We start from the raw sequence: 114458 nt of genomic DNA on the forward strand, positions 1-114458 counted from the left end.
GTGAGCGAAATGGTTGATATGACTAAAAATACCACCGAGAAAAAACTGACTCAGAGTGATATTCGTGGCGTGTTCATTCGTTCTAACCTGTTCCAGGGTTCATGGAACTTCGAACGTATGCAGGCGCTGGGCTTCTGCTTCTCCATGGTGCCGGCTATTCGTCGCCTGTATCCGGAGAACAACGATGCGCGTAAACAGGCGATTAAGCGTCACCTTGAGTTCTTTAACACCCATCCCTACGTTGCGGCGCCGGTTCTCGGCGTAACGCTGGCGATGGAAGAGCAGCGTGCTAACGGCGCAGAGATCGACGATGGTGCTATCAACGGTATCAAAGTTGGTCTGATGGGCCCGCTGGCCGGCGTGGGCGACCCTATCTTCTGGGGTACCGTTCGTCCGGTGTTCGCCGCGCTGGGCGCAGGTATCGCCATGAGCGGCAGCCTGCTCGGGCCTCTGCTGTTCTTTATCCTGTTTAACGCGGTGCGTCTGCTGACCCGTTATTACGGCGTCGCGTACGGTTACCGTAAAGGTATCGATATCGTTAAAGATATGGGCGGCGGCTTCCTGCAGAAACTGACCGAGGGGGCGTCAATTCTCGGCCTGTTTGTCATGGGGGCATTGGTTAACAAGTGGACGCACGTGAACATCCCGCTGGTGGTTTCCACCATCACCGGTCAGGATGGCCAGACGCGCGTGACCACCGTGCAGACTATCCTTGACCAGCTGATGCCGGGCCTGGTGCCGCTGCTGCTGACCTTCGCCTGTATGTGGCTGCTGCGCAAGAAAGTTAACGCCCTGTGGATCATCGTTGGCTTCTTCGTCATCGGTATCGCGGGCTACGCTGTCGGCCTGCTGGGCCAGTAATCTACACGCTGTGCGCCGGGGGCTTGCCCCCGGCTTTTTTATTTGGAGGATGGATGACAATCACGGACCTGGTGTTAATCCTGTTTATTCTCGTTCTGCTCGCGTTTGCGATTTACGATCAGTTCATCATGCCGCGCCGCAATGGCCCCGTTTTGCTGGCTATCCCCCTGCTCCGCCGCAATCGCGTCGATGGCATTATCTTCGTCGGCCTCATTGCTATCCTGATTTATAACAATATTGCCAGCCAGGGCGAACTTATCACCACCTGGCTATTATCTGCCCTGGCCTTGATGGGGTTATATCTTTTCTGGATCCGTTCACCCAAAATCATCTTCAAAAAAGAAGGCTTTTTTTTCGCCAATATCTGGATCGAATATAAGCGTATTAAAGAGATGAATTTATCGGAAGATGGCGTGCTGGTTATGCAATTAGAGCAGCGTCGCCTGCTAATTCGCGTACAAAATATCGACGACCTGGAAAAAATATACAAACTTCTCATTTCAACTCAATGAGTTACAAATATAGCCTGCGCTATATTTTGTCATTCCCCGGCGAATGGAATATAGCCGCGGCTATATTCCATTCGTTTAATTCGCCGATATTTATTAACGAATTATTCACTTCTAAATTTAAATGAAAATCGTTATCATTTGGTTAGCAAAATAACCTGACTCTGTTATTGTTTTATATTCTAAAATTATGTTAAGGTTGCGCCCGTCGTTGGGGAGTAGCCAATTTTCTGCCTGCCAGAAAATGTACGTGTCAACATACTCGTTGCAAAACGTGGCACGTACGGGTTGAAGAAGAACGTCTTCAATCAGGCGAGACCATAGACGCATCGCTGCTGTACGCGGCGCCTCATCTTCAGGATGGGCTGCGTATTTTTACTGGGGGCGGCGATGTGTCATATGGATTATCCCCGGTCAGGACGCTCTCATGAATGTATCCGCTACAATTCTTCTTGCCTTCGGCATGTCCATGGACGCCTTCGCGGCCTCTATTGGCAAAGGCGCCACTCTCCATAAACCTAAATTTTCTGAAGCCCTGCGCACGGGTCTTATCTTTGGCGCTATCGAAACGCTCACGCCGCTGGTCGGTTGGGGAATGGGGATGCTTGCCAGCCAGTTTGTTCTTGAGTGGAACCACTGGATTGCCTTTGTGCTGCTGGTGTTTCTCGGCGGTCGAATGGTTATCGAAGGGTTTCGCGGCGGCAACGACGACGACTGCGAAACTCCGCGACGCCACGGTTTCTGGCTGCTGGTGACCACCGCATTCGCTACCAGCCTTGACGCCATGGCCGTCGGCGTTGGCCTGGCGTTTCTGCAGGTCAACATTATCGCCACCGCGCTGGCTATCGGCTGCGCCACGCTGATAATGTCGACGCTCGGTATGATGGTGGGACGTTTTATCGGCCCGCTGCTCGGCAAACGGGCGGAAATCCTCGGCGGTATCGTGCTGATTGGCATCGGCGCCCAGATCCTCTGGAGCCATTTCGCCGGCTGATCCTCAGGCGTCGCGCTGCCAGCAGTGAATGGCAAAATCGGTCTGGCAGTCAAATCCCACCTGTTGACGCAGCGCTTCCCGAACCGGCGGCTTAGCCCGCCACGCAAACGGCGTCATTTGCAGTAAAGCTTCCGCCTCGCTGCCGTTAAGCTGCATCGGATAGGCCAGCTGCTGCTGGTGACGTAGCGTAAACCCTGCCATCTCTTCCGCGTTCTGCTCGTGCAAACGCACTTCGTCGTATATCAACCCTTTCAGCTCCATCAGGTGACGAGGCCCCGGCGTCGCGGTGATAACCCAGCCGCCGGGGCGGACAACGCGCGCCAGCTCAACGGCATTGCAGGGGGCGTAAATACGTACTATCGCATCCAGGCTTGCATCCTCAAACGGTAAACGCTGGCTGGAGGCGACGCAAAAGTTGACCTGCGGGTACCGTTTTGCCGCCGCGCGGATAGCGGATTTCGACACGTCCAGACCCCAGCTGCGGCTGGCGATGGCGGCAAAAGCGTGCGTGTAGTAGCCTTCCCCGCAGCCGATGTCCAGTAAATCGGTCGGAGCGAAAGTGTGCAGATAAGCGCAGATCGCGTCGCGAAGCGGCTGATAATGACCCGCATCGAGAAACGCCCGCCGGGCCTGCATCATTTCAGCGCTGTCGCCCGGATCGCGGGAGCGCTTAAACTGCACCGGCAGTAAATTGACGTACCCTTCCTTCGCCAGATCGAACTGATGCCGCTGCGGGCAGATAAAGCTATTATCGCGGCGCTCAAGCGGCGCGTGGCAAAGTGGGCAACTGTAAGACATGGCAACTCCGGTGTGCTGAAAGGGCGAAAGTGTAGCGCTATTCGCCCCTCCAGGCCACCGTTACAGCGCAGGCGGCAGCATGCCGTCATGATGCATGACGATCAGGTTTTCAGAACCCTGCGGCATCCCATCTGGCATCACGTTTTCCAGGCGCAGGACATCGCCCATGATCTGGCTGAATACCGGCGCCGACACTGCCCCACCGTAATACGAACCGTTGCTGGGGTCGTTCATCACCACTACCAGCGCAAATTTTGGGTTACTGGCGGGCGCCACCCCTGCGGTGTAGGCCACGTATTTGTCGATATATTTCCCGTCAGGGCCAATTTTCTTGGCGGTACCGGTTTTTACCGCCACCCGATAGTCGCGCACCGCCGCTTTGGTGCCCCCGCCGCCCGGCAAGGCAACGCTCTCCATCATATGTTCGACTTCATGCACAATCTGCTCCGGCATCACTCGGGTGCCCATGACCGGCGGATCGATACGCGTGATCGATAGCGGACGCTCAATACCGTAGCTGCCAATAGTTGCGTAAACGTGCGCCAGCTGGAGCGGCGTAACCATCAGGCCGTAGCCGAAGGCGAATGTCGCCCGGTCCAGCTGTCCCCAGTAGCGACGCTGCGGCATCAGCCCGGCGCTTTCACCGGTTAATCCCAGACCGGTAGAGTCGCCGAAACCGAACGCTTTATAGGTATCGATAAGATGTTGAATCGGCATGGCCAGCGACAAATGTGAAACGCCGGTATCGCTGGATTTTTGCAGAATGCCGGTGAGGGACAGCTCAGGGTAGTAACCGACGTCGCGAATACGATGACCGTCGAGGGTAAACGGATGGGTATCCACCACGCTATCCGGCTGAACAATGCCCTGCTGGAGCGCGGTCATCAGCACCAGCGGCTTAACCGTCGACCCCGGCTCGAAAGTATCGCTAATCGCGCGATTGCGGAAATCATCCAGCTTCGCGTCATCGCGATTGTTAGGGTTGAAATCGGGGTAGCTGGCCATCGACAGGATTTCCCCGGTATCAATTTTAATTAATACCGCCGCCCCTGATTCCGCTTTGTTCCAGCGCACGGCGTTATCCAGCGCGTCCTCGGTCACCGTTTGCAGACGCTCATCGATACTGAGCTGCAAATTGTGGGCCGGGACCGCCGGGACTTCGGTGATATTTTCGATGACGTTGCCGTGCCGGTCTTTGCGCACCAGGCGACGCCCGGGCTGACCGGTTAGCTGGGCATTAAAGCTTTTCTCTACCCCCTCGATTCCTTGATTATCGATATTGGTAAAGCCCAGCAGATTAGCCGCAACGTGCCCCGCGGGATAAAAACGACGCGACTCATCGCGCAGATTAATCCCCGGCAGGTGCAGCTTGTCGATCCACTCCGCCTGCTCCGGGTTTATCTGGCGCGCCAGATAGAGAAAACGCGCATGAGGATGCGCCTGCACGCGATGGGCAAGCTCGCTAAGGTTGAGGTGTAAAGCTTGCGCCATCGCCTGCCAGCGCGGGCCATATCCGACGCCGCCTTTTGCGAGAGTTGTTTGCGGATCGATCCAGATGGCGCTCACCGGCACGCTAACCGCCAGCGGGCGGCCCTCGCGATCGCTAATCATGCCGCGCTGCACGTCGATAGGCTCTTCGCGCAAGGAGCGCATATCTTCTTGTTTAACCAAATTGTCGGGAGAGACAATTTGCAGCCAGCCTACCCGGGCCAGCAGCAGACCCATACAGCAAAGAATGGCCACGCATAACAACCCAAACCGCAGAGGGGTAAAGTTGGCGGCTGACTTAAGTTTGTTCTTTTGCACCTTAGCTCCATCATTATTTTGCAACCACCTGATTTAACAGATATATACAAAACAGGTTGCTAAACAGTGCTAATAAGGATGTTGTTTTGCAACAAAGCGCAACAGAGGGAGGAAAAATGACATGATTTGCAATAAAGACTAAAAAGCCCCGCGGCTGCGAGGCTTTCTTACAAGATTCAGTGGTCTAAATCAGATAGCAGTTACGTTAACTGCAGCTGGACCTTTCTGGCCGTCCTGAATTTCGAACTCAACGTTCTGGCCTTCAGCCAGAGTTTTGAAGCCGTTACCCTGGATAGCGGAGAAGTGTACGAACACATCTTTGCTGCCATCAGCCGGAGTAATGAAGCCAAAACCTTTAGACTCGTTGAACCACTTAACTTGACCTTTAATCTTTGCCATTTGCAAAATTCCTTAGACTGTTTTCTTCGCCCGTGGGGCACTTACATAGATAAAACTGACACATGACTGCATGAGGCACTAATATAAGGTTCGGCAGAGAAGCGGTATTCAACGACAACGTGTTTACTCAGGACTTCTTTACTGAAAATGCCACACATAAACAGAACTGTACCTCGTTTAACCCGAAACGTGTTATCACATACTACGTAAATAATGGCAAGCCATTTTTAGACGGCTCTCGATCGCTCGCACAAATTATAAGGGAATCATTTGATCACCTGCACATTTATGCGACTTTGCTTCCTCTGGCTTATCCTTCTCCCTCCGCGCTGGCGCCGCTGAGACGGCCCCCTGCCTGGGAGTTTATCCGCCATTGCTCAATGACTTCAGCTTGCCGGGCCCCGCGTAGAGCCAAGCTGCCAATTTTAGGGGGAGTCAGAAAGCATTGCATAAAGATGCATTTAAAAGCTCATATCGATAGTTGAAAAATTGCTTTACAGGCCCATGGCATAATATCGAAGCGCGTTAATTGAAGTACTTAAAATATTGTCTATACTTCATCGCAATAATGAACGCCTGATGACAGTCAGGTCTTTCCTGTTCTTTTATTTGATGAATTAAACAAACTAATTAAAGAGAGCATAAACGCGCCGCCTCCGCTTGCCGGTGGGCAGGTTTACGTTCGGAAGAGAATTTATCGATAAGGATACGTTATACACCGGGGGAGATACAGGCGCACACCGTCACGATGTACACCTGACAATCAGATTAGCGCTCTGCGACCAGACGAATGAAGTCGTCGTCGCCTTTCCCCTTCTCGGCGATGGAAGGTTCTGCGGCACTCTCCTTCTCTGGCTCATTGGCCTCGCAGAGACGGCGCAGCAGCGCGTTTTGCCGCTTTTGCTGATCCAGCAGCGCCTGCAGCAGCGCTATCTGCTCATTAGCGCGCGAGCTGGCGCGATTAACAAAAAACCATAACAACAGGCCGACAAGCAACAGCACAACTGAAAGCGCCACGGATGCCAGGCTTACAATCCCAGGATTTAGTAACTCACTCATTTCACCACCTCAAAGAGAAGGCGTTTATTCTACCACCCGCGCGGCAGAAGAAAATCAGTCATATTAAAAATGTCTTACCAGGGAATAAATTTATTGATAGTGCAGATGCCGCTGAAGAACTGTACATCCTGATCGCACATTACGTTAAGCATCTGAGTCCATAGCAGTAAACAACCTGCGATGATGACTATCAGCAAAACCCAGCGTAATTTTTTCACTCCACACTCCGCATCAGTACCAGATGTCGCCAGGATAACATGACCTTCTTAAACCGCGGCTAACTGTAATACGAAAGGCAAGTTTAGGAATCATAGACTTGTTTCAAACGATGTTCATGCCAGAATGGACGCAAGGATAATACAAATAATGAGGCAACAATGCGATTGATCATTCGTACCATTGTGGTGCTGGCTATCTTGTGGATTGGCGTATTATTAAGCGGCTACGGCGTATTAATGGGCAGCAGTGAGAATGCCGGGGGGCTGGGATTGCAGTGTAAATATCTCACGGCTCGCGGCATCAGTACCGCACAATATGTTCATTCCAGCAGCGGTATTATCGGCATTACCGATTGCCCTATCCTGCGAAAAAGCGCCACGGTTGTTGATAACGGCTAGTCACGATCGGGCTACAGACGCTGTAGCCCGATTTACGCACAAGGTCAGAACGGATAATCGTTGTAGCCCATCTGTTCTGAAATTTTACGCGCCGCCGTGTGCAGCATCGCCACGTACTCGTTCAGGCGCTCTTCCGAGAAACGCAGCGTCGGGAAAGAGATACTCAGGCCCGCGATAACCACGCCGAAGCGGTCGAAAACCGGAACCCCGATGCAGCGCAGTCCCTCTTCCTGCTCTTCGTTATCTTCGCCATACCCCTGCTCGCGGACCTTATCGAGAACCGCCAGCAGCTCTTCGGTGCTGGTGATAGTTCGGTCGGTGCTGCGTTTGTACTCCACCCCTTCCAGAATCTGCTCAACCTCGGCACGATCGCGCCAGGCCAGCAGCACTTTACCGATCGCGGTGCTGTACAGCGGGTTACGACGCCCGATGCGCGAATACATGCGCAAATTGTACATTGAGTCGATTTTGTGGATGTAAACAATGCTGTCTTCATCCAGGGCGCCCAGGTGGACGGTCTCTTTCGTCAGGCGTGAAAGCTCGCGCATCTGAATATCAGCGCTGCGCACCAAATCAACGTTCTGCAAAGCCCGCGCGCCAAGTTCGAAGAGTTTCAGGGTCAGAGAATATTTCTCGGACTCACCTTCCTGAGCTACGTATCCCAGCGATTTCATGGTCTGCAAAAAGCGATAAACGGTGCTTTTTGACATCATGACGCGCTGGGACAGTTCGGTAATGCCAATTTCACGCTCTTCGCCAAGCGCCTGCAGAATGCCAAAAACCTTCAATACCGAAGAGACAGAATCTGGCTGTTTATCCAAATCTGCAACTGCCATTTATCACCTCATCGCAACTGTTTTATAAAAATTAGAACCGGTTTTTATTATAAATTCGCATCCCGTTACCCGCAATCGTTCTTCTGCCGATTCGTTACAAATCTGCGACATGCCGCTGAATAATCAATGCTAAAATTATTAACCAGTTAATAGTTCCCGATAAGATACAGACTTCACATGGATAAAAACATCTCCGATGGGCTGCCTTTACCGCAGCGTTACGGCGCCATTCTGACCATTGTATTAGGCCTGGCGATGGCGGTGCTGGACGGCGCTATCGCCAACGTCGCCCTGCCGACCATCGCCAGCGATTTAAACGCATCCCCGGCCTCTTCAATCTGGATAGTTAATGCCTACCAAATTGCTATCGTTATCGCGCTGCTGCCGCTCTCTTTCCTCGGCGATATGGTCGGCTACCGGCGTATTTATAAAATCGGCCTGGTACTTTTTACCTTCACCTCACTGGCCTGCGCGCTCTCCAGAAGCCTGGAAATGCTGACCCTGGCGCGCGTGGCGCAGGGGCTCGGCGGCGCGGCGCTGATGAGCGTTAACACCGCGCTGATTCGCCTGATTTATCCTCAGCGCTTTCTCGGCCGCGGGATGGGGATCAACTCTTTCGTGGTGGCCGTCTCCTCCGCGGCGGGACCGACCATCGCCGCCGCGATTCTCTCAATGGCTTCATGGCAATGGCTGTTTCTGATTAACGTTCCGCTGGGGATTATTTCACTGCTTCTCGCGATGCGCTATCTGCCTGCTAACACCGGCCGCAGCAAGGTCACCCGCTTCGACCTGCCGAGCGCCATCATGAATGCCCTCACTTTTGGCTTACTGATTACCGCCCTCGGCGGGTTCGCTCAAGGCCAGTCAGGCGCGCTGGTTGCGGCGGAGGTTATGGCCATGCTGGTCGTCGGGTTCTTTTTTGTCCGCCGCCAGCTCAAAATGCCGGTCCCCCTGCTGCCGGTTGACCTGCTGCGCATTCCGCTATTCTCTCTGTCAATTTGTACGTCGATATGCTCTTTTTGCGCCCAGATGCTGGCGATGGTTTCGCTGCCGTTCTTCCTGCAGTCAATGATGGGGCGTAGCGAGGTGGAAACCGGTCTGCTCCTGACGCCGTGGCCGCTGGCCACTATGGTCATGGCGCCGCTGGCGGGATATTTGATTGAGAAAGTTCACGCCGGGCTGCTGGGCGCGATGGGTCTAATCATCATGGCCTGCGGCCTGTTCGGCCTGGCTTTACTGCCCTCCGCGCCGTCGGACCTGGATATTATCTGGCGAATGGCGCTCTGCGGCGCGGGCTTTGGTCTGTTCCAGTCCCCCAACAATCACACCATCGTCTCGTCAGCGCCGGCTCATCGCAGCGGCGGCGCAAGCGGCATGCTGGGGACCGCGCGCCTGCTTGGACAGAGCACTGGCGCCGCGCTGGTGGCGCTGCTGTTTAACCTGCTGGGCGATAGCGGAACCCACACCGCCCTTCTGCTGGCCGGAACGTTTGCCGTCGTCGCGGCCGCCGTCAGCGGGCTACGCGTCACGCAGCCGCGCGTCAGGCTGTAACGCAAAACCGGCATAAAAAAATCCGCAGCCCGAAGGTTGCGGATTTTTGTTTTCAGGGCCAGGCGCGACGGTTATTTCAGGTATTCGCCGCTGCGCAGGGCTTCAATACGTTTATCCAGCGGCGGGTGAGTCATAAACAGCTCGCTCATGGATTTCGCTTTGCCGTTAATGCAGAACGCCATCATGCTGCTGGCCTCCTGCGGCTCATAGCTGGTTTTCAGCCGCTGCAGCGCGGCGATCATTTTCTCACGCCCTACCAGCTTCGCTGAACCGGCGTCCGCATGGAACTCGCGGTAGCGGGAGAACCACATAGTGATGATGCTGGCCAGAATACCAAATACCAGCTCCAGCACCGTGGCGACCGCAAAGTAGATCAGCGGGTTGCCGTTGCTGCTTTCACCTTCATCGCGGTTGCCGCCGAGGAAGCCCGCCGCAATCTGCGCGATAACGCGCGAGATAAAGATAACGAAGGTGTTCACTACCCCCTGGATCAGCGTCATGGTGACCATATCACCGTTGGCGATGTGGCTAATCTCATGGGCGATAACCGCTTCCGCTTCATCACGGCTCATGTTCTGCAGCAGCCCGGTACTGACCGCCACCAGCGACGCATCGCGGCGCGCGCCGGTCGCGAAGGCGTTAATATCCGGCGCATGGTAGATAGCGACCTGCGGCATAGCGATGCCCGCCTGGCGCGCCTGCTGCGCGACGGTATTCATCAGCCAGCGCTCGGTTTCGTTACGCGGCTGCTCAATGACTTCCCCACCCACCGATTTCAGCGCCATCCATTTCGACATCAGCAGCGAAACGATTGAGCCGCCGAAACCAAACAACAGGGCCATGATCAGCAGCCCGGTCATGCTGCTTGACTGAATTCCCGTCAGGCTCAGCACCAGCCCGAACACCACCATCACTGCCAGGTTGGTCAGCAGGAAAAGCGCGATTCGCATCATAATTTTCTTTTAACCTCGATTTAACAAAACGCACTATGCGATTACCCACATGGTATGGGTAGAACGCCAATTTTCAACCATCAGGCCCCGCTAAGTCACGAGAAAGACACAACTTTACATTTTGTAGCATATTGCTGACGCTGGGCAAAAGCGTTGACATTTTGTTGAAATCAGGCAATGAACGTTGGGAAAGGCGAGAAAGAAAACGGGCACAACTTAGTGTGCCCGTTGGGGGATTATTTACTGGCCGGCGGCTCGACCGCTGGCCGATCCTTTTCCTCATGGGCCAGGTCGAGCGCAATATGAACCGTTTCATCAAGATACGGGTCAGGCTCCTGGTAATCCTTCGGCAGATCTTCCAGTTTTTTCAGTAGCGGCTTGCCTTCGCGTTTCAGGCGATCGTTAACGCGGGCCAGACGAATCGCATCATCTTCTTCATTCTCCTTTTCACGCTGCGCGTAATTCAGGGAGACGATGTTGCGTTTGTCTTTCATCGCGTTATAGCGAGCAATGTCCTTCATGATGTACTGGAACTCAGGATCCTTGGCGATACGCGCATCGTGGCGCTTCAGCAGCTCGGGTCCGAACGGCGTCAGGTCACCATACTTCACGAAGGTTGCTGCATTGACGCTATCCCACGGCAGCGCATTATCTTCATACTGCTCGCCGGTTTCACGCTCTTCGGTTCCGGTCGGCATCATGATGTCCGGCGTCACACCCTTGCGCTGAGTACTCCCGCCGTTAATACGGTAGAATTTCTGGATGGTGTACTGTACGGACCCCAGCGCCGGCCAGTCAGGGCGCAGCATCTGATCGTAAATGCGGTTCAGCGAACGATACTGCTGGACGGTCCCCTTGCCAAAGGTCGGCTCACCGACGATCAGTGCGCGGCCATAATCCTGCATCGCGGCGGCGAAAATTTCAGAAGCCGAGGCGCTGAAACGGTCGACCAGCACCACCAGCGGGCCTTTGTAGTACACCACGCCGTCGGTATCGCTGTCTTCACGCACCTTACCGTTATTATCGCGAACCTGGACAACCGGGCCGGATGGAATAAACAGGCCAGAAAGCGAAACCGCTTCGGTCAGCGCCCCGCCGCCGTTGCTGCGCAGATCGATAACGATGCTGCTAACGTTCTGTTTCTCCAGTTTCTGCAGCTGAACCTTGACGTCGTCCGTCAGGCCAACATAGAAACCCGGAATATCCAGCACGCCAACCTTCTCTTTGCCGACGGTTTTGACTGACATCTTAACCGCGCGGTCTTCAAGACGAATGCGTTCGCGCGTAAGGGTCACAATCCGCGTTTTCGCGCCTTTACCCGCCGGGAGAATTTCCAGACGAACCTTGCTGCCCTTGGGACCTTTGATCAGCGCCACGACATCATCAAGACGCCAGCCGATGACATCAACCATGCCTTTACCCGGCTGGCCAACGCCAACGATACGGTCGCCCACGCTGATGGATTTACTCTTCGCCGCAGGACCACCGGCCACCAGTGAGTTGATCACCGTGTAGTCGTCATCCATCTGCAGTACCGCGCCGATACCTTCGAGAGACAGGCTCATTTCGGTGTTGAACTGTTCGGTATTGCGCGGAGAGAGATAGTTCGTATGCGGGTCGATTTCACGCGCAAAGGCGGTCATCGCCAGCGAGAAAACGTCTTCACTATTGGTTTGCGCCAGACGGCGAATGGCAAACTTGTAGCGACGGGTTAGGGTCTCGCGAATCTCTTTATCATCTTTGCCAGCCAGCTTGAGGCTGAGCTGATCAAACTTCACCTTGGCATCCCATAGCGCATTCAGCTCGGCCTCATCTTTCGGCCAGGGAGACTTGCTGCGGTCAAGGTTGAAGTTGTCATTGCCGGTAAAGTCCATCGGACGTTCCAGCACTTTCAATGCATATTGATAACGCTCAAATCGACGCTTCTGCGCCAGGTTATACAGGTCGTAAAAAACGTCCAGCTTCCCGCTGCGCAGCTCATCGCCGATTTGATTCTTTTTCGCGGCAAACTGGGCCACGTCGCTGGCTAACAGCACGTTATGGCTGTAGTCGAGCAGGTTCAGGTAGCGATCGAAAATTTTTGCCGAAAAGGCATTATCAAGATCGAACTGCCGGTAGTGAGAGCGGGTAAAGCGCGATGTGACGCGCTCGCTCACCGTCGCGTGCTGCGGCTCTTCTTTCAGCACGGGGATTTGATCGATCCGGGTGATATCGTCCACGGCGAACGACTGGCCTGCGATTACCAGCAGGCCCGCCAACGCGGTGAGCTTAAAGAATTTGTTCATGCCTGGCCCGGCCTCCGTTTCAGAACACCAGGTGTTCTGCGCGTACAATCATTGACATACCAGAAGTCAGCTGTACACGAACGCCATCTTTGGTGATTTCCAGGACGGTGGCGTCCATTGCATTATTGCCTGCTTTCACCTTCAGTGCCTGGCCAACGGTCAATACAGACACATCTGATACAGGGGTATGACGCTCTTCGCGCGGCGCTTTGGCTGCTGCTGCCGGGCGAGGTTTACGCTGCTCAGCGCCGTCTTTACGACGCGCCTGAGGCTGAGGACGCGGTTTACGCTCGCGACGTGCCCCCTCTTCCGGCTGGCCTGCTGCGGCAGCGGCTTCGCGTTTTTTGGCCTGCTGCGCTTCGCGCTGCGCCTGGACGCGGGCTTTTGCTTCTTCAAGCTGCTGACGGGCATGAGCGACGTGCTGCTCTTCCAGTTCGCCGCACGGGTTGCCGTCAAGGTCAACGCGGACTGCGCCAGGCTTAACGCCGTACAGGTAGCGCCAGCTCGAAGTATAAAGACGCAAAGCAGCGCGAAGTTGGGTTTTGCTGAGATTCATCTCTCCGCCAACGCGCTCAACGAGATCCTGAAAAATACCGACTTTCAGGGGGCGAGCTTCGCCTTCAGCGCTAAAACACTGAGGGAAACGTTCGGCCAGAAACGCAATGACTTCTTTACTGCTATTCAACTTAGGTTGATTTTCCATGAAATTTCCTGATTACAACGGACGTAGCCAACAAGCCGCAGGCATGAACAGGCGTCATTATAATGACGTCATCGGTAAATGCTACGTTATCCGTTGATTATCCTGCGACGCGGGTGAATATTTTTTGATAATCAGTCGCAGAAATGAGTTTTTCCAGATGCGCGACCAGTTCTGCCAGTCCCTGCTCATCTTCAGCGGTGAAGCGGGAATGCGCCGTGCTATCGATATCCAGGACGCCGATAGTTTGATTGTTCACCCGTAACGGGAAGACAATTTCCGAATTACTGGCGGCGTCACAGGCGATGTGCCCATCAAACGCGTGAACATCCTCTACCCGCTGCACGCAATTCTGCGCGACGGCAGTCCCGCATACGCCGCGTCCGACCGGAATCCGCACGCAGGCCAGCTTGCCCTGGAACGGGCCAAGCACCAGCGTGTCACCTTCCAGAAGATAGAAACCGGCCCAGTTCACGTCGGTCAGCCGCTCGAACAGCAGCGCGCTGGTATTTGAAATCATCGCCAGAAAACTGGTTTCGCCTGCCATTAACGCCTGAAAATCGCGGTTCAAATCCGCGTAGAATTCTGATTTGTTCATTATTTGGTCGCTTAGTTGTCTTACTACCTTACACTTACAGCCTAATAAAATAAGCTTTAAATGCATTCATGCTCAAGATGAATTCATTCCTGAGTTAAGATAGAGAGATACACTCATTTCTGTAAGCTATAAATGCCACTAAAAACACCCAGGATTACGCCAGCAAAAAAAATGGTCGTCTACTCGGTCAGCGCCCCCGTTGAGCACGCTCACTATCAGCGCTGTCCGCAGTGCGACCTGCTGTTTCGTTTACCGGTCCTAAAAAAGAATCAAAGCGCCTGGTGTCCCCGCTGCAACGCCAAAGTGCGCGATGGCCGCGACTGGTCGCTTACCCGGCTGGGCAGCATGGCAATCGCGATGCTGCTGCTGATGCCTTTTGCCTGGAGCGAACCGCTGCTGCGTTTGCATCTGCTGGGCGTGCGTATCGACGCTAACGTCCTTCAGGGCATCTGGCAAATGACCGGCCAGGGCGATCCGCTCACGGCGGCGATGGTGCTATTTTGCGCGGTCGTGGCGCCGGTGCTGCTGGTGGTCTCAATCGCCTATCTGTGGCTGGGCAACGTGCTGGGCATGAATCTGCGCCCGATACTGCTGATGCTGGAGCGGCTCAAAGAGTGGGTGATGCTGGATATTTACCTGGTCGGCATCGGCGTCGCCTCCATTAAGGTGCAGGATTACGCCTTCCTGCAGCCGGGCATCGGGCTTATCGCCTATATCTCCCTCACCCTGCTCAGTATCCTGACGCTTATCCATATGAACGTTGAGGAGCTCTGGGAGCGTTTTTACCCCCAGCGCCCGGCGCTGCGGCCGGATGAAAACCTGCAGGTTTGCCTCGGCTGCCATTATACCGGCCATCGCGATTCGCGCGGCCGCTGCCGTCGCTGCCACACTCCCCTGCGCCACAGACGCCGCCAGAGCCTGCAAAAGAGCTGGGCTGCGCTGATTGCGTCAATGGTTTTCCTGCTGCCTGCCAACCTGCTGCCGATCTCGATTATCTACGTCAACGGCGCGCGTCAGGATGACACCATCCTTTCCGGCATTATGTCGCTGGCCAGCAGCAACGTCGCTATCGCCGGCGTCGTGTTCATCGCCAGTATTCTGGTCCCATTCACCAAAGTAATTGTATTGTTTACGCTGCTGGTCAGCATACAATTCAAGTGTGAACAGGGATTACGTACCCGCATCCTGCTACTGCGGCTGATTACCTGGATCGGCCGCTGGTCTATGTTGGATCTTTTTGTCATCGCATTAACCATGTCGCTGATCAACCGCGATCAGCTCCTCGCGTTTACGATGGGGCCCGCCGCGGTCTATTTTGGCGCCGCGGTAATATTAACTATCCTTGCTGTTGAATGGCTGGACAGCCGCTTACTTTGGGACGCACATGAGTCAGGAAACGCCCGCTTCGCCGACTGAAGCCAAAATTAAAACTAAACGCCGTATCTCGCCATTTTGGCTGCTGCCGGTCATCGCGCTGCTGATTGCCGGCTGGCTGATATGGACCAGCTACCAGGATCGCGGTACGACGATCGTTATCGACTTCCAGTCCGCTAACGGTATCGTTCCTGGCCGCACGCCTATCCGCTATCAGGGGGTAGAAGTCGGTACGGTGGAGAACATCTCGCTGAGTAAAGATCTGAGCAAAATTGAGGTTTCCGCCAGCGTCAAGGGCGATATGAAAGATGCGCTGCGCAAGGAGACGCAGTTCTGGCTGGTGACGCCGAAAGCCTCGCTTGCCGGCGTGTCCGGCCTGGATGCGCTGGTGGGCGGTAACTATATCGGCATGATGCCCGGCCAGGGCGAGCCCGAGGATCACTTTGTCGCCCTCGATACCCAGCCGAAGTACCACATCAATAACGGCGAGCTGATGATTCATCTCAAGTCAGCGGATTTGGGTTCGTTAACCAGCGGCTCGCTGGTCTACTTCCGTAAGATTCCGGTCGGCCGGGTATATGACTACGCCATTAATCCGAACAATCAGGGCGTCACCATTGATGTGCTGATCGAGCGGCGTTTCACTAACCTGGTGAAAAAAGAGAGCCGTTTCTGGAACGTATCCGGCGTGAAGGCGGACGTCAGCCTGAGCGGAGCGAAAGTCCAGCTGGACAGCCTCTCGGCGCTGGTGAACGGCGCTATCGCCTTTGATTCCCCGGATGATTCTCCACAGGCTCAGCAAAACACGGACTATCACTTATACGAAGACCTGGCGCACAGCCAGCGCGGCGTGGTGGTTAAACTGGATCTCCCGGATGGCGCAGGCTTAAAAGCGGGCTCTACGCCGCTGATGTACCAGGGCCTGGAGGTCGGCCAGCTCAGTAAGCTGAATCTCAATGGCGACGGGAAAGTGACCGGCGAAATGACCGTCGACCCGAGCGTCGTCAGCCTGCTGCGCGAGAAGACGCTTATTCAGATGAAGAAGCCAAAAATCTCGCTGGATAACCCCAGCGTCAGCGCCCTGCTGACCGGCACCACCTTCGAGCTGGTCCCCGGCGAGGGTGAACCCCGCAACCAGTTTGCGGTGCTGCCTGCCGATAAATCCATTCTGGAAGAGCCGGATGTCGCGACCGTCACGCTCACCGCGCCGGAAAGCTACGGCATCGACGCCGGGCAGCCGCTGATTCTGCACGGCGTGCAGATTGGCCAGGTTCTGGAACGCAAGCTGAACGCCGATGGCGTCACGTTCCAGGTGGCGGTGATGCCGGAGTACCGTTCTCTGGTACGCGGCGATAGCAAATTCGTGGTCAACAGCCGCATCGATGTTAAAGTCGGCATCGATGGCGTGGAGTTCCTCGGGGCCAGCGCCAGCGAATGGGTCAGCGGCGGGATCCGCGTTATCCCGGGCGACAAAGGGGCGATGCAAAGCCGCTATCCGCTGTACGCGAACCAGGAAAAGGCGCTGGAAAACAGCATGAGCGATCTGCCGACCACCACGCTTACGCTCTCAGCCGAGACGCTACCGGACGTGCAGGCAGGCTCCGTGGTGCTGTACCGTAAATTTGCGGTCGGGGAAATCATCACCGTGCAGCCGCGCAAGAACGCCTTTGAGATCAATATCCATATCAAGCCGGAATATCGCCATCTGCTGACCAGCAACAGCGTGTTCTGGGCCGAAGGCGGCGCGAAAGTGCAGCTTAACGGCAGCGGCCTGACGGTGCAGGCATCCCCGCTCTCCCGCGCGCTGAAGGGCGCGATTAGCTTTGATAACCTCAGCGGCGCCAGCGCCAGCGCGCGGATCGATAACAAACGCGTACTGTATGCGTCAGAAACCGCCGCCCGCGCGGTGGGTGGGCAGATAACCCTGCACGCCTTCGACGCCGGTAAAATCGCCGAAGGGATGCCAATTCGCTACCTGGGGATTGATATTGGCCAGATCCAGTCGCTGAATTTAATTACCGCGAAAAACGAAGTGCAGGCGAAAGCGGTTCTCTACCCGGAATACGTCAATACTTTTGCCCGCGCCGGGACGCGTTTCTCGGTGATTACGCCGCAGATATCCGCGGCGGGCGTCGAACATCTGGATACCCTTTTCCAGGCCTATATCAACGTCGAGCCGGGACGCGGTGCGCCGCGCCGTGATTTCGAAATTCAGGAAACCACGATCAGCGATTCACGTTATATCGACGGCCTGAGCATTATCGTCGAAGTACCGGAAGCGGGTTCGCTGGGTATCGGCACGCCGGTGCTATTCCGCGGGCTCGAAGTCGGCACGGTGACCGGTCTGATGCTCGGTTCGATGTCGGATCGCGTGATGGTACAGCTGCGTATCAGCAAGCGTTATCAGTATCTGGTGCGCAACAACTCGGTATTCTGGCTGGCTTCCGGCTATAGCCTCGACTTTGGCCTGATTGGCGGGGTGGTGAAAACCGGTACCTTTAATCAGTTCATTCGCGGCGGCATCGCGTTTGCGACGCCTCCGGGTACGCCGCTGGCGCCGAAAGCGCAGGATGGCAAACACTTCCTGCTGCTGGAGAGCGAACCGAAAGAGTGGCGCGAATGGGGCACCGCCCTGCCGCGCTAAGCATAACAGGCTCCGGTGTCCGCCGCCGGAGCCTTTATGGTAAACTACGCCCCCTTTTTTCGTTGTGGTGCGCTCCCCGTGGCTCAAAACGCTGTCTATCTTCCTGAAGAATTCCTCGCTCAAATGCGTGCGGCAATGCCGACGCATCTCTCTTTCGACGACTTTATCGCCGCCTGCCAGCGCCCGCTGCGGCGAAGCATTCGCGTCAATACGCTGAAAATCACGGTGGCTGATTTTTTGCAGCTGGTCGCCCCCTACCGCTGGCAGCTCACGCCAGTTCCGTGGTGCGAAGAGGGTTTCTGGATCGAGCGTGAAGATGAAGACGACCTGCCGCTGGGCAGCACGGCCGAGCACCTTAGCGGGCTGTTTTACATTCAGGAAGCCAGCTCCATGCTGCCGGTCGCCGCGCTGTTTGCCGACGGCCAGATGCCGAAGCGGGTGATGGACGTCGCCGCCGCGCCGGGTTCTAAAACCACGCAAATCGCCGCCCGCATGGGTAATGAAGGCGGCATTCTGGCCAATGAATATTCCGCCAGCCGGGTTAAAGTCCTGCACGCCAACATCAGCCGCTGTGGAATCAGCAACGTGGCGCTGACCCATTTCGATGGTCGGGTATTCGGCGCCGCGCTGCCGGAATGCTTTGACGCGATCCTGCTCGACGCCCCCTGCTCCGGCGAAGGGGTAGTACGTAAAGATCCCGATGCGCTGAAAAACTGGTCGCCGGAAAGCAACGCGGAAATTGCGGTGACCCAGCGCGAGCTGATTGACAGCGCGTTTCACGCCCTTCGCCCCGGCGGGACGCTGGTTTACTCCACCTGTACCCTGAACCGGCAAGAAAACGAAGAGGTGGTCAACGGGCTGCTGGCGCGCTATCCGCAGGCGGTAGAAGTCGTGCCGCTCGGCTCACTGTTCCCGCAGGCCAGCGAAGCCCTCACCGAGGAGGGCTTCCTGCACGTCTTCCCGCAAATTTTTGACTGCGAAGGGTTCTTCGTCGCCCGTTTACGTAAAACCGCGGCCATCGACCCGCTCCCGGCGCCGGGTTATAAAGTGGGGAAATTCCCCTTCACGCCGCTTAAAACCCGCGAATCCGCCGCCGTAATTGCCGCCGCCGCCGCCGTCGGTTTGCAGTGGACCGCCGACCATACGCTCTGGCAGCGCGATAAAGAAATATGGTTATTCCCACAGGCGCTCGAAGCGTTATTTGGCAAAGTGCGCTTTTCCCGCATCGGCATCCGGATCGCCGAAACCCATAACAAAGGCTACCGCTGGCAGCACGAAGCGGTGATTGCGCTTGCCGCGCCGGCCGCTCCCCTGGCGCTGACGGAGGCCGAAGCGGAAGAGTGGTATCGCGGTCGCGATATCTATCCTGAAACGCTCCCGCAGAAGGATGATGCGATTGTCACCTATCAGGGCGCGCCGATCGGGCTGGCGAAAAAAGTCGGGTCGCGTTTAAAAAATAGCTATCCCCGCGAACTGGTGCGTGACGGTAAGCTTTTTAGCAAAAAAGCGTGATGGCGCGTCGAAAAACAGCATTTTTTCACTGGCGCTTTACGCCCGTTTGTCTACGCTGAAAAATGGCGGCCTTAACTGGTCGTACCACAACTCAGCAGACAACCGGGGTGAATTTATGGCCAAAACTAACGTACGTATCGGCGCGTTTGAGATAGACGACGCCGAACTGCACGGCGAACAGCAGGGAGAGCGAACGTTAAGCATCCCCTGCAAATCCGATCCGGATTTATGCATGCAGCTTGATGCATGGGACGCGGACACCAGCGTACCCGCCATACTTGATGGTGAACATTCCGTCCTCTACCGTAAGCACTACGATCGCCAGTCCGATGCCTGGGTCATGCGCCTCGCCTGACTCAATTGAACCCGTCGCCTGAGACGGGTTATTTATTTCCCCGCTTCTCCGTCATCTCCTACACTTAACGCTATGTTTTTCAGGATATGAGGCTCGGATGTTTGCCTTAGTGCTGTTTATTTGTTACCTGGACGGCGGCTGTGAAGATATCGTTGTCGATGTTTACGATAACGAGCGGCAGTGCACAACGGCCATGGACGACCAGCGGATACGCCACGGCGGCTGCTTTCCGGTAGAAGATTTTATCGATAGTTTCTGGCTTCCCGCCCGAGAATACAGCGATTTTTAGCCTGCCAGCTGTAGCGCCACCAGGGTTAGCTCTCCACCAAACACGGCCCCCGTATCGATATAGTGCTGGTTATCGCTATCGTAGCGTCGCTTCAGCGGCGTATGGCCGAACCAGAAATGGTCAGCGCCGGCAATCGCCCCGTGACGCCCGGCGAGATGGTCAGTGAGACGCTGCCGACGCCACAGCACCTGGTGCTCATCAACAACGCGCTGCCAGCGATAAACCGCGGCGGGGTAATCAGCGTGGGCAATCACGTGCACCTGCTCACCGCTGTGGAGTTCAATAATCAGCGGCAGTCGGCGGCAGCGGGCAATAAGCGCCGTAAGGCGTTGCTTTTGGCTCGCCGCACGCTGCGTATACCAGTCGCCTCCGTTCATCTCCCAGAGCCTCATATCGCCGTCGGCAAGCGCCTCCAGCGCCATCTGTTCATGGTTTCCACGCACCGCGTAAACCCAGCGATAGCGCAGTAAATCCAGACACTCCGCGCTTTGTGGCCCACGATCGATCAGATCGCCCACCGAAAGAAGCAGATCCTGGTAAGGGTCAAACTTGCGCTCACGAAGGGCCGCCATCAGGCGTGCGAAACAGCCGTGCAGGTCGCCCACCAGCCAGATATTACGCCAGTCGCAACCGTAAATACGCTGATACATATTTCGTCCTCCTCGCATAATTATAGGAAAACCCTGCGGCTTCACCGCCCGTAAATTGGCACCTCAATCGATTTTAAACGAAAGCCAAATATAGTCCGGCCGGGCATTAAGCTCCCCACGATATATCCATAGAATAGAGGCTAAATAACACCGAGGTATTCATCGTGACGGATAACAGCCTGCATTCAGCCAGCGTAGTTGAGCGACGCCCAAATCTCATTGCCGATCTGGTGATGGGCCGGATCACACCCGCCCCCATCTGGCAACAACGTCATTACCGGCTTAAGTTTTTACTGCGCACGGCATTATTTTATGCGCCAACGCGCAGCATGCTGGAGAGCCTGTCGGCGCGTGCGGATTTCAATCAGCTGCTCGCCGCTCAGGTGACGCTGCCGGGTAAAGTCCATCGCCAGTATTTAACCCGCGGGTTAAACGCCAGCCAGCGCGCTCAGGCCATTATCAGCCACTATCAGTTCGTTGATTCCCTGGGCGCCTCGCGCCTCGCCGGGGCCATGACCGCCGCGAAAGATGTGCCGCTGCTTGAGCTGACAGGCAAAGACGACAGCCGGTTTACGCTCTCCGCTTCCTCGGCGGGCAAAGCCGAACGCGAGGGCGAAACGACGCTGTGGCTGCGCGATAGCGATGAGATTGTGCTTGCCAGCGCGACCTTTAGCGTCACCCGCCAGCAGGAGCAATGGCAGTTGACTATCGGCGGCCTGCAGGGGCCGCGCAGCACCGTTCCGCACGAAGTGATTAAACGGGCGACCCGCGCCTGTTACGGCCTGTTCCCGAAACGCCTGCTGATGGAATTTATCTGGTTAATGGCGGCGCGTTGCAACATTCATCACATTTACGGGGTCAGCGACAGCGGCCACGTCTTCCGCGCGCTGCGCTATCGGCTGAGTAAAGGGCGCCATTTTCACGCCAGCTATAACGAGTTCTGGCACTCTATCGATGGGGTCGCCGACGGCGCCTGGCGCTGGCGCCTGCCGCTGCAGCTGGAAAGAAAGACGCTTGAGAGCATCGCCAGTAAGAAACGCGCCGAATATCGTCGCCGCTTCCAGCTGCTGGATGATATGGCCGCTCAGATGGCGATACTCATGGATTAGCTCTCCCGCCGCTTCGCCAACGCCGTTTAGCACAACGGCGTTTGCATCTTCAACGGCGCTTTAGTTACTATCATAACTTCGTTGTACTCCTTGCGGACGGCTAGTGAAGTTATGAGCAAAACAGAATTACTCCTGCTGGCTATCCTGTTGATTATTTTGACCGCTGCTCTGTGGTTTATTTTTAGCGGACAAATATGGTTTCTGGTGAGCTTTCTGGAAACATGGCTGTACCCCTCTTTTGTGGCGCCAGAATAAATCGTTGCCCATTATTTTCACGCCGTCGTTCGCCCCCTTCGCCTCCCTGACAATAACCCATAGCGCGGTCAGAAGAATAACCGCCAAAAAAGTGAAAAACCGTCTCTTATCTATTATTTCATTTGTCATACAAATGTGTATACTGGGTCACTTCCGATGTTGGCCCGTAAAGTTCACCTGCACTATGGGCCTGATTTTGTGCAGGTGTTTTCTCCTCGCCCTTGCTCAACGGCGCCTCCAGTGTCTATACCCGCCTTTTTGTCCAGATTTTTTGTTGCAAACTTTGCGCCAGATTGTGATTTAAGAAAAAATCGCCCTATTTTCACGCCCCTTCAAAACACAATTAAAAAACATAACACCAACAATTAATTAACAAAAAGAGTTTGCATCCACATAAAAGGCATAAATACAGAATAACAATCCAATAAAAAACACATAACCAGCTATAAATACAAAATTACACATATCTTGCAGGAGTAGTTATACGTTAACCAACAAAACCGCGGCACTTAATCGGTGACCAACGTCTATCGCTACATTGTTGTTTTTCTTCAGCGGCTTTCCACTAAGAGGTTCTCTATGAACGTCACAACGATCTCGCGCAGTCTCCTGGGCGGCTTACTGAGCGCCATAGTTATTCTTCAACCGGCTTCTGCAGCGGGAACCTTAAGCGGCCAGATTGGCGTCCAGGTGACGCTCGGCAGCGGATGCAGCGTATCGAATGTCCGCAATGGCGAAAACAACCGCTGGGGCAACATTAATTTCGGCTCCTATGGCGATTTAGCCAACTCCATTGATGCGGAGATCACCGGCAGCGGCGGCGGAAACGCCCTAACCGTGACCTGCACCGAGGATCTTGCCTCGACCCTGACGCTTGACGGCGGCCAGTCTGGCGATGCTGCGCTGCGCTATATGAAAAACGCCGGTGGCACCCAGCAGATTGCCTATCGGCTCTATTCGGATGCCGCCCGCAATAACGAAATCCTGCCTGGCGGCACGATACCTATCGTTGGCACAGGGAATCCACAGGCGATTCCTGTTTTTGCCCGCATTCGCCCTGAAGACCAGAGCGTCAACGCGCCGACAGCCGATGTGTATGACGACATTGTTACCGCGACCTTAGCCTGGTAACCGCATAAGGAAAATGGGCGTCATGCTTCGACCAGAGTGGCTTACATTACTTCTGCTTTTTACCTCGGGCGCCCATGCCGCCGTTGCCCAAAAGACGTTCAAAGTCTCCGCGCAGATAACCGCAGGCTGCGCGCTGGGCGCCGGGGACGGCTCCCAAACGACGGACTTCGGCACGCTGAATTTTGGCACCCTGTCATCGCTTTACAGCAACGTGGATGTCGCGAGTACCGCCGGCGCAGGTTCCATCATCGTGACCTGCACGCCCGGCACCGCTATTTCAATCGCCCTCGACTATGGCGTCAACGGCGGCTCAGCCACTCAGCGCTACATGTCGAACGGCAACAGCAGCACGCTGGCGTACCAGCTTTATCAGGACGCCAACCGCGCTAACGTTTGGGGCAGCAGTACGCTGGCCCTGAGCGTCGCATCCTTTCCGAGCACCACGCAAACCTACACGGTTTATGGCCGCCTTTTTGCCACGAATGGCTTCCCGGCGGTGGGCTCCTATACCGACACGGTCACCGTCACGCTGACCTATTAGATAATTCACAGGTTAACTATGATTCGCTGTAGATTTGCGCCGTTTATATTCGCTTTATTGCTTCCCTCATCCGTGCTGGCCGCCAGCTCCGTTCTGGTATGGCCGATATTTCAAACGATCGAAAGCCACGAAACAGGGTCTGAACTGTGGCTGGAGAATCGCGGCAGCGCGCCGGTTAATTTGCAGCTGCGCGTGTTTGCCTGGGATCAAAAAGCGTCAGCGGACGTCTACGCCGATCAGCGGGATGTTGTCGCCAGCCCGCCTTTTACCACGGTAGCGCCGGGGCAGCGCCAGCTGGTGCGGCTCATGCGCGTCGCCCCCATCGCAAACGGCAAAGAGCAGTCCTATCGCATTGTTATCGATGAGATCCCTGCCGCGCAACCCGCGGCGCAGACGGAACAGAACGCCGCCGGGCTGAAAATGCGCATGCGCTATGTCCTGCCGCTGTTTACCTATGGGCAGGGCGTCACGCCGCTAAAGAACGCGGGTTCAGTCGAACCGGTAAGGGCCACGCTGCGCTGGTCGCTCTCGCAGCAAAATAACCGCCAGACGCTGTGCATCGAAAACAGAGGCAATCAGCACGCGCGCCTCAGCGCGGTTTACTGGGCGAACGCGAGCGGCAAGGGGCGCATTCCCCAGGCTAATGGTCTTCTCGGCTACGTTCTGGCGCAGAAAAAGAGCTGTTTCCCGAGCGCCGGAAACGCTTCCGTGCCGTCAGGAATGCATCTGTTCGCGAAATTAACGGATAACGGTCAGGCGGTGGAAATTCCGGCGAATCGTTAAAAATGAGAGATCTGAAAAGGACGGCGTCCGGGGGGCTGCTGGCGATGGCGTCGGTAACGGCCTGCGCCGCGACCTATGATTCCCTGCCTGCGCCTGCGGCATCCTACGGCGAAAAGCAGGAGTACGAGCTGTACCTCAGCGTATCGGTCAACGGCAATATTCTTGCCGGCGCCGTTCCGGTAAAGGTCAACGCTGGCCACTACTGGATCGCGGCCAGCGTGTTGCAGCAAGCGCATATTCCCCTGCAAACCGGCGACGCGCTGGTTGATGTGACGACGCTACCCTCGGTGAAAGTGGAATATGACCAGCCGGGTCAGATCCTCAAGCTCCAGGTTCCGGACAAATGGCTCCCCGAGCAGCACATAGGGGGGACTACGGAACAACCTGGCCAGACCGCGATAAGCAGCCCGGGAATTTTATTTAACTACGACGCTTACAGCCTCTTTTCATCCGGCGGTTCGCAAACCACCAGCACCTTCACCGAAACGCGCCTTTTCGGCCCGCCGGGCGTCCTTTCCAATAACGCCGTGATTCGGCAAAACTGGTCTTCGACGGGCTACGAGCAGCAGGGCTATATGCGCTACGACACCCTGTGGAAGTACAGCGATAGCGACCAAATGATTAGCTACCAGGCCGGGGACGTGGTCAGTAACGCCCTGACGTGGAGCAGTTCCGTGCGCATGGGGGGGCTACGCCTGAGCCGCAACTTCAGCGTTCGCCCGGATCTGGTGACATATCCGCTGCTTAACTTATCCGGCAGCGCGGCGGTTCCTTCAAGCGTCGATCTGTTTATTAACGGCTATAAGAGCAGCTCTGCGCAAATCAATGGCGGCCCCTATACGCTGACCAACGTTCCCTGGATCAGCGGCGCCGGCGAAGCCACCGTAGTGACCACCGACGCTCTGGGTCGCCAGGTCTCCACCAGCATCCCTTTTTATGTCTCCAATACCCTGCTGCGGGAAGGACTGAGCGATTTTGATTTCACCCTCGGCGCCCTGCGCAACAACTACGGTATCAGGAGTGCCGATTATGGCGCCGGCGCGGTAAGCGCTATTTATCGCTACGGATTCAACAACTGGCTCACGCTTTCTACGCATACCGAAGACCGCGAAGGGTTAACCAATGCCGGCATTGGCAGCGATATCGGCGTGGGGAATCTGGGCACCCTCAGCCTGTCGGGCAGCGCCAGCCGTGGCGAGGGAGACGGAAACCAGTTCACCTCGGGTTACTCTTACTATGGCAGTAGCTGGGGAGTGAGCTATCAACATATCCGCCGCAGCGCCGGCTACGACAACCTCAGCACCTATGGGTCTACCGCCACGCTCAGCCGTCAGTCAGACCAGGCCACGCTGAGCCTGAGTCCGTGGGGACGAACCCTCGGTTCTTTTAGCATTGGCTACTTTGATATCAAAGCCGAGGATAATTCGCGCACCCGGCTGCTGAACCTCTCCTGGAGCCGCGGCCTGTGGCTCAGCAGCAGCCTCAGCCTGAGCGTCAACCGCGATCTGCAGGAAGGTAGCTACGCCAGCATGCTGCAGGTCATCATCCCTTTCGATTCGCAAACCTCCGTCCAGCTAAGCGGCCAGCGCGCCAGCGCCGGACAATGGGGAGAAAATATCAGCGTCAGCCGCTCTGCTCCGGCAGAAGGCGGGCTGGGCTGGAACCTCGCCCATTCGATCGGCGGCGATAACTATAGTCAGGCGGATCTGACCTGGATCAACCGCGTGTCAACGCTGAGCGGAGGCTACTACGGGTCGCGCGACGATCGTCACAGCTGGTTTGAGGCCGCGGGCTCGGTGGTGCTGATGGATAACAGTCTGTTTTTCGCCCGGCAAATTAACGACGCCTTTATCGTCGTCTCCACCGGCAACTACCCGAATATTGCGGTGAATTATGAAAATCGCAAAGTCGGCGTGACCGATAAAAATGGTCATCTGCTGATCCCGTGGGCGACGGCGTGGTATCCGGGGAAAGTCACCCTCGATACGCTACCGCTGCCAACGGACACCGAAGCTCTGACGGTGGAGAAACGCATCGCCGTGCGCGAAGGCAGCGGAGCGCTGGTCGATTTCCCGGTGAACCGCGTGCGCTCGGCAACCCTCGTCTTCGTCGATGCCAGGGGGCAACCGCTGCCGGTCGGTACGCCGGTCGAGGAGGTTAACAGCAAGCAACGCGGCCTGGTGGGCTATGACGGCGTAGTCTGGTTCTCGCATCTTGGACGCCACAACGAAGTCAAAATAAACGCCGGAGAGCTTCGATGCAGCGTCCAGTTCGAACTTCCGTCCTCAACGCCGGTTCCGCAGCGGATAGGTCCAGTCAGCTGCCCCTCTTAACAACGGAGATAACGTTGAAAAGTATTATCCTCGTATTCGCGATGCTCTTAGCGCTCGGGCAAGCCAGCACCGCGCTGGCCGCCTGCAGTATCAAAACCAGTGCGCCAGCGATCGGCCCGGTCGATTCCTTTGCGCTCAACAGCGCGCCTCAGGGCGTGATGGCCGGCGCGGGGTTTTACTGCACCCCGGAACTGGTGGCGCTGAACTCAACCAATACGTTAAGCGCCACTCTGGCGTCGGCCAACAAGAGCAACAGCGTTCCGCGGCTGCTTAATGGCGCGGGCGATGCCATCCCTTATAGCGTCTGTTCTGACGCCTCGTGCTCGCCGGCCTATCAGGACGGCGGCGTGATTAGCTGGTCCAGAACAACGCTGCTCGAACTGCTGGGTTTATTTAACTCAAGCGATGGCACCATGCCGCTCTACTTCAGAACCACGCCGGGAGCCAACGTCCCCGCCGGTACCTATACCGATGTGTTAACCATCACCTGGGTGTACCGATTCTGCTACGTCGGGCTCGATCTGCTGGGCATTAAGATATGTATTCCGAATAACGGAACCCTGACCTCGACGGTCAACGTGTCGGTGAAGGTGACCAATGTTTGCTATATCGACAGCGCGCCGGACGTCGAATTTGCCTCTGCCGCCCTTCCGTCCGGTTTTAGCCAGTACAGCGGCCAGCTTGCCATCCGCTGCACTAAAAACGCGGCCTACACCGTCAACCTCGCCAGCACTAACGCCAGCGTCGGCGACTGGCGGCAGATGAGCCAGCCCATTGCGAACCAACCAACCGCCTGGCTGCAGTATCAGTTTTACCAGCCCAACGGCAGCGCCTGGACGGAAAGCAACAATCTCAGCGTAACCGGCTCCGGCGCCGCGCAGTCCGCGAACTACACCCTCAAGATTAACCCGACCCAGAGCAACCAGCCTGCGGGAACCTACAGCGATACCGTACTGGTGACCGTGAGCTACTAAAACGTTAGCAGACGATTTTTTGTAAAAGAAATGTTTAGGAAATTATTGTTGTGGTATAAGAAAAAAGCCCCGAAAAAAGCGACTGGGGTTTTGCAATGGAATCTGCGGCTTGTGAAAAACAGATAAAAAGAGACCGAACACGATTCCTGTATTCGGTCCAGGGAAATGGCTCTTGGGAGAGAGCCGTGCGCTAAAAGTTGGCATTAATGCAGGCTAAGTCGCCTTGCCTTATAAGAATAGTTTACCGTGTCAGGTTTTCCAGTCCGCGACAAAAGTGGACGAATAATTCGTATCAAAATTGCTGATGCCAACAAAAAACCGCCACGCCCGGTATCGGGGGATGGCGGTTTTTTTCATGTAAATACAGCGGGATGCAGGCGGCGATCAGCAGAGCTTCTGCGCGCGCTCAATAAAGGGCGCCAGGCTCATTTTTTGTCCCGGCTGCTGCGGATCGTCAATCTGGATCACAGAAATCGGCTGCGCGTTGGTTTTACCGTCTTTCATCTGCTGTTCGGCGATGTCGTTTAGCGGGTACTGCACCAGGGTACTGGGATTAATGGCGAACAGCGCGTTGCCCGGACGGCAGGTCAGCATCACCTCTTCGCGGTTAAACGCCCAGCTCTCCTTACCCACCTCAAAGCGGCTTACGGTAATCACCTGCGGTGCCGCCAGCGCAGCGCCAGAACTTGCCAGTAACAACATTGTCAGAACGATTTTTTTCATGATTTAACCAGTTTATTCAGAAAGGTTCCCAGGTGGCAAACAGGCTGACGGCAAATAGCGCCAGCGCCCCCAGCGCAATTTCTATCTGCGTGGTGCGCACGATGAGCTGCTCCGCTCGCGTTCCGCCTGCCGACATGCGTGGCACCAGAACATACCGGTTCACCAGCGCAATTGCCACCATTGCCGCCACCAGCGCACATTTGAACAACAGCATACGCCCCCAGGGCGAGGTGCTGATAAGTCCACCCTGGATCAGCAGCGCATTTACCACGCCGCTGGCGATGGCGCCGGCAACCGCCAGATGCCCGTAGCGCGAAAAACGCATCATGGTGCAGATGGCCGCCTGCCGCCAGCGACCGTGCGCCAGGCGAAGACAGTAGATAAACGGCAGCAGACCGCCAAACCAGCTGGCCACGCAAAACAGATGAAGCGCATGGTTGGTTCGCTGCACTATCCCCAGCCAGCCATCGTTCATTGCGGCATGCCCGACGCCGGCCAGCAGCAGCAGCTGAGCGCAAAACAGCACCAGCAGCAAACGTCCCGGTCGCCGGGGCTTCAGCCAGACCACCGCCAGCGCCACAAAGGCGAGTAAAATTTGCCATACCCACACGCCGCCAAACTGCGTCCCGGCCACCGCCTGCCAGATAGCCGGCTGCCAGACGTCCGGCCAGCCGTTGCCCATCAAGCCGCCCTGCGCCATCAGCATCAGCAGCGCCGACAGCGCGCTTGCTGATAATAAATAGCGCATCAGCGGATAGAAGCGCTGCATCATCAAACGACGTAAGGCCACCGGCGCCCACCATGCGCCGTAGAGGACGCAGCCGAAAGCGACGATCAGCGAAATGAAATGGATAAAGCGTAAGCTGACATAGACTCCACTCAGCATCGGCTTACTTCACGGTAAAGGTGTATTGCCCTTTCGTCTTGTGGCCATCTACGGAGACCACGTGCCAGTTAACGGTATATTCGCCCGGCGTCAACGCCTGCTCAACCGGTACCGTCAGCTGAGCCTTATTGCTGTCGCTGCGGACGGGTTTACCGAGGGTGATGGTCTTCTGCTGCGGGCCGGTGAGGGTTACGCCGCTAAACTGCGTTTCGATGCCTTCGGAGAAGTTCAGGGTCAGCGCCTGCGGTGAAGCGTTCACCACGGTATTGGCCGCCGGAAGCTGTTGTTGTAGATGGGCGTGGGCCGATGCGCCTGCTGCGGTCAGGCAACCGGCGAGAAACAGAGACAGACGCAGCGCGCGCCCGGCGATGATTGGCATAGTTGTCATTCCTTTTTGTTATGTATGTAGCACAGAGAATAACCCTGTATAATGGCGCAGTCGAGCTAAGCGTCTGAGACTTGCCTTTTTGCCGCGTGCTTAGTACTTTTTGCGGCGTTATCAGAGGAGAAACCGATGGAAAAGAACCTGGCTAAACTATCCCAGGAGGAGATGGACAAAGTGAATGTCGATCTCGCCGCGGCGGGCGTCGCGTTTAAAGAACGCTACAATATGCCGGTGGTGGCTGATTTAGTCGAAAGAGAACAGCCCGAGCATCTGCGCGGCTGGTTTCGCGAACGTCTGATCGCCCATCGACTGGCCTCCGTTTCGCTCTCTCGCCTGCCCTATGAACCGAAACAGAAATAATTCCCGTCCCCCGCGGACATCCACGTTGGCAAGACCCGCGCATTCTATTACGCTGGTTTCTTTGGCCTGGAGCGAGCCATGCTGCGCGTAATCGATACAGAAACCTGCGGATTGCAGGGAGGCATTGTTGAAATCGCCTCGGTAGATATTGTCGACGGACACATCACCAATCCCATGAGCCACCTGGTTCGCCCCGACCGGCCTATCAGCCCGCAGGCGATGGCGATTCACCATATCACCGAAGAGATGGTCGCCGATAAGCCGTGGATCGAGGAGATTGTGCCGCTGTATATGGGCAGTCCGTGGTATGTCGCCCATAACGCCAGCTTTGACCGCCGGGTGTTGCCGGAAATGCAGGGCGAGTGGATCTGCACGATGAAGCTGGCGCGCCGCCTGTGGCCAGGCATCAAGTACAGCAATATGGGGCTGTATAAATCGCGCAAGCTCAGCGTCGCGACGCCACCGGGACTGCATCATCACCGGGCGCTGTACGATTGCTATATCACCGCGGCCCTGCTGCTCGATATCATCAACACCTCCGGCTGGACGCCTGAGGAGATGGCGACCATTACCGGCCGCCCGGCGCTGCTCTCCACCTTTACCTTCGGCAAATACCGCGGCAAGCCGGTCTCGGAAGTGGCGGAAAACGATCCTGGCTATTTACGCTGGCTGTTTAATAACCTGGATCGCATGAGCCCCGAGCTGCGCCTGACGCTGAAGCACTATCTCGGGGAGTAATCGGCGCTATACCTCCGCCTGGCCCGGCAGCGTCCCCTGCGCCAGGCCAATCAGAAACGCATACTCCAGCGCCACGCCTTCATAGCTTTTGAAGCGGCCGGATTTACCGCCGTGGCCGGAATCCATATCGGTACACAGCAGCAGCAGGTTATCGTCGGTTTTCAGCTCGCGCAGTTTTGCCACCCATTTTGCCGGCTCCCAGTATTGTACCTGCGAATCATGCAGGCCCGTGGTGACCAGCAAATGCGGATACGCCTGAGCCTGCACGCCGTCGTACGGGCTGTAGCTTTTCATATAGCGGTAATAGGCTTCATCCTGCGGATTCCCCCACTCTTCAAACTCGCCGGTGGTCAGCGGAATCGACTCATCGAGCATGGTGGTGAGGACATCGACAAAGGGAACCTGGGCCACCACGCCGTGGAAGAGCTCCGGCCGCTGGTTCACTGCAACGCCCATCAGCATACCGCCGGCGCTGCCGCCCATGCCGTAGCAAAAACGCGGATCGCCGTAGCCCTGCGCCAGCAGCGCATCGCAGACGTCGAGATAATCGTTGAAGGTATTTTTCTTGCACAAAAACTTACCGTCTTCGTACCACTGCTGTCCCAGCTCGCCGCCGCCGCGAATATGGGCGATAGCGAACACAAAGCCGCGGTCGAGCAGGCTCAGGCGGCTGGCGCTGAAATCCGCATCCATGCTTGCGCCGTAGGAGCCGTAGCCGTACACCAGCAGAGGGCTGGCGCCCTTGCGGAAATGTTCATGACGGTAGACCAGCGAGACCGGGACTTCGACGCCGTCGCGGGCGTTGATCCACAGATGCTCGCTGCGGTAGTGGCTGGCATCGAACCCTTTGACTTCCTGCTGTTTCAGCACCCGCCGCTCGCCGGTATTCATATCCAGCTCAAACAACGTATCCGGCGTCGTCATGGAGGAGTAGCCGTAGCGCAGGCGGGCGGTTTCCGGCTCCGGATTATAGGCAAGCCAGGTCACATAGGCCGGATCGTCAAAGGCAATGCCCTGGGACTCTCTTGTCTTACGATTGATCTGACGCAGGCTGGTCAGCCCGCGCTGGCGCTCTTCCACAACCAGCCAGTCGGTAAACAGGGTAAATCCTTCCAGCATGACTTCGTGCCGCGGCGCGATCAGGGTCTCCCACTGCTGCTCATCGCGCAGGGTAGTGCGATAAAGGCCGAAGTTCTTACCCTCACGGTTAGAGCGCAGATAGAAAGCGTGCTGATAGTGATCGAGGCTATATTCATGATCTTTACGCCGCGGTAGAAAACAGACCGGCTCGGCGTCGGTCATTTCCGCATTGAGCAGCAGCACTTCGCTGGTGGTCGCGCTGGCCAGATAGATCACCACAAACTGCTGGGAAGTCGTTTTGTGCACGCTGACGTAAAAAGTATCGTCCTGCTCTTCATACACCAGAACATCCGCACTGGCCGGCGTCCCCAGACGGTGGCGCCAGACCTGATACGGCAGCAGCGTGGTGGGATGTTTACGCACGTACCACAGGGTCTGCGAATCGTTACTCCAGGCAAAATCAGGCGAGACGTTCTCCAGCACTTCCGCAAATTGCCGGTCGTCGTTTAAGGGAAAGAAGCGCAGGCTATACTGGCGTCGGGAGAGATAGTCTTCCGCCACCGCCATCAGGCTGTTGTCGGGCGAAACGCCTAATCCGCCGAGGGTATAGAATTCGCTGCCGGCCGCACGCTGGTTGCCGTCAAGCAGGACGTCCCATTCATCCCACTCCTCTTTGACTACCGGCTGGCGTTGATAAATCGCGTACTCGCAGCCCGGCTCGTAGACCTGACGGTAACGATAGCCATTTTTGCTGTAGGGGGCTGACACTTCGCGCTGCGGAATACGGTCGATAATCTCCTTGAGTACCCTGTCCTGCAGGCTACTTTGCGAAGACATCACTTTTTTGCCGTACTCATTTTCCTGGCGCAGATAATCCAGCACTTCCGCCTGCGAGCGATCGTCATCGCGCAGCCAGTAGTAATTATCGATTCGCGTGTCGCCATGTAATGTCATGGCATGGGGGATCCGTTTCGCTTTTGGTGGCATCTGCTTATTCTTCTGCGGCTTGTATTGAGTACTAAAATTTTCAGGCTGCTTCAAAGCAGCCTGAAGGGTGACGTGACTACACAATATATAAGGGTGGCAAAAGTCGCCAGCGATGCAAGCGAAACGTGCGGATTTAGAGCGTTACGGCCTGTTTTTGCGCCTGAATATCCCGTTCGATATCCTCACGCACTTCCTGCGGGAGCTTCAGCGCTTCGCCGAGGGCGTTCAGATAGCTGCGTTCCATAAAGTGGTCAATATCAATGACCGCGCAGCTAATATAGTAAACTTCAAGCGCCTCTTGCTCGCTGCTGATACCCTGCGCCAGGCTCTGCGGGTCGAGGGGCTGCGCCAGCGCCCGGTCAATTAACACCCGGCCCTGGACGTCGACGTTTGCCGCACGCAGCTGCTCTTCAATATTTGCCCGTTCGCGTTCGTCAATATGTCCATCGCTTTTGGCGGCGAAGACCAGCGCCATAATCAGCCGTTCGCTGCGGGCGTCGAGTTCGGCCGGTGCGGGAGATGGCGTCTGTGAGGGCGCGACATCAGCCGATGCCTGCTGCGCGCTGGCGCGCATCTTCTGCTGATATTTATTCCATAAAACGCTGCCCGCAACCGCGCCGCCGCCGACCAGCAGCGCGCCGGTGCCGTATTTGGCTAACAGCTTGCGCGATGATTTGCTGGCGACCAGCAGCCCGGCCAGCCCGCCGAGCGCGCCCGGCAGGAGTAAATTTTTGCCGCTTGATTGATCGTCAGATGAAGAAGACCGTCCCTGCTGACCCAGCAGAGACTGCAGTTGATTAAGCCAGTTAGCCATACATTTCCTCGTTGCGCGATAAGCGATACCACCAGACTAAACGACGCGACGTCAGGAAACGTTATCGGCAGCTAAAGATGAGCAAATGTCGCGCCGGGAAGCGCGGGAGCCTGCCGCCAGAACCGCTGGTGGCGGCAGCGTAGCTCAGGCCGCTTTCGCTTTGCGCGGCTTCGCCGGCGCCGGAGCTTCAGATTCGACGACGTCGTCGGTCTTGTCGCCCTCTTCTGCTTCTGCGCGATCGGCTGGCGCCTCGGCGGCGCCCTCGGCGGCGCCCTCGGCTTCCGGCAGCTTACCGGAGCGCAAAATATGGTTGAGGGTGTCTTTACGTTCGGCCAGCCACATCGCCATGCTATCGCGCTGCTCTTCATCGAGCGTTAGCGGGCATTCAACCAGCCAGTCGTTCAGTACTTCCGCCAGATCGAGCATTTTGTCATAAGCATCGGCCTCTTTTTTGCTGGCAAAAGACATTTTTTCCTCACCTTCGCGAATCACTACATATTTAATTTCAACCGCCATGATGCAGCCTCTCAGTACTGTATTTTTATACAGTATATCAAATTTCTTCCCCGAACTCAAATGACGCGCATAAAGACATGCGCAAACGTTTTCGTTTATAATGCGGCGCATGTTTTTTTACTGCGGAAGAGAGTTATGACTGTATTAGGTACGGCACTGCGCCCTGCGGCAACAAAGGTAATGTTGTTAGGTTCCGGCGAACTGGGTAAAGAAGTGGCCATTGAATGCCAGCGCCTGGGAATTGAGACCATCGCCGTCGATCGTTACCCTGACGCTCCGGCCATGCAGGTCGCACACCGTTCGCACGTCATCAATATGCTGCACGGCGAAACGCTGCAGGCGCTGATTGAGCAGGAAAAACCTGACTTTATCGTGCCGGAAATCGAGGCCATCGCCACCGATACACTGGTCGCGCTGGAGCAGGCCGGGCAGAAAGTCGTCCCCACCGCGCGCGCGGCAAAGCTCACCATGAATCGCGAAGGGATCCGCCGCCTGGCAGCTGAAGAGCTGAAGCTGCCGACCTCCGCCTACCGTTTTGCCGACAGCGAACCCGCCTTCCGCGAAGCCGTCGCCGGGATAGGCCTGCCGTGCATCGTCAAGCCGGTAATGAGCTCATCGGGTAAAGGCCAGAGCTTTATTCGTTCCAGCGAACAGCTGGCTGACGCCTGGCAGTATGCGCAGCAGGGCGGCCGCGCCGGAGCCGGACGCGTTATCGTTGAAGGCGTGGTGAATTTTGATTTCGAGATTACCCTTCTCACCGTCAGCGCCGCGGATGGCGTACACTTCTGCGCGCCGGTCGGTCATCGCCAGGAAGATGGCGACTATCGTGAATCCTGGCAGCCGCAGCAGATGAGCGCGCTGGCGCTGGAACGCGCGCAGGAAATCGCCCGTCAAGTGGTGCTGGCGCTGGGCGGCTACGGCCTGTTCGGCGTCGAACTGTTCGTCTGCGGTGATGAGGTGATTTTTAGCGAAGTCTCGCCGCGCCCGCACGACACCGGTATGGTCACGCTGATTTCACAGGACTTATCCGAGTTCGCCCTGCACGTTCGCGCCTTCCTCGGCCTGCCGATTGGCGCGATTCGCCAGTACGGCCCGGCGGCCTCGGCGGTGATCCTGCCGCAGCTAACCAGCCAGAACGTCACTTTCAGCAATATTCAGGCCGCGGTCGGCGCGGGACTGCAGCTGCGTCTGTTCGGCAAGCCGGAAATTGACGGTTCGCGTCGTCTGGGCGTGACGCTGGCGATAGCCGATAACGTTGAGGAAGCTGTTGCGCGCGCCAAAGCGGCGGCGTCAGCGGTCGTGGTCGCAGGATAAAAAAAAGCCCGGTCGCAGACCGGGCCTCTGGTGAGTGCGCGAAGATTACTTCGCGCCTTCTACCGCCTCACGAGCCAGTTTGGTGATACGGTCGTAATCACCGGCTTCCAGCGCATCCGCCGGCACCAGCCAGGAGCCGCCGATGCAAAGTACGCTGTTCAGCGCCAGATAGTCGCGATAGTTCGCCGGAGAGATGCCGCCAGTCGGGCAGAAGCGAATGTGCGCGAACGGGCCGCCAATCGCCTGCAGCGCTTTCACGCCGCCGTTTGCTTCCGCCGGGAAGAATTTGAACTCTTTCAGGCCATACTGCATACCCAGCATCAGCTCGGATACGGTGCTGATCCCCGGGATCAGCGGAATAGTGCCTTCGCCGGTCGCCGCTTTCAGCAGGGATTCGGTCAGGCCAGGGCTGATAGCAAACTGCGCGCCCGCTTCGGTCACTTCTTTCAGCTGCTCAACGTTAGTGACGGTACCGGCACCGACAATCGCTTCCGGGACTTCTTTGGCGATCGCGCGGATAGCGTCCATCGCGCACTCGGTACGCAGGGTCACTTCCAGTACGCGTACGCCGCCTGCAACCAGCGCTTTCGCCATTGGCACAGCGTGTTCCAGCTTTTTCACCACGATTACCGGTACTACCGGGCCGGAGGTGAGGATTGCTTCTGCAGTTGTTTTCCAGTTTTTCATCAGATTTTCTCTCGCCAGATCTATAAATCGAATCGTCTTAAAAATTGATGCAGGTTGCGCCCTGTTCTGCTCCGGAGAGTTTCTCACGCAGCGCACCGAACATTTCCCGGCCGGTTCCCACGCGCGAACCGCTCAGGTCAGGAATATGCGCCTGACGCGCGGCCAGCTCTGCGTCATCGACCAGCAGCGTTAGCTCGCCCGTCTGGCCGTTAACGCGGATGATATCGCCATCGCGTACCTTCGCCAGCAGGCCCCCATCGTACGCTTCGGGCGTCACGTGGATTGCCGATGGCACTTTGCCTGATGCGCCGGAGAGACGACCATCGGTTACCAGCGCAATTTTGAAACGGCGGTCCAATAATACACCAAGTGGCGGCATAAGTTTATGTAATTCTGGCATGCCGTTCGCTTTTGGCCCCTGATGACGGACGACAACCACGCAATCTTTGTCGAGCAGCCCCGCTTCAAAGGCGGGCAGTACGTCATGCTGGCTCTCGAAAACCACCGCAGGAGCTTCAATAATCTGGTTTTCAACCGGCACGGCGGAGGTTTTCATGACCGCGCGTCCGAGGTTACCGCTCAGCACTTTGGTGCCGCCGTGGCGAGAGAACGGTTTGTCAAACGTGGCGATAACCTGTTCGTCCAGCGGCGCGGTCGCCCCTTCGCGCCAGTCAAGTTCGCCATTATTAAGCCAGGGCTCCATGGTGTAGCGAGAGAGGCCGAAGCCGGCCACGGTGTGAACATCTTCATGCAGCAGGCCGCCTTTCAGCAGCTCGCGCACCAGCACCGGCACGCCGCCAGCCGCCTGGAAGTGGTTAATATCCGCCGGGCCGTTCGGGTAGAGGCGCGCCAGCAGCGGCACCACGTCAGAGAGATCGGAGAAATCATCCCAGTTAATGATAATCCCTGCCGCCCGCGCCATAGCCACCAGGTGCATGGTGTGGTTGGTGGAGCCCCCGGTTGCCAGCAGCGCGACAATCCCGTTGACCACCACTTTTTCATCAAACATTTTGCCCAGCGGCATCCACTCGTTACCGTTGCCGGTCAGGCGGGTCACCTGGCGGGCGGCGGCGGCGGTCAGCGCTTCGCGCAGCGGCGCATCCGGATGCACGAATGACGATCCGGGCAGCTGCATCCCCATAAACTCAACCACCATCTGGTTGGTATTGGCGGTACCGTAGAAGGTACAGGTGCCAGGCGCATGGTAAGACGCGGCTTCGGACTCCAGCAGCGCCATACGATCCACTTTGCCTTCCGCATAGAGCTGACGAATGCGCACTTTTTCTTTATTCGCCAGGCCGCTGGCCATCGGCCCGGAAGGGATAAAGATGGACGGCAGGTGGCCGAACGACAGCGCAGCCATCGCCAGGCCGGGGACAATTTTATCGCAGACGCCGAGGTAGAGCGCGCCGTCAAACATGTTGTGCGACAGGCCAATCGCGGCGGACATGGCAATCACTTCGCGGCTGAGCAGCGACAGCTCCATCCCATCCTGCCCCTGCGTCACGCCATCGCACATCGCCGGAACGCCGCCGGCGACCTGGCCTACCGCGTTCGCGGAGTGCAGCGCTTTGCGGATAATGTCCGGATAGCGCTCATAGGGCTGGTGGGCGGACAGCATATCGTTGTAGGAGGTAATAATGGCGATGTTATTGCGCAGCATGCTTTTCAGCGAGGCTTTGTCATCCGCCTGGCAGGCGGCAAAGCCGTGGGCCAGGTTACCGCATGCCAGCTGGGCGCGATGAACGGTGTCGGTTTTGGCCTGGTTAATCCGGGCGAGGTAGGCTTCGCGGGTATCGCGCGAGCGTTCGATGATGCGATTTGTTACCCGTAACATTTCTGAATTCATAAAGGCTCCTCAAATTTCATCTGTCCGGCCGCAGCGCTTTAGCGGTACTTTTAGGGGCTTAGGGCACCAGTACTGGGGCTCAGGGGCAAAATATCTGCAGGCAGTGTAATAAAAAAAGCCCCGGGGGTGAATCCTCCGGGGCTTAAAAGATTAAAAATTACGCGACTTGCTGCGTCAGATCATGTTACCGGTAAAATAACCCTGACGGAGGAGCTGGCGATTACTCAAACTCGTTCCACGAACGACCGTCGCGGGTGATCATCGCCACGGAGGCAACCGGCCCCCAGGTACCCGCCTGATACGGTTTCGGCGAATCGCGATCGGCAGCCCAGGCTTCAGTGATGGAATCGACCCACTTCCACGCCTCTTCCACTTCATCACGACGGACGAACAGCGCCTGGATACCGCGCATCGTTTCCAGCAGCAGGCGCTCGTAGGCATCCGCCAGGTGGGTTTGATTAAAGGTTTCCGAGTAGCTCAGATCCAACTTGGTGATCTGCAGGTTATGCTTGTGGTCAAGTCCGGGAACTTTGTTCAGCACCTGGATATCCACCCCTTCATCCGGCTGCAGACGAATGGTCAGCTTATTCTGCGGCAGCTCTTGCCAGGTCTCTTTGAACAGGTTCAGTTCCGGCGTCTTGAAGTAAACCACGACTTCGGAACACTTGGTCGGCAGACGTTTACCGGTACGCAGGTAGAACGGTACGCCCGCCCAGCGCCAGTTGTCGATATCCACGCGGATCGCCACGAAGGTTTCTGTATGGCTGGACTTGTTGGCCCCCTCTTCCTCGAGGTAGCCCGGCACTTTTTTGCCCTGGGCAAAACCGGCGGTGTACTGGCCGCGCACCGTTTTTTCACGCACGTTGGTGCGGTCAATGCGGCGCAGCGATTTCAGCACCTTCACTTTTTCATCGCGGATGCTATCGGCAGTCAAATCTGACGGCGGGGACATGGCAATCATGCACAGAATTTGCAGCAGGTGGTTCTGGATCATGTCGCGCATCTGCCCGGCCTGATCGAAGTAGCCCCAGCGGCCCTCAATGCCCACCTCTTCCGCCACGGTGATCTCGACGTGATCGATGGTGCGGCTGTCCCAGTTATTGACGAACAGCGAGTTGGCAAAGCGCAGCGCCAGCAGGTTCAGCACCGTCTCTTTACCCAGATAGTGGTCGATACGGTAGACCTGGCACTCTTCAAAGAACTCACCCACCCGATCGTTGATCTCGCGGGAGGTTTCCAGGGAGGTACCCAGCGGTTTCTCCATCACCACGCGGGCCGGCTTGGCGTTCAGCTTCGCTTCACCCAGACCTTTGCAAATCGCGCCAAAGGTGCTCGGCGGCATGGCGAAATAGTTAATGGTCACCCGCTCTTTCTGATCGAGCATTTTGCCCAGGCGGGTAAACGCTTTGGTATCGTTGACATCAAGGTTACAAAAATCCAGACGCCCGCTCAGGGTCTCCCACAAACCTTCATCGATTTTCTCCTTCATGAAGGTTTCCATCGCTTCACGGACTACCTTGGTGTAAGCGTCTTTGTCCCAGTCGGCGCGACCGACGCCGATGATGCGGGTGTCAGGGTGGATCTGACCCGCTTTTTCAAGCTGATACAGGGAAGGCAGCAATTTACGTCGCGCCAGGTCACCCTTCGCGCCGAAAATGACCAGATCGCATGCCTGGGCCGTTTGCGTTACCGCCATGTCATTCTCCTTAGTTGATAGCCCGGTGCTTATGCCAGACTATAGTTGTATTTGTAATTTTCTTTCACTGCATCGTACTGTGTTTACGAATTTCCCGAAACCCTCAGCGGCCGTTCCCGCTGCTAAATCGCACTGGGTGGAAAATAGAGGCTGAGATTTTGGGCATGCGGCTAATATTGTTCGTTGTTTCGACCGATTATCAGTTAGTAAAATACGACTCTGATCATGTAATGAAAAAAAACAACATATTTTCAGGTCATTCCTCACCGTTTCCGACTACGGAGGGGTATATTCTTGCTAAAACGCCTGATGATTTCACCCATTAATGAAATCGCTTCCATTGATGAGCGCCCGATTACCCATGAATATGCTGGAAAAAATCCAGTCCCGGCTGGAACACCTTAGCAAATCTGAACGCAAAGTGGCGGAAGTCATCCTTGCTACCCCCGCGCAGGCCATTCATTCAAGTATTGCCGCCCTGGCGCTGGAAGCCGGCGTCAGCGAGCCCACGGTTAACCGTTTCTGCCGCAGCCTGGAAACGCGCGGTTTCCCGGATTTCAAACTGCATCTTGCACAAAGCCTGGCGCACGGTACGCTCTATGTTAACCGCAACGTCGATGAAGACGACAGCGTTGAGTCCTATACGGGAAAGATATTTGAGTCAGCCATGGCCAGTTTAGATCAGGTCCATCATTCTCTCGACATGTCGGCGATCAATCGCGCGGTTGACCTGCTCACGCAGGCGAAGAAAATCGCCTTTTTTGGCCTGGGCTCTTCGGCCGCCGTCGCCCACGACGCGATGAACAAGTTTTTCCGTTTTAACGTGCCGGTGATCTATTCCGACGACATCGTCCTGCAACGCATGAGCTGTATGAACTGTAATGACGATGATGTGGTGGTGATCATCTCGCATACCGGCAGGACTAAAAGCCTGGTGGAGCTGGCGCAGCTGGCCCGCGAAAACGATGCGATGGTGATCGCGATTACCTCCCCCGGCACGCCGCTTTCCCGGGAATCAACGCTGGCGATTACCCTGGACGTACCGGAAGATACTGATATCTATATGCCGATGGTCTCCCGCTTAGCGCAGCTGACGGTGATTGATGTCCTGGCGACCGGCTTCACCCTGCGGCGGGGAGCAAAATTCAGAGATAACTTGAAGAGGGTCAAGGAAGCGCTCAAGGAATCGCGCTTTGATAAAGAGCTCAGCGTACACAGCAATGACCAATAAAAGTAGAAACAAAGCATTATCCTATTACACCGTCGGTAACGTTCCGGTATAGCGACTTTGCTCATCGGCGCTACCGAATCCATGTTCACGCAACACCAAAGTTGTTTCAGTCAACGGAGTATTACATGTCCAGAAGGCTTCGCAGAACCAAAATCGTGACTACCTTAGGCCCGGCTACCGACCGCGATAACAACCTTGAGAAGGTTATTGCCGCAGGCGCTAACGTGGTACGTATGAACTTCTCTCACGGCACCGCGGAGGATCATCAGATCCGTGCGGATAAAGTCCGTGAGATTGCGGCGAAACTGGGCCGTCATGTCGCGATTCTCGGTGACCTACAGGGGCCGAAAATCCGCGTTTCCACCTTCAAAGAAGGCAAAATTTTCCTCAATATCGGCGATAAATTCCTCCTCGACGCAAACCTGGGTAAAGGCGAAGGCGACAAAGAGAAAGTCGGCATCGACTATAAAGGGCTCCCGGCTGACGTGGTTCCGGGCGACATTCTGCTGCTGGACGACGGCCGCGTACAGCTGAAGGTCCAGGAAGTTCAGGGCATGAAGGTATTCACCGAAGTCACCGTCGGCGGACCGTTGTCCAACAATAAGGGTATTAACAAGCTGGGCGGCGGCCTCTCGGCAGAAGCGCTGACGGAGAAAGACAAAGCGGACATCATCACCGCCGCCAAAATTGGCGTCGATTACCTGGCCGTCTCCTTCCCGCGCTGCGGCGAAGACCTGAACTACGCTCGTCGCCTGGCGCGCGATGCCGGCTGCGATGCCAAAATCGTCGCCAAAGTCGAGCGCGCGGAAGCGGTATGCGATCAGGACGCGATGGATGACGTGATCCTCGCCTCCGACGTTGTCATGGTGGCACGCGGCGACCTCGGCGTGGAAATCGGCGATCCGGAGCTGGTCGGCATCCAGAAGGCGCTGATCCGCCGCGCCCGTCAGCTGAACCGCTCGGTCATTACCGCGACGCAGATGATGGAGTCGATGATCACCAACCCGATGCCAACCCGCGCCGAAGTCATGGACGTGGCGAACGCCGTGCTGGACGGCACCGACGCCGTGATGCTGTCGGCAGAAACCGCCGCGGGCCAGTATCCGTCTGAGACCGTTGCCGCGATGGCGCGCGTCTGCCTCGGCGCGGAAAAAATCCCCAGCCTCAACGTCTCCAAGCACCGCCTGGACATTCAGTTCGATAACGTGGAAGAAGCCATTGCGATGTCCGCCATGTACGCGGCGAACCACCTCAAGGGCGTCACCGCTATCATTACCATGACGGAATCCGGTCGGACCGCGCTGATGACTTCCCGCATCAGCTCCGGCCTGCCGATTTTCGCGCTGTCTCGCCACGAGCGCACGCTGAACCTGACCGCGCTGTATCGCGGCGTGACCCCGGTGCATTTCGATAGCGTCAATGAAGGCGTAGCCGCTGCGCACGACGCGGTAACGCTGCTGCGTGATAAAGGCTATCTGGTGACCGGCGACCTGGTTATCGTCACTCAGGGTGACGTGATGAGCACCATCGGTAGCACCAACACCACCCGCATTCTGACCGTCGAGTAAGCCTCTCCACCTACCTGCCAGCGCCGCAGCTGGCAGGTATTTTTTTGCCCCCTCGCCCGCTAAACTACGCAAGCCAGCTCAACAATAGCGTGGCGGTAATCACCGTCGACGCGCCGCCGATACGGGTGGCTATCTGGGCAAAAGGCATTAATCCCATTCGGTTTGATGCCGAGAGAATGGCAACGTCTCCCGTCCCCCCAAGCCCGCTGTGGCAGCTGGTGACGATGGCCGCTTCGACCGGGTACATATTCAAACGAGAAGCGATAAGAAAGCCGCTTAGCGCCATCGCAATGACGATTGAGCCACAAACCACCACGTAGCCAACCGAGAAGACCGCGACCACGCTTTCCAGAGGAACATACAGCATTCCCAGGCCTATCATCAGCGGCCAAACCAGCGCGGCGGAGACGAACTTGTAGCAGCTGTGCGCCCCCAGTTCCATCGCCGCCGGGATAACTTTCGCGTATTTGCAAAATACCGCGGCCAGAATCATCAGCACCGGCCCCGGAATATGCACCACCTTTTCCAGCAGACCGCCGACGATAAAAAACGCGCAAATCATTAATAATCCGGCCCCCATCAGCTGGAAATCCGTGGGCTGCGCGCGCTGATTTTGCGCAAAGACGCTGTTATCTTCATGGCTGCGGATCAGCATTCCGCTGCCGGAGAGCGAAGGACGTCGCGTCCCCATGCGCGCCAGAAAACCGGCGCAGATGATGGCGAAAATGTTGCCCACCACGGCAGCCGGCGCCAGCTGCGCCACGTAAACGTCGGGCGTTTGCCCGAGAATAGCTGAATAGGCCAGCGACAGGGGCAGGATCCCTTCACCGATACCGCCGCCGATGATCGGCACGATAATAAAGAAAAAGGTGTGGTAGAAACTGTAGCCAAACAGGCTGCCCACCAGCAGGCCGGTTAAGATCGCCGCCCCGGTCCCCACCACCAGCGGGACAAACATACGTACCATTCCCTGAATCAGGATGGTTCTGTTCATGCCCAGAATGCTGCCGACGACCAGGCAGGCGATGACGAAATAGAGGAGGTTGGCCTCTTTCATCAGCAAGTGCACGGTATCGAGGGTATGCGCTTCGAACATGCCGAAATAGACCAGCACCGACGGCGTCATCAGGCACAAAATGGCCGGGCCGCCAACCTCCTTGAGGATTGGCACCATTCGGCCAATTTTAGCCAGCGCGAACCCCAGGGTCATGATTACCGCCAGACCGCCAATCATGTTCTTCGGCAGCAGGCCTGCGGTCGCGGAGATGGCAACAATTGCGGCTATCCCGATAAAGAGCACCAACGGCACGGCGCCGACCTCAATATTGGATAAAAGTCGTGGCGCCTGCCCGCTCGGCAGCGTTTTATCTATCGGGTGGTTGAGTGAGTTATTTTCCATATTTTTACCTGAATAATGATGTCACGTAGGGTATCGACGCAATATTAAAAGCGCGCAATCAAATAAATAAAAAAGTGCCAGGCAAAATACCAATGAAACAAAAAAACGTTAGCACAGGACGTTAACATTAAAAAATAAAATCCAGGTTTTACTGTCGTGCTTTGTGACTAAAGCATAATATTTATTTTAAGTAATTTAATTTATTACCCTGAAACTAAAGTTACCGGCATCGGTATAACTGAATAGCAGAGAGATAAAGTGATGATTCTGTCCTTTTTTCTCTATTTGTAAGTAAAGTATTTAAGGCGAAATTATTTAAACCCCAGCGACTGTGATGACTATCACCTTTTAAATATTATGGGATCGCTAGATTAAAAAAACACAACGTAGCCGATAATATATTTTCAGGACATCTTATGCCTTCACTGCTCTTAGAATCCCTTTTTCCCCTGGTGTTTATCATGCTGCTCGGATGGCTAAGCGGTAAGCTGGGCTATACCCGCCGCGAGGATGCGTCCGTACTGGCCACGGTGGTCATTCGTTTCGCGCTTCCCTTCCATCTTTTTATCGGCGCACTGAATACCCATCCCGATAAGATGAAAAACTTCACCTTTATGGCGGTGTTAGTCATCGGTCTGATGGGGTCATATATCCTCACGCTCCTGATCTCACGCTATGTTTTTCGTCATGATATTAAAACCAGCGCGATTCAGTCCCTGGTGTGCGCGTTCCCCGACATGGCCTACTTTGGCGCTCCCGTGCTTGCGGTGCTGATTGGTCCGGAGGGTTTTCTCGGCGTGCTTATCGGTAACCTGGTGACCAGCGTATTGATGATCCCCCTGACCATCATCCTGATTCGCATGGGTGACAAGCGCGGCCGCGCTGACGCGGAACAGCCTAATCCGCTGCGGCTTATCCTGCAAAACCTGTTTAAAGCCGTCCGAAACCCGATTGTCTGGATACCGATTTCCGGGGTACTGCTCAGCCTTGCCGGAGTACAGCTGCCGCACATGCTGAGCATGCCCATTGAGATGGTGGGAAAAGTGGCGGGCGGCCTCTCTCTGTTCGCCCTTGGGCTGCTATTTTACGGCGAACGTCCTACGGTCAATATTCAAACCTGTACCAATATCAGCATCAAGAATCTGCTCCAGCCGGCCATGATGGCCGTAGCCGGTCTCGCCTTCGGGCTCAGCCATAGCCTGATGCAGCAGGTCATTATCATCGGCGCGACGCCTTCCGCCATTGCGGCAGGGATGTTTGCCCTGCGCAGCGATACCTATATCGAGCCCGCCTCATCCTCTATTTTGCTCGGTACCGCAGTGGGCGTCGTCACTGAAGGATTCATGATTTATTTAATCTCTTAATCACTGAAATAAAGCCCGAAGAATTCCGGCAATTATTTATTATGATATTCAGGAGTCATCAAATGTTAGCCACAGAAACCTTATATACGCCCTATAACGGCGCCGTGCTGCTGGAAAACCCGTTATTAAATAAAGGTCTCGCGTTTACTGAAGGTGAACGGACCGCGTTTAATCTTCAGGGTCTGCTGCCGCATAATGTCGAAACTATTGAAGAGCAAACCGCACGCGCGTGGGGGCAGTTTTGCCAGTTTAAACGGGATATTTCGCGCCATATCTACCTGCGAAATATTCAGGATACTAACGAGACCCTATTCTATAATCTGCTGCGCAGCCATATGAAAGAAACGCTGCCGATCATCTATACCCCAACGGTAGGTGAAGCATGTGAACACTTCTCTGAAATTTATCGCCGGGGACGCGGTCTGTTTATTTCATGGCCTAACCGTCACAACATTGATGAGATGCTGCAGGGCTTTTCCCGCAATGATATCAACGTTATTGTGGTGACCGACGGCGAGCGCATTCTTGGCCTCGGCGACCAGGGGATTGGCGGCATGGGGATCCCGATTGGTAAACTCTCGTTATATACAGCCTGCGGGGGTATACACCCGGCATCAACGCTCCCCATTATGCTGGACGTGGGCACCAACAACGCCCAGCATCTTGAGGACCCGCTGTATATGGGCTGGCGTCATCCGCGTATAAGCGACGAGCAGTACATGGAATTTATGGACATGTTTGTCCATGCCATCACGCAGCGCTGGCCCAATGTGCTACTACAGTTCGAAGATTTTGCGCAAAAAAACGCCACCCGGCTTCTTAACCGCTATCGTCACCAGCTGTGCTGTTTCAACGATGATATTCAGGGCACGGCAGCCGTGACCTCAGGTACGCTGATCGCTGCCGCCGCTGCTGCCGGTACGCGGATCCGCGATCAGCGCGTGGTGTTTCTCGGCAGCGGATCGGCCGGATGCGGGATAGCGGAAAAAATCATTGCGCTGATGGTTGATGACGGGCTCTCAGAGCAGGAAGCGCGCAATCGCATCTTTATGGTCGACCGCCCTGGCCTGTTGACCGATGAGATGCCGGATTTGCTGGACTTCCAGCAGGGCCACGTCACGCCGCGGAAAAATCTTACCCGCTGGGATACCAGTGCGGCCCACCTGTCGCTGATGGATGTTGTACGCAACGTCCATCCCACCGTACTGATTGGCGTATCCGGCCAGCCGGGACTGTTCAGCGAAGAGATTATCAAAGAGATGCACCGGCACTGCCCGCGTCCGATTATTATGCCGCTGTCCAACCCGACCTCCCGCGCCGAAGCCCAGCCGAAGGATCTGCTGGAATGGACCCGGGGGAATGCGCTAATTGCCACCGGCAGCCCGTTCGCGCCCGTATTCTATGACGGTAAGACCTACGATATCGCACAGTGCAACAATGCCTATGTTTTCCCCGGTCTGGGGCTGGGGATTCTGGCCAGCAAAGCGGCGCGCGTGACCGAAGGGATGCTTATCGCCTGCAGTAAAACCCTGGCCGCCCACTCGCCTTTGGCCACCCGCGACGCCGGCGGATTACTGCCGCCGGTCGACGAGATTGAGATGATTTCCCGGGCAATTGCCGCAGAGGTCGCACGCGCGGCTCAGCAGGATGGCGTCGCGCCGCAGATTGACGAGGCTCAGCTGGCCGCGAATATCGATAAAATGTTCTGGCGAGCGCGCTACACCGCGTATAAACGATCGCCATTTTGATCGCCATCCCAGACACATATTACGGGAAGCGCGCCGGCTTCCCGCCGCACCGGGAAACCCCGCATGATTAATGTGCTGATTGTCGATGATGATTCCATGGTGGCCGAGCTGAACCGGCTGTTTCTCAGCCGGGTGGCGGATTTCCACTGCTGCGGCGTGGCCCCCACGGTCCGCGAAGCCAGGGAGATGCTCAGCCATTTGGCGCAGGTCGATCTGGTGCTGCTGGATGTCTACATGCAGCAAGAGAACGGGCTGGATCTGCTGCCCGCGCTACGCGCCGATGCGCGAAATATTGATGTCATTATGATTACCTCCGCTGCCGATAGGTGCACGGTTCAGACGGCGCTGCATTATGGCGTGGTCGATTACCTGATTAAACCGTTTCAGTTTCCGCGCTTTGAGGAGGCGCTGTTGTCATGGCGTAAAAAGCGCGATCTGAAGAATGCGAAATCCAGCTACGCCCAGGCCGATGTGGACAGCCTGCTGCGCGGCGGGGTTCAGCAGCAGGAAAGCGCACGCCGCTTGCCGAAAGGGCTTACGCCGCAGACGCTTCGTCTGGTGTGCCAGTGGATTGACGCCTGGCAGGAACGTGACTTTTCGACCAATGAACTGGCCGCGGCACTGCAGATATCCCGGGTCTCATGCCGCAAATATCTGATTTGGCTGGAGCAGATAAATATCCTCTACACCACCAACCATTACGGCATCACCGGTCGTCCGGAATATCGTTACCGGCTCGTTGCCGATCATTTGGCGCTACTCAAACAATACGGCCAATGAACCCGGTGAGGCCATTGGCTGCGATTTTCACCCCTGATGCGGCTTCTTCCTGGGGTACAGCTCTTTACGCTTGTAGGGCTCGATTTCACCCGGCTTGCGCGTTTTCAGCAGCTTGAGGATCCAGGTGTACTGCTCGGTATGCGGCTTCACGAACACTTCCACCTCTTCGTTCATCCGCCGGGCGATAGTGTTATCGTCCGCGTCCAGCAGATCGTCCATCGGCGGGCGCACCAGCACCGTCAGACGATGCGTTTTACCATCATAGACCGGGAACAGCGGTACGACGCGGGCGCGGCAGACTTTCATTAAACGGCCGATCGCCGGGAGCGTCGCTTTATAGGTGGCAAAGAAATCAACAAACTCGCTGTGCTCGGCGCCGTGATCCTGATCCGGCAGATAGTAGCCCCAGTACCCCTGACGCACCGACTGAATAAACGGTTTGATCCCGTCGTTGCGCGCGTGCATACGTCCACCGAAACGACGGCGCACGGTATTCCAGACGTAATCAAATACCGGATTGCCCTGATTATGGAACATCGCCGCCATTTTTTGCCCGCCGGAAGCCATCAGCATCGCCGGAATATCCACGCCCCAGGCATGGGGAACCAGAAAGATCACCTTCTCGTTGTTTCTCTGCATCTCATCGATGATCTCTTTGCCCTGCCAGTCGACGCGAGAAAGAATGCGCTGCGGGTCGCGCAGGCCTAACTCCGCCATCATGACCATCGCCTGCGGCGCGGAGGCATACATTGCATCAATAATGGCTTCTCGTTCCTGCTCACTCTTTTCCGGGAAACAGTACAGCAGGTTAATCTGCGCCCGACGGCGCGAACTCTTTGCCAGGCGCCCCACAAAGCGCCCCATTTTGCCGAGAATCGGATCGCGGAAAGAGGCCGGCGTCAGAGCGATACCGGCGAAGGCAAAAACCCCTAACCACGCGCCCCAGTAGCGCGGTAGTAAAAAGGATTTTTCAAATTTTGGAATAAATTCAATATTATTTTTTTTCGTTTCCATGCCCAATCCGCAGAATTACCGCTCAATAAAGATAATGGGTTAGTTTAGCGATACGTTGAGTAACGTACAAAAGAAAAAGCCGGCGCACAGCGTGCACCGGCTTTAACTGACGGAAGGTTAGTCAAACCGCAGCTGCGGAATCACCTGTTTTGCCTGCGCCAGATAATCGGTACGGTCGGAACCGCTGAGCCCTTCCGTACGCGGCAGTTTCGCCGTTAGCGGGTTGACCGCCTGCTGGTTGATCCACACTTCATAATGCAGATGCGGACCGGTAGAACGCCCGGTGTTGCCCGACAGCGCAATACGATCGCCGCGTTTCACCTTCTGCCCGGGTTTGACCAGCAGCTTACGCAGGTGCATATAGCGGGTGGTATAGGTGCGACCATGACGGACAGCGACGTAATAACCTGCCGCACCGCTACGTTTAGCCACCACCACTTCGCCATCCCCTACCGACAGCACCGGCGTGCCCTGCGGCATCGCAAAATCGACGCCACGATGCGGCGCGACGCGGCCAGTCACCGGGTTCAGACGACGCGGGTTAAAGTTCGAAGAGACGCGGAACTGACGTGCGGTCGGGAAGCGCAGGAACCCCTTCGCCAGGCCGGTACCGTTGCGGTCGTAGAATTTGCCATCCTCAGCGCGGATCGCGTAATAGTCTTTACCCTCCGAGCGCAGGCGCACGCCAAGCAGCTGGCTTTGCTCGCGCTTACCGTCGAGCATTTCACGCGACATCAGCACGGAGAATTCATCGCCTTTTTTCAGCTTACGGAAGTCCATCTGCCACTGCATGGCTTTGATCACCGCGCTGATTTCGGTACTGGTCAGGCCGGCATCGCGAGCGCTGGCGACGAAGCTGCCGCCTACGGTACCTTTCAGTACGCTATTGACCCAGTCGCCTTTTTGCAGCTCGCTGCTCATTTTGAAACCGTTTGCAACCCGATCGTAGGTGCGGGTTTCGCGGCGCGACATCTCCCAGGTCAGGCTTTGCAGGTCGCCGTCCGCCGTCAGGGTCCAGGAGAGCTGTTGACCAATTTTCAGATTACGCAGCTCTTTATCCACCGAGGAGAGCCGGGCGATATCGCCCATATCAATGCCGTACTGATTAAGAATGCTGCTAAGCGTATCGCCGGTCGAGACCACATATTCGTGGCCACCGGAATCGCTATCCGCCTTGTCATCCAGCTCGTCCTGAGGGATAGCCTCTTCTTCCTGAGGCGCCTGATCGATGGGTTCCGAAGCTTCTGGCAGCAGCGAACGAATTTCGCTTTGTTCCAGCTCGATGGTTCTGGTGATGGGGGTGGATTCAGGATGGTGGTATATGTAAGGCCGCCAGACGGCGACCGCTAATGTAAGAACGCTAAGCGACCCCAGCATAACGCGGTGAGGTCGTGGCAGATTGTTAAATGCCTGAGTGACAGCGCGGGCTATCTGTTGCACGTATTCACTTCCTCGTTATTCTCCTTTCAGGCAGCTTGAATACTGATTCGCCATCTGGCTCAGGAATTGCGGGTAACTCTCTTTACCCAGCTTAATTCCGATTCCAAGTGGATCCAGGGTTCCCATGCGCACGGACGTTCCCCTGGCAACAGCTTCGATGACCGCTGGCCTGAACTGTGGCTCAGCAAAAACGCAAGTTGCTTTTTGCTCAACCAGCTGTGTTCTGATTTCGTGTAAACGCTGCGCACCAGGCTGGATTTCAGGGTTGACAGTAAAATGACCCAGTGGGGTCAAACCGTAATGTTTTTCAAAGTAGCCGTAGGCGTCATGAAAAACGAAATATCCCTTCCCTTTCAGCGGTGCCAGCTCGGTCCCAACCTGCTTGTCGGTTGCGGCTAATTTTGCCTCAAAATCCTTCAGGTTGGCGTCAAGTTTGGCTCGACTCTGCGGCATAAGTTCCAATAATTTATCGTGGATTGCAACCGCCGAAAGGCGCGCTATCTCTGGGGAAAGCCACAGATGCATGTTATAGATGCCGTGATGGTGATCGTCGTCACTATTTTCCCCGGCGCCATGGTCATGACCGTGATGGTCGTCGTCGTCGTCGGTGCCTTTCATGAGTAACGGTTTCACGCCGTCAAGCTCGGCAATCGTCACCTTTTTGTTCGGCGCAATGCTTTGCGTTGACTTATCCATAAACGCCTCCATCTCTGGACCAATCCAGACCACTAAGTCTGCGTTCTGTAAGCGTTTTGCATCCGATGGCCGCAGCGAATAGTCATGCTCCGAGGCCCCGTCCGGCAGCAGTACCTGCGTCTGTGTCACCCCATCCGCGATAGCGGAAGCGATAAAACCCAGTGGCTTAAGGGAAGTGACAACCGCGGCGCTGGCCAACGGCGCATGGGCGAACAAAAAAGCGGCGCTAAGTCCAGCGCAAAGAAGCGTATTTTTATGTAACATAATGCGTCTAATCATCGTATAGAATGAGAAAGATGTGATATTATAACATTCACTGGCTTGTGCAACCTCTAATTTGATATGACAAATCTTGTAACTCTGGAAAACGTCGCGGTCGTTTATGGCCAAAGGCGCGTGCTGTCTGACATTTCGCTAACGCTAAAGCCGGGCAAAATTTTAACCTTACTGGGGCCGAACGGCGCCGGTAAATCGACCCTCGTGAGAGTGGTTCTGGGGCTGGTAGCACCCTCGGAAGGGATTATCAAACGCGACGGGCATCTGCGGATCGGCTATGTGCCGCAAAAGTTGCACCTTGATGCTACCCTGCCGCTGACCGTCAGCCGCTTTATGCTTTTACGTCCGGGAACGCACAAACGCGACATTCTGCCAGCGCTTAAGCGCGTGCAGGCCGGGCATCTGATCGACGCCCCTATGCAGAAGCTTTCCGGCGGAGAGACCCAGCGGGTACTGCTGGCGCGGGCGCTGCTCAATCAGCCGCAGCTGCTGGTGCTCGACGAGCCGACGCAGGGCGTTGACGTCAACGGTCAGGTGGCGCTTTACGATCTGATTAACCAGCTGCGCCAGGAGCTTGATTGCGCCGTACTGATGGTTTCTCATGACCTGCATCTGGTAATGGCCAAAACCGACGAAGTGCTGTGCCTGAATCAGCATATTTGCTGCTCCGGCGCGCCGGAAGTGGTCTCTATGCACCCGGAATTTATCTCGATGTTCGGCCAGCGCGGCGCGGAACAGCTAGGGATCTATCGCCATCATCATAACCACCGCCACGACCTGCAGGGGCGGATTGTACTGCGTCGGGGAAATGACCGTTAATGATTGAATTACTGCTCCCCGGCTGGCTGGCCGGAATGATGCTCGCCTGTGCGGCGGGTCCGCTGGGATCGTTCGTCGTCTGGCGCCGGATGTCCTACTTCGGTGATACCCTGGCCCACGCCTCTCTGCTCGGCGTGGCTTTTGGTTTACTGCTCAACGTCAATCCGTTCTATGCGGTCATCGCGGTGACGCTGCTGCTGGCGGGCGGCCTGGTGTGGCTGGAGAAACGCCCCCACCTGGCGGTAGACACGCTACTCGGCATCATGGCGCACAGCGCGCTGTCGCTGGGCCTGGTGGTGGTCAGCCTGATGTCAAACGTGCGCGTCGATCTGATGGCCTATCTGTTCGGCGATCTGCTGGCGGTGACGCCGGAAGATTTGATCTCCATTGCGATTGGCGTGGTTATCGTGCTGGCGATCCTGCTCTGGCAATGGCGCAACCTGCTGTCGATGACCATTAGCCCGGACCTGGCGTTTGTTGATGGCGTTAAGCTTCAGCGGGTCAAGCTGCTATTGATGCTGGTGACCGCGCTGACCATCGGCGTGGCGATGAAGTTCGTCGGGGCGCTGATTATCACGTCGCTGTTGATTATTCCCGCCGCAACGGCCCGCCGCTTTGCCCGTACGCCGGAGCAAATGGCGGGAGTGGCGGTTGGCGTGGGAATGATTGCGGTTACCGGAGGATTGACCTTCTCCGCGTTCTACGACACGCCGGCGGGGCCTTCCGTGGTGCTGTGCGCCGCGCTGCTGTTTATCTTCAGCATGAGCAAGAAACCGGCCGCCTGACGCTTATGCGCCCGCCGCCATTGGGCTCACGGCCGTCTGCGGACGTTGTAGCCCGGCTAAGCGGAGCGCAAGCCGGGGAAATAGCTGAAGCGGTATTGCGGTTTGATGTCCCGGCTTGCGGCGTGAACGCCTTAGCCGGGCTACTGGCCTCTGCAGTCTGCCGTTTTATAGCCGGACAACGATTACGGCATTTCCGGCGGCGTAATGCCGAAGTGGGTCCAGGCCCGTACCGTCGCCATTCGCCCGCGCGGCGTACGCTGTAAAAAGCCCTGCTGGATCAGATACGGCTCCAGCACGTCTTCAATGGTTTCCCGCTCTTCACCGATGGCCGCCGCCAGGTTATCCAGGCCGACCGGCCCGCCAAAGAATTTATCGATGACCGCCAGCAGCAGCTTACGGTCCATATAATCAAAGCCTTCCGCATCCACGTTGAGCATATCCAGCGCCTGAGCGGCAATCTCCTCAGAGATACGCCCGTCGTAGCGAACCTCGGCAAAGTCACGCACCCTGCGCAGCAGGCGGTTGGCGATTCGCGGCGTACCGCGCGCGCGGCGCGCGACCTCCAGAGCCCCCTCTTCGCTCATCTCCAGTCCCATATAGCGGGCGCTGCGGCTGACAATATGCTGCAGGTCAGGGATCTGGTAGAACTCCAGGCGCTGAACGATGCCAAAACGGTCGCGCAGCGGTGATGTCAGCGAGCCGGCGCGAGTCGTCGCGCCAATCAGGGTAAACGGCGGCAGATCGATTTTTATCGAACGCGCCGCGGGCCCTTCGCCAATCATGATATCCAGCTGATAATCTTCCATTGCCGGATACAGGACTTCTTCGACCACCGGCGACAGGCGGTGGATCTCGTCGATAAACAGAACGTCGTGGGGCTCAAGATTGGTCAGCATCGCCGCCAGATCGCCCGCTTTCTCCAGCACCGGGCCGGAGGTGGTGCGCAGGTTAACGCCCATCTCGTTGGCGACGATGTTTGCCAGGGTGGTTTTCCCCAGCCCCGGCGGGCCAAAAATCAGCAGGTGATCGAGCGCGTCGCCGCGCAGCTTCGCCGCCTGGATAAAGATCTCCATTTGCGAACGGACGTGCGGCTGGCCCACGTACTCTTGCAGCAATTTAGGACGAATGGCGCGATCGGCCGCCTCTTCAAAACCGCTGCTGTCCGCCGATACCAGCCTGTCTGCTTCAATCATCCCTTACCTCACAACGCGGCGCGGAGCGCTTCGCGAATTAGCGTTTCACTGTTGGCATCCGGGCGTACGATTTTGCTGACCATCCGGCTGGCCTCCTGAGGTTTATAGCCCAGCGCCACCAGCGCGGCAACCGCTTCCTGTTCAGCGTCATCGTCAGACGGGCCGGCCGGCGACGTCAGGACCAGATCCGCTGCCGGCGTGAACAGATCGCCGTGTAGTCCTTTGAAGCGGTCTTTCATCTCGACAATCAGGCGTTCCGCGGTTTTCTTGCCGATACCCGGCAGCTTCACCAGCGCCGCCAGCTCCTCGCGCTCAACGGCATTGACAAACTGCTGCGCCGACATGCCGGAAAGGATCGCCAGCGCCAGCTTCGGACCGACGCCGTTGGTTTTAATCAGCTCTTTAAACAGCGTGCGCTCCTGCTTGTTGTTAAAGCCATACAGCAGCTGTGCATCTTCACGGACGATAAAGTGGGTGAAAATGATCGCCTCTTTACCCACGTCCGGCAGCTCATAGAAGCAGGTCATCGGCAGATGAACCTCATAGCCTACGCCTCCCGTTTCAAGTAAAACCAGCGGGGGTTGTTTTTCGAGAATGATGCCTCTGAGTCTGCCTATCACATGGAGCTCCTGGATTAAGGGCCGAAAGTCTAATGCGGTATCATAAAAAAAGGCTGGATAGATATCCAGCCTGATTTCAGGTTATCGTAAGCGTCCGCGCGCCAGGTTCAGGCGGCTTTCGCCGATCTGAGCCGCGTTCTGGCTGACGTGGCAATGGGTGATGGCGATGGCTAAAGCATCCGCCGCATCCGCCTGCGGGTTAGCCGGCAGCTTAAGCAACGTGCGCACCATGTGCTGCACCTGGCTCTTTTCCGCGCTGCCGATGCCGACAACGGTCTGCTTTACCTGCCTGGCGGCGTACTCAAAGACCGGCAGGTCCTGATTCGTCGCCGCGACAATCGCCACGCCGCGCGCCTGGCCAAGCTTCAGCGCCGAGTCGGCGTTCTTTGCCATAAACACTTGTTCGATGGCAAAATAGTCCGGCTGGAACTGGGTAATAATTTCCGTCACGCCCGCATAGATAAGCTTCAGGCGAGACGGTAAATCATCCACTTTCGTGCGAATACAGCCGCTGCCCAGGTAGCTAAGCTGGCGTCCAACCTGGCGGATGACGCCATAACCAGTGACGCGCGACCCCGGGTCAATGCCGAGAATAATGGCCATCACGCGCCTCCGGTCATAACTAACCCGTGAGACCCTAAAGATTTCAGTTCACAGCCAGGCGGCCACGCAGCGCATCCCCGGGGGCGTAGATTCACTACGTGACCGGGGTAAGCGAGGAGAGCCAACACCGCTGTGGGCTGAAAGATTACGGGTATCACAGGGTTGCGGCGACCTCATCAGAGATCTCGCCGTTGTGATAAACTTCCTGCACGTCGTCGCAATCTTCCAGCATATCGATCAGTCGCAGCAGTTTCGGCGCAGTTTCCGCGTCCATATCCGCTTTGGTTGACGGGATCATCGAGACTTCAGCGGCGTCCGCTTTCAGGCCGGCGGCTTCCAGCGCATCGCGTACCGCGCCCATCTCTTCCCAGGCGGTATAAACGTCAATCGCGCCGTCGTCATAGGTCACAACGTCTTCCGCGCCCGCTTCCAGCGCCGCTTCCATGATCGCATCTTCGTCGCCTTTCTCGAAGGAGATAACGCCTTTTTTGCTGAACAGGTAGGAAACGGAACCGTCGGTCCCCAGGTTACCGCCGGTTTTGGTGAAGGCATGACGTACTTCCGCCACGGTACGGTTGCGGTTGTCGGACAGACATTCAACCATTACCGCCGTGCCGCCAGGACCGTAACCTTCATAGATGATGGTTTCCATGTTCGCATCATCATCGCCGCCGACGCCGCGCGCGATAGCGCGGTTCAGGGTGTCGCGGGTCATGTTGTTGCTCAGCGCTTTGTCGATTGCCGCGCGCAGACGCGGGTTAGAGCCCGCATCGCCGCCGCCCAGACGCGCGGCGGTGACCAGCTCGCGAATAATTTTCGTAAAGATCTTACCGCGCTTGGCATCCTGTGCCGCTTTGCGGTGCTTGGTGTTGGCCCATTTACTATGACCTGCCATAAAAAACTCTCCAAAAAAAAGCGCGCCCTTTCAGGCGGCGTTAATTACAAATTCTTCAATCGCCTGCCGGTTGCTCCAGGACTTGGTCAACGTGGCGGCTTCCGCCGCGTCAACCCAGCGATAGTCCAGATGTTCCGTAAAGACAATCTGGCGTTCATGGGGGAGCGCAAGACGGAACCAAAACTCCGTATTGCGCTCAACGCCCGGCGCATAGCGATGACGTAAATGAGAAAATATCTCGAATTCTACCGTACGCTGACAATCAACCAAAGCCAGCTGCTCGCAGGCAACATCGATGGCGACCTCTTCCATAACTTCACGCGCGGCAGCCTGCGGCGCGGTTTCTCCCTCTTCCAGGCTGCCGGTAACCGACTGCCAGAACGCGGGATCGTCGCGCCGCTGCAACATCAGCACCCGCTTCGTATCTTCGGCGTAAATCACCACCAGTACGGAAACGGGGAGCTTGAATGACATCTTACTTATTCTCCAGAGACTCTTTTGCCTCTTTCGCCACCACCTGAATACCGAGTTCGCTCAGCGATGCCGGGTTAGCGAAGCTTGGCGCTTCGGTCATCAGGCAAGCGGCTGCGGTCGTTTTCGGGAAGGCGATAACGTCACGGATATTATCGGTACCGGTCAGCAGCATGGTCAAACGGTCGAGGCCAAAAGCCAGGCCCGCGTGCGGCGGGGTGCCGTATTTCAGCGCGTCCAGCAGGAAGCCAAACTTCTCGCGCTGCTCCTGCTCGTTAATGCCCAGGATGCCGAACACGGTCTGCTGCATCTCACCGCTGTGAATACGCACGGAACCGCCGCCCACTTCATAGCCGTTGATGACCATATCGTAGGCGTTGGCCACCGCGTCTTCCGGCGCGGCTTTCAGCTCTGCGGCGGACATGTCTTTCGGCGAGGTGAACGGATGGTGCATCGCGGTCAGGCCGCCTTCGCCGTCGTCTTCAAACATCGGGAAGTCGATAACCCACAGCGGCGCCCATTTGTCTTCGTCGGTCAGGTTCAGGTCTTTGCCCAGCTTCAGACGCAGCGCGCCCAGCGCGTCGGCGACCACTTTTTTGTTATCCGCGCCGAAGAAGATCATATCGCCATCCTGCGCGCCGGTGCGCTCAAGGATCGCTTCAACGATGTCGGCGTTAAGGAATTTAGCCACCGGGCTGTTGATGCCTTCAAGGCCTTTCGCCCGCTCGGTTACTTTAATATAGGCCAGCCCTTTCGCGCCGTAGATCTGGACAAACTTACCGTATTCGTCGATTTGCTTACGGGTCAGCGCAGCGCCGCCCGGTACGCGCAGCGCGGCAACGCGCCCTTTGGCGTCGTTAGCCGGGCCGGCGAAGACGGCGAATTCCACCGCTTTCACCAGATCGGCGACGTCCACCAGCTCCATCGGGTTACGCAGGTCTGGTTTGTCAGAACCGTAGCGGCGCTCGGCTTCGGCGAAGGTCATGATCGGGAAATCGCCCAGATCCACGCCCTTCACTTCCTGCCACAGGTTGCGCACCAGCGCTTCCATGACTTCGCGCACCTGCCCGGCGGTCATGAAGGAGGTTTCCACATCGATCTGGGTAAATTCCGGCTGACGGTCGGCACGCAGGTCTTCGTCGCGGAAGCATTTAACGATCTGATAGTAGCGGTCAAAACCGGACATCATCAGCAGCTGCTTGAACAGCTGTGGAGACTGCGGCAGCGCGTAGAATTTCCCTTTATGCACGCGGGATGGGACCAGGTAGTCGCGCGCGCCTTCCGGCGTGGCTTTGGTCAGCATCGGCGTTTCGATGTCGAGGAAACCGTGGTCATCCATAAAGCGGCGCACCAGGCTGGTGATTTTCGCACGGGTCTTCAGGCGCTGCGCCATTTCCGGACGACGCAGGTCCAGGTAGCGATATTTCAGACGCGCTTCTTCGGTATTGACGTGGTTGGAGTCCAGCGGCAGCGCTTCAGCGCGGTTGATAATCGTCAGATCCGATGCCAGCACTTCGATGGCGCCGGTGGCCATATCGCTATTGATGTTTTTTTCGTCACGCGCGCGCACGGTACCGGTGACCTGGATGCAGAACTCATTACGCAGTTCAGAGGCCAGCTTTAATGCGTCGGCACGATCCGGATCGAAAAACACCTGTACGATGCCTTCGCGGTCACGCATATCGATAAAGATAAGGCTACCGAGATCACGACGACGGTTGACCCAACCACACAGAGTCACTTGCTGCCCTACGTGGGACAGACGAAGCTGCCCGCAATATTCTGTACGCATGAGATATCCCTTAACTTAGCCGCAGGCGGATTGTTGCCTGTCTTGCAGGCGACGAGGTCGCAGCTTTAGCTGATGTCACAACTGAATGAAAAAAGGCGGCTATTATACTGGAAATTATGGCGCACGATAAGCCCGGCGCAGCGCGCAGCGTTGCTTTGCTGAGCGCTTATTGCTTGTACTCACAAAAATTAACAAAATTTGTTACCCTCGGGCGAGATCGGCAACGGTATTGTAGCGACCTGACAACAGAAGAAGATACGGGGATATCATGTTAGAACTCAATGCAAAAAAAACCGCGCTGGTGGTTATAGACCTGCAGGAAGGCATTTTACCGTTTGCCGGCGGCCCGCATCGGGCTGACGACGTGGTTGAGCGCGCCGCGAGTCTGGCCAAAAAGTGCCGCCAGCAGGGTTCCCCGGTGGTCATGGTTCGCGTTGGCTGGTCGGCGGATTTCGCCGAAGCGCTGAAGCAGCCGGTCGATGCCCAGGCAGGCGCCCATACGCTACCGGAAAACTGGTGGTTCTATCCGCTGGCGCTGGGAAAACAGGAGAGCGACATCGAAGTCACCAAACGCCAGTGGGGAGCCTTTTACGGCACCGACCTGGAGCTGCAGCTTCGCCGTCGCGGTATCGATACGATTATCCTGTGCGGTATCTCAACCAATATCGGCGTCGAATCGACGGCGCGCAACGCCTGGGAGCTGGGCTTCAATCTGATTCTCGTTGAAGACGCCTGCAGCGCAGCAACGGCTGAACAGCATCAGGGCAGCATGACGCACATCTTCCCGCGTATTGCCCGCGTGCGCAGTACCGAGGAGGTACTTGCCGCGTTATGATCTATATTGGGCTTCCCCAATGGGCGCACCCGAAGTGGGTGCGCCTGGGTATCACCAGCCTTGAAGAGTATGCCCGCCATTTTAACTGCGTGGAGGGCAACACGACCCTGTACGCTTTACCAAAAGCTGAGATTGTCAGCCGCTGGTATGAACAAACCCACGATGATTTTCGCTTTTGCTTCAAGTTTCCGGCCACCATTTCGCACCAGGCATCGCTGCGCAACTGCGACGACTTAAGCCACGAGTTTTTCACCCGCCTGGCGCCGCTGTCATCGCGCATTGGCCAATACTGGCTGCAGCTGCCGGCCACGTTCGGCCCTCGGGATCTTCCCGCGCTCTGGCAGTTCCTCGACAGCCTGCCGCGCGAATTCAGCTACGGCGTTGAGGTAAGGCATCCGGAGTTTTTCGCCAAAGAGGAAGCGGAACAGCAGCTCAATCGCGGGCTGCATCAGCGAAACGTCAACCGCGTGATCCTGGATAGCCGTCCGGTTCATAGCGCCGTCGCCCGCAGCCCGGCGATGCTCGACGCGCAAAGAAAGAAGCCAAAAGTTCCCGTCCATGCGCTGGTGACGGCCCACCATCCGATGGTGCGTTTTATCGGCAGCGATGACATGGCGCAAAATCGTGAGCTGTTTAGCGTGTGGTTACGCACGCTGCCAAAATGGGCGCAGACAACCACGCCGTACCTGTTCCTCCATACCCCGGATATCGCCCAGGCGCCGGAACTGGTCGACACCCTGTGGAGCGATCTGCGCGCCGCCCTACCGGAAATAGGGGCGGCACCTTCAATTCCGCAGCAAACCTCTCTTTTCTGATATCCTGCTATCCTCAATTGAGCCACCGGAAGCGATAAAAGGGAGTTTTGAGTATGGTCAGCGCGCTGTATGCGGTTTTAGGTGCGTTATTGCTTATTAAGTTTTCCTGGGACGTTGTACGACTGAGGACGCAATATCGCGTTGGCTACGGCGACGGCGGTTTTAGCGAACTGCAGGTTGCTATACGCGTGCACGGGAACGCGGTGGAATATATTCCCATTGGCCTGATTCTGCTGCTGTTTATGGAAATGAACGGCGCGCAGACCTGGATGGTCCACGTCTGCGGTATTTTACTGATCGCCGGGCGCCTGATGCACTCCTATGGCTTTCATCATCGTCTTTACCGCTGGCGTCGTTCCGGCATGAGCGCGACGTGGTGTTCGTTGTTGCTGATGGTGCTGGCGAACTTCTGGTATATGCCCTGGGAGTTGGTTTTCTCCGTCCGTTAGCGCACAATACGCCGTTTTCGATTTTTCGGGTTTAACGTTATGTCTCACCGCGATACGCTTTTTTCCGCGCCGATTGCCAGCCTCGGCGACTGGACCTTTGATGAACGGGTTGCTGAAGTCTTCCCGGATATGATCCAGCGCTCTGTTCCCGGCTATTCCAATATCATTTCCATGATCGGCATGCTGGCGGAACGTTTCGTTCAGCCGGATACCCAGGTTTACGATCTCGGCTGCTCGCTTGGCGCAGCCACGCTGTCCGTGCGCCGCAATATTGCGCATGCCGGCTGCAAAATCATCGCCGTTGATAATTCGCCGGCCATGGTCGAACGCTGCCGTCGCCATATTGACGCCTATAAGGCGCCGACGCCGGTCGAAGTGATTGAAGGCGATATTCGCCACGTCACGATAGAAAACGCCTCGATGGTGGTGCTGAACTTCACCATCCAGTTTCTCGAACCGGGCGAACGCCAGGCCATTCTTGATAAGGTCTATCAGGGACTCAATCCGGGCGGCGCGCTGGTGCTGTCGGAAAAATTCAGCTTCGAAGATGACAACGTCGGCGAACTACTGTTCAACATGCATCATGATTTCAAACGCGCCAACGGCTATAGCGAGCTGGAAATCAGCCAAAAGCGCAGCATGCTGGAAAACGTGATGCTCACCGATTCCGTCGAAACCCACAAAGCGCGCCTGCGCAAGGCCGGTTTCGAACATGCCGAACTGTGGTTCCAGTGCTTTAACTTCGGATCGTTAATCGCCGTAAAATCCGGGGACCAGGCATGATTGATTTCAGCAACTTTTATCAGTTGATTGCCAAAAGCCCGCTGTCGCACTGGCTGGTGACGCTGCCCGCCCAGGTGGCGGCCTGGCAGCGTGACGCGCTGCACGGGAAATACCGGGAATGGGAGCGGGCCGTCGAGTTTCTGCCCGAGTTTTCGCCCTACCGTCTGGATCTGCTGCATAGCGTCACTGCGGAGAGCGAAACGCCGCTGGGTGACGGTCAGCGTCTGCGGATTGAAAACCTGCTGAAGAATCTGATGCCGTGGCGTAAAGGGCCCTGGTCGCTTTACGGCGTGAATATCGATACCGAATGGCGTTCCGACTGGAAGTGGGAACGCGTACTGCCGCACCTTTCCGACCTCACCGGACGTACCATCCTTGATGTCGGCTGCGGCAGCGGATACCACATGTGGCGTATGATTGGCGCCGGGGCTCGTCTGGCGGTGGGCATCGATCCCACCCAGCTGTTCCTTTGCCAGTTTGAAGCGGTGCGAAAACTGTTGGGCAACGATCAGCGCGCGCATCTGCTGCCGCTGGGCATTGAGCAGCTTCCGGCGCTGAACGCCTTTGATACCGTCTTTTCGATGGGCGTGCTGTACCACCGCCGCTCCCCGCTCGATCACCTGTGGCAGCTCAAAGATCAGCTAGTTCCCGGCGGCGAGCTGGTGCTGGAGACGCTGGTCGTCGAGGGCGACGAAAATACCGTGCTGGTGCCGGGCGATCGCTATGCGCAGATGCGCAACGTCTACTTTATCCCTTCTGCCGCCGCGCTAAAGCAGTGGCTGGAGAAATGCGGGTTTATCGATGTACGCATCGTCGACGCCTGCGTGACGTCCACCGAAGAGCAGCGCCGCACCGAGTGGATGACCACCGAGTCGCTGGCCGACTTCCTCGATCCGCAGGACAGCAGCAAAACCCGCGAAGGCTACCCTGCCCCGCTGCGCGCGGTGCTTATTGCCACCAAACCGGAAACAGAACAGTCGCTGGCGGCGAAAAAGCGGGCCGACAAGCAGCCTGGCTAACGCGTTTTCAGGATAAAAAAAGGCCCCTGTTTAATGGGCAGGGGCCTGGTACGGGCAATCATCATATTGGGCGACATGATGTGCAGCAAAAAACGGTTTATCCCCGTCATACTTCAAGTTGCATGTGCGTTGGCTTTCCTCGCTCACCCCAGTCACTTACTTGAGTAAGCTCCTGTGGATCCCCTGCGTCGCCGCCTTCTCGCAACTCGAATTATTTAGGGTCTTAATCTCTCTGTGCGGAAATAATCTTCTTCATTTCCGCTACCGCTTCGCCATTGACGGCGTAGCGTAAGTATTCATCTGCTTCGGCATCCGTAGACATCGACAGTCCGGGATTGCGAAAGCGCATCGGGGACGGTAACCACTGGCCTGCCGAGGTATGCACCTCTTTTACCCCTGACTGCAAAAATAGCGGCAGGTTGGCGGCGCGGACGCCTGCACCGGCCATAATAATAGGAGTATCGCTTTGGGAAATAAGTTCCCTGATTAATGAAATTCCTTTTTCGGCTGAAGACTGCTGGCCCGAAGTCAGGATACGCTGAACGCCGAGTTCAGCCAGCTCAGCGCTGGCCTGGCGCGGGTCGGCGCACATATCAAAGGCCCGATGAAAGGTGACGGCCAGGGTTCCCGCCGCCGCCATTATTTTTTTCATTCGCGCCCTATCCACCCGACCGTCGGCGTCCAGAACGCCGATCACCATGCCGGGAAAACCGAGATCCTTCACCGCGGCCACATCATCAAGCATCGCGGCAAATTCGCCGGCGGTATAGCAAAAATCACCGCCGCGCGGGCGAATAATTGGATGAACGGGAATGGTCACCGCTTCACGCACCGATTTCAGTACCCCCAGCGAAGGCGTCAGCCCTCCCTCCTGCGGCGCGGCGCATAGCTCGATACGATCGGCGCCCCGGCGCTGGGCCTCCAGCGCGCACTCCATGCTGTAACAACAGACTTCCAGTAAGGTCATTCTTCTCTCCGTCGATAGGGCAGGCACTACAGAATGTCACGATTTCTTCCGGCAGACGCCGCGTCGCTTCACACTGTTATCGTTCAGCGTGTTCGCTGGCGACAATTTGCTCAATCGACCACGGGTGAAATTTGATCGTCACTTTGCCATCCGTTACCGCCAGGGTCGGATTCGGTAAACGCTCACGCTCTCCTTTCGGCGCGCTGGTCTTCACAAAAATGCCCGGCTGGCCCAGCCCTTCATCGGAAAGCAGCGCCAGCGCGCGGGTATTGAGCGTTTCAGGATCGCCCGGCAGAACGATTTCAATATGCTCCCAGCCTTCATGCGGATAGCGCTTTTCGCCCGGCCACGGCAGTTCAACGATGCTAAAACGCCAGTGCGCCACGACCACCGGCTCATCCAGCCTGAACAGGCAGATGGGTCGACCGTTAATGACATTTTCCGACAGCAGAGTAGCGCATTGTTCAAAGCCGCGACGCCAGCGCTCCGCCGTAGCGTTCTGGTGACAGCGCAGGGAAATATGGTCGGCGTCATGGGGCGTAATATCGAGACCGAGCCGGTGAGCAAGCGCGTTCAGCGCCTCGGTAAAGCGCGGCAGGTCCGCGGAAATATCGTTCAGTTCATCTATCTGCTGCCAGTTCGCCATCGTAAGCCTCGGTACTCGCTAAAAAGCGCTAATCTATCGCGTTTTCCGCGACCGACCAACCGGCAATCGCCGGCAGCGTCCCGCGAACGGTTATTCGTTGAGCGCGAGGCTCAGCAACCTCCGCGCGGTGCTGACGCGTGGGTGCAAATGCAGTATACTCCTGCCCTAATTTGTCCACATTCCCGCGCCGCCCCATCAGGGTGACGGCGTGTTAACGTAAGGTGTTTCGGTGAATATTCAGGCTCTTCTCTCAGAAAAAGTCAGTCAGGCCCTGATCGCGGCAGGCGCGTCTGCCGATTGCGAACCTCAGGTCCGCCAGTCAGCAAAAGTCCAGTTCGGCGACTATCAGGCCAACGGCGTGATGGCCGTTGCCAAAAAACTGGGCATGGCGCCGCGACAACTTGCAGAGCAGGTACTGTCTCATCTCGATCTGAGCGGGATTGCCAATAAGGTAGAGATCGCCGGCCCTGGCTTTATTAATATTTTCCTCGATCCGGCCTTCCTCGCGGAAAACGTCAGCAGCGCGCTGAAATCGGAACGTCTGGGCGTGGCTCAGCCGCAGGCGCAGACGGTGGTCGTCGATTACTCCGCGCCGAACGTGGCGAAAGAGATGCACGTAGGCCATCTGCGCTCCACCATTATTGGCGACGCCGCGGTGCGTACGCTGGAGTTTCTCGGCCATAAAGTGATCCGCGCTAACCACGTGGGCGACTGGGGCACCCAGTTCGGCATGCTCATCGCGTACCTGGAAAAACAGCAGCAGGAAAACGCCGGTGAAATGGCGCTGGCCGACCTCGAAGGTTTCTATCGCGAAGCGAAAAAACACTACGATGAAGATGAAGCCTTCGCCGAGCGCGCGCGCAGCTATGTCGTTAAGCTGCAGGGCGGCGACGAGTACTTCCGCGAAATGTGGCGCAAGCTGGTCGACATCACCATGTCGCAAAACCAGTTAACCTATAACCGCCTCAACGTTACCCTGACCCGCGACGACGTGATGGGTGAAAGCCTCTATAACCCGATGCTGCCGGGTATCGTTGCCGATCTGAAAGCCAAAGGTCTGGCGGTAGAAAGCGAAGGCGCGACCGTGGTGTTCCTTGATGAGTACAAAAACAAGGAAGGCGAACCGATGGGCGTTATCATCCAGAAGAAGGATGGCGGCTATCTCTACACCACCACCGATATCGCCTGCGCAAAATACCGCTACGAAAATTTGCATGCTGACCGCGTGCTTTACTACATCGACTCTCGCCAGCACCAGCACCTGATGCAGGCGTGGACCATCGTGCGTAAAGCCGGCTACGTGCCGGATTCCGTCCCGCTGGAGCACCACATGTTCGGCATGATGCTCGGCAAAGATGGCAAACCGTTTAAAACCCGCGCCGGCGGTACCGTGAAGCTTGCCGACCTGCTGGACGAAGCGCTGGAGCGCGCGCGCCGTCTGGTGGCGGAGAAAAACCCGGAGATGCCCGCCGATGAGCTGGAAAAACTGGCGAACGCGGTCGGGATCGGCGCGGTGAAATATGCCGACTTGTCTAAAAACCGCACCACCGACTACATCTTTGACTGGGACAACATGCTGGCCTTTGAGGGCAATACCGCGCCTTATATGCAGTATGCCTATACCCGCGTGCTCTCCGTGTTCCGCAAAGCGGATATCGATGAAAGCGCGCTGGCGGCGGCGCCGGTGGTCATCACCGAAGATCGCGAAGCCCAGCTGGCAGCCCGTCTGCTGCAGTTTGAAGAAACCCTGACGGTCGTCGCGCGTGAAGGCACGCCGCACGTGATGTGTTCTTACCTGTACGATCTGGCGGGTCTGTTCTCCGGCTTCTACGAGCACTGCCCGATCCTGAGCGCCGAAAGCGAAGAGACGCGCAACAGCCGCCTGAAGCTGGCGCTGCTGACGGCGAAAACGCTGAAGCTGGGTCTGGATACCCTGGGTATCGAAACCGTAGAACGGATGTAAAACCAAACCCGGCGAAAGCCGGGTTTGGTTTATAACGCCTGATGGCGCCACGCTCATCAGACCTGCAGCATCATTGTATCCCCGGTAAGCGTAAGCGCCACCGGGGAAATTCCGCCCTTCTCAGAAATACTTCCGCAGATACTCCGTCAGGCACAGGATCGCCATCGCCTGGCCATACGGCATCGACGTCAGCGGAATGTCGCGATAAAAATCCAGATTCGAACCCATGCCGGTACCGAACGACGTTTGCAGCAGCTCCCCTTGCGCTGAGATATTCTGCACGATGCCGCGAATCGCTTTTTCCGCAACCTCCGCATACGCCTGGCTCACGTAGCGCTTGCGCACCGCTTTGAGGATCCCATAAGCAAAACCGGCGGTCGCCGACGCTTCCAGATAGGAGTCAGGATCGTCAAGCAGCGTATGCCACAGGCCGCTATCGTCCTGACAGCGGGCCAGCGCCGCAATCTGCGCATTCAGCACCTGCACCAGATAACGCCGTACCGCGCTGTTCTCGGGTAAATCCACCAGCTCCAGGAAATCCGGAATAACGATAGTCAGCCAGCTATTGCCGCGGGCCCAGCGAGCGTGGGCGAAATTATGCCGCCCCTCGTAGCTCCAGCCGTGAAACCACAGGCCGGTCTCACGGTCCATCAGATTCTGCACGTGCAGCAGAAACTGATATACCGCCTCCTCTACGTATTGCGGACGATTAAGCAACTTGCCGATTTTCGCCAGCGGCAGAACCGTCATCATCAGCGTGTCGTCCCACATCTGCTGATGATTCTCTTCCGCCAGGGTGATGTGCTGCATGCCGCCAGACTCAGTGCGCGGCATTTCGTTCATCGCCCACTCCGCCCAGCTATCGAGCCAGGGCAGATACGCGGGGTTGCCCGTCTCTTCGTAGCGGTAAGCCAGGGTGAGAAACGGCGCCATGGTGTTGACGTTTTTGGTGGTCGCGCCTTCGGCAAAGCGGTCGGCAAACCAGCCATCAATAATGTCGCGCATCGCCGTATCGCCGGTCTGCTGGTAATACTGATAAATACCGTACAGGCCGACGCCGTGAGTCCACTCCCAGCCGTTCCACCCTTTGGTGTCGATAACGCGTCCGTCGTCCAGCCGCAGTAAAAATTGCCCGCTTTCGTCCTTAATGTTGACCAGATTGTGCGTCACCTTCTGAATCAGCGCCTGCAGTTCATTGCGGGCGATAAAACGCTCCGGCTGGCGCAGTAGTGGGCTATGTTTGACAGGCCAAACTTTCATATCCTTAACCTCTGTTATATGTCGAATTCATGGCTGAACGCGGCTTCAGCGCTGGCGCGGCGGGTTTATTCCGATTCAGATAACCAATATTGTTGTTTCCCCACAGGGCGTCGTACGGCATCCCGGCCAGCATCTCCACCACCTCACGATCCCCGGCGCTGGCCAGTTCTGGCTGAGCGCGACCGGATTCACGCATTTTCAGCGTTTCCGCGCGCAGGACGCTGTGGGTTTGCAGATTGAGCTTAAAGCGCAGGGAAACGAGGAAACCGCAGGCCAGCACCAGTAAGGTGCCCACGCTGAGGATCAGCAGAATGGTATGGCTCACTTCATAGGGCTGCGTTTTCTGTCCGGAGACAAAGCCCGACATCTGCATGATGATCCCCACCAGCATCACCGCTCCGGCCTGGGAAGCTTTACGCGTCAGGGTCATGATCCCGGCAAAGATGCCTTCGCGGCGCTGGCCGGTGATCACTTCGTCCACGTCGGCAATATAGGTGTAGGTGTTCCACGGAACGTAGTTGATGCCGCCGCGGCCCAGGCCCGCCACTGCGGATATCAGCAGCAGCAGCGAATAGACATCGCTGAGGCCAGCGTAGTACAGCACCGCGTAAGAGAGCGAACTCAGGCCGAACAGCACCACCACCATGCGATACGATGGCGCCGGCCCGAAGCGAATACACAGCGGGATCATGGCGATAACCGCAATAAACTGGAAGATCGCCATGGTTCCGAGCAGGTTAGAAGCCATTGAGGCTTCCTGCATCAGGACAAACACCACATAGTAGGTAAAGACCGCATTGAAGACATCCTGGGCGATATAGCCGCCCAGATACATCCCCAGATGCTGACGGAAAATTTTAATGCGCAGGGTCGAACTTAACTCAATGAACAGGCGGTTAAGACTCTGCGACAGGCTCAGGTTCTGTTTCTCCTCTTCGGCGCGCAGCGCGGCCTCCGTCCACTCTTCACGCGGGCGTTCCCAGGTAAAGAACCAGACGAAGGTCAGCATCATGGCGCACAGCACCGAGAACACCAGGCTGGCATAGAAGAAAGAAACGGCGTTGTCCTTACCAAAGATAGTCAGCAGAACGCCCGGCAGGAAGGAAGCCAGAATCGCCGACATCTGCGCCATAGAAATACGCGCGCCGGAGAATTTGGTTTTCTGTTTAAAATCATCGGTCATTTCCGGTACCAGCGTTTCATACGGCACCAGAATCATGGTGTAGACAATATCAAAAAGAAGATAGGTCAGCAGGTAGTACCAGAACCCCATATCCCCTACCCACATGATGGAGTAGCTAAACACGCAGGGGATGCCGAGCAGGATGAAGAACTTACGCCTGCCAAAACGTTTCCCCAGCCAGGTTGAGCCAAAGTTATCCGTCAGAAAGCCCATCAGCGGACTGATTACCGCATCCAGAACCCTGGCGGTGGCAAAAATAAGCGTCGCCTCGATAGGGGAAAGACCGCAAAAGGTGGTGTAGAAGTAGAGCAGCCATGCTGCTGTGAGTGCGGTCGTTCCCGCACCAAGGAAATCGCCCGATCCATAGGCAAGGTAGTTAACCAAACCGATTTTACGTGTTTTCATCGCCGTAAATCCTGTGTCTTTTTTTAGAGAACTCCGAACCGCGTTTTGGCCCATTCAGCCAAAAGGGGGTTGATACATGGCTACATTAAGAACATGGGAACGGCGTTACCTTTTCATTTTTGCCAGCCAAAAGCGTTCAATGGCAAAAACACAAAGAGTCGATGAACGCGCCTCACTGATTTATAAAACAGCGTTTCTTTTAATACAAAAGATCGGACCAAAAGTTGCGAAGTGACCATCAAAATGGCGCGCGGCGGAGTGAAATCTGGGCGCGTTATTTCGCTGCGGATAAACCTTGCGAAAGCTAAGGAATGGGAGTAAAGACAATAGAAAAGGGTTGTTTCGCGTATCTCAAGGAGGCTTGATGCCCTACTCACATCTGCTGGTCGCCGTGGCGCCAACCCCGGAAAGCCGGGTCCTCATTCAGAAAGCCGTCTCCATCGCCCGTCCGGTCAATGCGAAGGTCAGCCTGATTACCCTGGCAACGGACCCGGAGCTGTATAACCAGTTTGCGGCGCCAATGATGGAAAATTTACGCGAAGTGATGCAGGAGGAGACGCGCGGCTTTCTGGCCGAGCTCGCCCGCCACGCCGACTACCCGATAGAGAAAATGACTATCGCCAGCGGCGGGATTGCCCACCATGTGAAGGATTTTTGCCAGCGGCACCGCGTTGACCTGGTGATTTGCGGCAACCACAACCAGAGCCTGTTCTCTCGCGCCACCTGTTCGGCGAAAGATATCGTGGGCAGCAGCGGCGTTGACGTGCTGCTGGTGTGTCTGGAAAAAGGTTAGCGCCGAAAGCGCTAACCGCGATCGTCTCAGGCGAGCTTGGGGAAGGTCGCGACCTTGCGCGCTAAGTGGCTCTCCTCACTTCCTGGCTCAATCTCCTTTAGATCGGCAATAAACCGCTCCTGCCAGCGATGAATATCGTTATCTTTAATCACCGCCAGCATGGCCGAATGGCGGGCAATACGCTCGGCCAGCGGCATGGTTAACGCCTGGTCCAGCGCAGCCGCGACCTCGTCGCGATCGTAAGGATTGACGATTAAGGCCGTCGGCAGCTCGTTCGCCGCGCCGGCAAACTGCGACAGCACCAGCACGCCCGGATTTTGCGGGTCCTGCGCGGCCACATACTCTTTCGCCACCAGATTCATCCCATCGCGCAGCGGCGTAACCAGACCGACGTCCGAGTAGCGGAAGATTTTCATCAGCAGCTTGCGTTCAAAGTGCTGGTTCAGGTAATAAAGCGGCGTCCAGCCCAGCTGGCCATATCGGCCATTAATGCGGCCGGCCGCGGTTTCAAGCTGATGACGAATATCCTGGTAGGCCTGAACATCGCCGCGCGACGTCGGCGCGATCTGGGTATAGCGAATCTTGCCGTGATGCTGCGGATAGTTCTCCAGCAGCGCCTCGTAGGCCAGAAAACGCTCCGGCAGCCCCTTGGAATAGTCCAGCCGCTCAACGGAAAAGATATTCTGCACGCTTTTCAGTTCGCTCTTCAGCTGCGCCAGCTTCGGCGGCAGCGGCCCTTTTGCGCTCCGCGCAATCTCTTCCGGATCGATACCGATCGGATAGACTTCGGTGTGGAAAGGTTTCCCCCAGGCCACATGCTTTTTGCCGTCGCGCGTCGTCAGGCGAGTCTGCATCGATACGCAATCGAGAAACGCCAGGCGATCGCTCTCGGTCTGGAAACCCAGTAAATCGTAATCGCACAGCTGTTCAAGCAGCTCCGCGTGCGGCGGGAGCGCGTTAAAGACTTCCGGCGTCGGGAACGGAATATGTAAAAAGAAGCCGATGCGATTATTGACCCCGCGCTGGCGCAGTTCGCTGGCCAGCGGCAGCAGGTGGTAATCGTGGATCCAGACGATATCGTCAGGTTCGATCAGCGGCAGCAGTTTATCCGCCAGCGTTGCGTTGACGCGCTGATAGCCTTCCCAGGCTTCACGCTGAAAATCGACCAGATCGAGACGATAGTGGAAGGCGGGCCATAAAACGGCATTGGAAAAGCGGTTGTAATATTCGTCGTGATCCTGCTCGCTAAGGTTAAAGGAAGCCCAGGTGATATTCCCCTGCTTCACTTTTTTTAACGGCTGCTGGTCGTCACCGATTTCCCCACTCCAGCCGAACCACAGTCCTCCGGCTGCTTTTAATGCCCCCATAATCCCCACGGCAAGGCCACCGGCGCTGGCCTTTTTGTCATCCGGCGGGGCAATACGATTAGATACTACGACTAAGCGACTCATAGCCATCTCTCCTGTCGGTTAGCGCATCTGGTTGTTGCCCATGATTCGCGATGTTACTAATCCAAAGATGAACAGCGGCGACATCCGGCAGGCGCCAGTGCGCCTGGGTCTCACCGCCGCCCACTTTGACCGATACGCCACTCAGTTGATTGACGACGCTAAAACCCGCTTCATCGGTTAAGTCATCACCGACAAACACCGGCCTGCGCCCGCTGAATGGAGCTTCCTGCATAAAAGCGGCTATCGCTTCACCTTTATTCACTCCGCGCGGTTTGATCTCCACCACGCACTTACCCGGCTGTAATGCCAGAATGGGATGGCGCTGCACGACGGCCTGCGCCAGCGCGAGCACCGCGTGCTGATGCTCCGGCGCCTGTCGGTAGTGCAGAGCAAAGGCCATCCCCTTACTTTCCAGTTCGCATCCCGGCAAGTCATCCAGCGCCGCGGTCAGTTCCGCAGAGAGCGCCTTCTGGAGAGAATCCGGTAAAGAGACAATATGCGTTTTACCATTGATATCACGGCGTTCAGCCCCGTGGACACCGGCAAGCGGCAGCCGGTAAGGACGGGTAAGCTCATCCAGCTCAACCATTGAGCGCCCTGAAATCAATGCCACCGCGCCGTTGTGCTGCTGCACGAGCTGGCGCAGCGACTGCAAAACATCGGCAGGAATGACCACCTGATCGGGATGGGGTTTGATACCGGCAAGGGTACCGTCGAGGTCAAAGAAAAAAGCGCAGTTTCCGGTTAACGCAGGCGGTACATAAATCTGGTCAGCCACCCTGTTTCCTCCTTATCATGGCCAGCAACATGCTGGGTGTTAAATAATTGTAGCCATGTAAGTATAGACAGTGTGACCAGCCTCGCCATTTTTGATAGTCATTGCCAGCGCAACGAGCGCTGGCAACGGATTAGGATTAAACTGAAAAGTTGGACGAATCAAACGGCTCGTTTCGCTTTCTGTTTGTAGCGGTCGAAGATCACCGCCGCCAGTAAAATCACGCCGCGTACGACATACTGCGAGAATGGCGAGATATTGAGCAGGTTCATCGCATTCTCTACCGTTCCCAGGATCAGGATCCCGGCCACCACGTAGGAGATCTTACCGATCCCGCCTTTCAGCGATACGCCCCCCAGCACGCAGGCCGAGATGACAATCAGCTCATAGCCAATCGAGGTCATCGGCTGTCCGCTGGTCATTCGTGAAGCCAGGATAATGCCTGCCGCCGCGGAAACCAGGCCGGAAAGGACGAAAATGATGATCTTGGTCCGCACTACCGGCACGCCCGCCAGACGCGCCGCTTCTTCGTTACCGCCAATCGCGAGCGTATTGCGGCCAAAGGTGGTTTTATTCAACAACAGGCCGAAGACAATCAGGCAGGCAACGGTCAGCCAGATAGGCGCTGGCAGGCCAAACCAGTTGGCGTAGCCGAGGGTAAAGAAACGCTCGTCTTCAATTCCAACTGCTTTACCGTCAGAGATGATATAGGCCAGACCGCGGACGATCTGCATGGTGGCCAGGGTGGTGATCAGGGCGTTAATCTTCAGGCGGGCAATCACAAAACCATTGACCAGGCCGCTCAGCGCGCCGAGCAGCAGACCGGCGCCGATCCCCACCCACATGCTCTCCGTCAGGTTAATCACCACCGCCGTGGTCACACCGGCACAGGCGATAACCGAGGCGACCGACAGATCGAAATCCCCCGATGCCAGGCAAAACAGCATTCCGCAGGCCACCATTCCGGACATAGAAATAGCCAGCCCCAGGCCTTTCATATTAATAAACGAGGCAAAATTAGGCACAAAAATCACGCAGCCAATAAACAGCACCGCGAAAACAACCAGCATGCCGAACTGATCCCAAATGCGGGAGAAGCTAAAAGCCGACCGGGTAGTACCTGAAGTGGTAACTGATGACATCATAGACTCCTTACTCAGGCGACCGCCTGGCTCACTTTTGGCATGGCAAGGCTCAATGCCTGCTGTTCATTCGCATGTTCATGCAGCAGCTCTCCGGCGATCTCACCCTCGCGCATCACAACAATGCGATCGGCGACGCCGAGAACTTCCGGTAAATCGCTGGAGGCAAAGACCACCGCGACGCCCGATGCCGCTAATGCGTAGATAACGTTGTAGATTTCATGTTTAGCGCCCACGTCAATACCGCGCGTTGGCTCGTCAAGCAGGATGACTTTCATCTCTTCCGACAGCCAGCGGCCGAGGATCGCCTTCTGCTGATTGCCGCCGGAGAGGTTCATAATCAGCTGCTCGGCGCCGGGCGTTTTGATATTCAGCGATTTGATATGCTGGTCGGCGTTCTGCGCTTCCCAGGCGTTGTTGATAACGCAGCCGGCGAGAATATGCTTGCGGCGAGCGCTGATATTGATGTTGTCGCGCACCGAGTGGACCGGAATAATCCCCTCCGCTTTGCGGTCTTCCGGGCAGAGCATCATCCCGGCCTGAATCGCCTGAGCCGGCTTGCGAATATCAATGGCCTCCCCGTCGATATAAACCTGGCCGCCGGTTATTCTGCTGCCGCCGAATAAGCCTTTCATGAGCTCGCTGCGCCCGGCGCCAACCAGCCCAAACAGGCCGACGATTTCTCCGCTGCGCACCGAAAGGCTGACGGGCTGCCGCACGCCTGGCGCCTTCACCTGTTCAAGACGCAAACGCTCTTTGCCATATTCGCGCGGCTGCCAGCCGTAGATATCGCCCAGCTCGCGCCCCACCATCGCCTGTACCAGCGCGTCGTGGTTAACCTCTTGCATATTGTCGAAGGTGCGCACGTAGCGACCATCTTTGAATACCGTAATCGCGTCGCTTAACGCGAAGATCTCTTCCATGCGGTGGGAAACGTAAATAATGACCCGTCCTTCCTGGCGCAGCTCGCGGATAACCCGAAACAGGTTTTCGATTTCCCGCGCAGACAGGGAGCTGGTCGGCTCATCAAAGGCGATAATTTTTGCGTTACGCGCCAGCGCCTTGGCGATCTCCACCATCTGCCACTGGCCGATAGAGAGATACTTGAGCGGCGTTTCCGGATCGATATCCAGCCCCAGATGCTTCAGCTGTAGGCCGGCTTCATAATTCAGCAGCGACCGGTTCACAATCCCGCCTTTATGCGGCAGCTGCCCGAGGTAGATATTTTCCGCCACGGTCATTTCCGGGATCAGATGCAGCTCCTGATAGATAATGGCCACCCCGGCGTTCAGCGCCTCGGTGGTGTGGGTAAACGTCATCTGCTGGCCGCGGATTTGCAGGTTGCCGGCGGTCGGTATGTAGTTGCCGCTGAGAATTTTCAGCAGCGTGGATTTCCCGGCGCCGTTTTCTCCCATCAGGGCGTGCACCTGTCCGGCATAGCAGCCAAAGCTAATATCGGACAGCGCTTTAACGCCCGGGAATGTCATGGTGATGCCGTGGAATGAGAGATAAGGGGTAGACTGTTGCATAACGACTCCGCTTTTCTGTACAGAGCCTCTCGCGCCAAGGCAAGAGGCCCGGTCAACTGGCCTTACAGCCCTTTTTTCGCCAGCTCTTCTTTAAAGTTGTCGCGGGTAATCAGCACCACGTCGGTTACCGCGGTGAATTTCGGCGGTTCAACGTCTTTTGTCACCCAGTTGTAAAGCATTTCGCTGGTTTTATAGCCGTGAATATCCGGGCTTGGCAGTAAAGAGCCATAGAAACCGGTGGCCTGCGCTTTAGAAAGTTCGTTCACCGCATCGACGCCGTTGATACCGATCCCGATAACGTCAGGCGCTTTAAAGCCCTGGCCTTCGGTGGCGCGCACGCCGCCCAGCACGGTGTTGTCGTTCATGCCGACGATCAGCCAGTGCTTAACATTAGGATGTTGAACCAGCATGGAGTTACCGGCGTCAAACGCGCCGGGGATGTCGTTAGATTTGGTTGGCACGCGATAGATTTGTTGCTCCGGGAAACCGGCGGCTTTCAGAGCGTCCATTGAGCCGGTAGTGCGGCGGCGGGCGGTATCCAGCTCGTCGGAAGTAATGGCCATAACCGCGGTATCCTTCACGTCCCAACCGCGTTTCTGCATCTCTTTATAGAGCTCCTGCCCCTGGCGCGCGCCGATTTCGCTGGCCGCCATCATCACCAGCGGTACGCTGTCCATCGGTTTGCCTTTGGCGTTGACGAACTGGTCATCAACGGTAATCACTTTCATATCATAGCCGCGCGCTTTGGCGACAATGGCCGCCCCGAGCTTCGGATCCGGGGTGCAAATGACGAAGCCTTTGGCTCCGCTAGCCGCCAGGCTATCTATCGCGTTCAGGGTTTTCTCGCCGTCGGGCACAGCAATTTTAATGACATCGAAACCTAAATCTTTACCGGCCTTATCGGCAAATTTCCACTCGGTTTGAAACCATGGCTCTTCAGGCTGTTTCACCAGAAAACCCAGCTTAAGCGTCTCAGCCATAGCTGATTGTGACATAACCGCGGCAAGACCGATTGCCGCCAGCGCTTTAGTAAATTTGTGCATGGTAAACTCCAGCTTTAATTCGCTTTTATGTAGGGAATAATAAGTCTTAAATTTTTAATCGGACGAAAAACAAGGCATTAGAAAAATCTCAACGCTGAGTGCCGTTGTTTAAATAGTATTAACCGGAAATTATTTCTCCATACGAGAGCCCAATCACATCGCGGAATTACAGTAATTGCGTGCATATAAACAGCGAAAAATGACATAAAAAAAGCGCTAATTGTCAGACAATTAGCGCAGGCCGTAGCAATATTCTCTATATCATCAGCAGAGTTATCCCTGTAGAGATTACCAGCGACAATAAATGTGCTCCGCATGATTGCGAACGGGCGCCTCATCCCCCAATAAACGGGCGGCTACGGTAAATGAAAAGTCAAAAACGTGTCCCAGGCCTTTACCGCTAATCAAATTACCGTCCTCCACTACCGCCTGGTCCACGTACTCTCCGTCCGTGACGTGCTGCCATAACTCTCCCGAACAGACGTAGCGTCGCCCCTTGAGCAGCCCGTTGCCGCCGAGCACTCTCGCCGCCGCCGAACAGATCGGACAGATCAGCTTTCCCGCGGTATCGTGGGCCGAAATAAACGCCACGACGTCCCGGCTGGCGGCAAGATTGACGCTTCCCTGCGGGCCGCCGGGCAGAACCACCGCGTCGTACAGTATCCCGGCGCGCTCTGTTAGCGTGCTGTCCGCCACCATGGGGATATCGTGATAGCTCACCACCGCGCGCGAATCGGCGCAGGAGAGCAGTTCGACATCGAGGTGTAAGCGGCGAAGAATATCAATCACCACAATCGCTTCACCTTCCTCAAAACCCGGTGCCAGCAGCACCGCAACTTTTTTCATTTCCGACTCCTTCAGATAGCCTGTTAGCAATAATGTGTTTACAAAAGCAGCATCTTTTTAAATTAACCTCATCATTTTCTCACTCGCAGGCTACCACAAAATAGAATTATTAATCATTATTTTTAAAACACAATTTCAACAAAATCATTAGAACTGCTATCAATTAATGAGGCGCGGAAATAAAAACATTTAAAATCAGCAAAATAAGCTTATATGCGATCGTTAAACATCAGACTTTGTTCTTACAAAAGACCCTCTTTTCAAGATAAATACGGATGTTGTAACGAAATGTAAATATCACTCATTGAGAGTTTTCTTAATTCAAATATGGCGCTATTCTATATTTGTTGAGATAAGAAATTTAATTCAAACGGCTGTACAGAAATCCTGAATACTATTACTCAGGACTCTCTCTGTGCACCGTAATTTCTAAGGCGACCCTGATGTAGATGCGTCAAGATATGACGCCGCCCCCTCCAAAGTGAATAAGGATATTTGTATGGCCGTACCAGGAATGGTTCAAAAGCTGAATAACCAGATGAATCTTGAGTTCTATACCTCAAATTTGTATCTGCATTTGAGCGAATGGTGTACTCAGCAACGGTTGAACGGTACCGCCACTTTTCTCCGTAACCGAGCGCAAGCCAGTATCACGCAGATGATGCGGGTCTTTGATTTTATGAAAAAATCAGGCGCCTGGCCCGTTGTGAAAGCAGAAGGAACCTACGGCACTGAATGTTCGTCCCTGGAAGATCTCTTTAGCAAAACCGTGGAAGATTATCAGCAGCGCAGCACGATACTTTCCAGCCTGGCGGAAGAGGCGAAGGCGCAAAGCGATGAATCAACCCTGCGTTTTCTGACGCTGCTTGCTGAAGAGCAGGATCAGGATGGCATGCTGCTGGAGACCATTCTCGAAGAAATCCGTCATGCGAAAAATGCCGGAACCAGCGTACAACAAACCGATAGCCACCTGCTGGATCTGGTCAGTCAACAGCGCGTATAACGCCATGCCGGCGGATGCTCGCCGGCGATAAATCATCAGAATTCGCCTGTTCGGGCCAGCGCTCTCTTTAATCGCAGGTTCCCTGTCCCCCTTCTTTTTCGGCGCTTCGGTGCCGTTTTTATTCCAGAAAAGCATTAAAAACTTTTAACCAGATCTCATTCCTGCTCCGCCGGAGGAATTAGCAGGGTATTGGTGATCTGGATCACATTTAAAACTACGGGTTGAGAATATAAAAACACTGTTTCAAAAATTTAAAACACGGAGTTTACTTTAATGGCAAGATATACGGCTTCAGCCCCACAGGGGCTGCAGGGAAGACCGATTTTGTTACGCCATCAGTTAGCCTACGGCGGCGGGAATTTACTGGGAAGCGGCGCACTGGCGATCAGCGGCGCATGGCTGCTCTATTTTTATACAACCTTCTGTGGGCTGACGCTGATCGAAGCCTCCTTTATTTTTTCCGTCGCCAGCATTATCGACGCAATTAGTAACCCGCTGATGGGCTATCTCACCGATAACTTTGGCAAAACGCGGCTGGGTAAACGCTTTGGTCGTCGCCGTTTCTTTTTGTTGATTGGCATTCCGCTGATGATGTTCTACCCGCTGCTGTGGGTAGAAGGCCTCGGCTTTTGGTACTACCTGTGCACCTACGTCGTCTTTGAAATCATTTATACCTCGATTATGGTCCCCTATGAAACATTGGCGACCGAAATGACCGACGATTTCTCACTGCGTTCGAAGCTTACCGGTTATAAAGCGATTTTCGGCAAACTGGCCAACTTTCTCGCGGCATTTATCCCCGGGCAGTTCATCCTGCTTTATGGTAAAGAATCCGCCACCCCGTTTTTTCTCACCGGGCTGACCTACGGCGTCATTCTTGTCGTGGCCATCTCCTGCCTGTGGTACTGCAGCTGGGAGCGTCCCCGCGAAGAGGAGATAAGCAAGGGAGAGAAAAAGGGACTGTTCAATACTCTGCTCATGCTGGCGAAAGATATGCGCTCAACGTTTTACCTGCGCGTATTCCGCAAACACCTGGGCATGTATCTCTGCGGCTTCGGCGCCGAGTGGCTTTTTGCCTCGATCTTCACCTACTTTGTTATATTCGTGCTGCAGCACGATCCGGCGATGGTGGCCGGGCTTAACAGTCTCAACTCCATCCTGCAGCTGGTATCAACGGCCCTGTTTATCGGCCTGTGCGTGAAGAAAGGCTTCAGTAAGCCGTATATTCTGGCGCTGAGCGTGGTTATCTTTGCCGTGCTGCTCTACACCTCGCTGTGGTTCTTCCACCTGCCTTCAAGCCTGGCCACCATCCTGATGTTTGGCATTACCGTACTCTTCGGCCTGGGCACCGGCGGCGTGTACTATATTCCCTGGACCGTTTACACCTTTTTGGCGGATGTCGATGAAATCTATACCGGCCGTCGCCGCGAAGGGATCTATGCGGGAGCCATGACCTTCTCCGGTAAAATTTTGCGCTCGATTATCGTCTTTTCCATGGGGGCGATCCTCAGCTTCTACGGCTTTCAGTCGAAAGCGCATACGCAGCCAGAGAGCGCGGTCACCGCGATTGCGGTGGTGTTTTGTGCGGGCGTGATTCTGCTGGCGCTGGCAGCCATTGTGTTCAGTAAGCAGATGAAACTCGATCGCAAGGCGCATCTGGTAGTGCTGCAGGAAGTCGCGCGTATTAAAGCAGGCGGTAAGATCGCCGATATCACACCGGACGTTCGCCTTGTCGTTGAAGATTTAGTCGGCCACCGTTACGAAGAGTGCTGGGGCAACAGCAGGCTGTTTAAAGATACGCAGGAAGGCGCCGTTCAAACCGCCGTCTCCCACTAACAGGTGATAACGCCCCGCTATCATAATGATGGCGGGGCTGACGCCGCTAGTGCGCTTCTTCCTGCGGGGTGAATTTCAGTTCAATCAGCGCGATGGCCTTTTGTACCGCCCGCAGGGTCACCGGGTCAGCCGATGCCGGGTGGCTGGCAAAATCGATGGCTTTCAGCTGGGTGGTCATTTTTTCGCGCACCTCGACGGGGGCGATGATATCAATGACGTCGAGGATCTGTTTAATAACTAACTGGCAGGCAACCACGTCAGAGACCAGCTCGTCGTGCTCGGTAAGATGTTGAGACATTTTTCACTCCTTTTTTCAGGAGCGTAATAGTACCCTAAATCCCGGGATATAAAAAAACCTGCCGCAGCAGGTTTTTTTATCAGAACATAGCGCCAGGCGGTACGTCTTTGAAGGTTTTGCAGTAGTTTTCGAACATGCTCTTCAGGATTTTGCGCAGTTTCATGGTTGACTCCATTTTTGTTATGCAGGTGTTAATGCCCTGATGGTTATAATATGACTTACATCACAAAAATCAATATAAACGTGCGCTAAATCACCTATTTTTTACCAAAATAATTTAATTTTTAAACAAAATGAGCAGAACCGGATAGTGAAGAGCCGAACGCTCCGGACCAATCTGCGCTCTCTTTGCTATGGCAGCGACACAATAATGAGTACACACACCTCTTCCAGGGACGACCGTTCTTTTTCAGCACCTGCGCTGCTGGTGGCTGGCGCCTTTTTTATGGAGTTTCTCGACGGCACGGTGATAGCCACCGCCCTGCCCGACATGGCGAAAGATTTTGTCGTGACGGCGGTCGACCTCAATATCGGGATTAGCGCTTATCTTATTACCCTTGCGGTTCTGATACCGGCCAGCGGCTGGATCGCCGATCGTTTTGGCGCGCGGAAAATCTTTACTCTCGCGCTGGCGATTTTTACCCTGGCGTCGATATTTTGCGGGCTGTCGACCAACGTCGATGTGTTCGTCGCGATGCGTATTCTTCAGGGGATAGGCGGCGCGCTGATGGTGCCCGTTGGCCGGCTGGCGGTACTACGTACCACACCGAAGCACCAGTTGATTAAGGCGATTGCCACCCTGACCTGGCCGGCGCTGGTCGCGCCCATTATTGGCCCACCGCTGGGCGGATTTATCACCCGCTACGCCAGCTGGCACTGGATCTTCTTTATTAACGTGCCGCTCGGGCTTATCGCTATCGCCCTGTCGCTGCGTATCATTCCGAATATTCGCGAAGATGAGCAGCGCCCCTTCGACCTTTCCGGCTTTGTTGCCACCTCGGTGGCGATGGTTAGCCTGGTCGCCGCCATGGAGCTGCTCGGCGATCGCCAGCCTCTGGGCTGGCAGACGCTGGCGCTGCTGGCGTTGGGCCTGGGCTGCATGCTCTTCGCGCTGCGGCACTTCCGCCGCACCAGGTGGCCGATGGTGCGCCTTGATGCGCTCAAGATCCCCACCTTCCGGGTCACCATGTACGGCGGTTCCCTGTTCCGCGCCTCCATTAGCGCCGTGCCGTTTCTGCTGCCGCTGCTTTTCCAGGTCGGATTTGGTATGGACCCCTTCCACTCGGGGCTGCTGGTGCTGGCCGTGTTCGTCGGCAACTTAACCATCAAGCCCCTCACAACGCCGCTGATCCGCTGGCTGGGCTTTCGCCGCCTGCTGCTGATTAACGGCGCATTAAACGTTTTGTCGCTGCTGGCCTGCGTTTTTTTAACGCCGCAAACGCCGGTTTGGCTGATCTTTGTGATTCTCTATCTCGGCGGGGTCTTCCGTTCTATCCAGTTTACCGGCATCAGCACGCTCGCGTTTGCCGATGTGCCTTCCGCGCAAATGAGCTACGCCAATACCCTGTTCAGCACCGCGTCACAGCTGGCCGTGGGGCTGGGCATCACGCTCGGCGCGATAGGTATTCGTCTTGGGGAAACGTTCAGCGAATGGTTTACGCTTTCTCACCTGCCGGGCATCAGCTTCCGCCTGTCGTTTATTTTTATCGCGCTGATTTGCCTGGTCGGCATGATTGATAGCCTGCATCTGGCCAAAGAGGCGGGTAGCAGCGTATCGAACAAAAAGAAGTAGCCAAAGAAAAGGCCAGCAGCGCTGGCCTTTAGCATCTCATCATGACGGGATATTAACCGACGATCTGGCGCACAAACGCTTCGATCTCTTTATCCTGGCAGTTCTCAAAGAAGCACTGCTGGAAACGAGGGCCAGAAACGGCGGTTTTCACCAGCTCCGGATCGATCGCGCGCAGCGTATCCAGATAGTTTTCCTTAACCACCGCCGCTTTAACCGCGTTCAGGATCCCGGCGTTACGCACCTGAGGCTCTTTACGCTCCGGCGGATAACCTTCGCCGTTGCGGCCGGTAAAAGCTTTTTCAAAGATAAAGCGTACGTTCAGCTCTGCGCCCCAGCCAAAACCCTTCGCAAACGGCAGAGAAAGCGCGTTACCGTTGTTGATCTGCGCAAACAGGAAGGCATCAGCAGGGTCGATACAGTAGCCGCATACCACGCCAGGGTGAATATTCAGCGACATCAGCGCGCCCTGCCCGGTACCGCAGCCGGTCACCACAAAGTCCACCGCTTTCGAATTCAGCAGGATACTGGCCATGATCCCCAGATGAATATAGGTCAGGTGATGATCGTTTTCATCGCTCATACCGACGTTGTAAACCGGGAAGCCTTTTTCTTCAGCAACAGCGTTTAACTCATTGAGGATGATGGCGTTTTTGTTCGCCTGGCTGTTTTCCATCATCAGTGCGATTTTCATGCTTTACTCTCCTGAATGCTCTGCGGGCACTCCCGCGATAGTTCGTTAGCGTTGCTATGAACAATACTACCTTACGAACATACTTTCAAATTTTATGAAAAGTTGTTTTATAAATTGCATCTCACCTCACACTTTTGACTTCCGCCCCCGGCTGGTACGGCATCCCCCCACCCTTACCCGCGTCAGGCTAATCCCGCCGCGGCCATCGGGCGGGTCTATTTTCACCGCTAAATTAGGCTCAACGATTTTTCGCATAGAATATTAAATTAAAACCATTCTCATTATTTTTAAATCGCCAATGCGTGTTATTCCCATTTGCATTATTAATAAATGATTTTATTAATTTACTTTTTGCAAATAAATTAATAACAAATTATAGTGAGCGCACAATAATCCTTAATTCTATTTTCCGGAGCAGCCTGATGCTAAAAACTGAAATGATCGACAAGCTGAATGCGCAGATGAATCTCGAACTTTATTCCTCTCTGCTTTATCAGCAAATGAGCGCCTGGTGCAGCTACCACAGTTTTGAAGGCGCCGCCGCGTTTTTGCGTCGCCACGCGCAGGAAGAAATGACCCATATGCAGCGCCTGTTCGACTATCTGACCGATACCGGCAGCCTGCCCTGCATCACGGCTATCGCCTCACCTTTCGCCGAATATGCGTCCCTGGATGAGCTATTTCGCGTCACCTACGAACATGAACAGCTGATTACGCAGAAAATTAACGAACTGGCCCATGCGGCAATGGCCAGCCAGGATTATCCAACATTTAATTTCCTGCAGTGGTACGTTGCTGAGCAGCACGAAGAAGAGAAACTGTTTAAATCCGTTATTGATAAATTGACCCTTGCCGGTAAAAGCGGTGAAGGCCTGTACTTTATTGATAAAGAGCTGGCAACGCTCGACACACAAAATTAATCATTACGGCAGCGACGCCCGGCGTTCGCTGCCGTATGAGTATTAATGGCGGCAAATTTTACTTTCGTGCGTATTAAATCCTTCCTCAGCGGCAATAAATTTGCCTTTTTTCTGCAAAAACGCCACCAGCTCCGCCGCGCTCAGATTTTCCGCCGAGCAGGTATGGAATCGAACCTCTTTCCCAAAACGGTCGATAATCGCCGCTTCCAGCGTAGCAACAGTGTAAGACTCGCCTGATGAAATCATCATTTGCAGCACTTCGTGACCATGAATCGATGGCATAACCCCTCCCGTAAAGGCCGAAGAATAAACCAGCCAGGGCGGCGGATTCTTGCGCCAGCGCAGCTTTCGCGCAAACCTCTGGCATCGTAAAGTTATCATTACACCCCCTGTAACCCTCATTTGACGAACTCACTGATTTCACATACTCTGCGCGGCATAATTAATTGTGTATTCCGTAATGGATAGAGAAAAGCGTGAAGAACCGCACTCTGGGTAGTATTTTAATCGTTGCCGGCACTACAATCGGCGCAGGGATGTTAGCGATGCCGCTGGCCTCGGCGGGCGTGGGTTTCGGCGTAACGTTTGGTTTGCTGATAACGCTGTGGGCGCTGATGTGTTATACCGCCTTATTGCTGCTGGAAGTGTATCAGCACGTGCCGGCTGATATGGGACTGGGGTCGCTGGCCGCGCGCTATCTCGGCCGCTACGGGCAGTGGGCTACCGGTTTTTGCATGCTGTTTCTGCTGTACGCTCTCACCGCCGCCTATATTAGCGGCGCCGGCGAGCTGCTGGCCTCCAGCCTCAACCAGTGGCTGGACTGGCGACTGCCTCCTGCGGCAGGCGTCCTGATTTTTACCGGGATCGGCGGGACGGTAGTGTGTATCGGAACCTCGCTGGTCGATCTTTTTAACCGCTTTCTGTTCAGCGCAAAAATTATCTTTCTCGCCATTATGCTGGCTCTGCTGCTGCCGCATATTCACCAGGTAAATTTACTGACGCTGCCGCTACAGCAGGGACTGGCTCTGTCAGCGATTCCGGTGATTTTTACTTCGTTTGGTTTTCACGGCAGCATACCCAGTATTGTGAGCTATCTGGGCGGGGATATTCGCAAGCTGCGTCGGGTATTTGTCATCGGGAGCTTTATTCCCCTGGTCGCCTATATTTTCTGGCAGCTGGCGACGCTCGGCAGCATTGACTCTCCCGTCTTTACCGCGCTGCTGGCAAAAAATGCCGGGCTTAACGGGCTGCTGGAAGCTATCCGCGAAGTGGTCGCCTCACCGCACGTTGAGCTGGCGGTGCATCTGTTTGCCGATCTGGCGCTGGCGACGTCATTTCTCGGCGTGGCGCTTGGGTTATTCGACTATCTGGCCGATCTGTTTCAACGCCAGAACAGCGCCGGTGGACGGATACAGAGCGGCCTGATTACCTTTTTGCCCCCGCTGGCGTTCGCGCTATTTTATCCGCGTGGCTTCGTGATGGCGTTAGGCTATGCGGGCGTCGCGCTGGCCGTGCTGGCGCTCATGCTGCCTGCGCTGCTGGTCATGAAGAGCCGCAAACAGCATCCTGATGCAGCATGGCGGGTCGCAGGAGGCTCAGCGGCGCTGTGGCTCGTCCTGCTCTGCGGGATCGGCATCGTCGCGATCCAGTTTGCGATTGTCGCAGGCTTGCTGCCCGCGGTAGGGTAAAAAGAAGGGGCCATATTGGCCCCCTCTTTTATTTGGCTAAACAGCACTGCTTATATTTCTTACCGCTGCCGCACGGGCAAGGATCGTTGCGCCCCACCTTCGCCTCATTCCGGATGGGCTGCTGAACTTCCGCCGGTTGCGCGTGCTCAGTCCAGTAGTTATAAAGCGCCAGGGCGGCAGGACGAATTCGCTCAACGCTGGCGACAAACTCTTCCGCGGATAATTCATCAAGCGCCTCAAATCGCTCCTCGGTACCGTGCAGGGCAATCACGTCCAGCTCCGCCTGCAGCTCAGCCGGCAACGCGGACCAGTCGCTCAGCCCCACTCCGCGCATATAGCCGAAGCACCACTCTTCAACAATCGTGAGCTCCTGCCCTTCCTCTTCGCGGCTGCCGAACATCGGTTCGAACTGTTCGGGATAATCGCTCAAGCGCTCGGCAATATCGCTCATTTGCTGCAGCGTCAGGTTCACAAAACGATCCCGCTCGCGATCGTTGGCCCAGCGCGGCACGTTATCCGCTCCGCCCCAGATAGCAAGCAGCCACTGCGCGGGTTCAATCTCCGTCGGCCCGGAGAGAATGGCCGTCAGCAGCCCATCAAGCTCGGCAACGTCCATGATGGTGCCTTCTACCGCGTATTTCGACAGGATATCGTCCAGCCATTCAACTTCGCTTTCGTTCAGGGGTCCAGTTTTCATAAACAGGCTCATCGTCGTAAAAAATGGCGCTTACAGTAGCGGAAATAGCGAGAGAAAACCACCCGGCTACTCAAGGTTCAGGCTGCGCAGCGTCTCAGCAATCTCACGAAAGGCATCCGGCGAAAGCGGTAACAGGGGGCGCGGCAAACAATCCTCACCGCACATACCGAGGATCGTCGCCGCTGCGGCAGTGACCCGCAGGCTTCCGCCATACTTTCTGTAGAGCGTCCACAGCGGCTCCAGCCTGGCGCTTATTGCCTCCGCCCGCTGAGCCTCCCCCCGCGTCGCGGCCGCCGTCAGCTCTTTGGCGACGTGCGGGAACAGGCCGCCGCACACCGAATACCAGACTTCGCAGCCGGCGTTCAGGCCATCGGCCGCGCAGGCGTCTCCGCTAATCCCGATCGTCACCTCAGCCGGTAGCTGCCGCCGCAGGCTCTGAACGCGCCGTGTGACGTCATTTTTAGCGGGACCCGGTATTTTAATTGAGGCGATTCCCGGCAGCGCAGCGATCGCGCCTTTAAGCGCATCCGAGGTCGTCACATGCGTGGTAACGGGGTTGTCGTAAACGCAGACGGGCACGGAGACTTCGCGGGTGACGGTCTGGTAAAAAGCAAAAATCTCCTCTTCCGTCAGTGGCTGATAGGCGATTGCCGGCAGGAGCAGCGCATTGGCGCCAGCCCGCTGCGCATCCTCTGCCAGACGAAGGACCCGATCGGTCCCCAACGCGCCGATCCCTGCCATAAGCGGCACCGCTCCGGCATGCGATTTGGCCTGTCGGATAACTTGCATTCTCTGCTCGCGGCTGAGCCAGGCATAGCTTCCCGTGGAACCGAGCACGCCGAGAGCATCGACGGCAGATTCGGCGAGGCGAGTGACAATCCGGGCAAAAGCGGTTTCATCAACGCCATGCTGATGTAACGGAGTCAGAGGAAAAGCGCAGAGGCCAGTAAACATTTCATCCCCACTTATTGAGATAATGATAGATTGCCGACACAGAGTAACAACAGAAGCGGGTTTTGTCCTATGACAAAAATGAATGAGGTGGGGCTGAGGTTCAAAAGCGAGGTTATGGCAATACAAAAACAAAAAAACCACCCGTAGGTGGTTTCACGACACTGCTTATTGCTTTGATTATTCTGCTTTATCCCAATGGTACCCGGAGCGGGACTTGAACCCGCACAGCGCGAACGCCGAGGGATTTTAAATCCCTTGTGTCTACCGATTCCACCATCCGGGCTCGGGATAGAAATTGGAGGCGCGTTCCGGAGTCGAACCGGACTAGACGGATTTGCAATCCGCTACATAACCGCTTTGCTAACGCGCCTTAATGCTTGAACACCCGCTGATGCCGATGTTGTAAACTGGAGCGGGAAACGAGACTCGAACTCGCGACCCCGACCTTGGCAAGGTCGTGCTCTACCAACTGAGCTATTCCCGCATCATCAAGCTAATTTGCTAATTACTTGATTTTGTTATCGTCTGTCAGACAGTGCTGCCGTTCGATGCGTTGCATTCTACTTACCTGGCGCAATGAGTCAACGATATTTTTTAAAACCTTGTGTTGTTTGCTGAAAATTGCGCCGAAACGATCACTGATCAAGCAAATCGCCGCGCGCCGCGTTCAAATACTGCAGCATGGACCACAGCGTCAGCACCGCCGCCACGAGGAACAGACCAATCCCCGCCCATTCAACCCAGATATTTGGGCGCCACAGCATCCACACCAGCGCGGCCATTTGCGCCGTGGTTTTGACTTTGCCTATCCATGACACCGCCACGCTGCTGCGCTTGCCCAGTTCGGCCATCCACTCGCGCAGCGCGGAGATAATAATTTCACGCGCGATCATGGTGGCGGCCGGTAACGTCACCCACCAGGTATGGTAATGCTCGGCAACCAGTACCATCGCAATAGCCACCATGACTTTATCCGCGACCGGATCGAGGAAAGCGCCGAAACGCGTGCTCTGATTCCAGCGACGCGCCAGATAACCATCAAACCAGTCGGTCACCGCTGCGACAAAGAAAATTAGCGCACAGGCAAAAGGGGCCCAGGTAAACGGCAGATAAAACGCCAGTACAAAGAACGGGATAAGAATGACGCGAAACAGAGTAAGCAACGTAGGGATATTAAATTGCATAGTAACGGGTAACTATCTGTTGTAAGTAAAAATTAGCCCTATGTTGCTACAGAGCCCCTAATGTTTCAACGAGTAGAAGATCTTTTCTGCCAGACCGTGAGATATACCCGGTACTTGCGCAATTTCTTCGACGCTGGCTTTCTGCAACCCCTGCAGACCGCCCATATATTTCAGCAGCATCTGTCGGCGTTTGGGTCCGACCCCCTCAATGGTTTCCAGCGTGCTGGTGCTTTTTACTTTTGCCCGTTTCTTACGGTGGCCGGTAATGGCGTGATCGTGCGACTCGTCGCGAATATGCTGAATCACATGCAGCGCAGGGGAGTCCGGCGGCAGACTAAAGCCCTCGCCTTCCGGTTCAAAGAATAGCGTCTCCAGGCCCGCTTTACGATCGCTGCCTTTTGCCACGCCCAATAACAGAGGGTGACTTTTATCCCACGGCACGTCCAGCTCGGCAAAAACCGTCTTCGCCTGCCCAAGCTGGCCTTTACCGCCGTCGATCAGGATAACATCGGGAATTTTACTCTCTTCTATTGCCTTACCGTAGCGACGACGCAGGACCTGATTCATCGCCGCGTAATCATCTCCCGGCGTGATACCGGTGATATTGTAACGGCGATACTCTGCGCGCAGCGGTCCGTTGCTATCAAAAACCACGCACGACGCCACCGTCTGTTCGCCCATCGTATGGCTGATGTCAAAGCATTCCATCCGATTGACGGCCGGAAGCTTGAGTAATGTCGCCAGCGCCCGCAAACGTTGCGTAATCGTTGAATGCTGGGAAAGCTTGGTGGTCAGCGCCGTCGCGGCGTTCGTGCGCGCCAGCTTCAGGTAACGGGCGCGATCGCCGCGGGGTTTGGTCTGTACGTTAACCCGGCGCCCGGCCAGCTCTGAGAGCGAATCCGCCAGCAGGGTTTTGTCGCCCAGGTTAAAATCCAGCAGGATCTCGCCCGGCAGCGTCCGCATCTGGCTGCCCTGCAAATAGAACTGTCCGACAAAGGTTTCCACCACTTCACCGAGTTCGGTGCCATTCGGCACTTTGGGGAAATAGCTGCGGCTACCAAGGACTTTACCCTGGCGGATAAACAGCACGTGGACGCACGCCATGCCGGCATCAAACGAGACGCCGATAACATCCAGATCGTCACCGGTATTGGAGACGAACTGTTTCTCCGTTACCCGACGTACGGCCTGAATCTGGTCGCGGATCCGCGCTGCCTCTTCAAATTCCAGCGCCTGGCTGGCCTTTTCCATGCGGGCAATCAGCTGAGTCAGTACCTGATCGTCTTTGCCCGCCAGGAACAGGCGCACGTAGTCGACCTGCTGGGCATACTCTTCCTCACTCACCAGTCCGGCAACGCACGGCCCCAGACAGCGGCCAATTTGATACTGCAGGCAAGGCCGCGAACGGTTGCGATAGACGCTGTTCTCACACTGGCGGATAGGGAAGATTTTTTGCAGCAGCGCTAACGTCTCGCGAACCGCGTAGCCGTTGGGGAACGGGCCAAAATATTCGCCTTTCGCATGCTTCGCCCCACGATGCGTCGCCAGGCGAGGATGCGTATCGCCGCTAAGGAAAATAAAGGGATAGGATTTATCATCGCGCAGCAGCACGTTGTAACGCGGCTGGTATAGTTTGATGTAGTTATGCTCAAGCAGCAGCGCTTCCGTTTCGGTGTGGGTCACGGTAACGTCAATCTGGGCGATAAGCGCCACCAGCGCTTCGGTTTTACGCGAAGCCAGGTTGCTGCGAAAATAGCTGCTCAGCCGCTTTTTCAGGTCTTTCGCTTTGCCTACATAGATAACAGTACCGCCAGCGTCATACATACGATAGACGCCCGGCTGGCTGGTTACTGTTTTCAGGAAAGCTTTTGCATCAAAAACATCACTCACTGACTTGCTAACGACTCCGCATTGCACAGGCCATGGCGAATTGCCAGGTGCGTCAGCTCCACATCGCCGTGTATGTTCAGTTTACTGAACATACGATAGCGGTAGCTGTTCACGGTCTTGGGACTCAGATTCAACTGCTCTGAGATCTCGTTGACCTTCTGACCTTTAGTAATCATTAGCATAATCTGCAATTCTCGCTCAGACAAACTGGCAAACGGCGACTCCGCCTTCTCCGGTTCAATCTGGCTTAGCGCCATCTGCTGGGCGATATCAGAGGCGATATAACGCTGACCCGATGCCACGCAGCGAATCGCATTCACAACCTCCTGCGGCGCGGCGCCTTTACTGAGGTAGCCAGCAGCCCCGGCCTGCATGACTTTCGCCGGCAGCGGATTTTCCGTATGCACGGTCAGCATTATCACTTTGGCATCAGCAACGGAACGGGCAATTTTTCGCGTAGCCTCAAGGCCGCCGATACCCGGCATGTTCATATCCATCAGGACTACATCAACGGGATTCGCGCGGCACCATTTCACGGCATCCTCACCGCAGCAGGCCTCGCCGGCAACTTTAATCCCTTTTATATCTTCCAGAATGCGTCGTATCCCTGCGCGCACCAGTTCGTGGTCATCAACAAGAAGGACGTTGATCAAAGGAATATTCTCCAGAATTAGGGATAACGCTACTGATAGCTTATCTCCCACATATTACCGGGTTTTAACCTAATTTTGAAAGCCAAAAAATGTGCTGGGAAAGATTTCTTGCGCAATTATGGAAATTTGTCTGCACACCCGCTGGAAAGCCATACATAACATAGAGTTGTACAACAGTTATTTTTTAACATTCATCATACAGATTACGTAAAAACACAACACATTGCGTAGGCGATAAATATGTGCCTGAATATGTAACAATTATTAACACGAACACGGGGCGTACGAAAAAATTAACACGCTTAGATCTCATGAATACGTATTATTCAGTCAATTAAATCATTCACCACTCGGATGAAAGAACAGAAATCAAGCACTCCTTTTTTTTCCTTTGCTTGTGGTATACTGCGCCGCCTTCACTTTTAGTCATGCGCAATTGCGCAGAAAGCAATCGAGGATATAGATGAGCACTCCAGATTTTTCCACTGCGGAAAATAACCAAGAACTGGCACAGGAAGTTTCGTGTCTGAAAGCAATGATAACGCTGATGCTGCAGGCCATGGGTCAGGCTGATGCAGGCCGCGTGATTATTAAAATGGAAAAACAAATCGCGCAGATGGAAGATGAGGCTCAGGCTGCCGTATTCTCCAGCACCGTTAAGCAAATTAAGCAGGCATATCGTCAGTAATCAATTACCGGCTGAAGGTATTACTAACAGCCGGTCTTACGTCTGGCACGCAGAACAACACATGAGATCAAATTAGGCCCGTCGCTACGGCATAGCAGGCAATTTGGGTTTTGTTTGGCGCGTTGAATTTTCGCTGCATATTTTTCTGATGGAAATTGACGGTATTTTCTGAGATAGACAGAATCATTGCCACCTCAGCCGAGGTTTTCCCTTCCGCCGTCCATTTCAAAATCTCCAGTTCACGTCGACTAAATTTCATTTCCGGCGGCATAACCATCTCGTCCTCCAGGCGCAAAAGCGTCAGCAGGCTCAATTCGGTTAGCGTTCTTAAGCGCATCTCCAGTTCATCTTCCGCAAAGGGTCCCTGGCTATGGCTGGTTCCTGAAACGGATAAGAATCCCTGAGCATGGTTCGGCAGCGTCAGGCACTGCGTGACGCCCTTGCGTAATCCATGGTCGCGCGCGCCGTCCCATAATTCCGGTGTATCATGGAATAGCTTGTCGTTCCATGGCAGATGCCCACGAAGGAAATTCTCCTTGCGCAGCACCGGGTCGATCGCGAGATAATTCTCGGCTTGATAATGCGCCATCCAGGCCTGAGGATAGGTCGATTGCAGCGTCACCCTGGGCCGAGTAAAAGGCACGGGATGCCGTACGCAGAGTGCGAAGTAGTCATATTCCAGCCCTTTTGCTTCCTGCTGCAGAAGATGATAAACCCCCTCGCCTGCAGAAACGGACTGAAATTGTTGCAGCATTTCCCGCCGCCAGCTGAAAAAATCATTGTCCCTCATAACTAACCAAATAACTCCTGAGTGATAATCATTATTATAAATACATAAAACTAACACATAAATCCTGCTTATATGTATAAAAAATGGCAGCCACCGCATTTATTAGACTACGTCCGGCGAAAGTACCGGATACGTTAAAAAAATTATGCCAATTGATGTGGCACAAAACCTTGACAGATGTATCGTCGTTGCTTATGACCACCATCCGGACATGCTTTTTTTGCTGATAAACCGGTTATTCAGCGCTGCCCGGCCGCATCCGTCAGCACAAGCCTGAGCGAATGCGGCCGGCGCGGGGCGATTACTGCATCAGGAATTTTTCGAGGAACTGGCGGGTACGCGCGTGCTGAGGATTGGCAAACAGCGCTTTTGCTTCACCCTGTTCAACGATACGCCCCTGATCCATAAAAATAGCGCGGTCCGCTACGTCGCGGGCAAAGCTCATCTCATGGGTCACGATAACCATCGTGCGCCTCTCCTGCGCCAGCTGGCGAATGGTATTGAGTACCTCCCCTACCAGCTCAGGATCTAATGCCGACGTTGGCTCATCAAACAGAATGACATCCGGACGCATCGCCAGCGCGCGAGCAATCGCCACGCGCTGCTGCTGCCCGCCGGACAAACGACGCGGGTAGCTATTTTCTTTACCGGTAAGCCCAACTTTCGTCAGCAGTTCACGCGCCCGGGCGATGGATTCATTTTTATCCTCCCCTTTAACGATGACCGGCCCTTCGATAATGTTTTCCATCACCGTACGGTGGGGGAAAAGATTAAAATTCTGAAACACAAAGCCCACGTGCTGACGCAGGCGGCGAATGGCCGTTTTTTGCTGGTTGATGCTGCGCCCGGCATCGATCGTCACGTCGCCTACGCGAATCGTGCCGCTTTCCGGCTGCTCCAGGAGATTAATACTGCGCAGCAGCGTCGTTTTCCCCGAACCGCTGGGACCGATAATCGCCACCACTTCCCCTTGTTGAACCTCAAGGTCGATACCATGAAGCACCGTCTGGCCATGGAATTTTTTCACCAGGTTTTTGACTTCAATCGCACTCATTTTGGATCTCGCTCCTGGCGGTTCAGCTGATTTTCAAAATAGTTTTGCAGCGTGGAAAGCACCGTTGCCATTACCCAGTAGATAAGCGAAGCGGCCAGGTACATGGTGAATACCTCCAGCGTCCGGGAGGTGATCAGCTGAGCCTGACGGAACAGTTCTGGCACCTGGATAGTTGCCGCCAGCGAGGTATCTTTCACCAGGCTGATAAAACTGTTGGAAAGCGGCGGTAACGCCACGCGCGCGGCCTGAGGAAGAATCGCGCGGCGCATTGCCTGCCAGCGCGTCATACCGATACTCGCCGCGGCCTCCCACTGCCCTTTATCAATGGAGGCAATCGCTGCGCGCAGCGTTTCCGCCGCGTAGGCCGCAGTGTTTAAAGACAGGCCGATCATCGCCGCGGGAATAGGATCCAGCTCGATGCCGAACTGCGGCAAGCCGTAATAGATCATAAACAGCTGCGCAATCAGCGGCGTTCCGCGAAAGATGGAGATGTACATCCGCGCCAGCCATTTAATCGGCCAGACGGGCGACATGCGCATCAGCGCCAAAATAAACCCCAGCACGAGGCCAAAAAACATGCCGCCAATGCTGAGCTGTAGCGTAAATACCGCGCCCTTCAGCAGAAAAGGCGCGGAATCAATAACCAGTTGGATACTCTCTTGCATTCTATGTGTTCTGCATTAGATATGAGGATGATAGGCGAACAGCGCAGGCGCGCCGCCGGTGTGAACAAACAGTATTGGGCCTTCATCCTTAAAGCGCTTCTGGCTGATACCATCAATCAATCCGGCCATCGCCTTCCCGGTATACACCGGATCCAGCAGGATACCTTCCAGCTGCGCCAGCAGCTTCACCGCCGCCATCCCTTCGTCGTTCGGTATTCCGTAACCCGGCGCAAAGTACTCATCCCACAGCTGAATACCGGCCTTTGCCTCCAGTTCCAGGCTATTTGCCACCGCTTGCTGCAGCACAGCCACTTTTGGCAGCTGGTCAGCCACGCTGCGCGATACGGTCACTCCGATAAGCTCGGCATTGGGCATCAGCTGCTCCAGTCCCACGGCGAGGCCGGCATGCGTACCGGCGCTGCCGGAGGCGACGACCACGGAGGAGAGCTCGACCGCCCCTTCGCACTGCTGGGCAATTTCCAGCGCGCTCTCCACATAGCCCAGCGCGCCCAGCGCGTTCGAACCGCCAACCGGAATCACGTACGGACGATAGCCCTGAGCTTCAATGCGGGTCGCCAGCGCTTCCAACTGAGCATTAGGATCGGTCAGCGCGTCGCACATTTCGACCTGAGTATTAAACAGGTCAAGCAGCAGGCGGTTACCGTTGGTCAGGTAGTTCTCAGCCCGGGTACCCATTGGATTCTCCAGCAGCGCCACGCAGTGCAGGCCCAGCTTAGCCGCCACCGCCGCCGTCTGGCGCACATGGTTGGACTGGATAGCTCCTGCGGTAATCAGGGTATCCGCCCCTTCTCGCAGCGCATCGGCAGCCAGAAATTCAAGCTTACGTAGCTTGTTGCCCCCCATCGCAAGCGGGGTCACATCATCGCGCTTGATAAAAATTTCGCGGCCAAGGTAATCGGACAAGCGCGGCAGATATTCCAGCGGCGTCGGCGCGCCAATCAGTTCCAGACGCGGGAATAGGGTTAAATTTTGCAGTGACATAAGACCTCCTGACTGAATTATCCTTTATTATGCACGCTGTGACGCGCGAAATAAAAAAAGGCGCTATCAGGAGCGCCTTTTTTCACCGCTGGCCGTTACTTCGTGACGTCAGCGCCAAACCATTTTTCCGACAGCGCCTTCAGGCTGCCGTCTTTTTGCATATCCGCAATGGCGCCATCAACCGCTTTCAGCAGGTCTTCATTACCTTTGCGCAGCGCGACGCCGGACTCCTGGCGAGAGAAGGCTTCACCGGTGACGGCAAGGGTGTTACCGGTTTTCTTCACCAGATCCAGCGCTGCCAGACGGTCAACCAGGATGGCGTCAATTCGCCCTACGCGCAGATCCTGGTATTTCGTCGGGTCATCATCATAAGTCCGAATGTCGACGCCCTGTACGTTCTGGCGCAGCCACTCTTCGTAGTTGGTCCCCAGGCCGACGCCAACTTTCTTACCTTTCAGGTCGGCTGCAGTTTTAATCACGCCTTCGTTACCTTTTTTCACCAGCGCCTGGATCCCGGAAACGGTGTACGGCGTCGAGAAGTCATATTTTTGCTTACGCTGATCGGAAATAGTGACCTGGTTTATCACCACATCGATACGTTTAGAGTCCAGCGAAGCCAGCATGCCGTCCCATTTAGTGGGTTTAAGGTCAGCCCTCACGCCCAGATGTTTCGCCAGTTCATTAGCAAAATCCACCTCGAAGCCGGTCAGCTTACCGTCATCTCCCTGATAGCTGAATGGCGGATATGTCCCTTCCAGACCCACGCGTAGCGTGCCGCGTTCTTTAACCTGATTAAGCAGATTTTCAGCAGCAAAGGTTTTTACGCTGACGCCGGTCATTAATACGACGGCCATTGCGCCCATCAGCGCCTGACGACCCAGAAGTGCTAATTTCATAGATACCCCTAAAAGAGTGATATTTTGCTGTAGTGTAAGGCGTTTAACCTTAGTCACCAACATCGATACGCTACATCTTATTCCAAATTATTATATATGATGCCTTTTAGGGCATAGTGAAAACGTATCGAAAACATCTCCATTTTGCTGGATATCTCTCATACTGCAATGGTCAGCTTGATGACGTATGGAGCATGGAAGATGAAAAACCCCACGTTACTGCAGTGCTTTCACTGGTACTACCCCACCGGCGGCGAGTTATGGCGTGAAGTCGAAGCCCTGGCGCCAAACCTCAACGAAATCGGCATTAACATGATTTGGTTGCCTCCTGCCTACAAAGGCGCCTCCGGCGGCTACTCTGTCGGTTATGATTGCTACGATCTGTTTGACCTCGGCGAATTCGACCAGAAGGGGTCTGTCGCCACAAAATATGGCGATAAAGCCCAGCTTCTGGCCGCCATATCCGCCCTGCGCCAGCACGATATCGCCGTACTCCTTGACGTAGTGGTCAACCATAAAATGGGCGCGGATGAAAAAGAGCCGGTACGTATTCAGCGGGTTGATCAAAACGACCGCACGCAAATCGCCGAGGAGATTGTGGAATGTGAAGCCTGGACGCGCTACACCTTCCCGGTACGCGCCGGCAAATACTCTGAATTCATCTGGGATTATAAGTGCTTCAGCGGCATCGACCATATTGAGAATCCTGATGAAGATGGCGTGTTTAAAATCGTCAACGACTATACCGGAGAGGGATGGAACGATCAGGTTGATGATGAAATGGGTAACTTCGACTACCTGATGGGTGAAAATATCGATTTTCGCAATCGGGCGGTAACCGAGGAGATTAAGTACTGGGCCCGCTGGGTGATGGAACAGACCGGCTGCGATGGCTTCCGCCTCGATGCGGTTAAACATATCCCCGCCTGGTTTTATAAAGAGTGGATTGACCACGTCCAGGAGGTGGCGACAAAGCCGCTGTTTATCGTGGCGGAATACTGGTCGCATGAAGTCGATAAGCTCCAGCAGTATATCGACATGGTTGACGGTAAGACGATGCTCTTTGACGCGCCGCTGCAGATGAAATTCCATGAAGCCTCGCGGCAGGGACGCGACTATGACATGAGCCAGATTTTTAGCGGCACCCTGGTGGAAGCCGACCCGTTCCACGCCGTAACCCTGGTGACCAACCATGATACCCAGCCGCTGCAGGCGCTGGAGGCGCCGGTTGAGGCCTGGTTCAAACCGCTGGCTTATGCGCTCATTTTGTTACGTGAAAACGGCGTTCCGTCCGTCTTTTATGCCGACCTGTTCGGCGCCAGCTACGAAGATACCGGCGGCGACGGCGAGACCTACGCCGTTGAGATGCCGGTTATTGAGCAATTACACGAACTGATCGATGCCCGTCAGCGTTTTGCTCACGGCGTACAAACTTTGTGGTTCGATCATCCGAACTGTATCGCTTTCAGCCGCAGCGGTACCGAAGAGGATCCGGGCTGCGTGGTGGTGCTTTCCAACGGTGACGACGGAGAAAAAACGCTTCCTCTGGGGGAAAACTACCGTAATAAACGCTGGCGTGATTTTCTCGGCAACCGCGAGGAAGTGATTGAAACCGACGATGAAGGAAACGGGGTTTTTACCTGTAACGGCGGCAGCGTCAGCGTCTGGGTTATCGAAGAGGTGCTATAAAATACAGAGAAACACCGCGGGCTGAGAAGGGTTTCAGCCCGCAAAAAGCTTATTGCCCGCTTTTATCAGCCGAGGCCTTTTTCCATGCCTGTTCACACTCCGGGGTGAGACGATCCACCCGCTTGAGCGTCATCCGGTCGTAGCTCAGGGTATCGCCTTCGCGCTCAATCGGATAAACATCCAACGCGGAGGTGACGTTATAAACCGCATCATCACGCTTCATTAATTTACCCGGCAGGACGATAACCCGCTGCCACTGGCGACAGTCAAGGGTATTGCCCTCTTTGGTGACGATCAGGCTCGCAATCGCATCCGGGCTCATCATTTCACTCTGCGGGCCGGCCGATTGCCAGTATCCTTCCAGCCCAGCCGGCGCTGGCGCTTTAACAACCTCGCTGTAGCTATCAACCTGAACACAGCCGGCCAGGGCCAGCAGAGCGCCAGCAAACACTATCTTTTTCATCATCCATCCCACACACCGATAAAAAAACATTGTGGCATTAAAGCGTTAAGCTCGCCACCCTTCGCGATTCGGCAACAGCGCAGCAGGGCGAACGTCGGGCACACCCAATATGGTAAAAAATAGCCTTCAAATGTTAAGTTATTCTAACCCATCGAATAAAACCCATAAATCAGCAGGTGTTATTTTAACCATTCAATATAAGGATAATCCTATTTTAAAAAGCCGCTAAAATGGCAAACTTATATATGACGGGTATTTATTGTTTTTATTTCCTCCACATAGCGATTTGTAGCCTTTACTTTGAGAATATTCCTGGCAAATTATGGGGCTTATTACGGAATAGTTCAGGCTGCCTAATGGTTCCACGGCAGCAGTCGTTTTTTATTGCTAACAAAATGGACTTCATCGCGCTTGTCAGCGAGGAATAAATTATCGTTACGTGTTGATTGAGGATGGGTCATGTCAACGATTATCATGGATTTGTGCAGCTTCACCCGGCTGGGATTAACCGGGTACCTGACGGGCAGAGGGGTAAGGAAGCGCGATATCACTGAAGTACACAGTGCGCCGAGCCTGAAGGCTCTCTGCGAGACTAGCCGCCCTACGGTGGTATTTATCAACGAAGACTGCTTTATTCATCATGAAGAGAGCAACCAGCTTATCCGGCAAATCATTAGCCAGTATCCTGCGACGCTATTTGTTATCTTTATGTCGCTGGCGAATATACATTTCGATCACTACCTGCTGGTGCGCAAAAACTTACTTATCTGCTCTAAATCACTGACCGAAAAAGACCTGGACGACATCCTTGCCATCCGCCTGAAATATGAGAACTATCGTCCCACCCGGATTAATATCCCCACGCTGTCCTTAAGCCAGACCGAATCAAATATGCTGCAGATGTGGATGGCCGGGCACGGAACCTCGCACATATCAGCGCAGATGAACATTAAGGCCAAAACCGTCTCATCGCATAAGGGCAATATTAAAAAGAAAATTCATACCCACAACAAACAGGTGATTTATCATATCGTACGACTGGCTGAAAACATCACCTCCGGAATTCACGTCAACCTGCGTTGAAAGACGCTGGCGGCCGCTGCCGCCAGTTCACTTGAGGCAAATCACTCGTCCCGCTCAACGAAAATACCGTCGGGATGACCGTTCTCATTAAAAAACCAGATCCCGAGCGGGTAATCTTCCAGCGAAACCAGGTACATTACGCCTTCGCTAAACGACTCTATCGCCAGTACAACACCCGATCGACGTGGGCCACCATCGGTCTTCACCGTGACACGATCGTTTACCTGCATAACTCATCTCCTCTATTTTTGAGCCAGTGTAGAACAAAACTGCCGATCGCGCAGTGTCCTGCCCGGTAACTGCTGTTTTTGTAGACCGACTATACTTAAATAGCCCTGTCTGAGTTAAGCGAGGTACCCGCAATGAAAACCGCCAAAGAAAATCAAGGCGCAGGAAGCGTAGACGTTGACGCCCTGCTGGCGGCGATTAATGAAATCAGCGAAAGTGAAGTTCAGCGTACGCAAGACGATCCCCACCACGTCAGTATTGATGGCCGGGGTTACCACACCTGGCGCGAGCTGGCTGAGGCCTTTGAGCTCGATATCCATGATTTCAGCATCACGGAAGCCAACCGCTGAATTCTGAGCGAAAAAAATCCCGACTCGCAGGAGTCGGGATGAAGCTTGCTAATGCAAGAAGCACTTGAAAATTCGTTACACCAGGATATCCGATGCGCTACAAACATTACCCTCAATTATTTTGCATGACAACAAACATTCATGAAGCAAATTATTGAAAAATGTGGCTTACCTTCCCCCTCACGCCGGCAACGCTCGCCAGGCAAGGACTACAGACATTTGTTCTTCCACGAACGTCCGATCGCCGCCAAACGTTTTTTAAGAATAATCTCACTAAAATAACCGTAGTGGATGATTTCAATTCAATTTATTTACATGAGGAATTAATTTTACCCTTCGGCGCAGACCCGATCGCGTCCGTTTTGCTTGGCCAGATACAGGCGATGATCGGCAACAGACTGCAAATTTTCAAAGTTATACTCACCCGAATCCTCGCTACAGCTCACCCCAAACGAAGCGGTAATACGCAAAGACGTGCTGTTACCCAGCAAAATTTCGCGGCTATTGATCCGGATACGGATCCGTTCAGCAATCGCCTTCGCTTCTTTTAACGCGGTATTCGGCAGCACAATACAAAACTCCTCCCCGCCAACTCTCCCCGCAAGATCGCCTTGCCGAATATGGCTGGCGATAGTACTGGCCACCAGCGACAGCACGCGATCGCCCGCGTGATGGCCGTACAGGTCGTTAACGCTTTTGAAATAATCCAGATCGAGCTGAATCACCGCAACGGGCCGCTTTAAACGCTCGCTCAGGCGAGTTTCTGCAGTGGCGCGTTCAAACAGCGCGCCGCGGTTTAATAGGCGGGTTAACGCATCGTGCCAGGCCTGCCACTCCAGGGAGGTCTGCAGCACGCTCATATTGCGCACCATTCGGCGGATCACCAGCCAGGAGATCATCAACATCAGCGTGAACATGAGCCACATCAGCATTAAAGCAATGGTGATGCTGCCAAAGTCACCGCGGACGCCTTCCCGGATCGTATGGATACGGATCAGTACCCCATCAAAATTGCGTAAGTTTTCCCAACTGATATAACGCGTGACCAGGCGAATCCCCCCCTGATTCTCATGAGAAGACGCGCGGCTCAGCATCTCCTGTTCCCGCGGCGACAGCAGCGTTAGTACGTTGCCCGGCGCGGAAGAGGCAATCAAATTGAGCTGATTATCGTAAAGCTGGTACTCGCCCTCTTCGCCCGTTTTAATCGCATTGACCAGAAACGTTTTCATCTCTTGTACCGAGAAATCCATTGCCAGTACGCCGAGCCAATAGCGCTGGAAATCAAGCGGAATAGACGCCGTCACCACCTGCATTTCGTGCTGCGACGCCTCATCGGGAAAGGTTTGCCACACGATGCCGCGAGCAGGATTATTCCTCTGCGTTTGCCGGGTAAACCAGGGGGCGCTTGTCGCCCGCGAATACAGCGCCAGCGCCTGTGTCGCATTCTTCAGCGGCTCGGTGGTGGTAAAAAAGCCATTACGCGACACGTACAGCATGCGTTTCGCAAAACCACGGTTGTTATTAGCCAGACGCAGCATATAGCCCAGCTCAAGAGTGGCCATGAGCTCATTGCCGGAAAAGGAATTATCGCGAGAGAGAAGCGCGTCGCCGTCGACAAATGCATCGGCAACGCCATAGACCGGCAGCGTCCGCCGGTTATGAATCTCAACGGACCAGAGGGGATCATGCCGCTTCTTTAAATAATCCTCTTCCGCCTTGCGCAATACGACAAAATCCAGCGGCGTTCCCAGCGCCGATTGCATCCCGTTACGAAAAAAAATCATTCTGTCGATATTAAACTGCAGCAGGCTGTCGAACTCATGGGAAACGTTTTCAAGATTATTGCGCTGGTTTGCGACGTAGGCTTCTTCAAGGACCTTGATCTCACGCCATATCAACAACGTGGAAAAGCAGAAGACGATAAAAAAACAGAGGTTAACCACATATCCGGGGCTTAAAATCTGGCGCAATTTTTTCACCCACATCAGCTTATCCATCGTTTTCTCGCAGCACGGTTAAAGAAGCAAACGTCATCCACGCTCCCTGTTCGTAAAACAACCATTAATATGAAAGCGCCCGACGAATGCCGGGCGCTGATAACGGGTCAGGAGCGGTTCAGCTTCCCTCCCCCTCCGCGAATAAGTTCATCTTCACGAAACGCCTCGCGCTTAACGCCGTAACCGTCATACCAGCGACATTCAACCATGCCGTTGGCGAACCCGGTAACGACCATTCGGGGGCCACCGCTTTTACGCCTGACTTCATCACTGACCAACAAGACCATTTTTGCCTCCGGTATCAGGAAGAAACAGATTTAACATAGACGAAGCTGAACCACTTTGCATGACCAGGAGCACATTTACTTTGCCGGACGACGCAGAGCGGCAATCGCTTTCACTCCAGCCAGCACGATGGCGCCAATGATGAATCCCAGCACCAGGTTGGCGCCCGTTGGCAGCAGCGAGGCAATGACCCCGTTCTGTCCATGGGCCAGATTTTCAATAGCGTGGTGCAGCGGCGCAATACCGTGGACCACAATACCGCCGCCCACCAGGAACATCGCCAGAGTGCCAACGATGGACAACACTTTCATCAGACGGGGCGCGATCGCCAACAACGCCTTGCCTGTCCACTGCGCCAGCGAGCTGGTTTTCTCCACCAGCCAGTAGCCCATATCATCCAGCTTGACGATGATCCCCACCAGACCGTAGACCCCCACCGTCACCAGAAGCGCGATGCCGGATAAAATCAGGATCTGATTCAATAACGGCGCTTCCGCCACAATCCCAAGCGTGATGGCGACAATTTCAGCCGACAAAATAAAATCGGTGCGTATCGCCCCTTTCACTTTATCCCGTTCAAAAGCCATAGGGTCCTGGTTCGCCAGGGCCTCAAGCCGCCGCTGGCGAACCTGCGGATCCTCCTTGTGTTTGCGCGCCTGCAGGCTGTGCAGCACCTTCTCGACGCCTTCAAAGCACAGAAACGCGCCCCCCAGCATCAGCAGCGGCGTAATCGCCCACGGAATAAAAGCGCTGATCAACAACGCCAGCGGCACCAGGATGACTTTATTGATCAATGAGCCTTTGGCTACGCCCCAGACTACCGGCAGTTCGCGGTTAGCCCGCACGCCGGTGACCTGTTGAGCATTAAGCGAGAGATCGTCTCCCAATACGCCTGCCGTTTTTTTTGCTGCCAGTTTCCCCATGACCGAAATATCATCGAGTAACGTGGCAATATCATCCAATAAGGTTAATAGACTACTTCCCGCCAAAATTGCATTCCTTCATTTATGATTGTTCCTCCTGAAGTATGAAGCAAAAGCGCTTTTTCGCCCACCGGTGTCCATAGTCAACAAAAATTTAACCATAGCAGGCGAATTAAAGCACTCGCCAGCACGATAGTTTTCACGTTTACTATACGTCCCCTTTCTATCTCTGCACCGTCGTGAGGAAGTATGTCTACCCGTCAGCTGTTACCGCTCATCGGGGCGCTGTTTGCGCTGTATATCATCTGGGGTTCCACCTATTTCGCTATCGCCGTCGGCGTCGCCAGCTGGCCTCCGCTGATGATGGCTGGCGTGCGTTTTCTTTCCGCGGGCGCAGTGCTGACTGCCTGGCTACTGGCAACCGGTCATAAGCTGCCTGCGCGAAAGCCGCTGCTTAACGCGGCGCTGATTGGTGTGCTGCTACTGGCGGTAGGTAATGGCTTTGTGACGCTCGCCGAACATCAGCACGTGCCTTCAGGCATTGCGGCGGTCATGGTCGCGACGGTGCCGCTGTTCACCCTGTGTTTTAGCCGCTTTTTTGGTATTGCGACCCGTAAGCTTGAGTGGTTGGGTATCGCTATTGGCCTCGCGGGGATCGTACTGCTCAACAGCGGCGGCAACCTGAACGGTAATCCCTGGGGCGCGCTGCTGATACTTATCGGTTCAATGAGCTGGGCTTTTGGTTCCGTCTACGGCTCGCGAATCGAGCTACCAACGGGGATGATGGCGGGCGCCATTGAGATGCTGGCGGCAGGCGTCGTGTTGATGATTGCTTCCACGCTAACCGGAGAAAAATTAACCCAGATGCCGTCGTGGTCCGGTATTTTTGCCGTCACCTATCTGGCTATCTTCGGTTCGCTTATCGCCATTAACGCATATATGTATTTGATTCGTAACGTAACACCGGCGGTAGCGACCAGCTATGCCTACGTAAACCCGGTGGTCGCCGTACTGCTGGGAACCGGTTTTGCCGGAGAAAGCTTATCTGCCGTAGAGTGGCTGGCGCTCGGGATTATCATCTTCGCGGTCATTCTGGTGACGCTCGGCAAATACCTGCTCCCGGCGCGTCGTGAAATTACATCCTGTAAGGCGCAGAAGTAACGTCCAGCACACCTATGCCCTGAGTATCGATCTGCGCGCACTGACCGCCGCCGCAGATCCACTCTTCCAGCCGTTCTCCCAGCGCGTCGTCGTTGAGCTTCTTTCGCCCGCGCAGCGCGCACTCCCAGACCACCAGCACCCGCCATCCCTGCTCCGCCAGCCGCCCGATATCCCGGCGATCGCGCGCCACGTTTTTGGCTATTTTATCCAGCCAGAACGCGGTTCTTGTGGCGGGAACCTTGAACAGATAGCAATCATGATGATGCCAGAAGCAGCCGTGGGTAAAGATAACGCACTGATAGTCCGCCACGACAAAATCCGGGCGGCCGGGCAGCGCGACATCCTGTACGGTAAAAGAGAATCCGGCGACCGCCAGTAGCCCAGCCAGCCGTTTCTCTATTGCCGTATCGCGGGTGCCTATCGCGCGCATGTTTTTACTGCGGGTGGCTTTATCGTGAACGTCGGCCATGGTTAATCTCTTGCTCACGCCTGGCAACCGCTTGTTCAATACGCGGCGCCAGCAGCTTCGCCACCGCCGCAAATACCGGCACGACGACGGAATTGCCAAACTGGCGATAGGCCTGGGTATCCGAGACCGGAATACGGAAGCGATATCCCTGCGGCGTCTCAAAACCCATAAGCCTCGCGCACTCGCGGGGCGTCAGCCTGCGCGGACGACGAAGCTGGTTTTCAGGGTCATCAAAATGCTTTTCGCCCAGAGGCCGATCCCAGCCCCGGTCAATGAGGATTTCCGCGCCATCTTTGTAATAGCGCGCAGAGAGCGTTCGCGCCACGCTGTGCGGATTCGTTGGGTCGACGAGCCCGTAGCCAAAACCGTTCCCCCGCTCCTGGTGCTTACGCGCGTAGCGATAGAGATACTTCCACAGCACCCTGGTGAGAATAAATTTGTCGTCAACCGCGGGCTCCAGCAGCTCGCCAAAGGTCGGCCGGCGAGTGGGATAGAGAGCGGCGATATCGCGCAGGGTAAATCCCTCATGCAGCTGGAGATCGCGCCGGAAACCCACCAGCACAATACGCTCCCTGTGCTGGGGTAAAAAATAGCGCCCGTCGATGACTTTAGGGTCATCCGCCCCGGTATGCGCCGCGTCGGCAACCTCGTACCCCAGCTCATCCAGCGTCTGCATAATGATACGAAACGTCCGCCCCCGATCGTGACTCTTCAGGTTTTTGACGTTCTCCAGAACAAAAATCGGCGGCTGACGGGCGGCGATAATCCTGACCACGTCAAAAAACAGCGTCCCCTGCGTTTCGCAGGCAAAGCCGTGAGCGCGACCAAGGGCATTCTTCTTCGACACGCCGGCGAGAGAAAACGGCTGGCAGGGGAAGCCGGCCAGTAAAACGTCATGCTGCGGGATAGTCTGGCGTATATGCTGCGCGGCTTCTTCCTCGCTCACCTCAGGGAGATGACTCAAAGTCACATCGCGGATATCTTCATTGAAACGATGCTGCTCAGGATCGCAGTACCAGTTGGCTTTATAGGTGCGCACCGCATGTTTATTCCATTCGCTGGTAAACACGCATTGCCCGCCAATCGCTTCAAAACCGTGGCGAATACCGCCGATACCGGCAAACAGATCGACGAAGCGGAACCCATAATGCGGATGATGCGCCGGCGGCTCCGGCAGGAGCGTGCGCAGGTGGGCCTGCTCCTGGCGGGTGATACGACCTGCCGCGCGCGCTACCGTCGCAACGCGCTTGAGGATAGCCGGGCTCCAGTGCTGCTCGCCGACGGCAATTAACTGCGCGACCAGCGTTTTGACATCGTATATCGCCATTAGCTGACGCAATAGCGCCTGCGCGTCTTCTCCGGTATGTTCAACCTTCAAAGACGGGGGATTTTCCTTGGATAAATTTTGCGCCATAACCTCAACCAGCCCGACTATTTTTGCAGAGGTTACCATAAATAGCGCGGTCAGTTTTATGCTAGTGGATCAAAGCGCTGCAAAACCTCAGCATCAAGCGCCATCGGCTCTCCGCGAAGCTCTGCGCTCAGCTTGGCCATAAACTGCACCAGAAAACGCGCATTGTGCACCGCCATTGCCCTGCCCTTTTCTGTCTGCATCGTTTTCGGTAAACGCAGCAGCTTGCACTGGAAGTGATCCAGCGCATACGTTTTGTCATCCAGTTCCCGCCGGTCAGCAAAGGGATCGCGGGCATCAAACAAGCTATTGTTCAGCGCGCCGGACACCGCAAATACGCGCGCCAGCCCTATCGCCCCCAGCGCCTCAAGGCGATCGGCATCCTGGACGATTTTCGCTTCTTCACTTTGCGGTGCAATTGCCGCGCTAAAACTGTGGGCTTCAATCGCGTGTAAAACCGCCGCGTAGCGTTCCGGGGGGAAATCAGGAAAAGCGGACTGAAGGATAGCCAGCGTTTTTTCCGCCGCCATCGCGGAAGAACGGCTTCGCTCAGGATGGTTTTTCGCCAGGCTGACAATGTCATGAAAGTAGCAGGCAGTGAGGATCACCAGACGGTCGGCAGCGGTCTCTTCGGCCAACTGCTGCGCGGTAGCCCATACCCGGCGGAAGTGTGAAATATCGTGAGCAGCATCCTCTTGCCCGTGATGTTGGCTTAGCCAGGCTTCAAATCGTTGCTGCCAGTGATAAAGGTCCATGCGCGTTCCTTTGATATAAGGCCAGCAACGAGCATAGCAATTTTAATCGTGATGTTCATACATCTGCGGATTAGGACGCGTGTACCAGGCGATCGCCCCGAGAAGGGTCCCGACAATACCCAACACAAGAAAACCCAGCAGCGCGCCAATCCATTTTCCTGCCGTTGAGCCGAGCTCGCCGTCAATCGTCGCTCCGGGCACGCTTTCAATCTTCCCGACAACCCACCAGTAACGCGCCATCGCCCACAGGAAATAGCCGCAAAAGGCGTAAAATGCCCACAGCGCCAGTTTCCCGCCAGGACTTCTTTTCGCTTTATCTTCCATTCATTTGTTCTCCATCTACTTCACAACCCCTATCACCCACCGGTAAAAAATGTGATATTGGTCACGTTATATAGCGAAAACGCCTGCAAAACAGCATATCCCTCTCTCACGGGTTCGATTTTGCGCACTGGTCGGGAGCACGACCCTATCGCCTGCTACATATAGTCAATGAATTCATTTCGTTTTTAAATAATACAAATTAATGAATATAACTGAATTTCTGAGACCATATTCACCCCCACCTTCCCTGCCTCAAATATCATATTTGCTTGCTCGCCCTTCGCTTTATCTTTACAGAAAAGCGGCGGCAATCAGAGATTGAGAAATAAACATATAACATATAAATACAACCCCGCAATTCATAGAGCACATGAAGCTTATGGACAACAAAAATCATACAAAACCAATCATAAACCAATGTTATTAAAAGACATAAATACAATAAATAAATTTTCAAACACCAATACAATTTAAATATAATGAATAGAACAGAAACATTTTGTAATATTAGATATAATTTAGTTACATTTTTAATTTAAAGAAAAATGAACTTCGTCGTTAGTATTTAATAGTCACCCCGGAAGGAATGACACAATTCATATTAATTATAATCAAAAGGGAATATATAATGAAAAGAAAAGTACTGGCAATTCTGGTTCCAGCTTTATTAGTTGCTGGCGCGGCTAATGCAGCAGAAATCTATAATAAGAACGGCAACAAACTGGATTTCTACGGCAAAATGGTTGGCGAACACATCATGACCCATGATGGCGGCAACAACAACTCTGACGATACCTCCTATGCGCGTTTCGGCGTCAAAGGCGAGACCCAGATTAGCAATGAACTGACCGGCTATGGCCAGTTTGAATACAACATCAAAGCGGACAAACCGGAAGGTCAACAGGGCAGCGCTACTCGTTTAGCATTCGCCGGTCTGAAATTCAGCGACTACGGTTCATTCGATTATGGTCGTAACTACGGCGTGGTTTATGACGCGGCGGGTTACACTGATATGCTCGTTGAGTGGGGTGGTGACGGTCTGGTTTACACCGATAACTTCATGACCGGCCGTACCAACGGCGTAGCAACCTACCGTAACACCGACTTCTTCGGCATGGTGGATGGCCTGAACTTTGCTCTGCAGTATCAGGGTAAAAACAACGATACCACCGCGAAAAAATCAAACGGCGACGGTTTTGGTTTCTCCGTTAACTACAACTTTGACGGCTTCGGTTTCGTTGGCGCCTACAGCAACTCTGACCGTACTGATGAACAAGCTGCGGACCGCAGAGGCGAAAAAGCTGAAGTCTGGAACCTGGCGGCTAAATACGATGCAAATAGTCTGTATGCATCAGTCATGTACGGTGAATCCCGTAACATGACTCCGCTGGAGAAAACGACTTTTGGCAGCTTTGCCAATCACACCCAGAACATCGAAGCCGTTGTTCAGTATCAGTTTGATTTTGGCCTGCGTCCATCCCTGGGCTATGTCTACGCGAAAGGTAAAGACCTGGGCGCCAAAGAAGACACTAATGCGGATATCATGAACTACGTTGAATTGGGTGCCTGGTACTATTTCAACAAAAACTTCAACGTTTACACCGCATACAAATTCAATCTGATCGATGATGAAGACGCGGCGGTTAGTGGCGCAGCCACCGACGATCAGTTCGCCGTGGGTATCACCTACCAGTTCTAAGACTGCCTGGTTAATCTAAAGCCCGCCTCGTGCGGGTTTTTTCGTTTTTACCAACGACTCCTCGTCCTGCATCGCGAATATCGCTACACGGCAGAAAGATGAGGCGTTGCGATCTATCAACGATTGCTCCGCAGTAAATCATGAAGATGATAATTATAGCCCCTTCGAGGCGTGATATCCTTTGTGACGGGAGACGTTGGAAGAAAATTACGTCATCATGCAAATGATATAATTAACAATAAAAAACAAAAAACTCACAATATTTTCACTCCCCGCCCTCAGCCCTATCCGGGAGATTTAAACTGTTTTTTCTTCTTGAGCGCAGCAACGTCCGCGCATAAATACCGTAACAGTAGACAAGTTAATACCGCAGCTCTGCCTGATATGACCGCACCAGAGCTCACGCCTCCGATTGCTTTCCGGCTTTTATATCGCCGCCATTCGGCATTATCATATCCATACAAGCTCGGCCAGAGAAACGTAAAACAATACCCGACGTGGAATATGTCCACGGTAATAAAAACCCAGGTTGACACCGACCACGAGTTGGCGTCAAATACTTATATTCCAGGGGCTCATTGCTTATATCGACCGTGCATTCAGTCTCTTAACCGCCCCTTTGCAAAATTGATGTAAATCAATAAATGATTAATTACACCTTGAAAAAAAATATATCCAGAGAAGCGTTCAGGTACATTATCGTTGGCCTGGCAAATACAGCCATTACGGCAGTTGTTATATTTGGCCTGATGCATGTCGGCGTGGGAGTCTACCTTTCAAATGCAACAGGTTATGTCGTTGGTATTATTTTCAGTTTTGTTATGAATGCGAAGTTCACTTTCTCAACGACATTAAGCCCCCTGAGATTTATCAAATTCCTGTCCACATGCGCTTTTTGTTACATTTTAAATTTAATAGCAATGAAAGTTTTTTTCATCGTCATACCTAATGCTATTTATACAGCGCAAGTTGTAGGCATGGTGATTTACACAACAGCTGGTTTTATTCTAAACAAATACTGGTCAATGAAATGAAAGAAATTAATATAAACCACACGAGGAGCAAAATACCTTCGTTAGCAATCGTTGTTCCTTGTTATAATGAAAAAGAGGCCTTTCCATACTGCCTGGAGGGGCTTACCACGGTATTACAAAACCTCCTCGAAAAAGAAAAAATCGCTCGAAATAGTTATATCCTCTTTGTCGATGATGGCAGTAAAGACAACACCTGGGAACAAATTAAATCCACATCACAGGAAAAGTCATTCGTCCGCGGTCTGAAATTATCAAGGAACCGGGGCCATCAGATCGCCCTGCTGGCGGGGTTGGCAAACGCGGATACGGACGTTACCGTAAGTATTGATGCAGACTTACAGGATGATATAGGTTGCATTGAGGAAATGATAGACAAATATAATGAAGGGTTTGAGATTGTTTATGGCGTACGCGACAACAGGAGTAGTGACTCAGTATTCAAAAGGGCAACAGCCAATAAATTCTATTCTCTGATGTCAGGGCTGGGCGTCAATCAGGTTCCTAACCATGCGGACTTCCGGCTTCTTAGCCGTACAGCGTTGACAGCTTTAAAGGATTTTAAAGAACAAAATTTATATTTAAGGGGGCTAATTCCGCTGTTGGGTTATAAGTCCAGCAGCGTTTATTATAGCAGAGATGAAAGGGTTGCAGGCGAATCAAAATACCCCTTAAAAAAGATGGTAGCACTGGCGTTAGAAGGAATAACGTCTCTGACAATTACCCCATTACGTATGATCGCTGCCGCTGGGGTTGCCACATGCCTTCTATCTTCACTTGCTGCAATCTATGCCTTCATTGAGAAGCTCCTGGGAAATACCGTTGCGGGTTGGACATCGGTAATGATTGCGATTTTCTTCCTTGGCGGTGTCCAGATGCTTTCTTTGGGGATAATTGGCGAATACGTTGGGAAAATATATATGGAATCCAAAAATCGGCCCAAATATTTTATCGAAGAGGTAGCAAAACACGAAATGAGAGGCGAGCAATGAACATTGAGGACGAACGGATGACGTCTTACTCTAAAAAAATTATTGCAATGTTTTACCTCGCGGCAATTTTCTTAGTTTATAGCCCAACGATTATATTTAGTTACGCATTTTCAGATGACTGGTCGACACTTTCCGATGTTTTTTCAGGGAAAGGCTCTCCGTTTCAATGGGATATGCAATCCGGCAGACCCTTGTATGCCGTTGCCAGACGACTTGCCTTTACGCTAGTTCACAATATCGATGACCTTGCCTATCTTAGATTTTTTACCGTAATATCGGTATTTATGCTTTGCTTTTTCCTTTTTTCATTTATAGAAAAAAGAAACATATTCGAGCGTAAAATAACAACGATCGTATTCCCTTTATTAATATGCCTGACGCCCGCAGTACAGGTTTATAATTCCTGGGCGACATGTTTCCCTTTTGTACTCTCCATACTCCTTGCCGGAATAAGTTATGCGACATTAAAACCGATCAATAAGAAAACGACAATTATAAGATTTGCAGCATCCGTCATTATTTTATGGTTTGCATTTGCCATATATCAACCAACGGCGATGGCATTTTTATTTTTCGTCATGCTTGATAACTGTCTGAAAAAAGACAAACCATTTTCTATCCACATTGTTTTAATCAGTGGCGCAGCTTTATTTATCGGCATGCTTGGCAGCCTGCTATTTTCAAAATTTATACCTGTATGGTTATATGGCAGTTCAATTGCACGTGCCGAGTTAACTAATAATCCACTTGAGAAATTACGATGGTTTATAAAAGAACCGTTGATTAACGCTATCAACAACTTTAATATAACTCCAGGCACCTTTTTCACAACGCTCTCATTAATAATTTGCGCAATAGGTTTACTTTCAATAATAAAAGGCAAATCAGGCCCGATTAAGGTTCTTATGTTTATTATCATGGGGATTGGCGCCTACTCTCCAAACTTATTAGTCAAGGAAAACTGGGCTGCATATAGGTCACTGATAGCACTGGAATTCTTCACATGCGCTCTTATTATTATTGGGTTAGATGCCTTGACAAGCAAACTCAACATAGCAAAAAAAGCGCTACCCATATTGACGGTATTCGCGATGATCGCTGCATCATACAATATCTTTAATGGTTTCATTATCCCACAAAAATCGGAGTTAAACGCATTAGCCAGCGCGCTTTCCTACAAGGTGGGGAAAACATTTACAGGGGATGTTCTTTTTGACATCCAAGATCCTGCCTATAACGCCTTTACTAAAACACAACGTTATGACGAGTTTGGCAATATTTCCCTTGCGGCTCCCTGGGCTATCAAGGGGATGGCGGAGCAAATCTTAATTAGCAAGTCAATGCATTTCAGGCTTCCCGATAATGTTATTCTGACGGCAAAGGAGCAATGCGCCACTGATTGCATCATTATAAAAACGGGCGATGCGATGAGGAGTTCAACCTCCAACTATTGAAACTTTTCGCCACCCCGCATACCGGTATATGATCCCGCGCCAGATCCGCGCGGGATAGTTTTTATCCCGGCAGCTCGGGCCTGGGTCATAAGTCTCTCTATCACCTCACAGCGCTCGACAGTCAACCATGCTTCCCGTGCTTTTCTGAGTTCGCTCCTTTTCATCCATCATCCCTTCTCTTGAGGATATCCTTACAGAATCCGTGTGTAGCAAGGGCAGTTAACTGCTTTGTTATCTGTGATGCAAGACGGGCTAAGCTATTGTAAAGAGTGTGAGCTTGTGAACTAAAGAGGATAAAAGTGGATGCCCAACAAGAGGCAACATGGTAAAAAAGACAGCGTTAGAGGCGAGAAAACAGAGCGATAGAAAGAAATTTTAATGCAGGGATTCATGCAGGGCAAAATCAAAAGCGCTTTGCGACTGGTTGATTTTGTTGAATAGTGGCGGAGAGAGGGGGATTTGAACCCCCGGTAGAGTTGCCCCTACTCCGGTTTTCGAGACCGGTCCGTTCAGCCGCTCCGGCATCTCTCCGCTGTTGAGGTTGCTATAATGCCAGGTTCTTTGGCATTTTAATAGTTCCTGTCTCTTTAATTCAGTTCAAGTGACGACTTTGCGAGCAATATGATGTTTAAATGGCCCTGGAAAGTAGATGAAGAGTCCGGCAACGCGGAAATCCCCTGGGAAAAGGCGCTTGCCATCCCTGTATTAGCCAACCTCTCCGACCATGAGCAGCAGCAGCTGGCGCAAATGGCATCCCGCTTTTTGCAACAGAAGCGTCTGGTTGCATTACAGGGGCTGGAGCTCACTCCCCTACAGAGCGCTCGTATCGCGCTCCTGTTTTGCCTGCCGGTTCTCGAACTGGGCATCGAGTGGTTAGATGGTTTTCACGAAGTGCTTATCTACCCTGCCCCCTTCGTTGTCGACGACGAATGGGAAGATGATATCGGCCTGGTGCATAGCCAGCGAATCGTGCAATCAGGGCAAAGCTGGCAGCAAGGGCCCATTGTTCTAAACTGGCTGGATATTCAGGACTCCTTCGACGCTTCCGGTTTCAATCTGATTATTCATGAAGTGGCGCATAAGCTGGATACCCGCAATGGCGATCGCGCGAGCGGCGTGCCGTTTATCCCCCTGCGCGAGGTGGCAGGCTGGGAACACGATCTCCATGCTGCCATGAACAATATTCAGGATGAGATCGATCTGGTCGGTGAAAGCGCCGCCAGTATTGACGCCTACGCGGCCACCGATCCTGGCGAATGTTTCGCCGTGCTCTCTGAATACTTCTTCAGCGCGCCAGAGCTGTTCGCCCCGCGTTTTCCCGCGCTTTGGCAGCGTTTTTGCCTGTTCTATCGCCAGGATCCGCTGGAGAGATTACGTGAGAATACCCCACCGGATGACGGTGATAGCCCGGCAGTACACTAAAACAACGACCTGCACTAAATTTAGCCATTTGAATCAGCAAGTTAAATTTAGTGTTGACACAAAAATCCGAGACCAGTAGTATTCGCCCCGTTCACACGATTCCTCTGTAGTTCAGTCGGTAGAACGGCGGACTGTTAATCCGTATGTCACTGGTTCGAGTCCAGTCAGAGGAGCCAAATTCTTGTTTTCATGCCTCTTTGCGAATCCTTATGTGATTTAGATTCAATAAGTTAGCGCGAAAAATCTTCCCGATGTATTTTTAGTTTTCTCTCCGCATCGGGAGAATTTGGTGGTCAGATTTGGGGTCATGTTGGTTCGATGACGGAGTGACCCCCAAATGTCTCTTAACGACACAAAAATCCGCAACTTAAAACCATCCGCTAAACCCTTCAAAATTTCCGATTCCCATGGTCTGTACCTGTTGGTTAATCCAGGCGGTTCACGTCTCTGGTATCTCAAATATCGTATCAATAGAAAAGAATCTCGCCTTGGCTTAGGCGCCTACCCTGACGTGTCTTTAGCTAATGCTCGTCAACAGCGTGATGGTATCCGTAAACTCCTCGCGCAAAATATCAATCCAGCACAACAGCGCTCTGCTGAAAGAACCACTTCCACACCAGAAAAAACCTTCAAACATGTGGCACTGGAGTGGCATAACAGCAACCGAACATGGTCTGAGAACCACGCATCCCGCCTGCTTGCCAGCATGAACAATCATATATTCCCTGTGATTGGACACTTGCCGGTAGCTGAACTGAAACCTCGTCACTTTATCGACCTGCTGAAAAGCATTGAGAAAAAAGGTCTGCTGGAAGTCGCAGCACGTACCCGGCAGCATATGTGCAACATAATGCGTCATGCTGTGCATCAGGAGTTGATAGAGCACAATCCCGCGGCAAATCTGGAGGGTATCATCGCCCCGCCAGTTAAACGTCATTACCCCGCCCTTCAGTTGGAGCGACTACCGGAACTGTTGGCACGCATTGAGGACTACAAGCAAGGACGAGAGTTAACCCGCCTGGCTGTCTCACTCACCCTTCACCTATTCATCCGTTCCAGCGAACTGCGTTTCGCCCGTTGGTTTGAGATCGATTTCAAAAATAGAATCTGGACCATTCCTGCCACTCGCGAGTCCATCCCCGGCGTCCGCTACTCTGGCCGTGGTGCAAAAATGCGTACTCCACATATCGTTCCACTCTCCTGTCAGTCTATTGCTATTCTGAAACAGATACGGGAAATATCCGGACATCAGGAACTTATATTCCCCGGCGATCATAATCCGTATAAACCGATGTGCGAAAACACGGTCAATAAGGCGCTACGCCTGATGGGCTATGACACAAAAGATGAAATCTGCGGCCACGGATTTCGGGCAATGGCATGTAGTGCCCTGATGGAGTCTGGCCTATGGGCGCAGGATGCGGTTGAACGGCAGATGAGTCACCAGGAGCGTAACAGCGTTCGAGCGGCTT

The 114458-nt window shown here is 54.9% G+C and carries 115 protein-coding genes, 5 tRNA genes and 1 riboswitch (1 of these 121 only partly in view); of the genes, 52 read left to right on the forward strand and 68 right to left on the reverse strand.

Translation table 11 applies throughout. The features are described from left to right. Positions 1–9 precede the first annotated feature (9 nt). The 3 genes from ABLU67_RS15120 (at position 10) to mntP (ending at position 2364) form a co-directional block, all read left to right on the forward strand. Positions 10–861 (forward strand): PTS mannose transporter subunit IID, encoded by an 852-nt coding sequence (locus tag ABLU67_RS15120; protein WP_004103307.1) that lies wholly within the window; start codon positions 10–12, stop codon positions 859–861. 53 nt (positions 862–914) lie between these two features. Then, positions 915–1373, forward strand: a complete 459-nt coding sequence (locus ABLU67_RS15125) for a DUF986 family protein (RefSeq protein WP_004852044.1) — start codon at positions 915–917, stop codon at positions 1371–1373. Between the two features lie 198 nt (positions 1374–1571). Beyond that, positions 1572–1726, forward strand: a riboswitch (yybP-ykoY riboswitch). A 71-nt stretch (positions 1727–1797) separates the two neighbouring features. After that, entirely contained in the window at positions 1798–2364 is a 567-nt protein-coding gene (mntP, locus tag ABLU67_RS15130) for a manganese efflux pump MntP (RefSeq protein ID WP_014229818.1), read from the forward strand. A gap of 3 nt (positions 2365–2367) precedes the next feature. On the opposite strand, the gene rlmA is transcribed toward mntP, so the two are convergent. The 6 genes from rlmA to mgrB form a co-directional block, all read right to left on the reverse strand. After that, the gene (rlmA, locus tag ABLU67_RS15135; RefSeq protein ID WP_014838813.1) at positions 2368–3162 is read right to left on the reverse strand and encodes a 23S rRNA (guanine(745)-N(1))-methyltransferase; all 795 of its coding nucleotides are present in this window, start codon (positions 3160–3162) and stop codon (positions 2368–2370) included. A gap of 60 nt (positions 3163–3222) precedes the next feature. Beyond that, positions 3223–4968, reverse strand: coding sequence for a peptidoglycan glycosyltransferase FtsI (gene ftsI / locus ABLU67_RS15140; protein WP_047723571.1), 1746 nt, complete (start codon positions 4966–4968; stop codon positions 3223–3225). A 189-nt stretch (positions 4969–5157) separates the two neighbouring features. Further along, positions 5158–5367: a transcription antiterminator/RNA stability regulator CspE gene (gene cspE, locus ABLU67_RS15145; protein ID WP_001062678.1), complete on the reverse strand. Its 210-nt coding sequence runs from the start codon at positions 5365–5367 to the stop codon at positions 5158–5160. 41 nt (positions 5368–5408) lie between these two features. Continuing rightward, positions 5409–5525, reverse strand: a complete 117-nt coding sequence (locus ABLU67_RS15150) for a DUF2627 domain-containing protein (RefSeq protein ID WP_004134862.1) — start codon at positions 5523–5525, stop codon at positions 5409–5411. A 610-nt stretch (positions 5526–6135) separates the two neighbouring features. Further along, the gene (locus tag ABLU67_RS15155; protein ID WP_004103312.1) at positions 6136–6426 is read right to left on the reverse strand and encodes a YebO family protein; all 291 of its coding nucleotides are present in this window, start codon (positions 6424–6426) and stop codon (positions 6136–6138) included. Positions 6427–6500: 74 nt separating this feature from the next. Beyond that, on the reverse strand, positions 6501–6644 hold the full coding sequence (mgrB, locus tag ABLU67_RS15160) for a PhoP/PhoQ regulator MgrB (RefSeq protein WP_002911375.1): 144 nt from the start codon (positions 6642–6644) through the stop codon (positions 6501–6503). 159 nt (positions 6645–6803) lie between these two features. Here mgrB and ABLU67_RS15165 point away from each other — a divergent pair, with 159 nt between their 5' ends. Further along, positions 6804–7043: a YobH family protein gene (locus ABLU67_RS15165; protein WP_004122000.1), complete on the forward strand. Its 240-nt coding sequence runs from the start codon at positions 6804–6806 to the stop codon at positions 7041–7043. A 44-nt stretch (positions 7044–7087) separates the two neighbouring features. On the opposite strand, the gene kdgR is transcribed toward ABLU67_RS15165, so the two are convergent. Then, positions 7088–7879: a DNA-binding transcriptional regulator KdgR gene (kdgR, locus tag ABLU67_RS15170; protein WP_004103314.1), complete on the reverse strand. Its 792-nt coding sequence runs from the start codon at positions 7877–7879 to the stop codon at positions 7088–7090. 177 nt (positions 7880–8056) lie between these two features. Here kdgR and ABLU67_RS15175 point away from each other — a divergent pair, with 177 nt between their 5' ends. Next, positions 8057–9430 (forward strand): MFS transporter, encoded by a 1374-nt coding sequence (locus ABLU67_RS15175; RefSeq protein ID WP_014229822.1) that lies wholly within the window; start codon positions 8057–8059, stop codon positions 9428–9430. Positions 9431–9501: 71 nt separating this feature from the next. Here the strand turns inward: ABLU67_RS15175 and htpX are convergent, their stop codons facing one another. From htpX to ABLU67_RS15195, 4 genes are all read right to left on the reverse strand, one after another. Continuing rightward, positions 9502–10383: a protease HtpX gene (gene htpX / locus ABLU67_RS15180; RefSeq protein ID WP_014229823.1), complete on the reverse strand. Its 882-nt coding sequence runs from the start codon at positions 10381–10383 to the stop codon at positions 9502–9504. A gap of 236 nt (positions 10384–10619) precedes the next feature. Further along, on the reverse strand, positions 10620–12668 hold the full coding sequence (prc, locus tag ABLU67_RS15185; RefSeq protein WP_014229824.1) for a carboxy terminal-processing peptidase: 2049 nt from the start codon (positions 12666–12668) through the stop codon (positions 10620–10622). 19 nt (positions 12669–12687) lie between these two features. Beyond that, the gene (gene proQ / locus ABLU67_RS15190; protein WP_004852059.1) at positions 12688–13371 is read right to left on the reverse strand and encodes an RNA chaperone ProQ; all 684 of its coding nucleotides are present in this window, start codon (positions 13369–13371) and stop codon (positions 12688–12690) included. 97 nt (positions 13372–13468) lie between these two features. Continuing rightward, positions 13469–13966 carry a GAF domain-containing protein gene (locus ABLU67_RS15195; RefSeq protein WP_025106141.1) on the reverse strand — a complete coding sequence of 166 codons (498 nt, stop codon included), beginning with the start codon at positions 13964–13966 and terminating at the stop codon, positions 13469–13471. A 132-nt stretch (positions 13967–14098) separates the two neighbouring features. Here ABLU67_RS15195 and yebS point away from each other — a divergent pair, with 132 nt between their 5' ends. From yebS to ABLU67_RS15220, 5 genes are all read left to right on the forward strand, one after another. Continuing rightward, positions 14099–15382, forward strand: coding sequence for a membrane integrity lipid transport subunit YebS (yebS, locus tag ABLU67_RS15200; RefSeq protein WP_025106140.1), 1284 nt, complete (start codon positions 14099–14101; stop codon positions 15380–15382). Further along, positions 15351–17984: a PqiB family protein gene (locus ABLU67_RS15205; protein WP_025106139.1), complete on the forward strand. Its 2634-nt coding sequence runs from the start codon at positions 15351–15353 to the stop codon at positions 17982–17984. Before yebS ends, ABLU67_RS15205 begins: the two co-directional genes overlap by 32 nt. 78 nt (positions 17985–18062) lie before the next feature. Continuing rightward, on the forward strand, positions 18063–19496 hold the full coding sequence (gene rsmF / locus ABLU67_RS15210) for a 16S rRNA (cytosine(1407)-C(5))-methyltransferase RsmF (protein WP_074189027.1): 1434 nt from the start codon (positions 18063–18065) through the stop codon (positions 19494–19496). 115 nt (positions 19497–19611) lie between these two features. After that, positions 19612–19851, forward strand: coding sequence for a YebV family protein (locus tag ABLU67_RS15215; protein WP_004852069.1), 240 nt, complete (start codon positions 19612–19614; stop codon positions 19849–19851). Positions 19852–19948: 97 nt separating this feature from the next. Further along, positions 19949–20140: a YebW family protein gene (locus ABLU67_RS15220; protein ID WP_004122014.1), complete on the forward strand. Its 192-nt coding sequence runs from the start codon at positions 19949–19951 to the stop codon at positions 20138–20140. Here the strand turns inward: ABLU67_RS15220 and pphA are convergent. Beyond that, positions 20137–20790 (reverse strand): protein-serine/threonine phosphatase, encoded by a 654-nt coding sequence (gene pphA, locus ABLU67_RS15225; protein ID WP_025106137.1) that lies wholly within the window; start codon positions 20788–20790, stop codon positions 20137–20139. The two genes, ABLU67_RS15220 and pphA, sit on opposite strands and share 4 nt — an antisense overlap. A gap of 164 nt (positions 20791–20954) precedes the next feature. Between pphA and ABLU67_RS15230 the strand changes: the two genes are divergently transcribed. The 7 genes from ABLU67_RS15230 (at position 20955) to ABLU67_RS15260 (ending at position 27916) form a co-directional block, all read left to right on the forward strand. After that, positions 20955–21899 (forward strand): VirK/YbjX family protein, encoded by a 945-nt coding sequence (locus tag ABLU67_RS15230; RefSeq protein WP_004852075.1) that lies wholly within the window; start codon positions 20955–20957, stop codon positions 21897–21899. 111 nt (positions 21900–22010) lie between these two features. Further along, complete coding sequence (locus ABLU67_RS15235; protein ID WP_009651986.1) at positions 22011–22154, forward strand: Ecr family regulatory small membrane protein; 144 nt, start codon at positions 22011–22013, stop codon at positions 22152–22154. A 579-nt stretch (positions 22155–22733) separates the two neighbouring features. After that, complete coding sequence (locus ABLU67_RS15240; protein WP_032694913.1) at positions 22734–23285, forward strand: spore coat U domain-containing protein; 552 nt, start codon at positions 22734–22736, stop codon at positions 23283–23285. Positions 23286–23307: 22 nt separating this feature from the next. Then, a complete protein-coding gene (locus ABLU67_RS15245) occupies positions 23308–23826 on the forward strand; it encodes a spore coat U domain-containing protein (protein WP_004852079.1) in 519 nt (172 codons plus the stop codon). An 18-nt stretch (positions 23827–23844) separates the two neighbouring features. After that, positions 23845–24609, forward strand: a complete 765-nt coding sequence (locus tag ABLU67_RS15250; protein WP_049102470.1) for a fimbria/pilus periplasmic chaperone — start codon at positions 23845–23847, stop codon at positions 24607–24609. Between the two features lie 2 nt (positions 24610–24611). Beyond that, positions 24612–26942 (forward strand): fimbria/pilus outer membrane usher protein, encoded by a 2331-nt coding sequence (locus tag ABLU67_RS15255; protein ID WP_047723554.1) that lies wholly within the window; start codon positions 24612–24614, stop codon positions 26940–26942. A 14-nt stretch (positions 26943–26956) separates the two neighbouring features. Beyond that, a complete protein-coding gene (locus ABLU67_RS15260) occupies positions 26957–27916 on the forward strand; it encodes a spore coat protein U domain-containing protein (protein WP_219558452.1) in 960 nt (319 codons plus the stop codon). A 384-nt stretch (positions 27917–28300) separates the two neighbouring features. On the opposite strand, the gene ABLU67_RS15265 is transcribed toward ABLU67_RS15260, so the two are convergent. The 3 genes from ABLU67_RS15265 to yobA are packed head-to-tail and all read right to left on the reverse strand — an operon-like array spanning position 28301 to position 29904. Beyond that, positions 28301–28639, reverse strand: a complete 339-nt coding sequence (locus tag ABLU67_RS15265; RefSeq protein ID WP_004103344.1) for a YebY family protein — start codon at positions 28637–28639, stop codon at positions 28301–28303. Positions 28640–28655: 16 nt separating this feature from the next. Next, on the reverse strand, positions 28656–29525 hold the full coding sequence (gene copD / locus ABLU67_RS15270) for a copper homeostasis membrane protein CopD (protein WP_025106130.1): 870 nt from the start codon (positions 29523–29525) through the stop codon (positions 28656–28658). A 4-nt stretch (positions 29526–29529) separates the two neighbouring features. Then, positions 29530–29904: a CopC domain-containing protein YobA gene (yobA, locus tag ABLU67_RS15275; protein ID WP_014229838.1), complete on the reverse strand. Its 375-nt coding sequence runs from the start codon at positions 29902–29904 to the stop codon at positions 29530–29532. 135 nt (positions 29905–30039) lie between these two features. Here yobA and ABLU67_RS15280 point away from each other — a divergent pair, with 135 nt between their 5' ends. Together ABLU67_RS15280 and exoX are read left to right on the forward strand one after the other, a co-directional pair. After that, positions 30040–30270: a DNA polymerase III subunit theta gene (locus tag ABLU67_RS15280; protein WP_004103351.1), complete on the forward strand. Its 231-nt coding sequence runs from the start codon at positions 30040–30042 to the stop codon at positions 30268–30270. Positions 30271–30348: 78 nt separating this feature from the next. Then, complete coding sequence (gene exoX / locus ABLU67_RS15285) at positions 30349–31008, forward strand: exodeoxyribonuclease X (RefSeq protein ID WP_014229839.1); 660 nt, start codon at positions 30349–30351, stop codon at positions 31006–31008. A 6-nt stretch (positions 31009–31014) separates the two neighbouring features. Here exoX and ptrB read toward each other — a convergent pair whose 3' ends face one another. The 3 genes from ptrB to ABLU67_RS15300 form a co-directional block, all read right to left on the reverse strand. After that, positions 31015–33075 carry an oligopeptidase B gene (ptrB, locus tag ABLU67_RS15290; RefSeq protein ID WP_033836507.1) on the reverse strand — a complete coding sequence of 687 codons (2061 nt, stop codon included), beginning with the start codon at positions 33073–33075 and terminating at the stop codon, positions 31015–31017. Between the two features lie 133 nt (positions 33076–33208). Next, positions 33209–33889: a DUF533 domain-containing protein gene (locus tag ABLU67_RS15295; RefSeq protein ID WP_047723549.1), complete on the reverse strand. Its 681-nt coding sequence runs from the start codon at positions 33887–33889 to the stop codon at positions 33209–33211. Positions 33890–34033: 144 nt separating this feature from the next. Further along, on the reverse strand, positions 34034–34405 hold the full coding sequence (locus ABLU67_RS15300; protein ID WP_185220032.1) for a YebG family protein: 372 nt from the start codon (positions 34403–34405) through the stop codon (positions 34034–34036). A 135-nt stretch (positions 34406–34540) separates the two neighbouring features. Between ABLU67_RS15300 and purT the strand changes: the two genes are divergently transcribed. After that, positions 34541–35719 carry a formate-dependent phosphoribosylglycinamide formyltransferase gene (purT, locus tag ABLU67_RS15305; protein ID WP_004852102.1) on the forward strand — a complete coding sequence of 393 codons (1179 nt, stop codon included), beginning with the start codon at positions 34541–34543 and terminating at the stop codon, positions 35717–35719. A 45-nt stretch (positions 35720–35764) separates the two neighbouring features. On the opposite strand, the gene ABLU67_RS15310 is transcribed toward purT, so the two are convergent. From ABLU67_RS15310 to zwf, 3 genes are all read right to left on the reverse strand, one after another. Continuing rightward, the gene (locus ABLU67_RS15310; RefSeq protein WP_004103368.1) at positions 35765–36406 is read right to left on the reverse strand and encodes a bifunctional 4-hydroxy-2-oxoglutarate aldolase/2-dehydro-3-deoxy-phosphogluconate aldolase; all 642 of its coding nucleotides are present in this window, start codon (positions 36404–36406) and stop codon (positions 35765–35767) included. A gap of 37 nt (positions 36407–36443) precedes the next feature. Further along, the gene (edd, locus tag ABLU67_RS15315) at positions 36444–38255 is read right to left on the reverse strand and encodes a phosphogluconate dehydratase (RefSeq protein WP_025106126.1); all 1812 of its coding nucleotides are present in this window, start codon (positions 38253–38255) and stop codon (positions 36444–36446) included. Positions 38256–38475: 220 nt separating this feature from the next. Further along, positions 38476–39951, reverse strand: coding sequence for a glucose-6-phosphate dehydrogenase (zwf, locus tag ABLU67_RS15320; RefSeq protein WP_004122041.1), 1476 nt, complete (start codon positions 39949–39951; stop codon positions 38476–38478). 325 nt (positions 39952–40276) lie between these two features. On the opposite strand from zwf, the gene ABLU67_RS15325 reads away from it, so the two are divergent. Both ABLU67_RS15325 and pyk read left to right on the forward strand, forming a co-directional pair. Next, a complete protein-coding gene (locus ABLU67_RS15325; protein ID WP_161505349.1) occupies positions 40277–41182 on the forward strand; it encodes a MurR/RpiR family transcriptional regulator in 906 nt (301 codons plus the stop codon). Positions 41183–41307: 125 nt separating this feature from the next. Further along, positions 41308–42750, forward strand: coding sequence for a pyruvate kinase (gene pyk / locus ABLU67_RS15330; protein WP_048260999.1), 1443 nt, complete (start codon positions 41308–41310; stop codon positions 42748–42750). A 64-nt stretch (positions 42751–42814) separates the two neighbouring features. On the opposite strand, the gene ABLU67_RS15335 is transcribed toward pyk, so the two are convergent. After that, positions 42815–44149: a 2-hydroxycarboxylate transporter family protein gene (locus tag ABLU67_RS15335; protein WP_025106125.1), complete on the reverse strand. Its 1335-nt coding sequence runs from the start codon at positions 44147–44149 to the stop codon at positions 42815–42817. A 416-nt stretch (positions 44150–44565) separates the two neighbouring features. On the opposite strand from ABLU67_RS15335, the gene ABLU67_RS15340 reads away from it, so the two are divergent. The 3 genes from ABLU67_RS15340 to dcuR all read left to right on the forward strand — a co-directional run bounded on the left by ABLU67_RS15340 (position 44566) and on the right by dcuR (position 48041). Then, positions 44566–45513: an AEC family transporter gene (locus ABLU67_RS15340; protein ID WP_025106124.1), complete on the forward strand. Its 948-nt coding sequence runs from the start codon at positions 44566–44568 to the stop codon at positions 45511–45513. Positions 45514–45575: 62 nt separating this feature from the next. Next, entirely contained in the window at positions 45576–47261 is a 1686-nt protein-coding gene (locus ABLU67_RS15345) for an NAD-dependent malic enzyme (RefSeq protein WP_048260997.1), read from the forward strand. Positions 47262–47324: 63 nt separating this feature from the next. Beyond that, positions 47325–48041, forward strand: a complete 717-nt coding sequence (gene dcuR / locus ABLU67_RS15350; RefSeq protein ID WP_064358177.1) for a two-component system response regulator DcuR — start codon at positions 47325–47327, stop codon at positions 48039–48041. Between the two features lie 27 nt (positions 48042–48068). On the opposite strand, the gene lpxM is transcribed toward dcuR, so the two are convergent. The 3 genes from lpxM to znuA all read right to left on the reverse strand — a co-directional run bounded on the left by lpxM (position 48069) and on the right by znuA (position 51455). Continuing rightward, positions 48069–49055 (reverse strand): lauroyl-Kdo(2)-lipid IV(A) myristoyltransferase, encoded by a 987-nt coding sequence (gene lpxM, locus ABLU67_RS15355; RefSeq protein ID WP_064358178.1) that lies wholly within the window; start codon positions 49053–49055, stop codon positions 48069–48071. Positions 49056–49172: 117 nt separating this feature from the next. Then, the gene (gene mepM / locus ABLU67_RS15360) at positions 49173–50495 is read right to left on the reverse strand and encodes a murein DD-endopeptidase MepM (RefSeq protein ID WP_004852121.1); all 1323 of its coding nucleotides are present in this window, start codon (positions 50493–50495) and stop codon (positions 49173–49175) included. Positions 50496–50510: 15 nt separating this feature from the next. Continuing rightward, positions 50511–51455 carry a zinc ABC transporter substrate-binding protein ZnuA gene (gene znuA / locus ABLU67_RS15365; protein WP_004852123.1) on the reverse strand — a complete coding sequence of 315 codons (945 nt, stop codon included), beginning with the start codon at positions 51453–51455 and terminating at the stop codon, positions 50511–50513. A 78-nt stretch (positions 51456–51533) separates the two neighbouring features. On the opposite strand from znuA, the gene znuC reads away from it, so the two are divergent. Beyond that, positions 51534–52286: a zinc ABC transporter ATP-binding protein ZnuC gene (gene znuC / locus ABLU67_RS15370; protein ID WP_014229853.1), complete on the forward strand. Its 753-nt coding sequence runs from the start codon at positions 51534–51536 to the stop codon at positions 52284–52286. Further along, positions 52286–53071: a zinc ABC transporter permease subunit ZnuB gene (znuB, locus tag ABLU67_RS15375; RefSeq protein ID WP_014229854.1), complete on the forward strand. Its 786-nt coding sequence runs from the start codon at positions 52286–52288 to the stop codon at positions 53069–53071. Before znuC ends, znuB begins: the two co-directional genes overlap by 1 nt. Before the next feature lie 182 nt (positions 53072–53253). Here znuB and ruvB read toward each other — a convergent pair whose 3' ends face one another. The 6 genes from ruvB to aspS form a co-directional block, all read right to left on the reverse strand. Continuing rightward, entirely contained in the window at positions 53254–54264 is a 1011-nt protein-coding gene (gene ruvB / locus ABLU67_RS15380; RefSeq protein WP_004852130.1) for a Holliday junction branch migration DNA helicase RuvB, read from the reverse strand. Positions 54265–54272: 8 nt separating this feature from the next. Beyond that, on the reverse strand, positions 54273–54884 hold the full coding sequence (gene ruvA / locus ABLU67_RS15385) for a Holliday junction branch migration protein RuvA (RefSeq protein WP_004103390.1): 612 nt from the start codon (positions 54882–54884) through the stop codon (positions 54273–54275). Positions 54885–54965: 81 nt separating this feature from the next. Further along, positions 54966–55487 carry a crossover junction endodeoxyribonuclease RuvC gene (gene ruvC / locus ABLU67_RS15390; RefSeq protein ID WP_014229855.1) on the reverse strand — a complete coding sequence of 174 codons (522 nt, stop codon included), beginning with the start codon at positions 55485–55487 and terminating at the stop codon, positions 54966–54968. 154 nt (positions 55488–55641) lie between these two features. Next, entirely contained in the window at positions 55642–56382 is a 741-nt protein-coding gene (locus ABLU67_RS15395; RefSeq protein ID WP_004122063.1) for a YebC/PmpR family DNA-binding transcriptional regulator, read from the reverse strand. Between the two features lie 30 nt (positions 56383–56412). After that, the gene (nudB, locus tag ABLU67_RS15400; protein ID WP_004852138.1) at positions 56413–56856 is read right to left on the reverse strand and encodes a dihydroneopterin triphosphate diphosphatase; all 444 of its coding nucleotides are present in this window, start codon (positions 56854–56856) and stop codon (positions 56413–56415) included. Position 56857: 1 nt separating this feature from the next. Next, positions 56858–58645: an aspartate--tRNA ligase gene (gene aspS / locus ABLU67_RS15405; protein WP_004852140.1), complete on the reverse strand. Its 1788-nt coding sequence runs from the start codon at positions 58643–58645 to the stop codon at positions 56858–56860. 268 nt (positions 58646–58913) lie between these two features. Here aspS and ABLU67_RS15410 point away from each other — a divergent pair, with 268 nt between their 5' ends. The 5 genes from ABLU67_RS15410 to cmoB are packed head-to-tail and all read left to right on the forward strand — an operon-like array spanning position 58914 to position 62546. Beyond that, on the forward strand, positions 58914–59480 hold the full coding sequence (locus ABLU67_RS15410; protein ID WP_049082802.1) for a hydrolase: 567 nt from the start codon (positions 58914–58916) through the stop codon (positions 59478–59480). Continuing rightward, entirely contained in the window at positions 59477–60295 is an 819-nt protein-coding gene (locus ABLU67_RS15415) for a DUF72 domain-containing protein (protein ID WP_014229856.1), read from the forward strand. Before ABLU67_RS15410 ends, ABLU67_RS15415 begins: the two co-directional genes overlap by 4 nt. A gap of 53 nt (positions 60296–60348) precedes the next feature. Further along, positions 60349–60744, forward strand: a complete 396-nt coding sequence (locus ABLU67_RS15420; protein ID WP_025106117.1) for an MAPEG family protein — start codon at positions 60349–60351, stop codon at positions 60742–60744. Positions 60745–60783: 39 nt separating this feature from the next. Beyond that, complete coding sequence (gene cmoA, locus ABLU67_RS15425; protein WP_009652021.1) at positions 60784–61527, forward strand: carboxy-S-adenosyl-L-methionine synthase CmoA; 744 nt, start codon at positions 60784–60786, stop codon at positions 61525–61527. After that, positions 61524–62546 carry a tRNA 5-methoxyuridine(34)/uridine 5-oxyacetic acid(34) synthase CmoB gene (gene cmoB / locus ABLU67_RS15430; protein ID WP_348852365.1) on the forward strand — a complete coding sequence of 341 codons (1023 nt, stop codon included), beginning with the start codon at positions 61524–61526 and terminating at the stop codon, positions 62544–62546. Before cmoA ends, cmoB begins: the two co-directional genes overlap by 4 nt. A gap of 223 nt (positions 62547–62769) precedes the next feature. On the opposite strand, the gene cutC is transcribed toward cmoB, so the two are convergent. Together cutC and ABLU67_RS15440 are read right to left on the reverse strand one after the other, a co-directional pair. After that, positions 62770–63513: a copper homeostasis protein CutC gene (gene cutC / locus ABLU67_RS15435; RefSeq protein WP_285924232.1), complete on the reverse strand. Its 744-nt coding sequence runs from the start codon at positions 63511–63513 to the stop codon at positions 62770–62772. 76 nt (positions 63514–63589) lie between these two features. Next, positions 63590–64159 (reverse strand): VOC family protein, encoded by a 570-nt coding sequence (locus tag ABLU67_RS15440; RefSeq protein WP_014838837.1) that lies wholly within the window; start codon positions 64157–64159, stop codon positions 63590–63592. Between the two features lie 229 nt (positions 64160–64388). On the opposite strand from ABLU67_RS15440, the gene argS reads away from it, so the two are divergent. Beyond that, the gene (gene argS / locus ABLU67_RS15445; protein ID WP_348852366.1) at positions 64389–66122 is read left to right on the forward strand and encodes an arginine--tRNA ligase; all 1734 of its coding nucleotides are present in this window, start codon (positions 64389–64391) and stop codon (positions 66120–66122) included. Positions 66123–66242: 120 nt separating this feature from the next. On the opposite strand, the gene ABLU67_RS15450 is transcribed toward argS, so the two are convergent. Both ABLU67_RS15450 and ABLU67_RS15455 read right to left on the reverse strand, forming a co-directional pair. Next, positions 66243–67382, reverse strand: coding sequence for a glycoside hydrolase family 105 protein (locus tag ABLU67_RS15450; RefSeq protein WP_014229860.1), 1140 nt, complete (start codon positions 67380–67382; stop codon positions 66243–66245). A 4-nt stretch (positions 67383–67386) separates the two neighbouring features. Next, positions 67387–68970 carry an MFS transporter gene (locus tag ABLU67_RS15455; RefSeq protein ID WP_009652039.1) on the reverse strand — a complete coding sequence of 528 codons (1584 nt, stop codon included), beginning with the start codon at positions 68968–68970 and terminating at the stop codon, positions 67387–67389. Positions 68971–69046: 76 nt separating this feature from the next. Between ABLU67_RS15455 and ABLU67_RS15460 the strand changes: the two genes are divergently transcribed. Beyond that, entirely contained in the window at positions 69047–69205 is a 159-nt protein-coding gene (locus tag ABLU67_RS15460; protein WP_157835615.1) for a hypothetical protein, read from the forward strand. A 129-nt stretch (positions 69206–69334) separates the two neighbouring features. Then, complete coding sequence (gene uspC, locus ABLU67_RS15465) at positions 69335–69763, forward strand: universal stress protein UspC (protein WP_004852164.1); 429 nt, start codon at positions 69335–69337, stop codon at positions 69761–69763. A gap of 26 nt (positions 69764–69789) precedes the next feature. Here the strand turns inward: uspC and otsA are convergent, their stop codons facing one another. The 6 genes from otsA to ABLU67_RS15495 form a co-directional block, all read right to left on the reverse strand. Then, positions 69790–71214, reverse strand: a complete 1425-nt coding sequence (otsA, locus tag ABLU67_RS15470) for an alpha,alpha-trehalose-phosphate synthase (RefSeq protein ID WP_014229861.1) — start codon at positions 71212–71214, stop codon at positions 69790–69792. Beyond that, on the reverse strand, positions 71189–71992 hold the full coding sequence (gene otsB, locus ABLU67_RS15475; protein ID WP_014229862.1) for a trehalose-phosphatase: 804 nt from the start codon (positions 71990–71992) through the stop codon (positions 71189–71191). Before otsB ends, otsA begins: the two co-directional genes overlap by 26 nt. Before the next feature lie 158 nt (positions 71993–72150). After that, complete coding sequence (gene araH, locus ABLU67_RS15480) at positions 72151–73131, reverse strand: L-arabinose ABC transporter permease AraH (RefSeq protein WP_025106114.1); 981 nt, start codon at positions 73129–73131, stop codon at positions 72151–72153. 14 nt (positions 73132–73145) lie between these two features. Further along, positions 73146–74660 carry an L-arabinose ABC transporter ATP-binding protein AraG gene (araG, locus tag ABLU67_RS15485; RefSeq protein ID WP_025106113.1) on the reverse strand — a complete coding sequence of 505 codons (1515 nt, stop codon included), beginning with the start codon at positions 74658–74660 and terminating at the stop codon, positions 73146–73148. A 62-nt stretch (positions 74661–74722) separates the two neighbouring features. Then, positions 74723–75703, reverse strand: coding sequence for an arabinose ABC transporter substrate-binding protein (locus tag ABLU67_RS15490; RefSeq protein WP_004852174.1), 981 nt, complete (start codon positions 75701–75703; stop codon positions 74723–74725). Positions 75704–75991: 288 nt separating this feature from the next. Then, positions 75992–76549: a DJ-1/PfpI family protein gene (locus tag ABLU67_RS15495; RefSeq protein WP_032693589.1), complete on the reverse strand. Its 558-nt coding sequence runs from the start codon at positions 76547–76549 to the stop codon at positions 75992–75994. A gap of 499 nt (positions 76550–77048) precedes the next feature. On the opposite strand from ABLU67_RS15495, the gene ABLU67_RS15500 reads away from it, so the two are divergent. Both ABLU67_RS15500 and ABLU67_RS15505 read left to right on the forward strand, forming a co-directional pair. Then, the gene (locus ABLU67_RS15500) at positions 77049–77552 is read left to right on the forward strand and encodes a non-heme ferritin-like protein (RefSeq protein ID WP_048260981.1); all 504 of its coding nucleotides are present in this window, start codon (positions 77049–77051) and stop codon (positions 77550–77552) included. Positions 77553–77876: 324 nt separating this feature from the next. Further along, on the forward strand, positions 77877–79388 hold the full coding sequence (locus tag ABLU67_RS15505) for an MFS transporter (protein ID WP_192830783.1): 1512 nt from the start codon (positions 77877–77879) through the stop codon (positions 79386–79388). A 46-nt stretch (positions 79389–79434) separates the two neighbouring features. Here ABLU67_RS15505 and ABLU67_RS15510 read toward each other — a convergent pair whose 3' ends face one another. Then, positions 79435–79686: a DUF2766 family protein gene (locus ABLU67_RS15510; RefSeq protein ID WP_004103438.1), complete on the reverse strand. Its 252-nt coding sequence runs from the start codon at positions 79684–79686 to the stop codon at positions 79435–79437. A 79-nt stretch (positions 79687–79765) separates the two neighbouring features. After that, positions 79766–79849, reverse strand: coding sequence for a stress response protein AzuC (gene azuC, locus ABLU67_RS15515; RefSeq protein WP_014229869.1), 84 nt, complete (start codon positions 79847–79849; stop codon positions 79766–79768). A gap of 207 nt (positions 79850–80056) precedes the next feature. Between azuC and ABLU67_RS15520 the strand changes: the two genes are divergently transcribed. After that, on the forward strand, positions 80057–81478 hold the full coding sequence (locus tag ABLU67_RS15520; protein WP_348852367.1) for an MFS transporter: 1422 nt from the start codon (positions 80057–80059) through the stop codon (positions 81476–81478). Between the two features lie 52 nt (positions 81479–81530). Here ABLU67_RS15520 and ABLU67_RS15525 read toward each other — a convergent pair whose 3' ends face one another. Then, positions 81531–82169 (reverse strand): RpiB/LacA/LacB family sugar-phosphate isomerase, encoded by a 639-nt coding sequence (locus ABLU67_RS15525; RefSeq protein WP_014229871.1) that lies wholly within the window; start codon positions 82167–82169, stop codon positions 81531–81533. 422 nt (positions 82170–82591) lie between these two features. Between ABLU67_RS15525 and ftnA the strand changes: the two genes are divergently transcribed. Beyond that, a complete protein-coding gene (gene ftnA / locus ABLU67_RS15530) occupies positions 82592–83089 on the forward strand; it encodes a non-heme ferritin (RefSeq protein WP_348852368.1) in 498 nt (165 codons plus the stop codon). Positions 83090–83131: 42 nt separating this feature from the next. Here ftnA and ABLU67_RS15535 read toward each other — a convergent pair whose 3' ends face one another. Beyond that, entirely contained in the window at positions 83132–83371 is a 240-nt protein-coding gene (locus tag ABLU67_RS15535; protein ID WP_004852186.1) for a YecH family metal-binding protein, read from the reverse strand. A 194-nt stretch (positions 83372–83565) separates the two neighbouring features. On the opposite strand from ABLU67_RS15535, the gene tyrP reads away from it, so the two are divergent. Continuing rightward, a complete protein-coding gene (gene tyrP / locus ABLU67_RS15540; protein WP_025106109.1) occupies positions 83566–84777 on the forward strand; it encodes a tyrosine transporter TyrP in 1212 nt (403 codons plus the stop codon). A gap of 28 nt (positions 84778–84805) precedes the next feature. Here tyrP and ABLU67_RS15545 read toward each other — a convergent pair whose 3' ends face one another. From ABLU67_RS15545 to uvrY, 8 genes are all read right to left on the reverse strand, one after another. After that, entirely contained in the window at positions 84806–85474 is a 669-nt protein-coding gene (locus tag ABLU67_RS15545; RefSeq protein WP_014229873.1) for a YecA family protein, read from the reverse strand. A gap of 66 nt (positions 85475–85540) precedes the next feature. Next, entirely contained in the window at positions 85541–86428 is an 888-nt protein-coding gene (locus ABLU67_RS15550; RefSeq protein ID WP_348852369.1) for a dihydrodipicolinate synthase family protein, read from the reverse strand. Between the two features lie 196 nt (positions 86429–86624). Further along, positions 86625–86711 (reverse strand) — tRNA-Leu (locus ABLU67_RS15555). Between the two features lie 13 nt (positions 86712–86724). Further along, a tRNA-Cys gene (locus ABLU67_RS15560) sits at positions 86725–86798 on the reverse strand. Between the two features lie 38 nt (positions 86799–86836). Then, positions 86837–86912 (reverse strand) — tRNA-Gly (locus ABLU67_RS15565). A gap of 151 nt (positions 86913–87063) precedes the next feature. Next, positions 87064–87612: a CDP-diacylglycerol--glycerol-3-phosphate 3-phosphatidyltransferase gene (gene pgsA / locus ABLU67_RS15570; RefSeq protein WP_004122100.1), complete on the reverse strand. Its 549-nt coding sequence runs from the start codon at positions 87610–87612 to the stop codon at positions 87064–87066. A gap of 57 nt (positions 87613–87669) precedes the next feature. After that, complete coding sequence (gene uvrC / locus ABLU67_RS15575; RefSeq protein ID WP_004852196.1) at positions 87670–89502, reverse strand: excinuclease ABC subunit UvrC; 1833 nt, start codon at positions 89500–89502, stop codon at positions 87670–87672. Then, positions 89499–90155: a UvrY/SirA/GacA family response regulator transcription factor gene (uvrY, locus tag ABLU67_RS15580; protein ID WP_004122102.1), complete on the reverse strand. Its 657-nt coding sequence runs from the start codon at positions 90153–90155 to the stop codon at positions 89499–89501. The genes uvrC and uvrY overlap by 4 nt, the downstream gene beginning before the upstream one ends. 463 nt (positions 90156–90618) lie before the next feature. On the opposite strand from uvrY, the gene ABLU67_RS15585 reads away from it, so the two are divergent. Then, a complete protein-coding gene (locus ABLU67_RS15585) occupies positions 90619–90843 on the forward strand; it encodes a DUF2594 family protein (protein WP_004122104.1) in 225 nt (74 codons plus the stop codon). Positions 90844–90910: 67 nt separating this feature from the next. Here ABLU67_RS15585 and sdiA read toward each other — a convergent pair whose 3' ends face one another. From sdiA to tcyJ, 5 genes are all read right to left on the reverse strand, one after another. Continuing rightward, the gene (sdiA, locus tag ABLU67_RS15590; RefSeq protein WP_014229875.1) at positions 90911–91633 is read right to left on the reverse strand and encodes a transcriptional regulator SdiA; all 723 of its coding nucleotides are present in this window, start codon (positions 91631–91633) and stop codon (positions 90911–90913) included. A 301-nt stretch (positions 91634–91934) separates the two neighbouring features. Beyond that, on the reverse strand, positions 91935–92687 hold the full coding sequence (gene tcyN / locus ABLU67_RS15595) for an L-cystine ABC transporter ATP-binding protein TcyN (RefSeq protein WP_004852203.1): 753 nt from the start codon (positions 92685–92687) through the stop codon (positions 91935–91937). Next, positions 92684–93352, reverse strand: a complete 669-nt coding sequence (gene tcyL / locus ABLU67_RS15600) for a cystine ABC transporter permease (RefSeq protein WP_004103458.1) — start codon at positions 93350–93352, stop codon at positions 92684–92686. Before tcyL ends, tcyN begins: the two co-directional genes overlap by 4 nt. Positions 93353–93367: 15 nt before the next feature. Then, the gene (dcyD, locus tag ABLU67_RS15605; protein ID WP_048260970.1) at positions 93368–94354 is read right to left on the reverse strand and encodes a D-cysteine desulfhydrase; all 987 of its coding nucleotides are present in this window, start codon (positions 94352–94354) and stop codon (positions 93368–93370) included. A gap of 95 nt (positions 94355–94449) precedes the next feature. Continuing rightward, on the reverse strand, positions 94450–95250 hold the full coding sequence (gene tcyJ, locus ABLU67_RS15610) for a cystine ABC transporter substrate-binding protein (RefSeq protein ID WP_064358825.1): 801 nt from the start codon (positions 95248–95250) through the stop codon (positions 94450–94452). A 201-nt stretch (positions 95251–95451) separates the two neighbouring features. On the opposite strand from tcyJ, the gene amyA reads away from it, so the two are divergent. After that, complete coding sequence (gene amyA / locus ABLU67_RS15615) at positions 95452–96939, forward strand: alpha-amylase (RefSeq protein WP_025106105.1); 1488 nt, start codon at positions 95452–95454, stop codon at positions 96937–96939. Positions 96940–96988: 49 nt separating this feature from the next. On the opposite strand, the gene yedD is transcribed toward amyA, so the two are convergent. Next, complete coding sequence (yedD, locus tag ABLU67_RS15620) at positions 96989–97405, reverse strand: lipoprotein YedD (protein ID WP_161505342.1); 417 nt, start codon at positions 97403–97405, stop codon at positions 96989–96991. A gap of 456 nt (positions 97406–97861) precedes the next feature. On the opposite strand from yedD, the gene rcsA reads away from it, so the two are divergent. Beyond that, positions 97862–98485, forward strand: a complete 624-nt coding sequence (gene rcsA / locus ABLU67_RS15625; protein ID WP_025106103.1) for a transcriptional regulator RcsA — start codon at positions 97862–97864, stop codon at positions 98483–98485. 41 nt (positions 98486–98526) lie between these two features. Here rcsA and dsrB read toward each other — a convergent pair whose 3' ends face one another. Next, the gene (gene dsrB / locus ABLU67_RS15630) at positions 98527–98715 is read right to left on the reverse strand and encodes a protein DsrB (RefSeq protein WP_004136599.1); all 189 of its coding nucleotides are present in this window, start codon (positions 98713–98715) and stop codon (positions 98527–98529) included. Positions 98716–98847: 132 nt separating this feature from the next. Between dsrB and yodD the strand changes: the two genes are divergently transcribed. Next, on the forward strand, positions 98848–99063 hold the full coding sequence (yodD, locus tag ABLU67_RS15635; protein WP_014229881.1) for a YodD family peroxide/acid resistance protein: 216 nt from the start codon (positions 98848–98850) through the stop codon (positions 99061–99063). Between the two features lie 329 nt (positions 99064–99392). Here yodD and dgcQ read toward each other — a convergent pair whose 3' ends face one another. The 3 genes from dgcQ to ABLU67_RS15650 all read right to left on the reverse strand — a co-directional run bounded on the left by dgcQ (position 99393) and on the right by ABLU67_RS15650 (position 102334). Continuing rightward, positions 99393–101060: a cellulose biosynthesis regulator diguanylate cyclase DgcQ gene (gene dgcQ / locus ABLU67_RS15640; RefSeq protein ID WP_187227944.1), complete on the reverse strand. Its 1668-nt coding sequence runs from the start codon at positions 101058–101060 to the stop codon at positions 99393–99395. Positions 101061–101167: 107 nt separating this feature from the next. Further along, complete coding sequence (locus tag ABLU67_RS15645; RefSeq protein WP_025106102.1) at positions 101168–101347, reverse strand: DUF2158 domain-containing protein; 180 nt, start codon at positions 101345–101347, stop codon at positions 101168–101170. A 75-nt stretch (positions 101348–101422) separates the two neighbouring features. Beyond that, positions 101423–102334, reverse strand: coding sequence for a DUF808 domain-containing protein (locus ABLU67_RS15650; RefSeq protein WP_004852222.1), 912 nt, complete (start codon positions 102332–102334; stop codon positions 101423–101425). A gap of 183 nt (positions 102335–102517) precedes the next feature. On the opposite strand from ABLU67_RS15650, the gene yedA reads away from it, so the two are divergent. Next, positions 102518–103429 carry a drug/metabolite exporter YedA gene (yedA, locus tag ABLU67_RS15655; protein WP_348852370.1) on the forward strand — a complete coding sequence of 304 codons (912 nt, stop codon included), beginning with the start codon at positions 102518–102520 and terminating at the stop codon, positions 103427–103429. Here yedA and ABLU67_RS15660 read toward each other — a convergent pair. From ABLU67_RS15660 to drpB, 4 genes are read right to left on the reverse strand one after another with little or no spacing between them, the layout of a single operon-like run. Then, positions 103404–103898: a very short patch repair endonuclease gene (locus ABLU67_RS15660; RefSeq protein WP_046878070.1), complete on the reverse strand. Its 495-nt coding sequence runs from the start codon at positions 103896–103898 to the stop codon at positions 103404–103406. The genes yedA and ABLU67_RS15660 overlap by 26 nt on opposite strands. Next, entirely contained in the window at positions 103879–105312 is a 1434-nt protein-coding gene (locus ABLU67_RS15665) for a DNA cytosine methyltransferase (protein ID WP_025106099.1), read from the reverse strand. Before ABLU67_RS15665 ends, ABLU67_RS15660 begins: the two co-directional genes overlap by 20 nt. Before the next feature lie 56 nt (positions 105313–105368). Continuing rightward, the gene (locus tag ABLU67_RS15670) at positions 105369–106064 is read right to left on the reverse strand and encodes a phosphohydrolase (protein ID WP_014229888.1); all 696 of its coding nucleotides are present in this window, start codon (positions 106062–106064) and stop codon (positions 105369–105371) included. A gap of 42 nt (positions 106065–106106) precedes the next feature. Continuing rightward, positions 106107–106388: a cell division protein DrpB gene (gene drpB, locus ABLU67_RS15675; RefSeq protein ID WP_004852229.1), complete on the reverse strand. Its 282-nt coding sequence runs from the start codon at positions 106386–106388 to the stop codon at positions 106107–106109. Between the two features lie 628 nt (positions 106389–107016). On the opposite strand from drpB, the gene ABLU67_RS15680 reads away from it, so the two are divergent. From ABLU67_RS15680 to ABLU67_RS15695, 4 genes are all read left to right on the forward strand, one after another. Continuing rightward, positions 107017–108087 (forward strand): porin, encoded by a 1071-nt coding sequence (locus tag ABLU67_RS15680; protein WP_025106098.1) that lies wholly within the window; start codon positions 107017–107019, stop codon positions 108085–108087. Positions 108088–108731: 644 nt separating this feature from the next. Then, positions 108732–109121, forward strand: coding sequence for a GtrA family protein (locus tag ABLU67_RS15685; RefSeq protein ID WP_049069769.1), 390 nt, complete (start codon positions 108732–108734; stop codon positions 109119–109121). Continuing rightward, positions 109118–110110, forward strand: a complete 993-nt coding sequence (locus tag ABLU67_RS15690) for a glycosyltransferase family 2 protein (RefSeq protein WP_047723436.1) — start codon at positions 109118–109120, stop codon at positions 110108–110110. The genes ABLU67_RS15685 and ABLU67_RS15690 overlap by 4 nt, the downstream gene beginning before the upstream one ends. Further along, entirely contained in the window at positions 110107–111564 is a 1458-nt protein-coding gene (locus tag ABLU67_RS15695) for a glucosyltransferase domain-containing protein (RefSeq protein ID WP_348852371.1), read from the forward strand. Before ABLU67_RS15690 ends, ABLU67_RS15695 begins: the two co-directional genes overlap by 4 nt. 441 nt (positions 111565–112005) lie before the next feature. Here the strand turns inward: ABLU67_RS15695 and ABLU67_RS15700 are convergent. Continuing rightward, positions 112006–112095 (reverse strand) — tRNA-Ser (locus ABLU67_RS15700). 90 nt (positions 112096–112185) lie between these two features. Between ABLU67_RS15700 and mtfA the strand changes: the two genes are divergently transcribed. The 3 genes from mtfA to ABLU67_RS15715 all read left to right on the forward strand — a co-directional run. Further along, positions 112186–112986, forward strand: a complete 801-nt coding sequence (mtfA, locus tag ABLU67_RS15705; protein ID WP_177950479.1) for a DgsA anti-repressor MtfA — start codon at positions 112186–112188, stop codon at positions 112984–112986. A gap of 100 nt (positions 112987–113086) precedes the next feature. Then, positions 113087–113162, forward strand: a tRNA-Asn gene (locus ABLU67_RS15710). A 161-nt stretch (positions 113163–113323) separates the two neighbouring features. Continuing rightward, positions 113324–114458, forward strand: partial view of an integrase arm-type DNA-binding domain-containing protein gene (locus ABLU67_RS15715; RefSeq protein WP_049112341.1) — the 5' portion only. Its footprint extends 116 nt past the window's final position; 1135 of the gene's 1251 nt are visible here — the first part of the coding sequence; it begins with the start codon at positions 113324–113326; its stop codon lies off the right edge, out of view.

It is taken from the genome of Klebsiella sp. GN_Kp190, from assembly GCF_040061795.1.
GTDB lineage: Bacteria > Pseudomonadota > Gammaproteobacteria > Enterobacterales > Enterobacteriaceae > Klebsiella > Klebsiella michiganensis.

Coding starts and splice junctions, on each gene's coding strand:
- ABLU67_RS15120 (WP_004103307.1), top strand. CDS start 10: ATGGTTGATATGACTAAAAATACCACCGAGAAAAAACTGACTCAGAGT.
- ABLU67_RS15125 (WP_004852044.1), top strand. CDS start 915: ATGACAATCACGGACCTGGTGTTAATCCTGTTTATTCTCGTTCTGCTC.
- mntP (WP_014229818.1), top strand. CDS start 1,798: ATGAATGTATCCGCTACAATTCTTCTTGCCTTCGGCATGTCCATGGAC.
- rlmA (WP_014838813.1), bottom strand. CDS start 3,162: ATGTCTTACAGTTGCCCACTTTGCCACGCGCCGCTTGAGCGCCGCGAT.
- cspE (WP_001062678.1), bottom strand. CDS start 5,367: ATGGCAAAGATTAAAGGTCAAGTTAAGTGGTTCAACGAGTCTAAAGGT.
- ABLU67_RS15150 (WP_004134862.1), bottom strand. CDS start 5,525: ATGTGTGGCATTTTCAGTAAAGAAGTCCTGAGTAAACACGTTGTCGTT.
- ABLU67_RS15155 (WP_004103312.1), bottom strand. CDS start 6,426: ATGAGTGAGTTACTAAATCCTGGGATTGTAAGCCTGGCATCCGTGGCG.
- ABLU67_RS15165 (WP_004122000.1), top strand. CDS start 6,804: ATGCGATTGATCATTCGTACCATTGTGGTGCTGGCTATCTTGTGGATT.
- kdgR (WP_004103314.1), bottom strand. CDS start 7,879: ATGGCAGTTGCAGATTTGGATAAACAGCCAGATTCTGTCTCTTCGGTA.
- ABLU67_RS15175 (WP_014229822.1), top strand. CDS start 8,057: ATGGATAAAAACATCTCCGATGGGCTGCCTTTACCGCAGCGTTACGGC.
- htpX (WP_014229823.1), bottom strand. CDS start 10,383: ATGATGCGAATCGCGCTTTTCCTGCTGACCAACCTGGCAGTGATGGTG.
- prc (WP_014229824.1), bottom strand. CDS start 12,668: ATGAACAAATTCTTTAAGCTCACCGCGTTGGCGGGCCTGCTGGTAATC.
- proQ (WP_004852059.1), bottom strand. CDS start 13,371: ATGGAAAATCAACCTAAGTTGAATAGCAGTAAAGAAGTCATTGCGTTT.
- ABLU67_RS15195 (WP_025106141.1), bottom strand. CDS start 13,966: ATGAACAAATCAGAATTCTACGCGGATTTGAACCGCGATTTTCAGGCG.
- yebS (WP_025106140.1), top strand. CDS start 14,099: ATGCCACTAAAAACACCCAGGATTACGCCAGCAAAAAAAATGGTCGTC.
- ABLU67_RS15205 (WP_025106139.1), top strand. CDS start 15,351: ATGAGTCAGGAAACGCCCGCTTCGCCGACTGAAGCCAAAATTAAAACT.
- ABLU67_RS15215 (WP_004852069.1), top strand. CDS start 19,612: ATGGCCAAAACTAACGTACGTATCGGCGCGTTTGAGATAGACGACGCC.
- ABLU67_RS15220 (WP_004122014.1), top strand. CDS start 19,949: ATGTTTGCCTTAGTGCTGTTTATTTGTTACCTGGACGGCGGCTGTGAA.
- pphA (WP_025106137.1), bottom strand. CDS start 20,790: ATGTATCAGCGTATTTACGGTTGCGACTGGCGTAATATCTGGCTGGTG.
- ABLU67_RS15235 (WP_009651986.1), top strand. CDS start 22,011: ATGAGCAAAACAGAATTACTCCTGCTGGCTATCCTGTTGATTATTTTG.
- ABLU67_RS15240 (WP_032694913.1), top strand. CDS start 22,734: ATGAACGTCACAACGATCTCGCGCAGTCTCCTGGGCGGCTTACTGAGC.
- ABLU67_RS15245 (WP_004852079.1), top strand. CDS start 23,308: ATGCTTCGACCAGAGTGGCTTACATTACTTCTGCTTTTTACCTCGGGC.
- ABLU67_RS15250 (WP_049102470.1), top strand. CDS start 23,845: ATGATTCGCTGTAGATTTGCGCCGTTTATATTCGCTTTATTGCTTCCC.
- ABLU67_RS15255 (WP_047723554.1), top strand. CDS start 24,612: ATGAGAGATCTGAAAAGGACGGCGTCCGGGGGGCTGCTGGCGATGGCG.
- ABLU67_RS15265 (WP_004103344.1), bottom strand. CDS start 28,639: ATGAAAAAAATCGTTCTGACAATGTTGTTACTGGCAAGTTCTGGCGCT.
- copD (WP_025106130.1), bottom strand. CDS start 29,525: ATGCTGAGTGGAGTCTATGTCAGCTTACGCTTTATCCATTTCATTTCG.
- yobA (WP_014229838.1), bottom strand. CDS start 29,904: ATGCCAATCATCGCCGGGCGCGCGCTGCGTCTGTCTCTGTTTCTCGCC.
- ABLU67_RS15280 (WP_004103351.1), top strand. CDS start 30,040: ATGGAAAAGAACCTGGCTAAACTATCCCAGGAGGAGATGGACAAAGTG.
- exoX (WP_014229839.1), top strand. CDS start 30,349: ATGCTGCGCGTAATCGATACAGAAACCTGCGGATTGCAGGGAGGCATT.
- ptrB (WP_033836507.1), bottom strand. CDS start 33,075: ATGCCACCAAAAGCGAAACGGATCCCCCATGCCATGACATTACATGGC.
- ABLU67_RS15295 (WP_047723549.1), bottom strand. CDS start 33,889: ATGGCTAACTGGCTTAATCAACTGCAGTCTCTGCTGGGTCAGCAGGGA.
- ABLU67_RS15300 (WP_185220032.1), bottom strand. CDS start 34,405: ATGGCGGTTGAAATTAAATATGTAGTGATTCGCGAAGGTGAGGAAAAA.
- purT (WP_004852102.1), top strand. CDS start 34,541: ATGACTGTATTAGGTACGGCACTGCGCCCTGCGGCAACAAAGGTAATG.
- ABLU67_RS15310 (WP_004103368.1), bottom strand. CDS start 36,406: ATGAAAAACTGGAAAACAACTGCAGAAGCAATCCTCACCTCCGGCCCG.
- edd (WP_025106126.1), bottom strand. CDS start 38,255: ATGAATTCAGAAATGTTACGGGTAACAAATCGCATCATCGAACGCTCG.
- zwf (WP_004122041.1), bottom strand. CDS start 39,951: ATGGCGGTAACGCAAACGGCCCAGGCATGCGATCTGGTCATTTTCGGC.
- ABLU67_RS15325 (WP_161505349.1), top strand. CDS start 40,277: ATGAAATCGCTTCCATTGATGAGCGCCCGATTACCCATGAATATGCTG.
- pyk (WP_048260999.1), top strand. CDS start 41,308: ATGTCCAGAAGGCTTCGCAGAACCAAAATCGTGACTACCTTAGGCCCG.
- ABLU67_RS15335 (WP_025106125.1), bottom strand. CDS start 44,149: ATGGAAAATAACTCACTCAACCACCCGATAGATAAAACGCTGCCGAGC.
- ABLU67_RS15340 (WP_025106124.1), top strand. CDS start 44,566: ATGCCTTCACTGCTCTTAGAATCCCTTTTTCCCCTGGTGTTTATCATG.
- ABLU67_RS15345 (WP_048260997.1), top strand. CDS start 45,576: ATGTTAGCCACAGAAACCTTATATACGCCCTATAACGGCGCCGTGCTG.
- dcuR (WP_064358177.1), top strand. CDS start 47,325: ATGATTAATGTGCTGATTGTCGATGATGATTCCATGGTGGCCGAGCTG.
- lpxM (WP_064358178.1), bottom strand. CDS start 49,055: ATGGAAACGAAAAAAAATAATATTGAATTTATTCCAAAATTTGAAAAA.
- znuA (WP_004852123.1), bottom strand. CDS start 51,455: ATGTTACATAAAAATACGCTTCTTTGCGCTGGACTTAGCGCCGCTTTT.
- znuC (WP_014229853.1), top strand. CDS start 51,534: ATGACAAATCTTGTAACTCTGGAAAACGTCGCGGTCGTTTATGGCCAA.
- znuB (WP_014229854.1), top strand. CDS start 52,286: ATGATTGAATTACTGCTCCCCGGCTGGCTGGCCGGAATGATGCTCGCC.
- ruvB (WP_004852130.1), bottom strand. CDS start 54,264: ATGATTGAAGCAGACAGGCTGGTATCGGCGGACAGCAGCGGTTTTGAA.
- ruvC (WP_014229855.1), bottom strand. CDS start 55,487: ATGGCCATTATTCTCGGCATTGACCCGGGGTCGCGCGTCACTGGTTAT.
- ABLU67_RS15395 (WP_004122063.1), bottom strand. CDS start 56,382: ATGGCAGGTCATAGTAAATGGGCCAACACCAAGCACCGCAAAGCGGCA.
- nudB (WP_004852138.1), bottom strand. CDS start 56,856: ATGTCATTCAAGCTCCCCGTTTCCGTACTGGTGGTGATTTACGCCGAA.
- aspS (WP_004852140.1), bottom strand. CDS start 58,645: ATGCGTACAGAATATTGCGGGCAGCTTCGTCTGTCCCACGTAGGGCAG.
- ABLU67_RS15410 (WP_049082802.1), top strand. CDS start 58,914: ATGTTAGAACTCAATGCAAAAAAAACCGCGCTGGTGGTTATAGACCTG.
- ABLU67_RS15415 (WP_014229856.1), top strand. CDS start 59,477: ATGATCTATATTGGGCTTCCCCAATGGGCGCACCCGAAGTGGGTGCGC.
- ABLU67_RS15420 (WP_025106117.1), top strand. CDS start 60,349: ATGGTCAGCGCGCTGTATGCGGTTTTAGGTGCGTTATTGCTTATTAAG.
- cmoA (WP_009652021.1), top strand. CDS start 60,784: ATGTCTCACCGCGATACGCTTTTTTCCGCGCCGATTGCCAGCCTCGGC.
- cmoB (WP_348852365.1), top strand. CDS start 61,524: ATGATTGATTTCAGCAACTTTTATCAGTTGATTGCCAAAAGCCCGCTG.
- cutC (WP_285924232.1), bottom strand. CDS start 63,513: ATGACCTTACTGGAAGTCTGTTGTTACAGCATGGAGTGCGCGCTGGAG.
- ABLU67_RS15440 (WP_014838837.1), bottom strand. CDS start 64,159: ATGGCGAACTGGCAGCAGATAGATGAACTGAACGATATTTCCGCGGAC.
- ABLU67_RS15450 (WP_014229860.1), bottom strand. CDS start 67,382: ATGAAAGTTTGGCCTGTCAAACATAGCCCACTACTGCGCCAGCCGGAG.
- ABLU67_RS15455 (WP_009652039.1), bottom strand. CDS start 68,970: ATGAAAACACGTAAAATCGGTTTGGTTAACTACCTTGCCTATGGATCG.
- ABLU67_RS15460 (WP_157835615.1), top strand. CDS start 69,047: ATGGCTACATTAAGAACATGGGAACGGCGTTACCTTTTCATTTTTGCC.
- uspC (WP_004852164.1), top strand. CDS start 69,335: ATGCCCTACTCACATCTGCTGGTCGCCGTGGCGCCAACCCCGGAAAGC.
- otsA (WP_014229861.1), bottom strand. CDS start 71,214: ATGAGTCGCTTAGTCGTAGTATCTAATCGTATTGCCCCGCCGGATGAC.
- araH (WP_025106114.1), bottom strand. CDS start 73,131: ATGTCATCAGTTACCACTTCAGGTACTACCCGGTCGGCTTTTAGCTTC.
- araG (WP_025106113.1), bottom strand. CDS start 74,660: ATGCAACAGTCTACCCCTTATCTCTCATTCCACGGCATCACCATGACA.
- ABLU67_RS15490 (WP_004852174.1), bottom strand. CDS start 75,703: ATGCACAAATTTACTAAAGCGCTGGCGGCAATCGGTCTTGCCGCGGTT.
- ABLU67_RS15495 (WP_032693589.1), bottom strand. CDS start 76,549: ATGAAAAAAGTTGCGGTGCTGCTGGCACCGGGTTTTGAGGAAGGTGAA.
- ABLU67_RS15500 (WP_048260981.1), top strand. CDS start 77,049: ATGGCCGTACCAGGAATGGTTCAAAAGCTGAATAACCAGATGAATCTT.
- ABLU67_RS15510 (WP_004103438.1), bottom strand. CDS start 79,686: ATGTCTCAACATCTTACCGAGCACGACGAGCTGGTCTCTGACGTGGTT.
- azuC (WP_014229869.1), bottom strand. CDS start 79,849: ATGAAACTGCGCAAAATCCTGAAGAGCATGTTCGAAAACTACTGCAAA.
- ABLU67_RS15520 (WP_348852367.1), top strand. CDS start 80,057: ATGAGTACACACACCTCTTCCAGGGACGACCGTTCTTTTTCAGCACCT.
- ABLU67_RS15525 (WP_014229871.1), bottom strand. CDS start 82,169: ATGAAAATCGCACTGATGATGGAAAACAGCCAGGCGAACAAAAACGCC.
- ftnA (WP_348852368.1), top strand. CDS start 82,592: ATGCTAAAAACTGAAATGATCGACAAGCTGAATGCGCAGATGAATCTC.
- ABLU67_RS15535 (WP_004852186.1), bottom strand. CDS start 83,371: ATGCCATCGATTCATGGTCACGAAGTGCTGCAAATGATGATTTCATCA.
- ABLU67_RS15545 (WP_014229873.1), bottom strand. CDS start 85,474: ATGAAAACTGGACCCCTGAACGAAAGCGAAGTTGAATGGCTGGACGAT.
- ABLU67_RS15550 (WP_348852369.1), bottom strand. CDS start 86,428: ATGTTTACTGGCCTCTGCGCTTTTCCTCTGACTCCGTTACATCAGCAT.
- pgsA (WP_004122100.1), bottom strand. CDS start 87,612: ATGCAATTTAATATCCCTACGTTGCTTACTCTGTTTCGCGTCATTCTT.
- ABLU67_RS15585 (WP_004122104.1), top strand. CDS start 90,619: ATGAGCACTCCAGATTTTTCCACTGCGGAAAATAACCAAGAACTGGCA.
- sdiA (WP_014229875.1), bottom strand. CDS start 91,633: ATGAGGGACAATGATTTTTTCAGCTGGCGGCGGGAAATGCTGCAACAA.
- tcyN (WP_004852203.1), bottom strand. CDS start 92,687: ATGAGTGCGATTGAAGTCAAAAACCTGGTGAAAAAATTCCATGGCCAG.
- tcyL (WP_004103458.1), bottom strand. CDS start 93,352: ATGCAAGAGAGTATCCAACTGGTTATTGATTCCGCGCCTTTTCTGCTG.
- dcyD (WP_048260970.1), bottom strand. CDS start 94,354: ATGTCACTGCAAAATTTAACCCTATTCCCGCGTCTGGAACTGATTGGC.
- tcyJ (WP_064358825.1), bottom strand. CDS start 95,250: ATGAAATTAGCACTTCTGGGTCGTCAGGCGCTGATGGGCGCAATGGCC.
- amyA (WP_025106105.1), top strand. CDS start 95,452: ATGAAAAACCCCACGTTACTGCAGTGCTTTCACTGGTACTACCCCACC.
- yedD (WP_161505342.1), bottom strand. CDS start 97,405: ATGATGAAAAAGATAGTGTTTGCTGGCGCTCTGCTGGCCCTGGCCGGC.
- rcsA (WP_025106103.1), top strand. CDS start 97,862: ATGTCAACGATTATCATGGATTTGTGCAGCTTCACCCGGCTGGGATTA.
- dsrB (WP_004136599.1), bottom strand. CDS start 98,715: ATGCAGGTAAACGATCGTGTCACGGTGAAGACCGATGGTGGCCCACGT.
- yodD (WP_014229881.1), top strand. CDS start 98,848: ATGAAAACCGCCAAAGAAAATCAAGGCGCAGGAAGCGTAGACGTTGAC.
- dgcQ (WP_187227944.1), bottom strand. CDS start 101,060: ATGGATAAGCTGATGTGGGTGAAAAAATTGCGCCAGATTTTAAGCCCC.
- ABLU67_RS15645 (WP_025106102.1), bottom strand. CDS start 101,347: ATGGTCTTGTTGGTCAGTGATGAAGTCAGGCGTAAAAGCGGTGGCCCC.
- yedA (WP_348852370.1), top strand. CDS start 102,518: ATGTCTACCCGTCAGCTGTTACCGCTCATCGGGGCGCTGTTTGCGCTG.
- ABLU67_RS15660 (WP_046878070.1), bottom strand. CDS start 103,898: ATGGCCGACGTTCACGATAAAGCCACCCGCAGTAAAAACATGCGCGCG.
- ABLU67_RS15665 (WP_025106099.1), bottom strand. CDS start 105,312: ATGGCGCAAAATTTATCCAAGGAAAATCCCCCGTCTTTGAAGGTTGAA.
- ABLU67_RS15670 (WP_014229888.1), bottom strand. CDS start 106,064: ATGGACCTTTATCACTGGCAGCAACGATTTGAAGCCTGGCTAAGCCAA.
- drpB (WP_004852229.1), bottom strand. CDS start 106,388: ATGGAAGATAAAGCGAAAAGAAGTCCTGGCGGGAAACTGGCGCTGTGG.
- ABLU67_RS15680 (WP_025106098.1), top strand. CDS start 107,017: ATGAAAAGAAAAGTACTGGCAATTCTGGTTCCAGCTTTATTAGTTGCT.
- ABLU67_RS15685 (WP_049069769.1), top strand. CDS start 108,732: ATGATTAATTACACCTTGAAAAAAAATATATCCAGAGAAGCGTTCAGG.
- ABLU67_RS15690 (WP_047723436.1), top strand. CDS start 109,118: ATGAAAGAAATTAATATAAACCACACGAGGAGCAAAATACCTTCGTTA.
- ABLU67_RS15695 (WP_348852371.1), top strand. CDS start 110,107: ATGAACATTGAGGACGAACGGATGACGTCTTACTCTAAAAAAATTATT.
- mtfA (WP_177950479.1), top strand. CDS start 112,186: ATGATGTTTAAATGGCCCTGGAAAGTAGATGAAGAGTCCGGCAACGCG.